This window comes from Streptomonospora halophila (genome assembly GCF_039542725.1).
GTDB classification, from domain to species: domain Bacteria; phylum Actinomycetota; class Actinomycetes; order Streptosporangiales; family Streptosporangiaceae; genus Streptomonospora; species Streptomonospora halophila.
The window spans coordinates 56,940-164,727 of the sequence record NZ_BAABIK010000002.1 but is presented as its reverse complement, the minus strand read 5'-3'; the positions used below and the strand labels follow the sequence as shown (position 1 = coordinate 164,727).

Sequence of the window (107,788 nt, the reverse complement as noted above, 5' to 3'; positions counted from 1 at the left end):
GCTCTACCTCAAGCGGGAGTCGCTGGGCATGCACAGCCCGCGCACGATCCTGCTGCAGACGCTGGGCCACTTCGTGCTCGGCCACGGGCAGCCGCGCGACTTCGCCGACTTCCTGCGCCAGCGGGTGGAGGCGAACTACTTCGCCGCGGCCGTGCTCATCCCCGAGGCCACCGCGGTGCCCTACCTGCAGGGGGCCAAGAAGGCGCGCGACCTGTCGGTGGAGGACCTGCGCGACGTGTACTCGGTCTCCTACGAGATGGCCGCGCACCGGTTCACCAACCTGGCCAACCGCCACCTGGACCTGGTCTGCCACTTCATCCGCAACGACGAGACCGGGATCATCTACAAGGCCTACGAGAACGACGGGCTGATCTTCCCCACCGACGACACCGGCGCCATCGAGGGCCAGCGGATGTGCCGCTACTGGTCGGGCCGCCAGGTCTTCGCCTCGCCGGACCGGTACTCGATCTACTACCAGTACACCGACAAACCCAACGGCACCCACTGGTGCGTGGCCCACGTCGACCCCAGCCGCGAGCGCAACTTCGCGATCACCCTGGGCGTGCCCTACAAGGAGTCGCGCTGGTTCCGCGGGCGCGAGACCACCAACCGCACCAAGTCCAACTGCCCCACCGGCGAGTGCTGCGTGCGGCCGCCCGGCGACCTCGCGGCGCGCTGGGAGGGCCACGTCTGGCCTTCGGCGCGCGCCCACTCCCACGTGCTCTCGGCGCTGCCCTCGGGCACCTTCCCCGGTGTCGACGAGACCGACGTCTACACCTTCCTGGAGCGCCACGCCGAGGAGTAGGCCCGGCCGCGCCGATGTACGCCGCCGGCCCCGGACCGCGCCGCGGTCCGGGGCCGCACTTGCCCGAATGTCACCGGGGCGGGCGATGCTGGTGGTCAGACCGCGGGTGCGCGGGAGGGTGCGGCTCGCGGGAGAGCGGGGCCGCGGGCGGGGGCCGCCGCGACAGCCCCCGGCACGGTCCGAGGCGGTCCCGGGGAGGGGAGCGGCGATGGCCCACAGCGCCGGCGCGGGTGTGCAACCCGCGCTGGAGTTCACCGCGGCTCGGCCGCACCCCGCCCTGGCGCCGCTGCTCCAGGCCTACTGGGGCTACCGCTACGACGCCGGGCGCCCGGTGTGGCGGCGCGAGCCGCCGATGGGCGTGGTCACGGTGGTGCTCAACCTGGGTGCTTCGTTCGACGTCGGCTGGGTCTCGCGCGGGCCCGGCGCCTGCCACCGGGCGCGCGAGGCCACGGGGTTCGTGGCCGGGGTGCACGACACCGCCGCGTTCACCGCCGACGCGGGCGCCCAGAGCGGCATCGAGCTCAACCTGTCCCCGCTGGGCGCCTACGCGCTGCTGGGCGCGCCCGCCCGCGTCTACGCCCGCGAGGTCGTCGACCTGGCCGACGCGCTGGGCCCGGGCGCCGGCGGTCTGGTCGAGCGCATCGCCGAGGCGCCCGCGTGGAGCGAGCGCTTCGCCCTCCTCGACGCCGCGCTGCTGGGGCGCCTGGACACGGCCGCGCTGCCGCACCCCGACATCGCCCGGGCGTGGTCGGTGCTGGCGGCCAGCCGCGGCCGGGCCGGCGTGGGGCAGCTGTGCCGCGACACCGGCCGCAGCCGCCGCCTGCTCGCCGCCGGGTTCGGCGAGCAGGTCGGGCTGCCGCCCAAGACCATGGCACGCATTCTGCGCTTCCGGGCCGCGCTCGCGCGCCTGCGCGTTCCCGGGCCCGTCTCCTTCGCCGAGGTCGCGGCCGACTGCGGCTACTACGACCAGGCCCACTTCAGCCGCGAGTGCGCGGACCTGGCCGGCTGCACGCCGTCGCGGCTGCGCGCCGAGTGGGCGGACGACCCCGCGCAGGGCGCCGCGGCCGCGGGTGCCGCTGTCGAGGGCGCGGGTGCCACCGCCGGATGAGGGCCGCGCCGGCGTCGCTGGCCGGCGGGACGGCGCGAGGGTCGGCGAAGGCGGGTCGGCGGACGATCGGCGGGACGGCGCGGCGGCGCCGGGGGGTGCTTTCGGGCTGCGACCGCCCATGTTACCGTTGGTAACACTCGCCTGGTCGACCCGGCGCCGGGTCCGGCCGGGCGGCGGCCTCCCCACCCCCGCCGCCCCCGCCCGGCCGCCGGGGTCCAGCAGCAGTATCCCGACGAATTAGGACGAGTGCAGATGAGCGAGACCGCCGACAGCCCCGCCACCGGGTTCAGCCTCGAACTCGACGAGGACGTCCGCGACGTCCGCGACTGGGCGCACGGCTTCGCCCGCGACGTCATCCGCCCGGCGGGGGCCGAGTGGGACGAGCGCGAGGAGACCCCCTGGCCGGTCCTGCAGGAGGCGGCCAAGATCGGGCTGTACTCGCTGGACTTCTTCGCCAACCAGTGGCTGGAGCCCAGCGGCGTCGGCATCCCCGTCGCCTTCGAGGAGCTGTACTGGGGCGACCCCGGCATCGCGCTGTCGATCACCGGCACCGCGCTGGCCGCCGTCGCCGTGGCCGGCAACGGCAGCCAGGAGCAGCTCTTCGAGTGGGTGCCGCAGATGTTCGGCACCGCCGACGACATCAAGCTCGGCGCGTTCTGCTCCTCCGAGCCCGACGCCGGCAGCGACGTCAGCGCCATCCGCACCCGCGCGACCTACGAGGAGGCCACCGACGAGTGGGTGCTCCACGGCACCAAGACCTGGGCCACCAACGGGGGCATCGCCGACGTGCACGTCGTGGTCGCCTCCGTCGATCCCGAGCTGGGCTCGCGCGGCCAGGCCAGCTTCGTCGTCCCGCCCGGCACCCCCGGCCTGCACCAGGGCCAGAAGTTCTCCAAGCACGGCATCCGCGCCTCCCACACCGCCGAGGTCGTCCTCGACGGCGTCCGCGTGCCCGGCCGCTGCCTGCTGGGCGGCAAGGAGCGCCTGGACGAGCGCCTGGCCCGCGCCCGCGAGGGCCGCCGCTCCAAGGGGCAGGCCGCGATGAAGACGTTCGAGGCCTCGCGCCCCAGCGTCGGCGCCATGGCCGTGGGCTGCGCCCGCGCCGCCTACGAGTACGCCCGCGACTACGCCGTGCAGCGCGAGCAGTTCGGCAAGCCCCTCGCCGAGAACCAGTCCGTGGCCTTCACCCTCGCCGACATGGCCACCCGCATCGACGCCGCCCGCCTGCTGGTCTGGCGCGCCGCCTGGATGGCCCGCAACGACAAGGACTTCGCCCAGGCCGAGGGCTCCATGAGCAAGCTCTTCGCCAGCGAGACCGCCACCTGGGTCACCCAGAACGCCATCCGCATCCTCGGCGGCAACGGCTACACCCGCGAATACCCGGTCGAGCGCTGGCACCGCGACGCCACCATCTTCACCATCTTCGAGGGCGCCAGCGAGATCCAGCGCCTGATCATCGGCCGAGCCGTCACCGGCCTCCCGGTGCGGTGACGTTTAACCGGGTCACGGTTCCGAAAGCGAATGGTTGTTCGGTTCGTACGCCTGGTGAAAACATCGGACTGCTGCCCCGCGGCCGGCGCTGCGGGGCCGCAATCGTGCGCATCAAAGGCGATCGGGAGGCGTAAGCGGGCCGCGGTCCAGGACGGCGCGGTCCCACGCGCCGCGATCCTGATCTCGCTGGGGCGCCGGACTTTGGAGGACTGTCTCTGGGGAGTCCAGCCACAGTTCCTGGCCGATCGGCGAGACGGTCAGACCGAAGCGGGAGTGGTCCGGGCGGCCGGCCTGTGTCCACCAGGCGTAGGCGGCCGCCCCGATGATCGGTCGGCGCAGGGCGGGTACCGGCACCCGATCACCCCGGCGCAGATGGCGCGCTTCGACACAGGGTTGCCGTTCGCGTCGGACTCCCCGCGCCACGGGCCGGTGAGTCCCCTGCCGTTGCGGGCGAACCCGTCGAGTCCTCGCCTGACGAGCCCGTCGACGACTGTCACGAAGAAGCCGAACGGGGCGTAGTCTCGGCGCATGGGCGGAATCGACTTCAGGTCTCGTGTCGGCGTCTGGTGGAGCAGCGACCGGTGGCCGGTCAACGAGGTGCTCTCCCGCGCCCGAGAGATCGAGCAGCTCGGTTACGCCTCCCTGTTCTACGGCGAAGCCGGAGGCAAGGAGGCGTTCACGCAGGCCGCCGCGCTGCTGGGCGGTACCGATCGTCTCGTGGTCGGCACCGGCATCGCCAACATCCACGCCCGCAGCGCCCCGGCCGGCGAAGCGGGCGCCCGCACGCTCGGGGCCCTGCACCCGGGCCGGTTCGTGCTCGGGCTCGGCGTCAGCCACGCTCCGCTGGTCGAGTACAGCTACGCCGGCTCCTACTCCAAGCCGCTGAGCACCATGCGGGACTACCTGGCGACCATGGACGCGGTCCCGCCGGAGGTCGAACCGGGCGGGCAGCGTCCGGCCCGGCTGCTGGCCGCGCTGGGCCCGAAGATGATCGAGCTGTCGGCCGCCGCCGCCGACGGGGCGCACCCCTACCTGGTGACGCCCGAGCACACCGCGCGCACCCGCGAACTGCTCGGTCCCGACAAGTGGCTGGTCAGCGAGCAGGCCGTCGCGCTCACCACCGACCGGCGGACGGGCCTGGAGCGCGCGCACCAGCACCTGCACATCTACTCGCGGCTGCCGAACTACCGCAACTCCTGGCTGCGCCAAGGCTTCGCGGAGTCCGACCTGGTCGTCGGCGGCTCGGAGAAGCTGGCCGAGGGCATGGTCGCCATGGGCGGCGCCGACGCGGTCGCCGCGCAGGTGAAGCGGCATCTGGACGCGGGGGCCGACCACGTGCTCGTCCAGGTCGTCGGCGGCGACCCCTCCGCCGACCCGCTGCCGGCGCTGCGCGAGCTCGCCCCTGCGCTCGGCCTGAGCTGACCGCACACGACCCGCCGAGCCGCCGGCCCGGTCCGCCGCGCCCCGCGCCCCGCGCCGTGGGCGGGCCGTCCGCAAGCCCGCCCCGCTCCTGCTATCCCGGTGCCCGGCGGGCGCGCCCGCCTCGGCGGCGCGCCCGCCGACGTGCCGTCGCGTTGGTCCCGGTGCTCCGGCGGCCGCCGGGCGGCAGGGGCCGGCGGCCGGGCGCCACAGGCGGTACCTCGCCGGTCGCCGCGGCACGGGTAGCGCAGTCGTTCAGCGGTCCCGGAGCGCCGCGGAGTCCCGCGCCGGCCCCAGCACGCCGAGATCCAGGTGTTCCGCGCGGCGCGCCAGCAGGTACAGACGGAGGCCCTCGCGCGGCCGTTCCCGCACCAGCGTGAAGCCCTGCTGCTGGTAGTACCGCGCCAGTGCGGGGTCGTAGCACCCGCGCCTGACCCAGGAGCGGCCGTGGCGCGCCGCCCGGTCGACCGCCCACAGCGCGATCAGGGTCCCGGGGCGGTGCTCCCGGTACGCGGGGTCGGTCGCGGTGGTGAACAGGTACAGCGAGGGCTCCGCCACCTCGTCGGGGGTCCAGTCCGTCGCGGGCGCCCGGGGCAGGACCGTCGTGCATCCCACAGTGCGCCCGCCGCCGTCGCCGAGCACCCACATGGCGCCGTTGGCGGCCTGGCCGGCGAGGTCGTCGACGCTACCGCGCCATGACGGGATGCCGCGCTCCTCCATCCAGTCGCAGCGCGCGCGGAGCATCGCCGCCACACCGGGGACGTCTGCTGCGGTGGCGGGGCGCATGGTGAACACGGGCCGTCCTCTCCGTGGCCTCGACGACCGAGCACTGCGCGGGGCCCGCATGTCCGGCGCCGGCGACTCGCGCTCCGCCTCCCGCTCCGCCGCGTGCGGCCCTGCGGAGCCGGCGGCCAGCATACGTCCGCCGCCGCACTGCTGCGGCGGACGGCCGGTCCGCGGCGCACCGGTGCGGGGTGCCCGCGCGGAGTCCGCCGTCCGCACGCCGGAGCCCGGCGCGTCCCGACCCCGGTGCACACGTCGAGGGAGCGCAGGTTACGGCCGGTCCTGATCGCGGTTCTCAGCCGGTGCGGCCCGGACCGCCGGTGCATCCGGTGACCGGTGCCCGGCGCCGGCCGCGGCGGCGCGCTCCGGCCGCTCCGCCGTCCCCTCGCGGGTCGGCGCGCGTCGGTCCGGTGGCGGCGGAGCCGCTGGACGGACGAGGGCCGGTCCGGCATCGAGCGCCGTCTGCCGCGGCCTGCGCCCCCGAGCCCTGAGGTCCGTTCGGCGGTCGCCGCGGCAGCACCCGGAGCGTAACCGGCCCGGCAGCGTACGGAGCCCGGCGGCCCGCCGCGGCGCCCCCGTGCCACGCTTCCCCGGTTTGCGGTCATCCGCTTTCGGGACGAATCTCGGCGGAAGCGGCCTCCGGCATTTTCCGCTGGTGGTGGAAAGGGGATACCCGTCGCGTAATGTTCCCCTCACGCTAGGTGATACGACCATGGACGGCGCGACCCCCGAATCGCCCAGTGAGACCATCCGGCCCGACGACCCCCGTTTCCCCGCCCTCAGCCGCGGGTTCAACCAGCGGTGGATCGCCAAGCCCGACTACGTGCGGATGGTCTACTCCGCCGACGACGCCGTCAAGGCGCTCCAGCAGGCGCTGGACGAACGCAAGGACGAGTCCGGCCGCATCACGGTCCGCTCCGGTGGGCACTGCTACGAGGACTTCGTGTGCGGCGACGACGTCCGGGTGATCTTCGACACCAGCCCGATGCACGACGTGTACTGGGACGAGGACGTCGAGGCGTACTGCGTGGAGGCCGGGGCCACCAACTGGCACGCCTACAGCCACCTCTATCCCGCCGCCGGGGTGACCCTGCCCGGCGGCTCCTGCTATTCGGTCGGGATCGGCGGGCACGTGCCCGGCGGCGGCTTCGGCCTGCTGTCGCGGCACCACGGGCTCACCGTCGACTACCTCTACGGCGTCGAGGTCGTCGTGGCTGACAAGGACCGGATGGCCCGGCGGGTGCGCGCCACCGCCGACGACAACGACGAGGACCACCGCAGGCTGCTGTGGGCGCACACCGGGGGCGGCGGCGGGAACTTCGGGGTCCTCACCAAGCTCTGGTTCCGCGACCTGCCCGAACCGCCGGCGTTCGTCCGGCTGTGCGGCCGCGCCTGGAAGTGGGAGGACTTCGACCAGCAGGAGTTCCACAAGCTGCTCACCGCCTACGGCACGTACTTCCGGGACAACCAGGACCCCTCGACCCACAGCGGCCGGCTGTTCGCGCTGCTCAAGCTCAACCACCGCAGCAACGGCGAGATCCTGCTGACCGCCCAGGTCGACTGCGAGAGCCCCGACAACAACGACCCCGGAAAGCTCGCCATGGACGAGTTCCTGGCGGCGGTCGACGGCGCGATCGGACCCGAGTCGAGCGGGCAGGAGAGCGGAACCGGCGACCACCCGGCCGTCAAGGGGGCCAAGATCCCGCGGGTGATGCCCTGGCTCACCGCGACCCAGGCGCTGAACTCCTCGGGCGAGAACAGCCGCGGCAAGTACAAGTCCGCCTGCATCCGCAAGCCGTTCACCGCCGAGCAGATCGACGCCATGTGGGACTACCTGGGCAACGGCCACTACACGAAGTACCGCAACCCCCGGGCGGTGATCCAGATCGACAGCTACGGCGGCCGGATCAACGAGGTCGGGCCCGCCGCCACCGCCGTCGCGCAGCGCGACTCGATCATGAAGATGCAGTACCAGGTGTACTGGACCACCGGAGACCCCGAAGAGCCCACCCATATCCGGTGGATCCGCGACACCTACGCCGCGACCTTCGCCGCGACGAACGGGGTTCCCGAGATCGGCGGCGACGACGCCGTCACCGACGGCTGCTACATCAACTACCCCGACGCCGACCTCGGCGACGACGAGTGGAACGACTCCTGGCAGACGTGGGCGCAGCTGTACTACAAGGACGCCTACCCCGCGCTGCGCAAGGTGAAGGCGCGCTGGGACCCGCACAACGTGTTCCGGCACCGGCAGTCGATCGAGACCTGGGAGGAGGACGCCACCTAGCGCCCCCCGGCGGCCGCCGCCCGGTCGGCGCGCCGGAGCGGGAGCCGCGGCCGGCCGCGCCGACGCGGCCGGCCCCGGAAGGAGGGCGCCCGCGCCGGTCCGCACCGCCGTCACGCACGGCCGCCGCCCGCCCGGGAGCGGTCGCCGTGCGTTCCGGAGGGCGTCGGCCGAGCCGAGCGGAGGCGACCCGAGAAAGGCCCCGGTGACCGAGGAGCCCGTCCGCCGCACCGAGGCGGACCGACCGCCGCCGCTGCGAGAGGCGCTCGCCCTGCCCGGCGTGCGGCACGCCCCTGAACGTCGGACGGGTGCCATGGCAAGGTCGCCGAGCTGATGGACGCCGTGCCCTCGGGCAGTTGCCTGTTCATCACCGACTTCGCCGACACCGGCGAGGAGGTGCAGAAGGCGATCGAGCGCGCCGGGCCGGCGACCCTGGGCAACGGCTGGATCCGCACCCCCGAGGAGATCCGCCGGCACTTCGTCGGCTACCCGCTGGTCGAGTCCGGCTGGACTTCCATTCGCGCTGGTTCCCCGAGGACCCGGACCGCGAGGTCCCCGAGGTCGGGGAGCTGGAGCCGCACCTGCGGATCATGATGGCGGGCCTCGCCCGCAAGGATTGACCGGCCGGCGGCCGCACCGGGCGCGCCGGGCACCTCCCGAAGCGCCGACCGCGCCCGCCCCCCTGCGCGGGGCCGACGCCCGGGCCCCTCCTGCGCGGACGGGCGCCGGGCGCTAACGTCTGACGGGTGGCTTCCCATCCCGCACCGCAGACCGCAGCCGCAGGCCGCCGGCGCAGCCCCGAGCGCCGTCGCGCCATCCTCGACGCCGCCGACCGCGTCATCCAGCGCGACGGCCCCGACGCCTCGATGTCGGCCATCGCCGCCGAGGCGGGCATCAGCAAGCCGATCCTCTACCGCCACTTCGGCGACAAGAGCGGCCTCTTCCGCGCCCTCGCCCGGCGGCACGTCGACCCCCTGATGGAACGCGTCCGCGGTGAGCTGCACGGCGGGTCCTCGCTGCGCGTGCGCGCCCGCGCGACCGTGGGCGCCTACCTGGGGATGATCCGCGGCAACCTCAACCTCTACCGGTTCCTGATGGACCGCGCCACCTCCGAGGACCCGCGTACGCGCGGCGACCTCGGCATGATGGTGCGCCGCCTGGGCGAGGAGCTGGCCGGCGTGCTCCGCGACGACCTGCGCGTGGCCGACCCGGTGCGCGCCCAGATCACCGCCCATGCGGTGGTGGGCATGGTGCAGGCGGCGGGGGAGTGGTGGCTGGAGCACCCGGAGGTCGCGCCGGACACCGTCGTCGACGACCTGACCTCCGCGGTCGTCGGCGCGATCACCGGGTACGGCCCGGCGGCCCGGGAGAGCGGCGTCGGCGGGTGATCCGGACGCCGCGTCCGCCCGATTCCCGGCGGCGCGGAACCCGCCCCGTGTATGCCTTGACATCAATATTGCTGTAGGTGCATATTGAGCCCCATGGAGAGGGTGTTCGAGGTCCTGAGCGAACCCAACCGGCGCCGGATACTCGACGTGCTGCGCCGCGGCGAGCGGCCGGTCGGGGATCTCGTCGACCGGTTGGGGGTCAGTCAGCCCACGGTCTCCAAGCATCTGCGCACGCTGCGCGAGGCGGGCCTGGTCGAGTCGCGCTCCGAGGCGCAGCGCCGCCTCTACCGGCTGCGCACCGAACCGCTGCGCGAGCTGGACGCGTGGCTGGAGCCCTACCGGATGCTGTGGGAGTCGCGGCTCGGCGACCTCGAACGCCATCTCGCGACCATGGACGAGGACCGTGACGACGGGCCCGAGCGGCCGCCCGAAGGCGGTTGAAGCGGGCCGACAGGGGGTGCCGACGTGCACGCAGGCGACGACCCGCGCGACCCGCGGACAGCGGGCGCAACGGGCGCAACGGGCGGAACGGAACGAGGGCCGGGCGCGGATCCGCGCCCGGAGGCCGAGGAGGCGTACGGGCGCCTCGCTCAGGCGGGGGAGCGGTGGACCGTGCGCCTGGTGCGCCGCCTGCCGCACCCGCCGGAGAAGGTGTGGCGGGCCATCACCGAGCCCGAACATCTGGCGGCCTGGTTTCCCAGCCGCGTCGAGGGCCCGCGCGAGGCGGGCGCCGAGCTGCTGTTCCACTTCGAGGGCGTCGACGAGCCGATGCCGGGACGGATGATCGTCTACGACCCGCCCCGGCTGCTGGAGTTCGACTGGGCGGGCGACCTGCTCCGATTCGAGCTGCGCCCCGACGGTGCGGGCACCGAGCTGGTCTTCTCCGACACCTTCGACGAACTGGGCAAGGCCGCCCGCGACACCACGGGCTGGCACGTCTGCCTGGACGCCCTCGCGAGCCACCTGGAGGGCGAGCCCCCGCAGGTCGCCGGCCGCTTCCGCGAGCTGATGGACGCCTACACCGAGCGGTTCGGCCCCGAGGCCGGCACCATCGGCCCGCCCGAGGGCATGCAGCCGGAGTAGGCCGCGCCGGGCCCGGCGACAAGCCGCGGTGCGGGGCGCCGCCACCGCGTGCGGACGCGCCTTGCCGCGCCCGCACGCGGGGCACAGCCGGGGCTAGGCTGTCGGTGTGAGCAACGGCAGAGCGCCCACCAGCCACGACGTCGCTCGGCTGGCCGGGGTTTCGCAGTCGACCGTCTCGCTGGTGTTCCGCGGTGCCTCCAGCGGGCGGGTCGGCGAGCGCACCCGGCGCACCGTGCTCGACGCCGCGCGGGAGCTGGGGTTTCGCCCCAACGCCGACGCCCGGCGGCTGCGGGTCGGCGGCCCGCGCATGGTGCTCATCGCCGTGCCCGACATCGTGAACCCGTTCTTCGCGCGGGTGTTCACCGGCGCGCGCGCCGTCGCCCGCGAGGCCGGGTTCCAGGTGGTGCTGTCCGTGCAGCGCGACCTCGACTCGGTCGCCGCCGACGTGGCCGGACAGCAGATCGACGCGGTGCTCGCCTGCTCGCTGGAGGACGGCGGGCGGCCGCTGGAGGACCCCGTGCCCGCGGTCGTGCTGGACGCCGAGCCGCCCCAGGGCCAGGGATCCGTCCGCTTCGACATCGCGCCGGTGCTGACCGAGCTGGTCGGCCATCTGCACCGGCTCGGCCACCGCCGCATCGCCCACCTGCGCTCGGACGTGCGCACCGCCACCTTCCGCGAGCGGACCGAGGCGGTCGACGCGGCCTGTGAGCGCCACGGCATGACCCGCGTGCACGCCTCCTGCGCGCTGGACACCGGCTCCGCGCGCGAGGCGGCGTCGGCGCTGCTGGCGGAGCACGCGGGCCCCGGCGGGCGTCCCGGGTTCACCGCGGTGGTCTGCGACGACGACGTGCTGTCGGTCGGCGTCTACAAGGCGGCCGCGGACGCGGGCCTCGCGGTGCCCGCCGACCTCTCGGTCACCGGCATGGACGACGTCGACCTCGCGACCGCTGTCACGCCGGAGCTGACCACCCTCCACCTGCCCGGCGAGGAGCTGGGCGCGACGGGGATGCGCCGGCTCATCGCGCGGCTGGAGCGGGGAGCCGAACGGGGCGACGGGCCCCGGGCCCGAGCGGGGCAGGCCGCGGGCGCGCGCAGCGGGTCCGCGGAGACCGGGACCGAGTGCGTGCGGCTGCCCGCACGGCTGCTCGTCCGCGGCTCGACGGCGCCCCCGGCGGCAGGAGGCTGACCCTTCACGCCGCGGCCGCCTCCTCCGGCGCCTCCACCGCCGCACGCCCGCCACCGACGCGCAGCGACAGCAGGGCGGCGGCCGCCGTCACCGCACCGGTCACGGCGAAGACCCCGAGCGCCCCCGCTTCGTCCGCCGCCAGCCCGGCCAGCGCGGTGCCCAGCGCGCTGCCGCACATGAACACCGAGATCAACCAGGAGAACGCCTCGGTCGTGGTGCCCTGCGGCGCCAGGCGGCCCAGCAGCAGGAACGTGCACGCCAGGGCGGGCGCGAGGAAGAGCCCGGCCAGCGCCGCCAGGACCGCCATCAGCGCGGGGCCCGGCATCAGCAGCAGCGGCAGGTAGCACAGCGCGAGCCCGCCCAGCAGGACGCGGAACCGGCGGGCGGGAGGCAGCGGAACGCGGAGCGCCCCATAGGCCAGCCCGCCCACGAGAGCCCCGAACCCGTTGGCGCTGAGCAGCAGCCCGGAGACGTCGCGGCTGCCCGCCTCCTCGGAGTAGGCCACGGCGCCGACCGCCAGCGCCCCCAGCGCGGCGCCGACGAACACGAAGCACACCAGGACGCGGCGTACCTGCGGCTCCATCAGCGGACCCAGCCAGTTGGCCTTGCGCGGCACCGGCCGCCACCGGCGCACCGGGCGCAGCCCGGCGAAGACGCCGGCGCCGGCCACCGTGATCAGCGCGGTGGCCAGGACCGCGTGCATCGGCAGGAACAGCGCGGCCACCGCGCTCACCAGCAGCGGAGCGGCCACGAAGATGACCTCCTGCAGTGCGGCGTCCAGCGAGTAGGCGGTTTCGCGCTCCCGCTCGCCGGTCACCAGCGTGGGCCACACCGACCGCAGGCACGACTCCAGCGGCGGGGTCAGGGCGCCGGCGGCGGCAGTCAGCGGCAGGGTCACCGCCAGCGGCGCGCCGGGGGCCAGCGCGAGTGCGACGAAGGCGGCGCCGGAGACGGCGCCGCTGATCACGAGCACGGCGGACTGGCCGTGGAAGTCGACGATCCTGCCCAGCACGGGCCCGCCGACGGCGGTCCCGACGCCGTAGACGGCGATCAGCGCGCCGACGACGCCGAAGTCCACGCCCTCGTGGCGGAACAGCAGCGTCAGGGCGAGGACCGCCATGCCGTTGGGGAGCCGGCCCGCTATGTTGGTCGCCAGCGCCGCGAAGACGTGCGGCTTGCGGAGCAGGGCCGAATACGACTGCAGCACGGGCGGTCCGTTTCCGGTCGGCGGGCGGGAGGTCGTACTACGTAGTACTGCCAGGATCACACATCGCTCAACCGCGGGCAAGGGCGGTACACGACCGGTCGACGCCGTCCCGGCCCGGGCATCCGCGACTCGGGAGGTGCCGCGGCCGTGCGCCGCGCCGCTGCTCCACCTCGCGGCACTGCGCCGACCGGAGACGAGGAGACCGCTCTCAGCGGGCCCCCGCCGCCCCGGCGGCCAGGAGGCCGGTGCCGGACCGCCTTTCCGTGGACGCCCGAAACCGCCCGGAGAGCGGGCGCGTGCGCGCTTCCGGCGCCGCGCCCGCCCTCCCCGTCCGGCGGCCCTCTCAGCGCGGCCCCGGACCCGCCACTACTTCTCGGAGTGCTCGTCCAACTGCAGGGCGATCCCGAGCGCGAAGAACGTCGGCGCCCATTCCCCGATGAACAGTCCCCACCTGTCGGCGCGGGCCTTGTCCTCGGCCTTCTTCGAAGCGGCCCAAGCCACGACCGTCAGTCCGATGGAGACCAGACCGGCCCCATAGGCGACGTCCGCCGTGATCCCCATTTCCCGGAGCTTTCTGATCATTGCGTCCCCCCGTGCTGCCGTGCCGACCGCATCCCCCGTGCGCGGTCGGCTCACCCGCCGCGACTAACCGCGGCACCGAGGTGCAAACCGCGGCGGCGAGCGGCGGCGGCGAGCGGCGGTGTGCCGCAGAGAGCCCCCCTCCGACCAGGCCGGCAACCGGCCCCCGCCGCCGCGCTTCCGATCAGCGCGCGGCGGAGGCGGTCTCCGTGCCGTCCCCCGTGTGCAGGCGGGCGAGCATCCCGGGCAGGTCGCCCTCGTGGACGACGGTCAGGCGGCGGGTCGCGCGGGTGACGGCGACGTAGAGGTCGCGTCCTCCCGACGCCGATGCGGCCAGGATGCCCGAGGGGTCGACGAGGACCACGGAGTCGAACTCCAGCCCCTTGCTCCCGGTGGGGGTGAGCACCGCGACCGGGTGGTCCAGGGCGTCCGGGCCGGCCTCGGCGGCCGCCTCCGGCAGCAGGGCCGCCACCTCGGCGTGCCTGGCCGCCGGGGTGATGACGGCCAGCCGGCCCTCGCCGATCTGCTCCAGCTCCTCGGCCACCAGGCTGGGCAGCCGCTCGGCGATCCCGTCCGCCCCCTCGGCGCCGGTCGGCTCCGCACCGGCCCCGGACGCCGCTTCGCCCTCCGCGGCGACCCGCACCGCACGCGGCGGGGCGCCGCCGTCGCGCACCGACTCCGGCACCCGCTGGTCGGGGGCGATCTCGGCCAGCACGTCGGCGGCCACCGCCATGATCTCGGCCGGTGTCCGGTAGTTCACCAGCAGGTGCTCCTCGTGCAGCCGGACGCCGACATAGCGGCCCAGCATGTCCTGCCACGAGCGGGCGCCCGCTGCGCTCCCGGTCTGGGCGAGGTCGCCCACCACCGTCAGCGACTTGGCCGGAACCCGGCGCATGACGGTGCGCCAGGCCATCTCCGAGAGCTCCTGCGCCTCGTCCACGATCACGTGGCCGTAGGCCCAGGTGCGGTCGGCCGCCGCGCGCTCGGCCGTGGTCCCCGCAGGTCCCCGCTCCTGGCGATCGGCGAGCCCGGCGGCGTCCAGCATCCCGGCCTCGTAGAGCCCGGTGTACTCCAGCACCCCCTGGGCGTAGCGCTCGAACTCCTCGCGCTTGTGCCGCTCCGCGCGCTCGTGCGCCCGCTCCTCGCTGTCGTCGGTGCCGAGCAGTTCGGCGGCCTCGTCCAGCAGCGGGACGTCGCCCGTCGTCCACGGCGCGTGGGCCGGGCGCAGCAGCGCGCGCCACTCCTCCTCCGCAGGTCCCGGCCCGTCGGGCAGGTGCGCGGCGCCCGCGGCCGCCGAGGCGAGCAGCCCCGGGTCGCTGAGCAGTTCGCCGACGAGGCGCTCGGGGGTGAGCAGCGGCCACAGCCCGTCCAGCGCCGCGCGCACCGCGGCGTCGGCCCACAGCGTCTCGCGTGCATAGGCCGTGTCCTCGTCGGTGCGCAGCCGCGCGTCGGGGTCCTCCAGCTCGGAGCGGCCGGTGTCGCCGGCGGCTTCGAGCAGCTCCTCCGCCTCGCGCAGCGACTCCTCCAGCCACGCGTCCTGCGCGCGGGCCAGCTCCCACAGCATCTCGTTGACGAACAGCTTGCGCGCCCGGTTGTGCGGCAGGCCCAGCCCCCGCGCCCGGTCGCGCAGGCGCTCGCAGGTCTCGCGGGGCACCCGCAGGTCGACGCCGTCGGCCCGTACCGCCAGGCCCTCCTCCGGTACGCGCTGGCGGTCGGCCACGGCGGCCTCCAGGACGGCGGCCATGCGCAGCGACCCCTTGACGGCGGCGGCCGCGTCGTCGTCCTCGGCCGTCGCGGCGACGCCCGGGTGCAGCTGCCCCACGGTCTGCACGACCACGTCGGTCTCGCCGAGGGAGGGCAGCACCCGCCCGATGTAGCGCAGGAACGTCGGGTTGGGGCCGACGACGAGCACGCCGCGCCGCTCCAGGACGGCGCGGTGGGTGTAGAGCAGGTAGGCGGCGCGGTGCAGCGCGGCCACGGTCTTGCCGGTGCCCGGTCCGCCCTGGACGACCAGCGCGCCCGGCAGCGCGGCGCGGATGACGCGGTCCTGCTCGGCCTGGATGGTGGCGACGATGTCGCCCATGCGCCCGGTGCGCCCCCGGCTCAGCGCGGCCAGCAGCGCCGCCTCGCCGACCAGGGAGCGGCGGTCGTCTTCGGAGAGTCCGTCGAGGTCGAACACCTCGTCGTCGAGGCCGACGACCTCGCGGTCGCGCACGTGCAGGTGGCGGCGGCGCACCAGGCCGCCGGGCGACGCGGGGGCGGCGGCGTAGAAGGGGCGCGCGGCCGGCGCGCGCCAGTCGATCAGGATCGGCTCGTGGTCCTCGTCGCGCAGGCCGATGCGGCCGATGTAGCGGGTCTCCGCGGCCTGCGGGGCGCCGCCGGCGAGGTCGATGCGGCCGAAGCACAGGCCGTTCTCCACGGCGCTCAGCCGTGCCAGGCGGGTGGCGTTCTCGTCGGCTCGCGCCTCGCGCTCGGTCCGGGCGGCGTAGCCGCCGCCTCCGCCGCGGGCGAGCGCATCGGAGAGGCCGCGGGAGGTCCGGGCGCGCAGCTCGTCCAGCCGCGCGTAGAGCAGGTCGACGTACTCCTGCTCGGCGCGGAGAGCGTCCGCCCGGCCGTTGTCAAGGCCTCTGTGGTGAACGTGTTGATCCTCTACCATGTCAGTGGTATCCTTGAGCCGAGGCGAGTGCGTTCTATTTCCTTTGTCAGGTATCCGTAGAGCGTACCAGGACGACGATTCATTCCCGCGGCACCGGGTTTCTCTCCTCCCGACCGCGTCGGCGCGTGTGCGGCTCCGCCGTCCGCTCGCGCCCGCCCGCTTCGCGGACCCGCTCCGATGCGCTATGCTCTGCCCCATGCGAATCGCACCCGCCCGCCGACAGTGGTGGCGCCGCTCCTAGGCGGCGCTTGCAGGTACGCGATCTCCCAGCTCAGCCCAGCGGCCGCCCGTACCGGCGGCCGCTTTTCGCGTTTCCCGGCCCCGGTCCGGCGCGGCTCCACGCAACAGCCCAGCGCAAAGGACCGGCCGTGACCACACCTGACGCCACCGCCACCCCCCGGCAAGCCGCGGCCCCGGGGGGCGAACGCAGCTCCTACCGCACCGGCGGCGGGATCGCCGTCGAACGCACCGCCGCCCCCTGCGACCCCGGCCTCCTCGCCGACCTGGTCACCTCGGTCGAGCACCGGCGGGGCGGGGTGCTGTCCTCGGGGATGGAGTACCCCGGCCGGTACAGCCGCTGGCACCTGGGCTATGTCGACCCCTGCCTGGAGATCGCCGCGCGCGGCCGCCGGCTGACCGCCACCGCGCTCAACGACCGCGGCCGGGTACTGCTGCCCCTGATCGCCGAGGCCTTCGCCGAGCACGGCGCCACCTCCCCCACGGCCGAGGAGTCCATCGAGGTCACGGTCCCCGAGCCCGACGGGTTCTTCCCCGAGGAGCAGCGCAGCCGCCGCCCCAGCGTGTTCTCCGTCCTGCGCACGGTGACCGCCCTGTTCTTCGCCGCCGAGGACCCCCACCTCGGGCTGTACGGCGCGTTCGGCTACGACCTGGCCTTCCAGTTCGAGCCGGTCGAACCGGTCCTGGACCGCGACCCCGCCGACCGCGACCTCGTGCTGCACCTGCCCGACGCCGTCATCGTCCACGACCGCAAGCGCGAAACCTGCCTGCGCTACACCTACGAGTTCACCGTGCCCGAGGCCGCGGGCGACCACTCCGCCGGCCCCCGCGCGGCGGCGCGCTCCACCCACGGCCTGGAGCGCGCCACCGAGCCCACGCCCGCCGTGCGGACCGCCGAGGTCCCGCCCCAGCCCGAGCCCGGCAGCTACGCCCGCATCGTCGCCGAGGCCAAGAAGCGCTTCGCCCGCGGCGACCTGTTCGAGGTCGTCCCCGGCCACCGCACCTACGGCTCCTGCGAGTCCCCGGCCCGCTTCTACGAGCACCTGCGCACCCGCAACCCCGCGCCCTACGAGTTCTTCTTCAACCTCGGCGGCGGCGAGTACCTGGTCGGCGCCTCGCCCGAGATGTTCGTGCGGGTCACCGGCACGCCGGGGCAGGGTCAGCGGGTCGAGACCTGCCCTATCTCCGGGACCGTCCGCCGCGGCGACGACGCCCTCGGCGACGCCGAGAACATCCGCTCCCTGCTCACCTCCGCCAAGGAGGAGTCGGAGCTGACGATGTGCACCGACGTCGACCGCAACGACAAGTCGCGGGTGTGCGAGCCCGGCAGCGTGCGCGTCATCGGCCGCCGCCAGATCGAGATGTACAGCAGGCTCATCCACACCGTCGACCACATCGAGGGGCGGCTGCGCCCCGAGTTCGACGCGTTGGACGCCTTCCTCACCCACATGTGGGCCGTCACGGTCACCGGCGCGCCCAAGACCTGGGCGATGCGGTTCATCGAGCAGCACGAGACCACCCCGCGCCGCTGGTACGGCGGAGCCGTCGGCGTCATCGGCTTCGACGGGTCGATGAACACCGGCCTGACGCTGCGCACCGCCCACATCCGCGACGGCGTCGCGACCGTGCGCGTGGGGGCCACGCTGCTCTACGACTCCGACCCCGACGCCGAGGAGCGCGAGACCTTCCTCAAGGCCCGCGCGCTGCTGGAGACCCTGGCGCTGGACGAGGCCGCCGCCGGTGCCGCCGAGCCCGAGGAGCGGCCGGAACCGGCCGCCGCGGCCGAACCCGCCGGCGCGGGGATGCGCGTCCTGCTGGTCGACTACGAGGACTCCTTCGTCAACACCCTCGCCGACTACGTGCGCCGCCATCAGGCCGAGGTCACCACCGTGCGCCACGGCTTCGACCCCGCCCTGCTCGACGAGCTGGCCCCCGACCTGGTCGTGCTCTCGCCGGGACCGGGGCTGCCCGCCGACTTCGGCGCCGCCGGGCTGCTGGACGAGCTGGACGCGCGCGGCCTGCCCGTCTTCGGGGTGTGCCTGGGACTGCAGGCCATGGTCGAGCACGCCGGCGGCGATCTGCTGACCCTGGACGAGCCCGTCCACGGCAAACCGGGGCGCGTGCGCGTCGTCGGCGGCGACCTGCTGGAGGGGCTGGGACTCGACACGGGGTTCGACGCGGCCCGGTACCACTCCACGTACACCACGCCCGAGCGGGTCAAGGGCTTCGCCGTCACCGCCGTCGTCGAGGGCGAGGGCGCCGAGCCCGTGGTCATGGCCGTCGAGGACCCCCGCGCGCGCAAGTGGGCGGTGCAGTTCCACCCGGAGTCCATCCTCTCCGCGGGCGTGGGCGAGGAGATCATCGAGCGGGTCCTGCGCATGGCGCGCTGAGCGGCGGGCCGGGCGCGGGCGGGCGGCGGGGGAGCCGGGGCCGCGCCCGGTCCGCCGGCCACGGCGTCTGTGTCCGCCGCAGGCCGGTTCGTCCGCAACGCGCCAGGCCGTGTGCCCAGCACCCCGCCTTCCCCATAGGCTCGAATGCATGGACGTGAAACTTGGCAGGGTCGTGATCACCGGGGCGGCGGGCAAGATCGGCGCCACCGTGCGCGAGGGACTGCGGGAGGACGCCGACCACCTGGTGCTGGTCGACATCGCCGACATCGAACCCGAGGACGGCGCCGAGACCGCGGTCAAGGCCGACATCGGCGACCGCGCCGCCCTGTGCGAGGCGTTCAGAGGCGCCGACGCGGTCGTCCACCTCGCCGCGATCCCCGGCGAGGCCGCCTTCGACGAGCTGCTCGACGCCAACGTGCGCGGCACCCTCAACGTCCTGGAGGCCGCGCGTCAGGCCGGGGTGTCCCGCGTCGTGCTCTTCTCCAGCAACCGGGTCACCGGCAACTACCCCATCCACCACCACGTCTTCCCCGACGAGCCGCCCCGCCCCGACGGCTTCTACGGGGTCACCAAGGTGGCCGGCGAGGCGCTGGGCCAGATGTACGCCGACACCTTCGGACTGGAGGTCGTCGCGCTGCGCGTCGGCTCCTTCGAGGAGCAGCCGACCGAGACCCGCCACCTCGCCACCTGGCTCAGCCCGCGCGACTGCATCGGGTTCGTGCGCGCCGCGATCACCGCATCCAACGTGAACTTCGTGGCCGCCTACGCGGTCTCCGGCAACGCCCGCAGGTTCTGGGACCTCAGCGTCGGCGAGAGCGAACTGGGCTACCGCCCGGTCGACGACGCCTCGGCCTACGCGGGCGACTTCCCCGACGACGACCCCTTCTGGCACGGCGGACCGCAGGGCGGCGACTTCGCCGGACCCGACGCCGTGCTGCCCTACCTGCAGGAATGAGGCCGCCGCGCGGTCCGTTGCGCGGCAGGCGTTAAGAGATCTCCGGTGGGGTTAGTGACCGGGCCATGAGCACTATCGCACTGATAATCGGAATCGTACTGATCGTCGCGGGCATCTTCGCTCTGCTGCGCCGCCAGATGCTGTGGGGCATCGTCCTCGTCGTCGTCGGCGTGATCGTCGCGCCGGGCGGCTTCCTCATCGGGTGAGGCCCGCCCCCTGGTCGGCCGCTCCGCAGGGATCACCGGCGAAGCCGGCCCGGGCCGACCCCTCGGCCCGGCTCGGGGGCGTGCAGGTCACGGAACCATCGCAACCGGCGGACAACCGGGGCCGTCCAGGCCCCGCCCCACCTCGCACCGGCCATCCCCACTCCGTCCTCGCAGGCCCCGCCGCCGCGGCGGCGCGGCACGGGGCCTGCGACCATCGTCCCCGGGCTTTGCTACGTTCGGACGGACACCGCCGCCCGGACCACCGCCGACGCCGCTCGCCGCGGCCGACGGCGCTCCCTCCGGATGCGGCGGTCGCCGCACGCACGCGCCGGGCCGCCGGGCCCGCCGATGGGGGAGTTAAGCACGGTGAAGAGCGTCGAGCCCGAGGTCCGCCTGATCGCCCGCCCGCAGTTGGACTACGACGAGGTGGCCGGCTATCTGGCCGACGTCGGCGGGCAGAGCTGGCTGGAGCGGCTCGACCGCGGCGAGCTCGACTCCGAGCTGAACGACCCGCAGAACCTCGCGGAGTTCGCCGGGCGCCTGTGCTACCGCTCCTGGGAGCCCGGCCTCAACCCCAACGTGACCCGGGTGCGCACCGACCAGGACCAGTACCTGGGCAACCTCCTCGCCAGCCTGCACGGCTCCGTCCTGGAGCACGTCAGCTTCAGCTTCGTGCTGCACAACGTCAGCAGGGTCATGACCCATGAACTCGTTCGGCACCGACCCGGCACCGCGGTCTCCCAGGAGTCGATGCGGTTCGTGCGGCTGGAGGACCTGCCGTTCTGGTTCCCCGAGTGGGCCAAGGACGACCCCGAGCTGATGAAGCGCGCCACGGAGATGCTCGACCAGATGGAGCGCTTCCAGCGGTGGATGGCCGAGCACTTCGGCCTCGATGAGGAGGGCGTCAAGTTCGCGGAGAAGAAGCACCGCACATCCTTCATGCGCCGCTTCGCTCCCGAGGGCGTGGCCACGGGCCTGGTGTGGACCGCCAACGTCCGCACCCTGCGCCACACCCTGGAGGCCCGCACCGCTCCCGGCGCCGAGGAGGAGATCCGCCTGCTCTTCGGCAAGATCGGCGCACTCATGCGCGAGGAGGCCCCGGCCCTGTTCAGCGACTACGAGGTAGAGGACGGAGCCTGGACCCCCAAGTGGCGCAAGGTGTGAGGGGCTGACCGGCGCCGAGTCCGCCTCGATCGGGGAAGGCCGTCCGCCTCTCGGCTCTATGCGACGTAGCCGACAACGAGGTGGCCATGGGGTCTTCCCTCGTTTTCTCTCGGGAGGACGCCGACGAGACCATAAAGGTCTACAGGGTCGGCTGCCGTCACGTGGAGCGTTCCCAGCGTGCGATGGAACCGTACTCACCGAATTCCGGAACCGGCTCCCAGTTGGCCTCCACCGAGGTCTCCTTGTACTCGGCTATGTCTTTGACGTTCTCGTACTCGTTGAACTTCGTGTGCTTCAGATAGCCGTCTTCGCGGTAATCGAACTCCTCGTATACCTTCGAGTCCTTAACGGTCAGCCGAGGGTTGTCGTCCGGGTATTCCCAAATGAAGACGCGCTTCAAGAAAAGCTGCTTGTCGCTTACTTTGGCGAACTCGTACTGCACATGCGGGCGGCCGTGGTCGTCCAGGAACTGAGTGCTGGCGTAGGCGTTCTTCCAGCAGATCGTGACGAGGATCGGATGGGAGAGACCCGGATGTGTCGAGAGGACTGCCGTGTACTCATCGCCCTCTGCATCCCGGCTGGAGGCCTCGGACTCGGTGAGGGGTGTGCCGATGCGATTGCGCCGGTAGTTCCATGTCCAGCAGTAGGCGACCTTCGGCAGGTCTTCATTCGTTGCCATGGGCTCCGTCGTCCTCCTCGTCTGGCAGTTCGTAGATGTTCCCCTCGTCGTCCCTGATCGTGATGTTCAGATCTTCGGCCTTCTCCAGGATTATTTCGGGGATGCCCGCCTCTTGAACCGGAACTTCGAGAATCATATCACCCTTGAGGGGCTTTCCGATCACATCGGGATCCAGGTCCCTACGGTTGGAGGGGGTGTCTGCGATTACCGTGCCCGGTGCATAGTTGTCCCGGAGGTCGTAAAGGTAACTAAGACCTGTCTTCTCTTGAATCTCATGGAACTGGGTATGCTTTCTCGAGACAATCTCCTTGTTTGGTATGTAGGAGTCGAGTCTCTTGTACTGGTTTCCGGGAGTGTGTTCTCCGACGTGTATCTCGTTCGCCCCGCCTCGCGCGGTGTAGATCGGCTCCCGCCTTGCATTGAAGGCGTTCCCGCGGTCGACATCCGGCAACCACTCGGGCCGCGACGACCGGCGCTGCTCGGAAGCCTCCTCTGAGGGCGCGGAATCGTCGTCTCCCGAGCTCTCCGAATCCGGTCGGCCGGGTCGGTCACCGCCAGTTCCCGAGTCGTCGTCGGTGGGGCCCGACGGTCGGCCGTCTTCCGGCGGGGTGTCCGCCTCGTTCTCCGGTGTGGCCTGATCTCCTCGCTCATCTGACGCGGACGGCCGATCGTCGCCTCCACCGTCTCCGCCCTCCGGATCTCCGCCGCTTGGCGCGGCGGGGCGGCCACCTCCGGGTGGGCCGCCTGGTGGGCCGCCTCCGGGTGGGCCGTCACCGCCGGCGGGGCTGGGGGACGGTCTCGACGGCCGTTCGGAGGGCGACCCGGAGGAGGGCGACTCGGTCGTCGGCGGGGCGGGTTCGGGCTTGGTCGAAGGGGGATCGTTCGGGCCTTCGGCGCTGGCCTGGACGCCGGGGGTGTCGTTCGGGGCGCCGACCAGGGCCGGTTCGCGCTGCTCGACCGTCTCGGCGAGGTCGCCCGCCCGCCGCATGGTCTCCTCCCAACCGAGCTCGGAGGCCATGTCCTCCCAGTCGGTGAGCTGGTCCTGGATCTCCCGGGCGGTGGGGATCCCGTTGCGCGGCCCGGCGCCGTCGAGCTTGAGGTCGAAGTCGGGCCGGCCGCCCGAGGCCGCCGAACCGGACGCCGAGCCGCCGTCCCCGCTGTCGCCGCCGTGGCCCGAGCCGGGGCCCAGGTCGCCCAGCTTGCCCAGGGTGCGCATGACGCGGGTGCCCCGCCAGGCCAGCAGCGGGACGCCGGCCACGGCGCCCACCCCCGAGGCGGTCAGCGCCACGCCGGCGACGATGCTGCCGATGTTCACCACACTCTGGGTGATCACATAGCCGGGGCGGTCTCCCCACTCGTTCCAGGGCACCATGGAGTGGGCGACCTCGGTCCAGGCGGTGCCCGCCGTCGACCAGCTGAAGCCGTCGGGGCCGTAGCCGGCGAGCATGCCGGCGCCCGCGAAAGTGTCGCTCCAGGTCTGGGTGGCGTTTCCCCACATGGTCGCGGGGTCGAGGGTCCAGTCGCCCTGGCCGTCGTGCAGTCCGGCCAGGGCCAGGGTGTCCTTGACCGATCCCCAGGTGAGGTCGACGACGGCGGCGCCGACGTCGGCGTACCACGGCGCATCGTGCTCCTGGGGCACGGCCCACGGCGTGGCCACGTCCTGGTGGGCCTCGGTGTAGCCGTAGGCCTGCTCGCCCTCTCCCGGGTCCGGCTCGGATCCCGGGTCGGTGGCCACGAACGTCGTGCCGCCGAACAGGGCGGTGATCTTGTTGGCGCATTCGCGCTCGGCGGCCATGAAGTCGTTCTGGACCTTGATGAGGTCGTTGTTGAGCTGGTTGAACTCCTCGACCTTGTCCTCGTCGGAGCGCCAGTCGTCGTCGGCGTCGATGTGGTCCTGCATGTCCTGGGCGTCGTGCTTGAGGGCGCGCCAGCGCTCCAGGATGGGCCGCACATCGGCGGCGAAGTCCAGCAGGGCGTCGCCGGCGGTCCTGGCCGCGTCGCCGACCTCGTCGCCCTTGGTGGCCACGGGGTCGATCGCGGAGAAGAGGGTCTCGTCCTCGGGCGCGCTGTAGATGCCCTGCAGGCCGCCCCAGGCGGATTTGATGTCGTTGCCGATGTCGGAGACGTCCTGGCCGTCGCCTTTGACGGCGCGTGCCGCCTCTTCCAGGTCCTCGACCTTGACCGGGGGGATCGTGATCGCACTGGGGTCGATGCCGTCCGCGAGGCCTGGGGGGATCTCCGTATTCACCCGTTTACCCTTTCGCCACGCCTTTCCGGGGCAGTCCGGGTATTACCTTAGAGCGCGCATCGCGGATGAAATCGGAAGTTTGTCCCGTATTGCGGAAACGCAAATCCCGGCCGGTGCCGAGGGCGGGGGAGGGGCCGGAGTCCTCCCAGTGCAGGGCCGGGCGCTGCGCGGGTGCCGCGCAGCAGCTGGCCGAATCCGGACACGACGGGTCGACGCGGTCGCACTCCGGGTGCTCGTTCGAGGCGGGGCCCGCGTCGCACGGCCGGGGAGCCGCGGCCGGTGCCGTCCGCCGCGTTCCACCGGCCGTGCCCGGACCGGGACGACGAACCGTCTTCCGCCTGCCGGCCCGCACCGCGGGTCAGCGGGGGTGTCACCCGTCTGCAGCGGACCCCGGCGCCGCCCCGGCGCCGCTTCCGGTCTTCGCCGTCATCGGCGCGACCGCGCATGCGAGGGCCCGTCGGGGCCGGGCCGCCGCCGGCAGGTCAGGTCTGCCCCGCGCTGCGCGCCTCGGCCCTGGCGATGCCCTGGCGGCAGGCGCGGACGACGTCGCGGTGGTTGCGGTAGCGCGAGAGCAGGTTGTAAGGGGGCAGGTTGTAAGAGGGGAGGGGCGTCTCGGCGGGGGTTCCGGTGCCGCCGGTGACCGCGAGGTGCTCGCCCTCGGTGCGGCCGGTGCGCCACCAGCGCTCCCAGCGCTCGAAGTCGGGGCTGTGGCGGTGGGCGAAGGCGAAGGCCGGCTCCCCCGCGCCCTCCAGCGCCGCACCGTCGCGGCGCCACAGCTCGACCGCGCCGCCGGGCTCCTCGGGCCAGGCGCGCGCGGTGACCGTGTCCACGCGCGGCGCCGCGCCCTCGGCGCCCGGGCGCACCAGCAGCGCGTCCTCGCCGCGCCTGCGAGCGGGGATCTCGTGCTCCTGCTCCAGCGCCGTCAGGGTGATCAGCACCCGCGGCATCCACCACCAGTTCTCGCGCCGCGCCATCAGCCCGTCGGCGCGCAGCCGCGTCGGCGGGTGCTTGACGATCTCCTGCTCCAGCAGGTGGTCGGCGAAGCGCTTGCCGTCGAGGTCGAAGCGGATGTCGACCGGTCCCGCGGCCAGGGTCCCGCCCGAAGCGTCCTCGGACGCCTGCTCGGTGACGGCGAAGGCGGCCCGCCCCGAGGTCATGGTGTCGACCGCGTCCAGGTGGGCCATGGGCAGCGCCACGCACGGGAGGTCGTCCCACACGAGCGGCACCACCGGGATGCCGACGGGGCCGTCGGACCCGGACCAGCACATCTCGGCGGTCGTCGATCGCCGCCAAACCGTGACCATGTTCAGCAAGGCCAGCCCTTTGTACGCGAGGAGACACGTGTTAATTTCTGGAGACTTTATTCGATCTTCGATGGTTTGTGTCCCGGTCCGCGGCGCCTCGGCGATCGGCCGCTCCATCCGATGCCGGGCCGATGCGCGGCTCGGAAGGGGTGCAGGCCGCGTGTGCAGACGTGTGACCTAAGGACAGCCAATGCCAGCAGCCGTAGTCATGGTCGTGGTCCTCGCGATATTCGCACTGGGCTACCGGTACTACTCGGCGTACTTGGCCAAGCGCGTCTACGCGCTCGACCCGGCGTTCGTGACACCGGCCCACACCTACCGCGACGGTATCGACTTCGTCCCCACCAACAAGCACATCGTCTTCAGCCACCACTTCATCTCGGTCGCCGGCGCCGCCCCGATCGTGGGGCCGGCCGTCGCGGTCTTCTGGGGCTGGGGACCGGCCCTGCTCTGGGTGGTGGCGGGCACGGTCTTCGCCGCCGGCGTGCACGACTTCGGCGCGCTGGCGGTCTCGGTGCGCCACAAGGCCAAGAGCATCGGAACACTGGCGGGCGAGGTGATCAGCGCCCGCTCGCGCGTGCTGTTCCTGCTGATCCTGTTCTTCCTGCTTACCATGGTCAACGCGGTCTTCGCGGTGGTCATCGGCATCCTGCTGGACGGCAACCCGGCCGCGGTGCTGCCGGTGCTGGTCACCATCCCGCTGGCCATCGGACTGGGCCAGATCGTCTACCGCCGCCGGACCGCGGCGCTGGTCCCCTCGATCATCTGCCTGGTCGTCGTCTACGCCTTCATCCCGCTGGGCGTGGCGGTGCCGGTCTCGCTGGACCCGCTCGCCGGAGCGCTGGGCATGTCGGCCCAGACCCTGTGGGTGCTGCTGATCTTCGTCTACGCGTTCTTCGCCTCGCGCCTGCCGGTGTGGATGCTCCTGCAGCCGCGCGACTACGTGAACCAGCTGCAGATGGTGCTGGCGCTGGCGGTCATCTTCCTGGGCGTGGTGGTCGGCTGGGACAGGATCGTCGCCCCGGTCGTCAACGACGTGCCCGCCGGCTCTCCGCCCTGGTTCCCGCTGCTGTTCGTGACCATCGCCTGCGGCGCCGTCTCCGGCTTCCACAGCCTGGTCTCCTCGGGCACCACCTCCAAGCAGCTGGACAAGGAGACCGACGCCCGCTATGTGGGCTACCTGGCCTCCTCCGGCGAAGGCGCGCTGGCGCTGTGCTCGATCCTGGCCTGCACGGCCGGCGTGGTCGCCACCGCCGGCGAGTGGGACACCCTCTACGTCGACTTCGCGACCGCCTCCGACGGCGCGGTGGGCAACTTCGTCAACGGTGTGGCCGGGTTCGCCGGCAACCTCGGCGTCCCGCTGTCCGTGGGCGCGGTCTTCGCCGCGATCGTCGTGATCAGCTTCGCCGCGACCTCCATGGACACCGGCGTCCGGCTGCAGCGCTACATCATCCAGGAGATCGCCGAGATCACCGGGTTCCGGCCGCTGGCCCGCAACCTGACGGCGGCCACCTCGGTGGCGGTGCTGATCCCGCTGGCTCTGGCGCTGGTACCGGGCAACTTCGCCTTCGGCACCCTGTGGCAGCTGTTCGGCACCACCAACCAGCTCACCGCCGGACTGGCGCTGTCGGTGATCGCGGTCTGGGTGACCAAGAAGAGCCGCAACCCGATCGCGGTGCTGGTGCCGCTGGTCTTCCTGGTGATCATGACCACCTGGGCGCTGGTCATCAACCTGATCGGTTTCGTCTCCTCGGGCGACCCGATGCAGATGTTCCTGCTGGCGCCGCTGGACGTGGCCATCTTCGTGCTGGCGGTCTGGCTGATCGTCGAGGCGGCGATCGCCCTGCGCCGGGCCTTCGCCCAGCGCGGGACCGGGGCGCCGGAGGCCGCGTCGGCCGACGAGACCGCGGGCACCGACGAGAGCCAGTGACGTGACCGGGAGGTGGGAGCGGCTGCGCAGTGCGTGGCGCCGGATCGAGGCGTTCCACCAGGAGTGGTTCGACGCCCGCTGGCGCTACGCACTGCGCCGCGAGGCCCGCACCCAGCAGGACACGCTGCGGGCCATGCTGCTGCTGCAGACGCTGGGCGTGGAGGACCCCGCCGGCTATGAGACGCTGGACCTGATTCCGTACATGGTCGCCGACCTGCACGAATGGCATCAGCGCATGGGCCGGGAGACCTTCGGCGACGCCGGGGTGTGCTGCTGAGCCCCGTCGGGCGGCGACAGGCAGGGGGGATGCGGCCGTGGCCGCCGACGAGCAAGCGGGGCCGGCCGACCGCGCCGAGGCCGGCGAGGCCCCGGCGGGCGGCGTGGTCGGCGCCGAGCCCATCGCCTTCTTCGGCGGCAAGGGCGGAGTCGGCAAGACGACCATGGCCGCCTCCGCCGCGCTCGCCCTCGCCGACCGGGGCCTGCGCACCCTGCTGATCTCCACCGACCCCGCCCACTCGCTCGGCGACGCGCTGGAGACCCGGCTCGGCGAGAGCCCGCGCCGGGTCGCCGAGAACCTGTGGGCCGCCGAACCCGACGCCGAGGCCGCCGTGCGCCGCCGCGTCAAGCAGGTCACCGACGACGCCTACGCGGCCCTGCCGCGCGAGATCATGCCGGCGGTCCAGCGCCACCTCGACCACGCCGCCGCCGGACCCGGCATGACCGAGTCCGCGCTCAACGACCTGCTCATCGACGCGATGGACCGGGTGCCCGGGGAGTGGGACCGGCTGGTCGTCGACAGCGCCCCGACCGGCCACCTGCTGCGCATGCTGCACATGCCCACGCTGCTCACCCCCTGGCTGGAGGGCCTGGCGCGCCAGCGGGAGCGCGCCGTCGACGCCGACCGCTTCGCCGCGGGCGTGGTCGGGGGCTCCGCCGAGCCCGAGCGCGACCCGCTGCTGGACAAGCTGCACGCGCGCCGCCTGCGCCTGGAGCGCGCGGCCGAACGGCTGCGCGGCGAAGCGGCGGTGCACCTGGTGCTGCTGCCGCGGCGGATGGTGCTGGCCGAGACCGAGCGCGCCGCGGACGAGCTGTCGGCCGCCGGGTTCCGCTTGGGCCCTGTGGTGCTCAACCAGGTGCCCGAAACCCCCGACGCCGCGGTCGTTGAGGCGGTGCGGGCGCGTTTCGGGCGCTACGGAATCCGCCGCTGCCGACTCCGCGACGAGGAGCCCACCGGCGCCGACCGGCTGCGCACGCTCGCCCTGTCGCCGTTGTAACCGCGCCTTTCCGCTGTGACCTCCCCGCTATAACCCGAGCCTGTGCCGGGTAAGCTCGCTATTCGGACACTTGGGAGGTGGGGTGGCGAGCCGAGTGAGCCCGCGCGCAGCGGCGCGCACCGCAGGCGACCGGGTCTGGACCGTGCCGAACCTGCTGAGCATGCTGCGCCTCGTGGGCGTGCCCGTGTTCCTGTGGCTGGTGCTGGTGCCCCAGGCCGACTGGTGGGCACTGGGCGTGCTGGCCTTCGCCGGGATCTCCGACTGGCTCGACGGCAAGATCGCTCGGGCCTGGAACCAGATGAGCCGGCTGGGCGCGGTGCTCGACCCGATGGCCGACCGCCTCTATATCTTCGCCGCGCTGCTGGGGCTGGTGATGCGCGGCATCGTGCCGTGGTGGCTGATGGCGGTGCTGGTGCTGCGCGACGTGCTGATGGTGCTGGCGCTGCCGGTCATGCGCTACTACGGCTACGGCACGCTGCCGGTGAACTTCGCGGGCAAGGCGGCCACCCTCTGCCTGCTCTACTCCTTCCCGTTGCTCTTCGTAGCCGGATACGCCGGAATCGTCGGCGATGTGGCGCGCGTCGCGGGTTGGGCGTTCGCAATCTGGGGAACGGCTATCTACTGGTGGGCCGGGCTGCTGTACGCGGTGCAGGGGCGGCGCCTGATCGCGCACGCCCGGCGGGCCGACCATCCATCGGGCACGGGTGAGAACGCCCTGCCCGGGGTAGCGGCCACTTCCGGCCACGACAGCCGCGGGGCCCCGGAGCCGGCGCCGTCGGACCAGACGGCTCCCGGCGGCGGTTCCCAAAGCCCCGGACCACCACCCAGCGGCACGAACAACAGGAAGGGAGCGACATCCCCACCATGAGAACGCGCCCGAGGGCGTCCGGCCGTCCACATCGCGGGGTCTGGGGGTGGCCCCGATGAAGGCCGTAGTCATGGCCGGAGGAGAGGGCACCCGCCTCCGCCCGATGACCGCCAACCAGCCCAAGCCACTCCTGCCCGTCGTCAACCGGCCGATCATGGAGCACGTCCTGCGGCTGCTCAAGCGGCACGGCTTCGACGACACCGTCGTGACCGTCCAGTTCCTGGCCACGCTGATCCGCAACTACTTCGGCGACGGCGAGGAACTCGGCATGAACCTGCACTACGTTGCCGAGGAGGTGCCGCTCGGCACCGCCGGCAGCGTCAAGAACGCCGAGGAGCACCTGCGCGGCGAGCCGTTCATCGTCATCTCCGGCGACGCGCTGACCGACATCGACCTGAGCGACATGGTGCGGTACCACCGCGAGAACGGAGCGAAGGTCACCATCGGGCTCAAGCGGGTCGAGAACCCGCTCGAGTTCGGCATCATCATCGTCGACGAGCAGGGGCGCGTGCAGCGGTTCCTGGAGAAGCCGACCTGGGGCCAGGTCTTCTCCGACACCGTCAACACCGGCATTTACATCATGGAACCCGAGGTGCTCGACGAGGTCGCCGAGGGCGAGGTCGTCGACTGGTCGGGCGACGTGTTCCCCAAGCTGCTCAAGGACGGCGAGCCGCTCTACGGCTACATCGCCGACGGCTACTGGGAGGACGTCGGCACCCACGAGAGCTACCTGCGCGCCCAGGCCGACGTCCTCTCCGGCAAGGTCGACGTCGAGATCGACGGCTTCGAGGTATCGCCGGGCGTGTGGATGGCCGAGGGCGCCGAGGTCGACTCCGAGGCCGTGCTCAAGGGCCCGCTCTACATCGGCGACTACGCCAAGGTCGAGGCCGGCGCCGAACTGCGCGAGTTCAGCGTGCTCGGCAGCAACGTGGTGGTGCGCTCCGAGGCGTTCCTGCACCGCGCCGTGGTGCACGACAACGTCTACATCGGCGCCAGCACCAACCTGCGCGGATGCGTCATCGGCAAGAACACCGACGTCATGTCCAGCGCCCGGGTGGAGGAGGGGGCGATCGTCGGCGAGGAGTGCGTCGTCGAGTCCGAGGCCTACCTCTCCAACGACGTCAAGGTCTACCCGTTCAAGACGATCGAGGCCGGCGCGGTCGTCAACACCAACGTGATCTGGGAGTCCCGCGGCCAGCGCTCGCTGTTCGGCCAGCGCGGAGTCTCGGGCCTGATCAACGTCGAGATCACCCCCGAGCTCGCCGTGCGCCTGGCGAGCGCGTTCGCCACCACGCTGAAGAAGGGATCGGTGGTCACCACCTCGCGCGACGTCTCCCGGGCGGCGCGCGCGCTCAAGCGCGCGGTCATCAGCGCGCTGACCGCGTCCGCCATCGACGTGCGCGACCTGGAGGTGGTGCCGCTGCCGGTGGCGCGCTTCCACACCTCCCAGAGCGGGGTGGCCGGCGGCATCAGCCTGCGGACCTCGCCCGGCGACCCGCAGTCGGTGGACATCATGTTCTTCGACGAGCGCGGCGCCGACCTCTCGCCGGGGGCGCAGCGCAAGCTGGAGCGGGTGTTCTCGCGCGCCGAGTACCGCCGCGCCTTCCCCGGCGAGATCGCGGAGCTGTCCTTCCCGTCGCGGGGCGTGGAGAACTACGCCCACGACCTGCTGCGCACCGTCGACACCACGGGCATCGGCGAGGCCGGCCTCAAGGTGGTCGTCGACTGCGCCGGGGGCACCGGGTCGCTGATCCTGCCCTCGCTGCTGGGCCGGCTCGGCGCCGACGTGCTCACCGTCAACAACCGGCTGGACGAGGACTCGCCCACCGACACGCTCGCCAAGCAGATGCGCGACCTGCAGTACCTGGGCGAGCTCGTCTCGTCGTCGCGGGCCGACTTCGGCGTGCGGTTCGACCCCGTGGCGGAGCGGCTGTCGGTGGTCGACGAGAACGGCCAGGTCGTCGACAACGAGCGCGCCCTGCTGGTGGTCCTCGACCTGATCGCCGCCGAGCGCGGCGGCGGCCGGGTCGCGCTGCCGGTCACCACCACGCGCGTGGCCGGGCAGGTCGCGGGCTACCACGGCGTCGACGTGCAGTGGACGCCCACCGCCGTCGACGAGCTGGCCAAGGCGGCCCAGGCCGACGACATCGTCTTCGCCGCCGACGGCCGCGGCGGCTACGTGGTGCCGGAGTTCTCCCGCACCAGCGACGGCATCGCCGCGTTCGTGCGGCTGCTGGGCCTGGTGGCGCGCACCCGGCTCTCGTTCAGCGAGATCGACCGGCGCATCCCGCAGGCCCACCTGCTGCGCCGCTCGGTGCCCACACCGTGGGCGGTCAAGGGAAGCGTCATGCGCGCCGTGGTCGAGGCCTCGGAAGGACGCGAGGTCGACACCACCGACGGTGTCCGGGTGGTCCAGTCCGACGGCTCCTGGGTGCTGATCCTGCCCGACACCTCCGAGGCGGTCACCCATCTGTGGGCCGAAGGGCCCGACTCCGACACCGCCCAGCGGCTGCTGGAGGAGTGGGCCCAGGTGGTCGAGCAGGCCGAAGGCTGAGCCCGGCGACCGCCGGAGCCGAGTCGAGGGCCCTCCGGTGCACGGCCGGACCCGGCCGTGCACCGGAGGGCCCCGACGGGTCGGCACCGCCTCCTGTGCGCCGTGGATATGGTTTAGAGTCGAGTGTTCCCCACTGGCGGCCCTCCGGCGCTGCGCCGGGCCCGGTAGCGGGACGCGATCGTGTGCACAGCAGAGCACGGCAGGGGATGACACCATGTAAGAATCCGAGGTGAGCCGGGGGAACACAGCACCGGCCCACCCCGTTTTCCCAGTGGGTGCGCGGTACGCCGCCCACCCAGGCGCAAAGGACCACCAGCCGAATCAAGCACCGCCCCGTGCGGTAGGAGGCCGAGCCGACCTATGTCGAGCGTTTACTGCACGCAGTGCGGTCACGCCGTTGCGGATGATGCCCGTTTCTGCTCCAACTGCGGTTCCCCCATCCGTACGGCGGGGCAAGGTTCCGCCCCCGGATCCGGTGGCAGCCGCGACTCCGTCGGTGAGACCACCTCCACCATCTCCATCGCCGGCATCCAGGCGCTGGAGGCCGAGGCCGAGGGCGAGGACCTTCCCGGCGAGCCCACCAACGTCGACGCCCTGCCCCCCGGCACGGCGCTGCTCGTCGTCAAGCGCGGCCCCAACGCCGGCAGCCGCTTCCTGCTGGACAGCGACGTCACCACCGTGGGGCGCCACCCCAACAGCGACATCTTCCTCGACGACGTCACGGTCTCCCGGCGCCATGTGGAGTTCTTCCGGCGCGGCAACGGTTTCGGCGTCCGCGACGTCGGCAGTCTGAACGGCACCTACGTCAACCGCGAGCGCATCGACGAGGCCGAGCTCGGCGGCGGCGACGAAGTCCAGATCGGCAAGTTCCGCCTGGTCCTGCTGACCAAGCCGCGGCGCTGAGGCTCCTGCGCCTCCGGCCGCGCCGAGCAGGTTTGCGCCTCCCCTCCACCGGAGAGCCTTTTTAGGGAAGACCGCCACCGATGGCGCGATCGGGGACATCGCGGTCATGTCACCTGTAAGCGGCGTCGGGGAAGGTTATCGGAGCCCGGTCCGGGCGCCCCGCGGTCCCGGACCTGTCTCGGACGCCTGTCGGTGTGGCGGTGTACCGTGAAGAAGACGGAGCAGAGCACACCCTGGCGGGTGCCCCCTCCGGCACGACAAGTCGTGGGACGGAGCCGCAGTGAAGCACATGGAGGTTGTCGGCGTCCGGGTCGAGATGCCCTCGAACCAGCCGATCGTCCTGCTCAAGGAGACCGACGGCGAACGCTACCTGCCGATCTGGATCGGCGCGGTCGAGGCCACCGCGATCGCGCTCGCCCAGCAGGGCGTCATGCCCGCGCGCCCGCTCACCCATGACCTCTTCCGCGACGTCCTCGATGCGCTGGACGCCGACCTGACCACGGTCAACGTCACCGCGCTCAGCGACGGCATCTTCTACGCCGAACTGGTCTTCTCCAACGGGGTCGAGGTCAGTGCCCGCCCCTCCGACTCCATCGCGCTGGCGCTGCGCACCGGCGCGCCCATCTACGCCCACGAGGACGTGATCGAGGAGGCCGGGGTGCCCATCCCCGACGAGCAGGAGGACGAGGTCGAGAAGTTCCGCGAGTTCCTCGACCAGATCTCGCCGGAGGACTTCGGCCGCACCACCTGATCCCCGAAGATGCAGGTCAACAAAGCGTGACGTTACTATACCGCGTGGAGCCGGATCGGTCGATGCCCCGTATCTGGAGCGGATCTGGAGCCACTCCCCGAATGTGACGGACGGTGAGCATCGAGGAGGCGGTCCAGAGTCGGCACCGGAGACTCGGTGCCCAGGATCCGGGCTCGGTCCTTCAGTGCCGCCTCCCATGCGGCGCTGAGATCCTTGCACAGCCGCCGCCGCATTCCCGGGGTGACATGGGAGTAGCGGGCCTGAATCGAACTGTTGGCGTGGCCCATGCGCTCGTCTGTGAGTGGATCCTCGGTGCGCAGCTCCTCCAGCAGGGTCCGATGGGAGTGGCGCAGCAGGTGCTGGCGGCGCATGCCCGGCTGGATTGGCACCCAGCAAGCCACCGCCGGATCCGGGGTGGTCTTCTTGGCGTCCCAGCGCGAGGCGCGGCGCCGTGTACGGTCCCATGGCCCGATCTGGCCACCTTCAGGCGGCTCGTCGACGTAGACGAGCCGCTCCTTTCGTTTGTCGCCGGGGTAGTAGCGCCCCAAGGCCGCCGGCGCCCAGTACTGGTACAGGAACGTGGAGTGCGCCCAGTGGTGACGCCCGAGTCCGGAGAACACGTGGATGCCGGGCTCGTGCCGATGCTCCGGGCTCAGGTTGCGCCCGCACGGGCACCATTTCGCGCGCCCATCCACCTTCGGGTGCACCACCCTCTCGGCCTGCTCCTCCAGCAGGTCTGCGAGGAACCCGGGTAGATCGATCGGGCGGATCGACCCGCGCTTGGGCGGCGTGCGCGCCATCCCCTGGGAGCCCTCCTCAGCGAGCTGCCAGTCCACCTGGAGCCGGTCGCGGGACAGCAGGGTTTTCTCGATGCCGATAAGCTCGCCCCAGCGCAGCCCGGTGTAGAACTTCGTGATCAGCATCGTGAACTCGTCGTCGCGGCCGGTCAGCACCGCGGCGCGTTCAGCGATCAACAGCGCGCCCAACGGGCTCGTGGTGACCTTCTTCTCACGGTCGCGGGCCGCCGCCACCCGCCGCGGCGCGGCGCGCCCCCGCGAGCGTTGCTGCGCGGCCGGGTTGCGGTACAGCAGGCCGTGGGCGACCGCGTCGGAGCACATGGTCGAGAAGCGGCCCCGGATCGCCCTGATGCGCGACTCAGAGTACCCCGCCGCCCGCAGCCGGCGGATCCATTCGACGAACTCGACGTCGGCATCGGCGAGGTCGCGCAGCAGCCAGTCGCCCCAGGTGGGGACGATGTGGTTCTCCAGGATGCCCTTGTAGCCGCGCATGGAACCGAGTTCGAGGTCGAGGCCGGCGTACCAGGTGTGGGCGTAGTCCTCGACGGTGAGTGTGTGACTGGATCGGGTGCGGCGCCCGCGGCGGCGGGCCTCCACCTCGCGCTCCTGGGCGTACTCCAGGGCCGCCTTCTCTGATGGGAATCCCGACTCTTTCTCGGGAGTCTTCTTCCCCGGCACCCGCCAGCACGCGCGCCACGACTTCACCAGCTTCTCGGCGTAGGCCACGGCGGCTCCTCGGGTCGGATGGGCTCCATTGTGCACCGCGCCGGCGGGCGCGGGGGAGTGGTCCGCGGCATGAGTGGGCCCCCTGCAATCCCTCCCTGCAGGGGGCCGCGGTGTCGTCAGGCTCCGGGCCAGCGAAGCTGTGGCGGGATGATCCGCCGCTGTACGGGCAGCCACAGCCACGGTTGGAGGGCGCCGAGCGGGTCGCGGCGGACGTGGTCGAGGTTGAGGCTCCAGGCTCCGTAGCCGTTGAGCCATGCCCTCAGGTGCGGGTCGGGCAGTGCGGCGACGACATGGCGGCAGATGTCGGCGGCGTAGAGCCCGGTATGGCCGGTGATGCGGACACCGGATGATCCGATCCAGTCGATGCGGACTGGGTCGCGGTCGGGGTCGGGTAGGTGGTCGGCGTCGACCCAGAGGTTGATGTTCGGGTATTCGGATTCAGGGAAGCGCTCGCGCGCATGCACGCCAGTGTGCAAGTTTCCCCCCTCGGTCGGGTTTCGGCTGAGCCCTCGCCCCCGGGGGGAGTTCGGGGGATTGGGGTACTCAGAGTAACCCTGAGGCAAAGGGGGCATCTAGTGGTGCTTGGGGGATTTTCGCGGGTAATCGGCATACGTGCAGGTCAGTGAACCGTATCTGTGGCATGGGAAAACCGCTGGTGACGGGCATCTCCAGCGGTCCAAGTGTGGTAACTCTATGTGTCTGTCGGGTGGGTGGGTCAGGGGTTTCGCGCGTCCTCCGGATCGCCCAGAATCCGGTCCCCGTAGGCCTTCGCGAGCATCTCCCGGAACAGGGCGGCGACCTCCAGCGGATCACGCTCCGGGTCCATCCCTTTGGACGACTCGATGTAGTCCGCCGGGTCCTCCGGGGAGGTCCACCGGTAGGTGTAGCGGATCGCCGGCCCGCCGGGCAATGAGGGGTCCTGCGGCTCCCACCACAGCTCCTCCGTCGGGCGCAGCGGCCATCCCTTCATATGTCCCGACCCTGTGCGGTCGGGCACGGAGTCCTGCAACTCGGCCATGATCTGGGCTACGTCCGGTCGCCCGACCCGCTCCATCTCCTGGGGTGTGACGTCGACGACAAGTGCCATACGGGCGACCGTCTGAGTGACCTTCGCCCCCGTGGCAGGGCGGGTTCCGTTGACGATGTGGCGCCATCGCGTCCCGCTCAGGCCCGCCAGTTCGGCTGCACGGTTCTGCGAGAGGCCGCGTCGGCGGGATTCGCGGGCCTCCTCGATCAGTAGTCCTTCTGGGGGCTGAGTGGCGGTCATGCGTCTCATTCTGTTCGCGAACGTTCGCGAAGTCTAGCTCAGGCTGGCCTTACCTAGGCGACACAAAGTGCTCATCCGAAGACTGCACGTGCATATGCGTGCGGCTGATTGAGAACGTTCGCAGTTAAGGGGTTGAAGTTCGCGAACGTTCGCAGTAGGTTCTCAGTCATGAGCTCGATGAACCACTCCCCGGAACGCGTCCAGCGAGCACGCGAACGCGCCGGGATGACACAGATGGCTCTCGCTGAGCAGGTCGGATGCGGGAAATCCCTGATCAGCGAGATCGAGAGCGGCACCCGCAACTGCACCCCCGCCCGCCTAGAGAAGATCGCGCAGGTTCTCGGGGTGCGCACCGCAACCCTCGCCAGCGAGCACTACCGGCCCCGACGCAGCGAGGAGCCGGCATGAGCGAGATCCAGACGGCCCCGGGCGCCTCCCCGTTCGACGCGGTCCGCCACGTCGACTCCGAGGGCCGCGAGTACTGGTCCGCCCGCGAGCTGATGGCCCACTTCGGCTACGCCCGATGGTCCGACGTCCGCGACGGCATCGCCCGCGCCAGAGCCGCCATCACCAACTCGCTCGGTGAAACCGCAGCTCAGGATCATATTGAGGCCGACCTCCATATGATCCGCGCCGGCAAGGGCGCCCACCGCCAGGTCGACGACTTCCGGCTCACCCGCTACGGCGCCTACATCTGGGCCATGAACGGCGACCCCCGCAAAGCCGAGATCGCCGCCGCCCAGACCTACTTCGCCGTGAAGACCCGCGAAGCCGAGCTGGAGCCCGCCAAGAACGGCGACGACCTCGACGTCCTGCAGGGCATGATCGACCGGCTCCGCGAGGACCGGCAGCGAATCGTTGCCGTCGAAGGCCGTCAGGACACCACCGAAGCGCGGGTCGCCGCGATTGAGGGTCGCCACGACTGGTTCACCGCCCTCGGCTACGCCAAGCTCCACGGCCACCCCACCGACCGGACGCACCTGTCCAGGGTCGGCGCTAAGGCGACCCGGATCATGCGCGAGGAAGGCCAGGAGCCCTCGAAGCGGCAGGACGCCACCTTCGGGGCGGTCAACCTCTACCCCGCCGACGTACTGGAGCGCGCGTTCGCGGAGGTGGCGCCATGAGCCCCGACCTGCTGACCGATGCCGACGTTGCGCAGCGCCTCGGAGTGGGGGAGCGGTGGGTCGCCGAAGAGGCCAAGGCCGGCCGCATCCCGTACATCAAGCTCGGCCGCACCCGCCGCTACAAGCCGGAGCACGTCGAGCAGATCCTCGCGGACCGCGAGCAGAAGCCGCGCGCAGATGAGTCGCCGCCGCCGAAGAAGCGCCGCAAGCCACCGGTCCCGCCGGACAAGGGCGTGGTCCAGCTGCAGCGCAAGACCCCCCGGAAGCTGCGGTCGTCCTGACCGCATGAAAGCGGCCCCCGCCCGGTGGCACCCGGACGAGAGCCAAGCCCTAACCACGATCACAGAAGGAGTCAGGGCATGTCCATTGTCCACGATCTCGGACCGCTCGGCGCCACCACGGCGACGAAACTCCACACCATCCCCGCGAACACCGACACCTACATCGACGACGAGATCGGCGACGACGGCTACCCGATCATCGTGATCCGCAACGAGCCCGGCGACGTCACCCACGTGGTGCAGCTGGGCGAGGGCGACCCGATGGACCAGCACCAGGTGGCCATGGCCATGTCGGCCGCGTGGGAGCGGGTCGCGGAGCGTTTCGCCGAGCTGGAGACCCGCGCGGGGGGTGGCCGGTGATGGCCGCGCCGACCCGCCCGCACCCGCTGGCGGACCTGCTCGCCGAGGCCGGGGTCGCCCTGACCCCGACGCAGGAGCGTGTGATCGCGCTGCTGGAGGAGACCGGCTTCGATCAGGACGCCGCGTCGCTGCTACGGACCTATGCCGCGCACCTGGTGCCCGCGCCCCGCGCCGGACTGCGGTCCGCGCACTTTGTGGACCGGGTCGCCCACCCCTCCGGAGCCGACCCCGAAGCCGCGGGCGGCCTGCCGACGTACATGACGATCGGCCTCGACACCGAGGGCCCCTGGTGGCACTGCAGTCGCCACTGCAAGGAGCACCGCGGCCTGGTGGACGCGGCGTTCGAGGTCACCTCCGCGAAGGACCACCTGGACACCTACCACCAGGGCTGGAGGTCCGGAGATGACCGCTGAATCCGCCGTACTCCTGGCCGCCGCCGCCGCCGTGACCGTCGCCGTCGTGATCGGGTCCATGGCCCTGGGGTGGGTGCTGCGCGGCCGCGATGACCGCCGCATGCGCGACACCGCCCGGGCGCTGCGGGGCCGTGTGCACGAGCTGGAGGACTGCCTGGCGCTGGAGCAGCGCGTGGTCCTGGCCCTGGGCGAGCACCTGCCCGAGGACACCGTCCGGGCCGCCGTGGACTCGGTCACCGGCGCGTCCGAGGGGAGGCACGGGCGATGAGCGACGAGATCCCCACGCCGATGTGCGACCACTTCGCCGACATGGACTACCACCACATGGCCGCCGACGAGCTGCTCAGGGACTGGATGGCGGGCAACGCCGACCGGTCCGCGGCCACCAAGGAGCTGTACGCCCTGGCCCGCGCGGCGTTCGCTGCCGCCCGGGCGCTGCGCGAGGCCGACGACACCGTGGCCGCTGAGGGCGACCTGTTCCGCGAGCTGGGGTTCCAGCAGTGCTTCGGCGGGTGGGTGCGCGACAAGTTCGACGCCGATCGCCACGACATCCGGGCGATGCCCACCACCGAGGAGGACGACCGATGACCGTCACGCAGACCCCGACCGGGCGCCTCCTCGGCACCTGGCCCGACGGCTCCGCAGATTGGCACGCCGCCCGCGCCGGCCGCCTCGGCGGCTCCGACATGGCCGCCGTCCTCGGCCGATCCCCGTGGACCAGCCCGTACCGGCTGTGGCACCTCAAGGCCGGGCGCGTGCAGGAGGAGCCCACCACGCCGGAGCAGGCCCGCGGCCACTACCTCGAAGACGGCATCCGCCGCTGGTGGGGTGACCAGAACCCCGATTACGAGATCTCCACCGGCGGGACCTACGTCCACACCGAGCGGGACTACCAGCTCGCCAACCCCGACGGCATCGTGCTGGAGGGCGGCGAGCCGGTCGGGATCCTGGAGGTCAAGACCGACGGCCAGGACGACCCCGACACCTGGGGAAAGTCCGGCACCGACGAGATACCGCTCTACTACCGCACGCAGATCATGTGGTATCTCGACGCGCTCGGGCTGGAGGTTGCCCACGTCGCCGTTCTCACGCCGCGCCTGGAGTTCCGCCAGTACACGGTCCGCTACGACGAGACCGACGCCGCGATCCTGCGCCAGCGCGCCGAGTTGTTCCTCGACTCGCTGATGTTCAACGAGCCCCCGAACTTCGACGGGGCGAAGAACACCTACGACACGGTTCGCGAGCTGCACCCGGCCATCGACGGCACCACCGCGCAGCTCACCTTCGCCGAGGCCGCCGCCTACTGCTCGGCGAAGAACGACCTGAAGGCCGCCGAGGAACGCGAGCGCTACGAGCGCTCGGTGCTGGCCGACCGCATGGGGTCGGCCAAGAAGGCGGAGTACTGCGGCATGACGATCGCGAACCGCCAGTCCCGTAGCGGCGGAACCCCGTTCGTCGTCGCCTCCCAGAAGCTCCCGAACCTGCCCGCCCTCGAGACCGCCGAGGAAGCCGCATGAGTGAAATCGCCGTGCCCACCGTGGGCGCACTGACCCTGGACCCCACCCAGACCGAGTGGACCGAGCCGCAGACCGCCGCCCTGGCGCAACTGGGCATCGCCAACGCCCCCCGCGGCGACCAGCTGGTGTTCCTGCACCAGGCGCAGAAGACCGGCCTGGACCCGTTCGCGAAGCAGCTGTACATGATCTCGCGGTGGGACTCCCAGTCGGGCGGCCACAAGTTCACCATCCAGGCCGGTATCGACGGGCTGCGGGTGATCGCTGAGCGCACCGGCCGCTACGAGGGTCGCACCCCGATCCAGTGGTGCGGCGAGGACGGCGTGTGGCGCAACGTCTGGCTCGACGCCAAGCGTCCGCCGGTGGCCGCCCGCTGCGCGGTCTACAAGAAGGGGTTCCGCGAGCCGCTCGAGGGTGTGGCGCACTACTCCGAGTTCGTTCAGACGAAGAAGGGCGGCGACCCCACCCACATGTGGGCGACCAAGGGTGTCCACATGCTCGGCAAGGTCGCCGAGGCGCTCGCGCTACGGGCGGCGTTCCCGCAGGACCTGTCCGGCATCTACACCCCGGAGGAGGTCGGCGAGGAGGAGTCGACCGCGGCGGCCGGAGGCCCGGGTCAGACGATCGCCGAGTCGGTAGCCGCGGAGTATTCGCAGCCCTCGGGTGAGCCGATGGTCAGTTCCGCCCAGCTTTCGGAGATCGCGGGCCGCCTGAAGGACCTCGGGATGGGCAAGGACGCCGCCCTCGAGCTGTACGCAGAGGTCGCCGGCCGTGAGGTTCCGGTGACGCGGCTGCTGACGGAGAAGGAGGCGGACGCGGTCCTCGAGGAGTTGGTGGAGCGCGCGAAGCCCGCCGCCGAGCCGCCGGAGACGAACGAGGACGGCGTCGTGGACGCCCACATCGTCGAGGACGAGCCGGCCAGCGCCGACGAGGCCGACGCCCTGTGGCCGGAGGTTGCGCAGCCGGGGAGCGCCCGGTGATCGCCCGCTGGTTTGGCCGCCGCCCGCGAAGGGCGGCGGCCCCCGCACCCGAGGTGCCGCTGACCGTGGTGGACACCGGTGACTCCGCGGCCGCTCACGCAACCCGCGCGCACCGCGCCGGCCAGGACGCCCGCCTGCTGCACGTGCGGCACCTGTCCGGCACCCACCTGGTGGACCTGGACGAGGTCGACGCGCTCGCGTCCGACGCCGAGCAGTACTGGCGCAGCTTCCGGTCGGCGCTGGCCGCCGAAGTCGCCGCCGCTGAGCGGATCGCCGCCGCACAAACCCCTGACGACCTCGCCGGAGGAACCCAATGAGCCCCCGACCCCTGGCATTCCTGGACACGGAAACAACCGGCCTAGACCCCGACCTGCACGACGTGTGGGAGATCGGCCTGATCCTCCAGCGCCCCTTCATGGACGACGTCGAGGCCGCCTGGATGATCCGCCCCGACCTGACCCACGCCGACCCCAAGGCACTGGAGATCAGCCGGTTCTACCACCGCTTCTACTCCTTCGGTGACGGCCGCGACGACCCGGTCGGCGCGGGCCGCCTCACCCACGGTGACCCGGACGTGGTCCACCAGCCCGTCGATGCCGCCGAGGTCGCGCACGCGCTCGCCGAACTCTTGGCCGGCGCCGTCATCGTCGGCGTCAACCCGGCGTTCGACGTGGCGTTCCTGTCGCGGTGGATGCGGCGCCACGGCCACGTGTGGACGGCTCACTACCGCACGATCGACGTCACCACGCTCGGGCTGGGCCATCTGATCCTCGACTGCCCGGACTATCCGGTGCGGGGGATGGTGCCCAGCTCGGAGACCGTCTCCACGATGCTCGACATCGAGCCGGCCGGGTACGAGCGGCACACCGCACTGGGTGACGCCCGGTGGGCGAAGGCGCAGTACGACCGCCTGCTCGGGAGTACCTCATGAGCCCCCTCCACCAGCCGCGGTTGACCGCCCGCGAGTGGCGGCGCACCCCCGAGGCCGCCCCGATGCCGGGGGAGGAGCGGCTGCGCGCCATCGTCACCCCCGCCGACGCAGCCGAGCGGGAGCAGGCCGAGCCGGCCGAGGTGCGCGGCGCGATCCGCCCCACCACCGACGCGACGACACCGCCCGCCGGGGTGTCGGAGTGGGCGTGCCGCCACTGCGACCGGCCCGAAACCAAACACGGCATCCGGTACGCCGCGCTGGCCGGTTGGCACGGCTACGAGCCGTCCCTCACCGCCTGGGCGCTCACAGCGCCCGCCTGAGACCACCCCTGGATGCGCCGCCCGGGATCTGGCGGGGGCCCGGGCGGCGCACACCCGCCAACCCCGCCGCACACGAAAGGAGGCCCCAGGTGGGCATCACCCGCACCCGGCGAAACCAGCTCATCTGGCAGGTCGCCGCCCTCGCCACCCAGTCCTACAGCGACGTCGCCATCGCCGAACACCTCGGGATCAACCGCGACACCGTCGCCCGCTACCGCCGAGCCACCCAACCCGACCAGGAAGACCGCCCGATCCCGCACGGCACCCCCGGCGGCTACACCCACCACGGCTGCCGGTGCGATCCCTGCACCGCCGCCAACCGCGAGAACTGCCGCCGCACCCGGGCGGCAAGGAAGGAGACACCGTGACCGCGACCAACCCGATCCCGCTCGTCCTCGCCGGATGGGACCTGTCCATTACCGCCAACGGCACCCCCGCCGGCCAAGGCCGCGTGTCGTTCCTCGGCAAGGGCCGCCCGGCCATCCACTCCAACCAGAAGACGCTGAAGCCGTGGCGGGCCGCGATCATGGCCGCCGCCGAGCGGGCGATGCTGCACCACCGCCACGCGACCCTGGCCGGGGTGCCGGTGCAGACCGACATCACCATCACCGTGCCCAAGCCGTCCTCGGCACCGAAGCGCCGCCGGACGTGGCCGGTGACGCGCTTCTCCAGCGATCTCGACCACCACGTTCGCGCGATCCACGACTCCCTGTCCGAGGCGAAGGTGTTCGCTGACGACTCGCAGGTGGTGGAGATGTCGGCCCGCAAGGTCTACCCGGGCGAGCACGAGTTCGCGCTGTCCGAGCCGGGCGCCGTGGTGCACGTGCGGGTGCTGCCTGAGGCGGTGGCACGATGACCGGCTACCGCGCTCACGAGCCCGGCACCGTCGGCCTGGCCGCCCGATCCCGGTGGGGGTGGGCACAGCACGCCGCATGCCAGGGCGAGAGCTTGGAGCTGTTCTTCGGCCGCGACGGCGAGCGCGCCGCCGAGCGAGAGCAGCGGGAGGCCAAGGCCAAGGAGATCTGCCAGGCGTGCCCCGTGCGCACCGAATGCGCCGACTACGCCGTCGCCCGGCCGGAGAAGCACGGCACGTGGGGGGCCACCACCCCCGAGGAGCGGGTCACCATCCGCCGCTCCCGCATGCGCCGCACCCAAGCAGGGAGGGCCGCATGAGCACCATCCCCCACGGCACCTACGCCGGATACAAACACCACGGCTGCCACTGCGACCCCTGCAACCAGGCCCGCCGCGACTACGAGAACGACCGGTCCCGCGCGATCGCCTACGGCACCTGGAGCCCGTGGGGCGACGCCGACGCCGTCCGCGCCCGCATCACCGCCCTGAAGGCCGCAGGATGGTCCATCAAAGCGGTCGCGACCGCCGCCCGCACTACCGAGGACGTCGTCCGCAACCTGGGCCGCGACCCCGGCCGCCGCGTCCGCGCCGAGGTCGCCGCCCGAATCCTCGAGATCGACCAGCTCTGGCCCGCCGGGTACGTGCCCGCGGTCGGGTCGGTGCGCCGCCTCCGCGCGCTGGCCGTGATTGGCCACGGCCTCTGCGAGGTGTCGGCCGAGTCCGGCCTGTCGGTGTCGGGCCTGTCGAAGCTGCGGGCGGGCCAGAGGTGGACGCAGGCCCGCACTCCGGCGGCTGTCGAGGTGGCGTATACGCGGCTGGAGATGCGCCCGGCGTCTTCACCGCGCGCCGGGATTATCCGTGAGCGCGCCCGCGCTGCGGGCTGGGCGCCGCCGCTGGCGTGGGACGACATCGACGACCCGGACGCGGTCCCGGACCTGGGCGAGCGTGTGCCGCGGTTCGTGGCGATCGGTGAGGACGCCGCCGAGCTGGTGGCCCTGGGTTATCCCAAGCACGCGATCGCGGAGCGGTTGGGCGTCACCCGGGGCTATGTCACCTCCGCGCTGACCGCGCACCACCGCCGCATCCACCGGGCCGCCGCATGACGACGCCCCGCCGGGTCTTGGCCGGCGGGGCGCACCCCCACACAACCACAGGAGGACACATGCCCTACCCGACGCTGTTTGCCACCCCCGGCGTCCGCGATTTCGCCGAGGCCGTCGACGCCGAGCGGCAGCGCCAGCTCGCCAAATGGGGCGAGCAGCACCACCCCGACGGGACCGGGTGGCGCTGCTTCGGAGCGACAGCGCAGAACTGGAAGGACGTCTGCGAGCAGGCCGCCAGGGACGGCGCGACGGAGTGGGCGCCGATCCTCCTCGAAGAGGTCTACGAGGCGCTCGTCGAGGACGACGCCGCGAAGCTCCGCGCCGAGCTGGTCCAGGCCGCCGCCGTGATCGCCGCATGGGTCGCCGACCTCGACAGCCGCCAAGCCTGCCCCCGCTACAGCCCGCGCCGACCTGGCGCGGGCCATAACCCCACAGGAGGACACGTGAAGTACCGCAAGAAGCCCGTGACCGTGGACGCCGTCCGCTACACCGGCGACAACCTCGCCGAGGTCGAAGCCTTCCTGGGGCGCGAGGCCAAGGCCGAAGAGGCGACCCTGCCCGGCCCCGGCCGCGGCCTGCACGAGGGCATCCGTATTCGCACCCTCGAAGGCACCATGACCGCCTCGGTCGGCGACTGGGTGGTGAAGGGTACGCGCGGCGAGTTCTACCCGGTCAAGCCGGACCCGTTCGCCGACACCTTCGAGCCCGCGCCCGAGGACGCCTGACCCGACGACCCGCCCGGGGCCGACCGCCCCGGGCGCAGGAGGCTGCTGTGGACCCCTACTACTCCGACGAAACCGTCCAGCTCTACCTGGGCGACGCCCGCGAGGTGCTGCCCGCGCTCGGCATCACCGCGGACTGCGCCGTGGCCGACCCGCCCTACGGCGGCGAGACCAGCCTGGACTGGGACACGTGGCCCGACGGGTGGCTCGACACCGTAGCCGCGCACACCAGCTCGCTGTGGTGCTTCGGGTCCATGCGCATGTTCCTCGCACGCAGTCAGGAGTTCGCGGCGGCCGGGTGGAAGCTCTCCCAAGACGTGATCTGGGAGAAGCACAACGGCAGCGGGTTCGCGTCCGACCGCTTCAAACGCGTCCACGAGCAGGTGACCCACAGGTACCGCGGCGCCTGGTCAGGCATCCACCACGACACCCCGCGGGAACGCGTCGACGAGCCCAGCGACAAGTACCGCCGCAGCGACGTCCGCGCCGGCATCGCGCACACCGGAAAGATCGGCGCGCACAACCATGTCCGCGACGGCACCCGCCTGACCCGATCGGTCATCAAGGGCCGCAACCTGCACGGCCATTCGCTCCACCCGACCCAGAAACCCACCGGCCTCGTATCGCTTCTGGCCTCCTACGCCTGCCCCGAGGGCGGTCTGGTGCTCGACCCGTTCGCCGGCAGCGGGTCCACGCTGGTCGCCGCCCGCGAGACGGGGAGGCGCGCCATCGGGGTGGAGGCCCACGAGCCTTACGCGGAGGCCGCCGCCCGCCGGTTGGCCCAAGACGTGCTGCCACTGGAGGCCACCTGATGGCGGGCACACGAAACGCCCGGCGCGCGCGCCGGGGGAGAAGCGGGGCGGGCTCAGCTCTCGGGGCGCCGTGGCAGCTCTGCGCCGGGCTCGCCGACGTACCAGCGCACGAACGAGCGCAGCACCTTGGACATGTCGGCTTCGGGGTCGGGGCTGCGTTCGACGGCGGCGGCGAAGCGTTCCCACAGGTCGTCACTGGTGCGGAGCTTCCGCTCTCCGGCGGAGCGGCGTCGGCGCGTGGTCACGGGGCCTTTCCGCGAATCCGGCGCCTTCGGCTTGGGGGTGATGAGTTGGTAGCGCGAGGAGCCGTCTTCGGCGGGAAGTGCGCGATTCCGTGCCGGGCGTTCGGCTCGGACCGCCCTCGCCTCAGCGGTAGCGGCTTCAAGCCGAGTCTCGAACCACACCACCTCCGTCCGGTGTACTTCTCGCCGCCACCAGTTCTTCTCCAGGGCGTGTTCGTTCCAGCGGTGCCGTGGGTTGGTGCTGATGCCGACGTACAGGAGTGCTCCGTCGGCGGCGAAGGCTCGGTAGAGCGCGGTCCGCTTGCTCATGCCTGCCCCTCGTCGACCTTGCGCGCCGTGTCTTCGAGGCGCCGCACCTGCTCGCGGGTGATGTCGAGTTCCTTGGCGATGGCGGACTGCTTGACGCCGCGCTCGCGGACGCGGGCGATAGCGCGGCCGAGGTCGAGGCGGGCGTCGCGCTCGGCCTGCTTGGCCTTCTCGATGCGGGCGTTGGCCTCGCGGATCTCTGTGAGGTCGCTGTCGGTCATGGCGACAGTTTCGCATAGCAACATGTGGCCAATTCTAAGGTGGCAACACTCAATATGGCAACATGACTTGTGGCCACATTGGATGTGGCATAGAGTGGGGCCATCAGCCACCGCACCACAGGAGGCCCCGATGACCGGAGTCCCGACCCGCCTCGACCACCACAACGGCCAGCCCATCCGCATCGGCGACCGCGTCACCGTCACCGACCACCTCGGCACCGTCACGGGCTACGTCGGCCGCGTCACGGCCAGCGCCACCGAACCCCGCAGCTACGGACTGTTCCTCGCCGACAGCCCCCGCAGCAACAACGGATGGCTGATCGACATCCCCGCCATCGGCCCCCGCCCCCTGATCGAAGAGGACCCCCGCCGATGACCCGCCGCCACATCGTCGAACGCACCCGCTCCGGCAAGTACCGGGTCCGCGACACCGAGAAGAACACCGTCACCAACACCCTGCCCAAGCGCGACGCCGAGCAGCTCGCCGCCTCCAACAACCGCCGCGACCGCATCGGCCGCGTCGTCGACCTCACCGAGATCCATTCCGCCCGCCGCACCAAGCGCGGCTGGCAAATCCTCATCAAAGGCAAGGTCGCGGCGGGTTGGGAGTTCCGGTCCCTGGAGGCCTGCCGGATGTTCGCGACGGAGGGCATCACCCCCGCTCTCGCCAAACACAAGGTCTAGCCCGCCCGGTGCCTACGCCGCCCCTTCGGGGGCGGCCAGGGGACCAGGACGGTCCACCCGACAGAACGGAGAACACCGTGACCATCACCGACATCGCCACCCAGGGCCGCACCGACTACACCAACCTCCTCCAGCGCAAGGAAACCGCCGCCAACGCGGACTCCGCCGGGGCCCTGCTGGAGGAGGCCGGGGTGCAGCACGTCATCAACCAGCACCTCGACACCCTCGGCGAGGACCCCGCCCCCGAGCAGCTGATCGCCAAGGCGCAGGAGTTCGAGGCCGACGCACAGGAGAACCGCTCCGAGCACCCCCACGACGCCGTCTACCTGGCCGCAGCGGCGCGCCTGGACGCCTACGCCTACCGGCTGCGCGCCGCGGCTGAGCGCCTGCCGGCCTGACCCGCATACGCACAGGGGCCGCCCCCAGCGGTAGGAGGGGCGGCCCCGCCCCAGCAAACCACAGGAGGGTCCGATGACCGACAACCCTGAGCCCGACCTCGCCGCAATCGAGGCCCACTTCGCCGCCCTCGGGTTCCCGGTGGTGGACATCGACGAGTGGGCTCCGGTCCACGCCCCCGGCTGGCTCGCCGAACTGGAGGCCGAGGCCGGGGTGCCGCACATCAGCAACCGGGCGGAGAACCTACCCGACCACCCGCCCGTCGCCTGACCCGGTTGTTGCCGCTGCCGCCCGCGGGGCGGTGGCGGGAGCACCCGACACACCTGGAGGAGCACATGGACGTAGACGAGGTCCGCCGCCGCGTCGCCGGAGTCGCTGAACACGCCAAGCGTGTCGGCGACAACGAGGCCGCCCACTGCGACGAGGACGCGCTGTACATCGAGGTGCTGCGGGCGGTTGCCCAGGGCGCCCCGAACGCGGCCGAGCTGGCCGCTGAGGCGCTGCACGCTCGCGACCTGGATTTCACCCGCTGGTACGCCTGACCACCTTTTGAGGAGCCCGTATGACCGACACCGACCGTCCGATCCCCGTGTCTGTGGCCGACGCCATCGACGTCGCCCGCGAGGCCGCCCGCGCCGTGGTCGACCACGAACCGCAGGAGGGCTGGAACGCCCTCGGCGACCCCGACCTCGGGCAGGGCGGCAGCCGTGAGTGGTCCGTGCCCGACGCCTGCACCCAGGCGGTGGTGGGCGTGCTGCTGCCGCACCTGACCGGGCAGGGCGCCGCCCGCCCCGACCTCGACGCCATCGCCGCCCGCAAACAGGCCGCCTCCAAGGAGGTCGCCCGCCTGTGCAACGGCGGCCGCTGGGAGATGCGCGTCCCCGCCCGCCCCGACGCCGACAGCGACATGGTGATCAGCCGCTCCCTGTCCGACATCGACGTGCTCACGGCGGAGGTGCGGCGACTGACCGCCGAGCTGACCGACGCCGAGTACGGCGCCCAGCGGGCTCTGACGCAAATCCTGGAGCTGCGCGAACTGCGCAAGCAGGCGAGCGACCACATCACCGAGCTGAACCGCGAGCTGGAGACCGCCCGCCGCGAGGAGCGCGAACGGTGCGCCGCCGCCGTCGAAGCGCGCGCGCACCGCGAAAGCCCGTGGTGGCTGCGCGAGCTGGTTGCCGAAGGCGCCAACCGCATCCGCGCCCTGCCCGACGCCACCCCCACCACCGAGGAGACCCAGTGACCCCCGCCGAGGTCATCACCCGCGCCCGCGCCGCATACCAGCGCGTCCACGGCCACACCCACCAGTGGGACGCCATCACCGCCGCCGCCAACAGCCACACCGACCCCGCAGCGGCGGCCGACGCCCTCGCCCAGGCCACCCCGACCCGCGCCGACATCGTCACTGGCGGGCCGTGGGGCACCGCCCTGCACGCGCTGGACGAAGCCGCCGGCCTTGACTGGCCCGCGCACAGGGCCGCGTGCACACGCCGATACCAGGACCGACGCACCGAGGAGAGCTGATGGCCACCGACCTGCCCGACTACATCGAGATCGCCTACTCCCACATCACCCGCTCATGGGGCGTCACCTGCACCGCCTGCCCCCACAAGATGCGCAACGCCGGGGCCACCGAGGACGCCGCCGCCCACGTGGCCCGCATGCACCTCGACCACGACCACAGCGGATGGAACACGACCGCCTGACAGCCCGCCCGGATCGAGCCGGCGCCCCGCTGCAAGGCGGGGCGGGCACGCAGAACCACCGACCGCGAAGGAGTAGTCCATGGCCCGCTACCACGTCGCCTACGAAACCGAACTCGTCGCCCACATCACCGTCGAAGCCGAAAACCGCGACGAAGCCACCAGCAAGGCCGCCGACCTGCTCGTGATGACCCAGAACCGCATCAGCCCGCACCTCGACGCCGTGTCCAACGCCGACCCGAACGTCGAGTTCGGCGAGGAGTGGCGACTGTCCCGCGTCGACTGGCTCAACCGGCACGGCCGCACTATCCCCGCCTGACCCACACCCGCGCCGGGCGGGCCCGCCACCGCCCGGCCACCACACACCCAGGAGGACACCATGCCGCGCATCACCGACTACGCACCCTGGCCCGACCAGAACACCCCCGATATCGCCCACCAACTCGCCAAAGCCTTCACCGCACAGACCCTCTGGTCCACCGGCGCCCAGCAAGCCCACATCGGCGCCGTCGACGGCCAGTTCATGACGCACACCCGCATCGCCTGCTCCTCCTACGTCGCCGCCCGCCTGCTGCGCGCCCTGACCCAGCACGCCCCCGAGGTCGCCGACGAGGTCGCCCGCGAGATCGCCGCCGGGCTCGCCGACGGACAGACCGTCCAGCTCGACCCCGCCCAGTGGGCGCACGAGTACGGACTCGACTCCGAACAGGTCGCCGCCGCGGGCGAGACCGCGAACCGGATCCGCACCCAGGAGGCCGACGCATGAGCACCCACCCCGACCACGACGACTACGACGAGCCCGTCTTCCCCGAGGACGGCGCCGTAGACGAACTCCGCGCCGACGCCGACGCACACGACCGGTTCCGCGCCGAACGCCGCCGCGGCTTCACCGAGGACGACGACGGATGAGCACCGTCGCCGCGGACCTCCGTAACGCCGCCGGGCTCATCAGCATCCGCACCGGCAGCCTCGGCCTCGCCACACTCACGCCCGTCGCAGACGGACACCGCGCCGGCTTCGGCGTCGCCTACCCGCCCGGCGGCGACCACCAGACCCACATCACCCACCACGGAACCCCCGTAGCCCAGGCCGTCGGCGAAGACGCCGCCGACTACCTCGCCCTATGGGGGCCCGCCGTCACCCACCACCTCGTCGACTGGCTCCTGTACTGCGCCGACGACGCCGCAGCCATGGACGACCCCCACGACTGGGGCGCCTGCGAACACCCGCTGGAGGTGCAGCGCGCCCACGGACTCGCCAGCGCGCTCCTACAGACCGAACACGCCAACGCCTGAGACCGCGGCCCCAACCGCAACGAAAGGAGACCACGTGACTGAGATCGCCGTCAGCCCCGCCCGCGCCCGCGAGCTGACCGACCGCATCAAGATCGCCGTGGACGCCACCTGGGCGCTCATCACCGAGGCCTACACCACCCGCGCGTGGGCCGCCCTCGGCTACGACTCCTGGGACGCCTACTGCGCCGAGGAGTTCGGCGCCGCCCGGCTGAAGCTGCCCCGCGAAGAGCGGCAAGAAGTCGTCGGGTCACTACGCGACGCCGGCCTCAGCATCCGGGCGATTGCCTCGGCCACCGGCAGCAGTAAGACGACCGTCACGGGCGATCTGTCCCAGATTGGTACACCTGACACAACCACCGGCACAGATGGCCGCTCCTACAGCGCTCGAGGCTACGAGCCGACCGACAACTCTGCCCGCTTCGACATGGGCGAGTTCTGGGAGCCCTCGGCAGACGCCCCCGCACCCCTGCCCGATCGCCAGGACGCTGCCGACAGCGCCGCAGCCGCCATCGAGAAGCAGGTCACCAAGCCGCGGGCGCCGCGCACCGACGTCGTCGGCACCGTCTCCGCGCTACTCACAAAAACCGAAGACGCCGCTTCCCTCGCCGGCCGGATCACCTCCGACCACATGGCTCAGAGAAGCGAAGAGGCGGCGGTGTGGAGCCGCCGCCTCGAAACCGCGCTGGAACCCCTCCAGCGCCTGCTCAACACCTTCAAGGAGAACCAGTGACCATCCTTCCGTTCCAGGGTAACGCCGCCGAACCCGCCCACGACATCGTCGACGTCACCCCCGAGACCGCCATCCGCTGGCTCGCCAACAACGAACGCAACCGCAACCTCAACGGCGCCAAGGCCGCCCAGTACGCCCGCGACATGCGCAACGGCAACTGGCAGTTCAACGGCGACCCCATCCGGTTCGACGCCAAAGGACGCCTGCTCGACGGCCAGCACCGGCTCACCGCCATCAAGATGTCGGGCACCACCCAGCGGATGCTCATCATCACCAACCTGCCCGAAGCCACGCAGGACACCATGGACATCGGTCGGCCCAGGCGCATGTCCGACCAGCTCCAGATCTCCGAGGAAGTCCACTCCACCCTGCTCGCGGCGATCCTGCGGATCGTCACCGCCTACGACCTCGGGGCGCGCAGCTTCTCCACCGCCTCGCCCACCCAGGCGGAGATGCGGGACTTCCTGCGCGCCCACCCGCAGGTGCGCCGCGCCGCGGAACTGGCGTCCAAAGGCCAGAAGTACGTGCCCGCCATGCCCAGCGCGTTCGGCGCCACCTACTTCCTGGCCGCCCGGCGCGACGTGGAGTGGGCCGAACTGTTCTTCGGCCACCAGCTCCTGGAGGGCACCGGGCTCCACTCGGGCGACCCCGCGCACACGCTGCTGCGGCGGCTGAGCTTCGCCCGCGCCAACGGCCAGCGCATGGGCCTGGACGACCAGGTGCGCTACATCCTCCTGGCCTGGAACGCGTTCCGCGATGGGCGCCACCTCACCAAGCTGCAGGCGCCCAAGGGCGGTTGGACCACCGACAACTTCCCCGAGCCCAAGTAGGCCGGGCCCAACCTGGCCGCGGCCCTGCCCCGCCGCGGCCCCCTTCCCCTCACATTCCATCCCGACCGATTACGAGTAAGAACGCGGGGGCGCGACATGGCCCGAATCAGGACAATCAAGCCGGAGTTCTGGAGCTCGCCCGGCATCGAAACGATCAGCCCCTGGGCCCGGCTGCTCTTCATCGCCATGTGGAACTGGGCCGACGACGCCGGCCGCGGAACCTGCCAGCTCCGCGAGCTCCAGTCGTTCGCGTTCCCGCTGGACGAAGAGGCGCCCGTGGCCACGATGGGCGGGTTCCGGCAGGCGCTGGCCGAGGTCCGCGACCAGTTCGGCGTGGTCTTCTACAAGGTCGGCGGCCGCCCCTACTACGCGATCCCGTCGTGGAAGAGGCACCAGCGCAACGAGCGCACCGCCCAGTCGCGGTTTCCCGCCCCCGAGGAGGGGGAGCCGTGGGACTTCATGCCGCCTGACCGGGGGAGTGGCGGAACTTCCGACATGTTCCGACAGAGTGCGGCGGAAGTTCAGAGCGGTGCGGCGGAAGGTCGCGGAAGCCCTCCGCAGACCCCCGCACACGCCCCTTCGGCCAACGGGGAGGCCCACCCCCCTTCTGAGGGGGCAAACGCCCCCGACCCCGGACCCCAAACCGCCCTTGAGCTGGGAAGTGGCGGAACTTCCGACAATCTCCGCCACGGTGCGGCGGAAGCTCCGCAAACCTCCGGCCCTGGAACAGGGGAACAGGGGAACAGGGGAACAGGGGAACAGTCGTGTTCCGGATCCGGCACCGACCCGGCTTCCGCCGCCGACGGCGAGGACCTGTCCCCGAAGAATCGGGGACGCGACGACGCCCAGCGCCTGTGCGAGCACCTCCAGGAACGCATCGTCGCCAACGGCTCCAAGAAGCCGACCATCACCAACGACTGGCTCAACGCCGCCCGGCTCCTCCTCGACGCCGACGGCCGCACCGAGGAGCAGGTTCACGCCGCCATCGACTGGTGCCAGAACGACGACTTCTGGATGGCCAACATCCAGTCGATGCCCAAGCTCCGCAAGCAGTACGACACCTTGCGGCTCCAAGCCCAGCGCAAACCCTCCAACGTCGTGCCCTTCGCCTCCCGCCAGCAGCAGTCCGACGACCTGTTCGACCGAGCCATGGCCCGCGCCCGCGAGCGCGAAGCCCAGATGGGGATTGGAGACGCCCAGTGACCCCTTCCGAGACGACCACGCTGGCCCGCCTGGCGCGGGCGTGCTGCCCCCAGCAGCACTTCGACGAGTACACCCCCGACGCCTGGCACGACCTGCTCGGCGACCTCGCCTTCGACGACTGCCGGGAGGCGCTGGTCGCCGCGGCGAAGGCCAAGCCGTTCGTGTCGCCGGCCGAGATCCGGTCCGAGGTCAAGCGGATCCGCAAGGACCGACTGGCCAACGCCGACCTTGCGCTGCCGCCCGCCGACCCGGACGCGCGCGACTACAGCGCCCAGCTCAAGCAGATGCTGTCCACCCTGGCCGACGGCAAGCGGGTGGGCCCCGCGATCGTTGCGGCGCCCCGCGCGCCGTCGGCGCCCACCGACGAGTACGTGGCCGCCCGAGCTCAGGCCGCCCCGCCGCGCGCGGCCGAGGCTCCGGAGCCGCGGTTCGGTGAGGAGCAGTTGGACCCGCCCGGCGCGCCGCCGTGGTGCGGCCGGTGCCACCAGCAGTCCCGCACGCTCGCGGTGCTGACCGAGTCCGGTGACGGGTTCGACCGGGTGGCGTGCCCGACGTGCTCACCGAAAGGAGGCCGGTCATGAGTCCGATGACCGCTGAGCTGGTGGCGTTGCTGGAGGCGGAGCGGTTGCGGCCGACGCCCCCGCCGCCGCGGGAGTACCCGGACGGGCCGTCGGCGCACTGGCGGGAACTGCTGCCGCCGCCCTGCCCGGATCAGGGGGTGGGGGATGCAGGACGCTGAGGCGCCGTACCGGGCGCTGGTGGTGCAGGTGCTGCGCAACGCACCCGACGGCGCGGACCCCGAGGTGACGGCCGCGGACATCCTGCACGTACTGCGGGGCCACGGGTTCCGCCCGTCGCAGGCCCGTGTGGACGTCGAGGAGTGGCGGTCGGGGAGCGCGGCGCCGGCCACACCGGAGCAGGCGCGGGCTTACGCCGAGCGGATCCGCCGGTCGCTGGCGGATGGCGACGGGACCGCCCGGTGACCCGCCTGCCGTTGCCCGCCTTGCTGGTGCTCCCGCCCCCGCCGGCCGCGCTGGAGTCCAAGCGCCGCAGCCTGTCGTGCCGCGAGTGTTCCCGCCCGGTGGGTGCGGGCCGTGTCCGCCATCCCGCCTGCCTGACCGCCGCTGTCCGCCGCAAGGAAGGAGCCGCACGATGAGAACCACCCCCGACCGCGAGCGCGCGGGCCGCGCCATCGAACGCCGCATCGACGAGATGGGCTGGGAGTACAAAGAGATCGCCGACGCCGCGCGGATCTCCGTGGAGACCCTGTCGAGGATCCGCCGCGGCTACGCCGTCGCCCACCGCACCTACCGAAAGCTCGAACCCGCTCTCGGGTGGGGCGCCTACGCCATCGACGACCTGCTCGCCGCCCCGGACGCGGGCGTGCCGGAGGTCATGCCCGGCAAGCGGCGCCCGCTCCCGCCGACCACTGCCCGGAAGTCCGCCCCGGAGGGGCAGCCCGCAGCCGACGTGGTCGCGGACCTGTTCAAGCAGATGGGCATCGACGGCCAGTCGCCGCGGGAGTGCGTGGCGCACCTGTGCGAGGAGGTCGGGGAGCTGGCGAAGGCCACCCGCACCGGCGACCGCACCAACCTCGCCGAGGAGGTGGGTGACGTCGGGATTCTGCTGCACCGCATCGCCGCCCTGTACGGGGTCGACGTCGATCAGGCGATCAGGGAGAAGGCCGCCAGCAGGTTGGAGCGGCACCGGGGAGGCGAGTCGTGATGCCGATCCGCCCGGAGAACCGGACCCGGTACCCGAAGGACTGGCCCGCCATCTCCGCGGCCATCCGCTTCGACCGCGCCGAAAGCCGCTGCGAGTGCGCGGGGGAGTGCGGGCGCGGAACCCATGAGGGCCGCTGCCCCAACCGCCACGGCGAGTCGGCCTACGGCACCGGCTCCCGTGTGGTGCTGACCGTCGCCCACCTGGACCACACGCCCGAGAACTGCGACCCCGCCAACCTGGCCGCCATGTGCAACGGCTGCCACCTGCACTACGACCGGGGCCACCACGCCGAGACCGCGCGGGCCACCCGCGAGGCCGCCAGACGTGCGGCGGGGATCGTGCCGATCTTCGACCTGCCCGACGCATGAGGGGCGCACCGGACCGCTGGACCCGGCCCGGTGCGCCGACACCACCCAAACACGAAAGGCAACCTGATGCCCAGCTACAGCATCCACGTCACCGCCCAGACGGTCGACGACCACGACCCCGACGCCCTCCTCGAAGTCGTCGAACGGCTCGCCGCCGCACTACGGCCCGCCCTGCCCTACGGGACCGCGATCGAGGGCGTCCACGTCAACCGCGACAAGCCCGCCACCGACGACACCGACCGGTCGCTGTTCGTGGAGGCGGGCGACACCCTCCAGATCGCCGACAACGCCGCACACCGGACCGTGCGCGTGATCGCCGTCGATGAGGCTACCGACGAGCAGCCCGCGCGGCTCACGGTGCGCGAGTACGGCACCACCATGCAGGACGCCCTCAAGGCCCGGATGAACGCCGGGGGTGTCCGGTGACCACCGACCTCCTACGCCGCGCCGCCCAGCAGGCACGCGGCGACTCCGACCCCAGGTGGCACGCGGTCGCGGACTGGCTGGACAAGGAAGCTGCCATGCACATCGGCGTCGCCGTCGCCGCCGAGCGGATCGATGTCGCCTCGCAGGGCCGGGTGCGCCTTGTCGTCCGCGACGACGAGACGTTCCCCGGCAGCACGCTCCCGCAGGCGCTCGCCGTGGCCCGCTTGCTGGTGGGCGAGGAAGGACCGATCGATGAGTGACCTGCGCGACCGCATCGCCGAAGCGCTCGCTTCCGCCGCCATGCACCCGGACCCCAACGCGGACTGGACCGACGCGGTGATGGGCGTCGTCGGCCCCGAGATCGCCTCCCTGTGGGACCAGATCGACCGCGACCAACACACCGCCATGGACGCACACGCCGCCCTCGACCGGGTCCGCGAGCTGCACTGGCCTCGGGAAGCGCAGGCCCGCCCTGCCCTGACAACCACCGTCGGGGAAGTGCTCGCTGAGGGGTCCCCTCCCGGCGTGACGTGCGCGCGCTGCTGCGTGCCGCACCCCTGCCCGACCATCCGCACGATCGACGGGAGCACCCAGTGAGTGACACCCCCACCCTGACCGAAGCCGTCCGCGACGGCCTCCTCGACCACGAGTGGACGCCCGGCTTCAACTTCTCGCCCTACACCGCGCACCGCAACCACGACTTCGAGGGGTCCTGTGCGCTATGCCAGGGCGACGCCGAGCGGATCGCCGCACTCGCGCTGGAGATCGCCGGGGAGCAGCCGCCCACCCAGTGGGCCTACGACCGCGCATGCGGAGCACTGGAGAAGCAGCGGCAGCGCGCCGACGCCGCCGAAGCCGCGCTCGCCCGCGCCCGCTCCGCCCTGGCCGCCGAGATCGACGACATGGACCCCGACCACACCATGCGCACCGGGCTCACCGAACACACCGGAGACCAAGGCCACCCCGGCAACGCGTGGTGGCGGGCGTACTGCGAGGTCGGCGGGATGCTGCGCGCGCTCGCCTGCATCGACGAAGCAAGGGGCACCAATGAGTGACCGCATGCGCCAGGGCCGCAAGGTCGGGCGAACCCTGTACCTGACCGGCGAAGCCCCATCCGACAGCGACGCGTTCGTCGGCATGGTCGACACCCCCGAGTTGGCCGCGGAGATCGTGGCCGCGGTCAACGCCGCCCGCGACGCTGCCGATGGTCGCCCCGACGCCGAGCTGGAGCGGCTCCGCAGACTCGAACGGTCGATACAGGGCGCCGTGTGGGTCGCCCCGGGCCGCATGAGCGGACAGGCATGCGTCGGCGGGCACCGGGTCACCGCCCGACAGGTCGCCGGGCTGGTGCCCGACGTCGGCGAAGAAGGGGTCGCCCACTACTACCCCGGGGTGACGCCCTACGGGGCGGCGGCAGCGGTCTACTTCTGTGACCGCTACGTCGACCGGTACGACCGCGAGCGCGGCGAGGTCGACCCCCGCACCGAGGTTGAGGCGCACTGGGGCGGCGACCCCGAGCAGATCGTGTCCGCGTGGGAGCAGGATCGGGCGGAGCTCAAGGCGGAACTGGATCGGCTCGACACCGCTCTCGCCGAAGCCCGAACCGAGCACCGAGACGCCCTCGACAGCCTGCAGCGGACCCAGGCGGTCGCCGAGCACTGGCGGGCGGCCGCCGTCACCTGGCCCGAACCCATGAACACGGCGGCGCACCCGCTCAACCTCGTGCTCGACGCGGCCCGCGGCGAGACCGACCCGCAGATGCTCGGGATGTCGGCCGACGACCTCGCCGACGGGGTGCTGGCCGTCCGCCGGGCCGCGCGGGAGGAGGGCCAGTGAGGATCATCGTCACCGGCGGGCGCGACTACGGCGACGCCGACACCGTCGAGCGCGCCCTCCGCGGGCACCTCCCCGGGCCGCACACCATCGTGCACGGCGGCGCGCCAGGGGCAGACCGGCTCGCGCACTCCGTCGCCCGCGGCCTCGACTGGGAGCTCGAGCCCCACCCTGCGGACTGGGAGCGTCACGGCCGCGCGGCCGGCCCCATCCGCAACGTGGAGATGGCGCGCGCCGGCGCGGACCTGTGTATCGCGTTCCCGGGCGGGCGCGGGACCGCGGACATGGTGGCGCGTGCTGAGGCCGCCGGGACCCCCGTGCGCCGCGTTGCGGGGGAGGTGACGTGACCCCCAGCTTCTGGCCCGGACGGATCCGCTCGGGCGCGGGCACACCCGACCCCCGCTGAACCGCGGGCCGCCCCATGACCCAGGGCGGCCCCTGGACGGCGCCACAACGGCCACAGGAGCCACAACAGGCGCCAGGCGGCACACGGGTAACCCCCGCACCAGAAAAGCCCGCAGAATCCAAACCAGAACCTCAGGAGGGGAACATGCCCGAACCGGCCACACCCGCCTCGCCGTGGGCCTCCGCCGCACCCATCAGCGGCCACCTCGACCGGCGGCTACCCGCCGGCCTGTGGGAGTGCTGGACCTGCCGCGCCACCACGCCGAGCCCCATTGAGCACGCCAGGTGGCACGCCCACGAGCGCCACACCCTGCCCCGCACCCTCCCGCTCGGGTGGCGGCGCACCTACCAGACCGACCCCATCACCGGGCGCCGCACCGACGCCCTCACCAAGGAGACGACGTGACCACCTGCGTGTTCTGCGACATCGTCACCGGCAACGCCCCGGCAACCATCACCCGCGAATGGGGCGACGCCATCGCGTTCACCCCGCTCAACCCCGTCAACCCGGGCCACACGCTCGTGATCCCCCGCGTCCACGTGGACTCGGCCGTCACCGACCCCGACGTCACCGCGGCCACCATGCGCCGCGCCGCCCAGCTCGCGAAGGAGTCCGAGCACTCCAACATCCTCACGTCCATCGGGCGGCCCGCGACGCAGAGCATCTTCCACCTGCACATCCACGTCGTCCCGCGGCGTGCAGGCGACTGGCTGATGCTGCCGTGGGGAACCGCCGGAGACCCCCACAAGCCGCACTGGTGCAAGGTCGCCCAGAGCCTGCAAGACCAGCTCGACAAGGCGGCGACCGCATGAGCAGGGGCCGCCCGGCTTCCACCCCGGACGGCCCCCATGTCTGGCCCACGCTCGCACAACTGGCCCCCGAGCGGGGGCACCGTCAGCGTAAACCGCGGCACCGACAACACCGGGGGACCACATGAGCGTCACCGCACCCGAACCCACGGGGCAGACCACACCCGCGCAGCGCCTCGACACCGCCGAGCAGCAGGCCCAACAGCAGATCGACACGATCCTCGCCGCCGCAATGGCGGCCGGCATCACCGGCGCCGCCCTGCTGGCCGCGCTGCCCGCGCTCACCGCCGCCATCCTCAACCCTGCCCAGGCCGCGCTCGGTGTGGGTGCGGCGATCGCCCTGTCCGGCGGCACGCGGCGGGGGAGCGGACGGCTCGAAGAGGTGCCGCTGCCCACCCCGATCGACACCGACGTGGAGCAGTTGCTCCTCGACGCTGCCGCCAGGCTCGACGCCGCCGACGCCAAGCAGAAAGAGCTGGAGCGGATCAAGCGCAGGCTGCATCGGCTCGCCGTCACCAAGATCCACCAAGCCGCATCCGCGGGGACGCTCATGTACGCCCGCTTCCTCGGGCTCGGGCTCCGCTGGGTCACCCGCATGGACGGCCGCGCGTGCCCCACCTGCCGCGCCATGCACGGCCGCCGCGTCCCGCCCGGCGAACGCTTCGCCAACCCCCACGGCCCCGGAATCCCCAGGCGGATCTGGCCCGGATTCCACGGGCTCCCACCCATCCACCCGAACTGCCGCTGCCGTCCGGTCCCTGCCCGCACATGAAAGTGGGGCCCGCGCCCCTCAGCACAGGCCCCGCCCGAATAACCCCCCTGCGACCAGCCGAAAGGCGGAAGCAGTAGGCGCTCACCAGTATAAACGGGATAACCGGATTTTGGGGGCGCTTTGACCACTGCAAACGGGGCGAACTGCCAGCTCTGCGCACGGCCATCAGGAGACAACGCCTACACCTGCACCCGATGCGCCGAAACCCTCTCCGCAGCACTCCACGAGATCACCGGAGACGGCCGAACCCACGGGCTTGCCGAAGACCTCGACATCGCGCTCGCCAAGCAGGGCACCAAGCCGGAACGCGACGGCGCCCGCACCAAAGCGTCCGAGGCGCCGCTGCCCATCGACGTCCGCGCATCCGAAGCCGCCGGCGTGCTGCGGAACACCCTGGCGACGTGGGTCCGCGTCGTCCACGAAGACCAGCCGAAGCCGCTGCCCGCCGACACGCTCCCGGCCATGGCCAGCTGGCTCCTGCCCCTGTGCGGGTGGCTGCGCGGCCGCGACTACGGGCCCGAGTGCATCGACGAGATCACCGCCGCCGTCACCCAGGCCCGCCGCGCTGTTGACCTGCGCGTCCGCCGCATCCCCATCCCCACCCCCTGCCCCACAGTGGAGCTCGACGGCGACACGCCATACCCGTGCGGCGGCGCCCTGTACGCCCTGATCGCCCCCGGCCTGCCCATCGACGGGCAGATCCGGTGCGAGAACGACCGCGGCCACGACACCACCGTCGAGCAATGGGAGTGGCGGAGGAAGCAGGGGCGCCGCGTGTTGCGCCACTTGACAAACCGCGCTAACTTGGCGTCATAGTCAGCGCAGCTGTCTACAAGGCTTCGCGGGGCCCGGCCGATGTGTCGGGCCTTTCGCATGTCCGTGCCCGGCAGGCCCGACCTCACGTCGAGGGACGCCCCACCCTGCCGGGCGCCTACGCCGGCACCTCGACCTCCACACGATCCACCGCGTCCTCACGCGAGAACGTCTCCTCGACCTCGACCTCGCGGGCATCCTCCAGGATCCGGTGCTCCAACGCCGTCACCGTGATCTCGTAGAAGTCGACCAGAGGCGCGTCCACCACGAACATCAGCGTGCACTCATACGGGTCCTGCGACACCACCGACCCCAGCTCCGCCTGCTCGCCGCCGACCTCCGCCGTGCCCGACAGCGTCGACTTCCCCTCGCCTTCCGCGACGATGTCGCCGCCGCCGTCGCGCAGCACGTAGGACGGTGTGAGCCAGGCGCAGTAGTCGCCGTCCCCCTCGCCGCGGTTGCCGATCGTGTGAGAGCCGGTGGACAGCACTACCCGGATGGTGACGTCCTTCGGGGACTTGGCCGCTTCGGGCTCGGCCTCAGCGCCGCCGCACGCGGCCAATGGCAGCAGCAGCATGACTCCGACGCACGCGGCCCGCAGATGACGCATGGGATCTCCTCGCAACGGGGGATGCGCCCGAGCGGGAGGCGCGACAACACCAGCATTCTGACAGCAGACGGGCGGGGGTGAGCCGGTTGTGGCACGCGGCCAGCGCATCACCGACGACACCCGCACTGCCATCATCAACGACATCCGCAACGGCGGCACCTGCCGCGGAATCGCACGCGACCACGGCGTCAGCCCCGCGTCAGTCGCCAACATCGCCAAAGAAGCCGACCTGACCGACGCATTTGAACGTACAGCCACCGAACGCGCCACGCGCGCGAAGCAGGCCGACAACCGCGCCCGCCGCGCGCAACTCGCCTCCGACCTCCTCAACGACGCGGCACGGCTGCGCGAACAACTCTGGGAAGCCACCACCATCGGGGCGTTCGGCGGCCGCGAAGGCGACTGGCACGAAGCCCAAGTGCCCGAGCCGCCCTTCACCGACAAGCGGGCGATCCTCGCCGGGGTGCAGACCGCGGTGCGTTCCCACGTGGAGCTGGAGAAGGTCGACACCGGGTCCGGCGCCGAAGCTGCGGCGTCGATGCTCAGCAAGCTCGCCGTCGGCCTGAAGCAGGCGTGGGAGGACGGCGATGCTGGACTCGCTGCCGATGAGCCGCAAGCAGGTCCGGAGCATCGCGACGAGTGACGCCTCCGTCAACATCTGGGACGGGGCGATCCGCTCCGGCAAGACCATCGCGTCGCTGTTGCGGTGGTTGATCTACTGCGCGGACGCTCCCCGCGGCGGTGAACTCGTGATCATCGGGCGCACCCGGGAGGCCATTGGCCGCAACATCATGGGGCCTTTGCAGGACCCCGCGATTTTCGGGCCGATCGCGAAACAGGTGTCCTACACCACGGGCGCGCCGACGGCGACGATCCTCGGGCGGAAAGTCCACGTGATCGGCGCCTCGGACGCGAAGGCGGAAAAGGTCATCCGCGGTATGACCGTGGCCGGCGCCTACGTCGATGAGCTGACCGTGGTGCCGGAGGACTTCTTCGTGCAACTGCTCGGGCGTATGAGCGTGCCCGGGGCGAAGCTGTTCGCGACGACGAACCCGGACTCGCCGGCGCACTGGTTGAAGGTGAAGTTCCTCGACAAGCTGGGGCAGTTGCCGCACTGGCGGTACTGGCACTTCACGATGGACGACAACCCGGCCCTGACGGAGGACTACAAGGCGCGCAAGCGCGTGGAGTTCACCGGGCTGTGGTTCCGCCGGTTCATCCTCGGGGCGTGGGTGGCGGCTGAGGGTGCGGTGTTCCCGATGTGGGACCCCGACCTGCACGTGGTGTCGGAGCTGCCGCGGATGCGTCGCCTGCTCGGCGCCGGTATCGACTACGGCACCACGAACGCCACCGCGTGCCTGCTGCTGGGGCTTTCCGATGAGCGAGACGCGCGCGGTCGGGACGCGTCTCGGCTGTACGTGGTCGATGAGTGGCGGCACGACCCGCGGGCCGGGGCGATGTCGATGACCGACGGGCAGCTGTCGGAACACCTGCGCACGTGGCTGTCGGAGCCCCATGTGGCTGCGCAGCCGGAGTTGCGGCCGGAATACACCGTCGTCGACCCGTCCGCGGCGAGCCTGCGGGTGCAGATGTTCCGGGACGGGTGGACAACCACCCCCGCGGACAACGACGTGAACCGCGGCCTCGGCCTGGTCGCCACGCTGCTGGCCGAGCGTCGGCTGCTGGTGTCGGACCGGTGCACGGGCCTGATCTCGGAGATCCCCGGCTACTCCTGGGACGACAAGGCCACCGAGAAGGGCGAAGACAAGCCGCTGAAGGTGGCCGACCACTCGATTGACGGCACCCGCTACATCGTGACGACCGGCGAACCGCTGTGGCGGCCGCACCTCGTAGACCCCATGGATCTCGCAGCCTGAGGAGGCGGATGTGGCTGAGCTGGAGCAGGGCGCACCGCCGACCAAGGGCGAGTCGATGGCCAGCGCCGCCCGGTTGCTGCGGTGGGCCGAAGGGGAAACGGACCTGGCCCGCATGGAGCGTTTCACCGACCTCGCGCAGTGCTGGATCAACCTCGCGAGCCTCGACGACGAACAGGGGGCGTGAATGCCGCTCCCCGACGGTGACGTGCCCTGGCCGCCCAAAGACACCGAGCGCCCCATGGCGCACTACGACGCGTGGGCCGCCTGGTACTCCGGCGACCCCGACCAACTCGCCAGCGTCTACGGCGGCCACAACCACGGGCCCTACGGGCAACAGCCCCGACCCCGCCCCTCCACCTACCGCGGCGGCGTCGTCGGAACCATCGCGAAATGGTTCTGGGGTGCCCCGCCCAACGCGGCCCAGCAACCAACACGGCTGCACGTGCCCATCGCCGGCGACATCGCCGCCGTCAACGCCGACCTCCTCTACGGCGAACCCCCCACCCTGGCAGTGGAGGACAAGGCCACCCAGGACCGGCTCGACGAGCTGATGACCGCCGGCGGGCTGCACGCCGCGCTGCTGGAGGGCGCGGAGATCGCCTCAGCCTACGGCGGGGTGTTCCTGCGGGTGGGGTGGAACAGGCAGGTTGCCGACCATCCGCTGGTGGATGCGATCGCGCCGGACTGCGCCGCCCCGGAGTGGACGGGCCAGCACCTGCGCGCGGTCACGTTCTGGCGGATCCTCAGCGAGCCCGACGAGACGATGGTGGTGCGCCATCTGGAGCGCCACGAACCCGAGGTGGTGTACCACGGGCTGTACCACGGGTCGCGGGACAACCTCGGCACCAAGCAGCCACTGAAAAGCAACCCCGAGACCGAGCACCTCGCCGAGAGGATCACCACCGGCGCGAAGCGGCTCGCGGTGGAGTACCTGCCGAACATGCGCCCCAACCGGGTGATCCGCGGGACACCGCTGGGCCGGTCGGATTACTCGGGTGTGGAGCACCTGATGGACGCGCTCGATGAGGCGTGGTCGTCATGGATGCGCGACATCCGGCTCGGCAAGGGCCGGCTGGTGGTGCCCGACAGCTTCCTGCAGAACCGCGGGCGCGGACAGGCCGCCGGATTCGACGTCGAGCAGGAGCTGTACGCCCCCGTCAACGAGTTGCAGGGCGCCAAGGACTCGCTGGCGAACATGATGCAGCCGGTCCAGTTCGAGATCCGGGTGGATGAGCACTCCCGCACGTGCGCGGAGCTGACCGAGCAGATCGTGCGCGGGTCGGGGTTCTCGGCGCAGACCTTCGGTGAGTCGAAGGATCTGGCGGTGACCGCGACGGAGGTGCAGCACCGGGAACGCCGCACCTACTCCACGCGGGGCCGGAAGATTCAGTACCAGGATCCGCGGGTGTCCTCGCTCGCTCAGACGGTGCTGGAGATCGACAAGGCACAGTTCGCGTCGAGGGTGGCGCCGCAGCGGCCGACGCTGGATTGGCCGGACGGTGTGCAGGAGTCGCCGGAGCGGATCGCGACCACCGCGGAGTTGCTGCAGCGGGCCCGTGCGGCGTCCACGCAGACGCTGGTGCAGATGGTCAACCCCGACTGGGACGACACCGAGGTGCAGGCCGAGGTCAAGCGGATCGAGTCCGCTGAACAGGAGGCGCTGTCGCGCGCATCGTCGGCGCTCGTGAGCGGCCAGGGCAACGAGGAGGAGACCGATGGCGGGTCCGAGCAAGGACGAGCGGGAGAAGGCGGCCAGCAAGGGCAAGGCGATGCCCGACAAGGAGGGCAGCGGCGGCCGGTTCCCAGTGCGAAACCGCGGTGACCTCCAGAAGGCCATCAAGGCGGTCGGCCGCGCTAAGGGCGGCGAAGAGGGCCGCCGCAAGGTGCGCCGGTTCATCATCAAGCGGGCCCGCGAGCTGGGCCTCTCGAACATGATCCCAGACTCGTGGAGCTCAGACGGGTCCGCGAGCGAGTAGCTCATCCACCAGCAGCAGGGCCGTCCGGGTGGCGGCCCTTTCGCATGCCCAGGGAGACACATCATGCAGGACCCGACGGCGCCGGGCGCGCTCATCGGACACCGCAGCAACGGCCGCCCCATCTACCTGATCGCGGGCGGCTCCGAAGACGCCGCCGGCCAGGGCCAGCAGGACGTGGGCCAGGCCGACACGGGAAACGAAGACGCGCAGGCCGAAAGCCTGCTCGCCGACGCGGTCAACAGCCCAGACGACGGCTCCAACGACGGTGAGGGTCAGGCGCCCAAGACCTACGACGAGGCCTACGTCCAGAAGCTCCGCAACGAAGCCGCCTCCCGTCGGGTGCGGGAGAAGGAGCAGGAAACCGCAGCCGAGCAGGCCAGGCGGGAGAAGCAGGAACTCATCGACGCCTTCGCTAAGGCCGCTGGCCTGAAGGAAGACGACGGCCCTCCCGATCCGGAGCAGCTCACGAAGCAGCTCACCGAGGCGCAGCAGACAGCTCAAGAGCGCGACGCGGAACTGCGGACCCTGCGCATTGAGCGGGCCGCCGAGAAGGCCGCCCGCACCCACAGCGCCGATGTCGACGCGCTCCTCGACTCCCGCAGCTTCGCTCAGAAGCTCGCTGGCCTCGACCCCTCGGCGGACGACTTCGCGGCCTCGCTGGACGACCTCGTGAAGACCACCGTCGAATCCAACCCCAAGTACAAGGCCAGCCAGGCGCCGGCCGCTTCCAGCGCGGACTTCTCCAGCGGGACTGGTGAGAAGCGCAAACGCCCATCAGGACTGTTCGACGCCGTCAGCCGAACCTACGGCTGAGCGGCACCACCGCTAGGAGACTCCCATGCCGCAGACGCTGGCTCAGGCCCAGCTCAACACCCAGGATGACGTGAACTACGCCGTCATCGACAACCTCCGCCGCTACAGCTGGCTGCTGGACCAGGTCGTGTTCGACGACACCGTCACCCCCGGCACCGGCGGCGGCTCCCTGGTTTACGCCTACACCCGGCTGCTGGCGCCCCGCGGTGCCGCGTTCCGCGCATGGAACAGCGACTACACCGCCGACGAGGCGACCCGTGAGCGCGGCTCGGTGGAGCTCCACCCCCTCGGCGGATCCTTCGAGGTGGACCGTGTCCTCGCGGAGCTGGGGCAGGCTTCCACCAACGAGGTCACGTTCCAGATGCAGCAGCTGCTCACCTCGGTGCGCGCGAAGTTCCAGCAGGAGCTGGTGCTGGGCGACACCGCGGTGGACGCCAACGGGTTCGACGGCCTCGACAAGCTGCTGACCGGTCAGGCCACCGAGTACAAGCCGATCACCGAGGATCCCGACGGTGAGGGTTTCCTCGATTGGACGGCCGGAACGATCAACTCGCAGGCGCTGGCGATGGCAGCGCTGGACGTGCTCGACGACTTCCTGTCGCGGATCGTCCCGTCGACCACCGGTGGTGGCGACCTGGGCGCCCCTGGTGCGCTGCCTCCGGGCCAGAAGGCGATCCTCGGTAACACCACGTCCATCACCCGGGTTCGGGCGCTGGCCCGGTGGGCGGGCATGTACACCGCCGCGAAGGACGAGCTGGGCCGGCAGGTGGAGATGTACGGGCCGTGGACGCTGGTGAACATCGGCGACAACATGACCGGTGCGGCGCCGATCATCCCGATCGAGTCGCGTGACGCTGACGAGGACGGCGGGACCACCCCGGCGGTGGGTGGCCTGACTGACCTGTACGCGGTGTCCTTCGGCCTGGACTCGTTCCACGGCGCGAGCGTGGCGGGTCGCAGCCTGGTCAACACCTACATGCCGCCGTTCGACCTGCCCGGTGTCGTGAAGAAGGGCGAGATCGAGATGGGCCCGGTCGCCGCGGTGCTCCGCAACGTCAAGTCGTGTGGGGTGCTGCGCAACATCAAGGTCTCCGGGGCCTGATCATGGCGCGGTTCAAGATCACCGCGCCGGACGGGCGGTTCGAGGGGATCGTGGGTGGCGCCCGCTTTATCGAGGGCGCCACCACCGTGCCCGAGGGTCACCCGGCGCTGGGGTACTGCCAGCGGCGCGGCTACACCGTTGAGCCTGCCGGCGGGCAGGCGTCCGCCTCGTCCGCGCCTGTGCGGCCGGCGGATGCGGATCGCAAGGCTGCCTGGGTGGCCTACGTCGCCGCGACGTCGGACCTGTCGGAGGCTGAGGCCAACGACATGACCAAGTCCGAACTCATCGAACTCGCCGACAGCGAGCAGTAGCGGGGGGCCGTGGTGGTGCAGCCGGTGTATGCGACCGCGCAGGAGTGGGTGGACTACTCGGAGCTGTCGGCCGAGCCCGCCCGCGCCTCCTTCTGGCTGCGCCGGGCCTCCCGTGATGTGGATGTGGCGCTGATCGGCGTCGTGTACGAGGTCGACAGCGTCACGCAGCAGCCCGCCGACGCGGACGTGGCGGAGGCTCTACAGCAGGCCACCATCGAGCAGGCCGACATGCTGGTCGCCGTGAACGACCCCACCGGGGCCAAGTCCAGGTGGGACAGCGTGTCGGTGGGTCAGGTCACCTACAAGCGGCGCGGCGGGTCGGCGGGCGACGACGTCAAGTTGTCGTCCGCGGCCGCCGACATCCTCCGCCTGCAAGGACTCACACCGCAGGTGTGGACCGCGGGGTGGTGCTGATGGCGCTCCCGTTCGCCACCGACGACCTGGTGTTCCTGCGCGCACCCAAGGTCAAGGACGCCTACGGGTCCACCAGCCGCAAGACGAAGGACTGGGCCAACGCCATGCGGGCGACCCCGGTGCGCGGGGTCGCCCAGCCCGACGCCGCCACCCTCGGCGCGTCCCTGGCCACCAAGGAGGACCACTCCGGCGGCCGGGAACAGATCGAGACCACGCAGCGGGTGTGGGTCGACGACACCATCGTCCTCGAATGGATCGACCCGCCAGCCGGAGCCGACACCGACCCGTGGATCAAGGAGACCGACGGCGTCGAGGTCGACGGCCGCGTGTACGCCCTCAACGGGGAGGCGCTGGCGATGCCGGACCCGATCGGCGGGCTCGGGCACCTGGTCATGAAGGCCATCCGCGTCAAGGGGTGAACCATGGGCCGGGTCGTCATCAACCAGGCGTTCGTGAACAGCCTCGGGTCGTACAAGCCGGTCGATCGGGACCTGGAGCGCCGCGCGCACCGGGTGGCGTCGATGGCGCGCGGCCGAGGCCCCATCAAAACCGGCGCCTACGTCTCCAGCATCGGCGTGGAGCGGCTGAGGCGCCACGGGTACCGGGTCACCGCCAGCGACCGCAAATCCTGGTGGATCGAGCGCGGCACGAAGCCGCACGTCATCCGCCCGAAGGTCAAACAGGCCCTGTGGTGGCCGGGCGCACCCCACCCCATGGCCAAGGTCAACCACCCGGGCACCCGGCCCACACACAACATGGCGGAAGCCCTCGAACTCGCGTCGAGGGGCGTTTCGCACGTCAGATAGGAGACGGCGCATGCCGTATGTGAAGGTCACCTACCCGCACGCCGGCCGGAGGCCGGGCGATGTGGTGAGCGTGTCGTCGGAGGAGGCTGCCCGCCGCAAGCGCGACGGCACCGCCCGCGCCGCAGAGGCCCCCAAGCCCGAACCCAAGGCGCCGGTCAAGGCCAAGCCTGCGGAGACACCGAAGCCGGCCGAGCCCGGCGGCGGATCGACCGCCGCGGCAACCGCGCGCGGCCGCACCAGGAAGGCCGACGACACCAGCGAGGACAAGGGCGCCGGCAGTGAAAGCTGACCGCACGACGCCCTCCACGCCGGAGGTGATCCGGGTGGAGCGCACCGGCGACACCCTGCGCGTCCTCATCGACGGCGTGGAGCTGCCGTGCGAGGTCGACCCATCCGGGGTGCAGTCCATGGTCGTGGCCGGCGCCCAGCCCGGCATCACGGTGCACCTGCCCGCCCGCCGGGTGGAGGTGGTCGACGCCATGGAGGGCCGGGTGTCGGATGCGCGTCGCAGCGAGGCCCGCGACTACCTGAACAAGCTCGCACCCTGACGGGGAGGTGGCCGTGCCTGCCCCGTTCGTGCTGTTCGGCGACCCTCTCCTGGTGGCCACCACCTACCTGCGCGACGTGCTCGGCGCCGCGGCCACCGAGGTGGCGCACGAACCGCCAGGGCCTGAGGAGTACGCAGCCGCCCTGCCGCTCGTGCTGATCACACAGTTGCCGTCGCCGCCGATGCTCAACCGCTACGCCCTCGACGTGGCCCGCCTCGACGTCGAGGTGCACCACGACGGCGAACTCGCTGACGCCATGGGGTTGGCGCGGTTGGCCAACGCCCACATGCGGGCGCTGGGCGGGCGCACCGTCGAGCTGGTGACCGTGTCCACGGTCCGCAACACCACCACGCCGGAGCCGCGCGAGGACCCCAACGACAGCGTGCGCGTCGCCGGTTTCACCTGCGAGCTGGTGCTGCGCCCCATTCCGCAATCCTGACTCAGGCCTGCACACCTGACCGGTAAGCAAACCCCTGACCCCGCCGCTGTGCGGGGTCAACTTGTGCCCGCACACCGGGCTTGGAGGAGTGACATGGCCGACAACCCGGATGCGCTGAGGTCAGCAGTAGACGGCGGCAAGTGCTACATCGCCCCCACCGGGTCTGTGACGCCCACGGGGATGGCGGCGTTCTCGTCCGCCGAGGGGTGGCGCGACCTCGGGCTCATCTCCACCGAGGGCGTGAACGAGGCCTACGAGGAGGAGCGCATCGAGCGGCGCCCGTGGGGCTACAAGTCCGCGGTGCGCACCGACGTCTCCAGTGCGACGAAGACGTTCTCGTTCACGGCGTGGGAGACCAACGCCTACACGAGGGCGCTCTACGACAACGTTCCCTTCGCCGACGTCAAGGAGCTGACGGGCGGCGTCATCCACTTCCCCGTGAAGCGCCCCGAGGGCCAGCGCGCCTACATGCTCGCGATCGATTCCTTCGACGGCACGAACCACCTGAGGACCATCGTCCCCAAGGCGGAGATCACCACCCGCGGCGAGCAGATGAACAACGCCGAAGAGGTCATCGGCTACAACTTCACGTGGACCGCCTACGAGCTGAGTGACAAGACGCTGTTCGACCGGTATGTCCTCGCGAACGGGGTGTGGCTGCCCATCGAGACCCTCACCGTCTCCGGCACCGCCGAGCTGTCGCTGGCCGGCACCAACACCTCCCAGCTCACCGCGGACGTCACCTACTACAACGAGGACCCGGGCGCCGACGTGGCCTCCGACGCCGATTGGGAGTCCTCCGACCCGGCAATCGCCACAGTGGACGACGCCGGCCTGGTCACCGGTGTGGCCGAGGGTACCGCCACGGTCACCGGCACCTACCGGGGCCTGTCGGACTCCATCGAGATCACCGTCGCGGCCTAACCCCCATGATCGGGCGGCCGGGGCGCACCACGTGCAGGCCCGCCCCGGCCGCTCTCACCCCACGGTCTGCACGAGGCCTGCACAGGAGGACCCAGTGACACAGAGCAAGAAGCCCGCACCGGTGAAGGTCGACAACCTGCCGGACCGGCAGGACGCCCAGATCACCGAGGCGATGCGCGAAGATGTCCCCTTCGTCATGGGCGACGGCACCGAGTACGTGTTCAAGCCGGTCATCGACTGGTCGTGGTGGACCCACCGCTCATTCATCGTCGGTGACCAGCCCAACTGGCTGCGGGGCGCCCTCAAGGTGAACGAGGAGAACCTCGACAAGACCATCAAGGCGGTCCTCAACGACCACCCCGGCTACGAACTCGGGCGCATCCACCAGTACTTCGAGGACATGGCCGGGGCCGCCGTGGGGGAAGGCGACAGCTCCTCCGACTCCTAGAGGAGCACCCCGACGCGGTCGAGCTGGACCTCCTCGACCGCGGCCTCGACCTGATCGACTTCTACCGCGGGTCGCCGGCGCTGTCGTGGCGGCGCATGTGCCTGCTGGTGCTGCGGGACATGGACCGGATGCCGCGCACCAAGGCGGCGCTGGCCGGGTTGGACTCCGCGCGCCCGTTCCCGGAGATCAACCAGCAGGTCGCGCTGCTGGACACCCGCATCCAGGCGCTGTACGGGCTGCTGTGGGTCGGCCTGCACCTGAAGGGCAAACCGCCGGGGATCAAGCCGTACCCGATTCCTGAGGCCAAGCAGGTGCGCGAGAAGCCGCAGATGGACCAGCGGCACCTCGACTACTTGAACCGCTTCTCACCAGCACACGCCGCTTAGGGGGTGGACGATGCCCTCTGCCGGCCGCGTGTATGTCGACATCCTGCCGGACTCCAAGCGGTTCGGGCCTGAGCTCCGGTCGAAACTGAAGGCCACAACCAAGGACCTGAAGGTCGACGTCCCTGTCGAGGCCGATACGAGGGCGGCGCTCGCGCGGTTGGTGGGGCTGGAGAAGGCGGCCAACCGGCTCGACGGGCGAACCGTTACGGTCAACGTCCGCACCAAGCAGACCGGTGGCCCCCTCGCTCCGCCGAGTACGGGCGGCCGCGGCGGCAGTGCGCGCGGCGGTGGCGGGCAGTCGTTCACTGGCCTGTCGCCCGCCGCCGGAGCGGGTGCGGCGATCGGCGGCCCCGCCCTGGTGCCCGCGGTGGGCGCTCTCACCGGCGCGCTGGGCGGGCTTGTGTCCGGGTTCAGCGCGGCCACTGCCGGCGCGGGCGCGTTCGCCGCAGCCACCGTGCCCGCAGTGCTCGACGTCGCCGACGTCATCCAGAAGGAAGCGGCCGCCGCCGAGGGCGGCAAGGAGGCCACCAAGGCCTACGAGGAGGCCCTGGCCGGGCTGACCCCGCAGGCCCGCAACACCGTGGACGCGTGGGGGTCGCTGACCGACGCCTACGAGCAGTGGCAGCGCGGCCTGCAGTCCGACACGCTGCCGGTGGTCAACCGCAGCCTCGGGCTTCTGGAGTCGCAGCTGCCGACTCTGACGCCGATCGTGCGGTCGGCCGCCGACGGGTTCGATGAGCTATTGGAGTCGGCCGAGGCGGGGCTGGGTTCGCCGGAGTGGCAGCGGTTCACTGACTTCGCTGCCCGCCAGGCGGGCCCGACCATCGACAGCCTCGGCAAGAGCGCGGGCAACCTCGCGTTGACGGCGACCGGTCTGGTCGTGTCGCTGGAGCCGCTGTGGAACCGGGTTGGCCCCGGCTTCCAGAATCTGACGGCGGACATGGCGGCGTGGGCCAACGAAAGCAGCAACTTCACGGGGTTCATCGATTGGACCATCCAGAACGGGCCGGTGTTCGCGGACACCTTCGGCTCCATCGCGGGTGCGGCTATCGATGTGGGTGTCGCCGTCGCCCCCCTCGGCACGGTCTACGCCAAGGGGCTGGGCCAGTTCGCGGAGGCCGTCTCGTGGGTGGCTGACACCGCGCCGTGGCTGATCCAGGCCGCCGTCGCGTTCGGCACCGCCCGGGCCGCGTTCTCCCTGTTCGGGCGTGTGAACCAAGGGCTGATCCAACCTCTGCGGGAACTGCCCGGCCGCATCCGCGACATGGGCGACTCGTTCTCCTCCGTCACCGCACCTGCTGGCACCGCCACCAAGGCCACTCGCGGGTTCCGCGGCGCGCTCGGCGGAGTGGTCGGCGCCCTCGGAGGCCCGTGGGGCCTGGCGATCACCGCGGGCGTGACGGCTCTCGGGTTCTTCGCCAACGCCAAGGCCGACGCCGCGGCCAAGACCTCGGCGCTCACCTCCGCGATCGAGGCGGACTCCGGCGCCATCGGGGAGAACACCCGCCAGACCGTCGCGATGGCCCTAGAGGATGAAGGTCTGCTGGAGGTGTCCGAGCGCCTCGGCATCGGCATCGGCGAGGTCACCAGTGCCGCCGTGGGCCAAGGCGACGCGATGCAGCGCCTCAACGACAAGATCCTCGACCAGATCAACGCGAACGAGCGGGCCTACGCCCAGGGCGAGCTGACCTATGGCCAGTACTCCACGGCCCGCGACGACCTGGTGACGCTCCAAGAGGCCATCAACGGGCAGAACACGGCCGTCAACGAGGCCACCGCCGCCTACCAGCGTGAGCAGGAAGTCCAGGCCGCTGCCACCGAGCAGCAGGGCATGTACAACACCTCGGTGGGCGCTGGCGCCACGAAGGTCCGCGACCTGCGGACCGCTCTGGACGAGCTGACCTCGGCGAACATCTCGGCGATGCAGTCGGAGATCTCCTTCGAGGAGGCCTTGGACCAGGCGACGGCGGGCATCCAGCAGAACGGGGCGACCCTCAACACCAACACCGAGGCGGGGCGCGCGAACCGCCGCAACCTGATCCAGTTGCGGGATTCGACGCTGGACCACCTCGAATCCATGAGGGCCAACGGCGAGTCCTCCGACGCGATGCGCGACGCCCACGAGCGGGCCCGCAAGAAGTTGATCCAGCTCGCCCGGCAGTCGGGGTTCACCAAACAGGAAGCCAAGGATCTCGCGAACGAGATGCTGGGGTTCCCCAAGGACATCAAGACCCGCATCGGTGTGTCGGCGTCGGGCTCCTGGAGCCTGCAGGACATGAACTCGCCCAACGACCCGTTCAGCCGGTACGGGCGGCAGGGGTTCGGGTACGGGCGCGCGGCCGGCGGCCCCATCTACGGGCCCGGCACCAAGACGTCCGACAGCATCCCGATCTGGGCGTCGCAGGGCGAGTACATGCAGCGCGCCTCCGCCGTGGACTACTACGGCACCGGGGTCATGGACGCCCTCAACGAGCAGCGCATCCCCCGTGAGGCGCTGATGCCGGGGTTCGCCACCGGCGGGTGGATCACCCGGGGTGGCGGTGATACCCCGTGGGATCGCGTGGATGACCACCGCAAGGACACCCGGGAGTCCTACGGGCGGATGCTGCGGCGGCTGATCGACTCCGTGGGTGATGAGGCCGCCGATCAGTTCAAGCAGTACGCCGGCGGGCCGATGGGGGTCGTCCGGCTGGCCAACGAATCGATCGGGAAATACCCGGAGTCCGGCGGCAACAACGTCAACGCGATCACCAGCTGGTATGGGATGAACGGGGCGCCGTGGTGCGCCATGTTCATATCGTGGCTTTTTGCGAAGGCCGGTGCCAGCAAGGCGCTCGGTGGCGCGGCCCGAACTGCATGGACGGGCGATTACTACACGTCCGGAATGAGTCGGGCATCTTACCCTCAACCGGGAGACGTTGCCGTATATGGGACACGGCATGTCAACCTAGTGACCTCGCCCGGTGGCGGCCGCCGCGTCGGTGGCAACCAGAGCGACAACGTCACCGCTGGCCGCAATTACTACGGCGGCACGGTCTTCCGCCCCATGTGGAACCGGGTGGGGTACCGCGACGGCGGCCTGATCGACATCCTCCGCCAGGACGAGCAGGAGGACGGTAGGCACCCACTCCTGGACTACCCGCAGCTGGCAGGGCTCGCCGGCGGCGGCACCGCCCGCGGCTGGACGGTGGTGGGGGAGCAGGGCCCGGAGCTGGCGCGTTTCGACACCTCCGCGCAGGTCTATTCCACGCAGGAGTCCGCGCGGATGCTGGCCGAGGCCGCCCGCGCCGGGTCGTCCGGGGTGCAGGGCGGGGACGGCGCGTCCTCGCCGCTGATCGGCACCTACGAGCAGCACCTTCACAACGGGGAGGCCACGTTCCGCAACGCGTTCTCCGAGGTCAACCACGGTTTGCGGGTGGCCAGGAAGGGCGGGGTGCATTCCGGTGGCTGAACTCGCCGTGAACCAGTTCGAGCTGGACGGGTCGCTGCTGTTCGGCGACCTCACCACCCTGCAGGTCGACAACTTCGAGATCGGCGACGCCGACCAGCGCGACGGCGACACGGTCAACCCGGGCGAGGGCGGAATCCAGTTCGGCCGCGACTTCCGCGACAGCAGGACGCTGACGTGGGAGATCTTCACGGACACCGCTGACGCGGCCGCGTCTCGCGCCGCGCTCGCCGAATTGCGGGCAGCTTGGGACGCCCCCCTGGTGCGGCTCACCTCCCGCGCCGTGGTGCCGCTGCGCATGCGCCAAGCCGGGACATCCACGGTGGTGGTGTACGGGCGGCCGCGGCGCCTGACGGACGCGGGCATGCGCCTGCGCCCGGACGGTGTCACCGACCACGTCGCCACGTTCGTCACCTCAGACCGGCTGTACTACTCCGACACCGAGTACGCGCTGCACCTGAACCTCATCACCGAGGGCGGGTCCGGCATCACCTGGCCCGTCACCTGGCCCATCACCTGGGGTGCGGGAGCGGCCCGCCAGGACGTCGCCCGCAACCTGGGCGAGGCCGCCACCTGGCCGGTGCTGCGCATCGACGGCCCCGTGTCCCAGCCCGCCCTGGCCTACGTCGGCACCGACGCGGCGGTGCGCCTCGACACGACGCTGGCCGCCGGCGAATACGTGGAGATCGACACCCGCCCGTGGGCGCGCACGTGCCTGCGCGGCGACGGCGCCTCTCTGGACGGGAAGCTGCGTGGCTCCCGCATGGCCGAGCTCGCTCTCCCGGTCGGCCAGACCACGATCCGGTTCACCGGCACCGACCTGACCGGGCAGGCCAGCGCCACCGTGCGCTACCGCCACGCCCACACCACACCATGAGCAGGGAGAGCACATGACGCTGCAGGTCGACTCGTGGGCGGTGGCCGGCGCGACGTCCAGCGAGCAGATCGCCCGCCTGAACCAGCAGGCCGCCACCCGCTCGGGCAACGGCGTCCTCGGGTCCGGCGACCTGCGGGTGTCGGAGCTGACAGTGCCGGGCGGGGCCGTTGACGTGGCCGCCGGCGGGTTCGTCGCGCTCGGGCAGGAGGAGACCTTCCAGGGGTCCTACTTCGGCTACAACGTCGGCTCAGCCGAGGTCGCGATCAACCCGACCGCGGGCGCGGTCCGCTCCGACCTGGTGATCCTCCGCGTGGAGGACCCCAACATCGACGGGACGCCGTGGGGCCACAACCCGGCCACGGACAACGTCTACTACTTCCGGGTGATCGAAGGCGTCTCCGGCACGGAGACGGAACTGCCCGCGAACACCACCGGCGTGGTGCTGGCGCGCATCGACATGCCCGCGAACACGGCGGCCGTGGAGCAGGCCTACATCACGGATCTGCGGGAGATGATGGACGCCCGCCGGCAGCGCACCCTGCGTGTGCAGCGCGGCGGCACCAAGTCCAACGGTGTCGACTGGGACGAGGCCGGCAACATCGTCGACCCCGACTTCGAGCGGTGGCCGCAGCACGACTGGACGGTGACGATCCCGTCGTGGGCGACGCAGGTGCAGGTGCTCGCGGACTGGGACAACGCGTTCCTGAAGCCGACGGGGTCGACGGCGGGCACGGAGGACGCGCGCGGACAGCTGTGGATCGGCCTGCTGGGCACCGAGGAGGTCACCACCACGCCCTCGGCCTACAACTTCAACCAGACCAGCACCACGAACGGGTACCGCTGCAGTGCGTCGAACAAGGACCAGATCGACATCCCCGCGGCGTTGCGCGGCCAGACGGTGGATGTGCGCATGTACGTCATGGGCACCGCCGGGCAGAACGGGCGGCTGGTCGCCGACGAGTGGGCGAACTTCAGTGTTGACCTGGAGTTCCTTGAGGTTCCGGCGCCCGAGGCGTCGCTGTGACCTTCGTCGGCGCCGCCTCTGCGGGTGACTTCGTCGACCAGGTGACGGTGGCGGTCCCGGCGGGTGTGGCCGACGGCGACCGCCTGCTGCTGCTGGTCACGAGCAACGACGCCCAGGGCATCACCCCGCCGCCGGGCTGGGATCTGGTGTTGGAGTCGGTGTTCGAGGGCAACAACGTCGGCAACTGGGTCTACGAGCGCGAAGCGTCCTCGGAGCCCGCGGACTACACGATCGGGTTCGGGGCGGCGCACTGGCAGTTCGCGGTGCTCGCGGCGTGGCGCGGCCACGCCCCGGTGTCTGTCGTGGAGCACGTCAACGACCCCGACACCACCACCATCGACCTGCCCAGCGTGGACGCCCCGGCGGGCGCGGTGCTGGTGGCGTTCGGGTTCAACTGGAACGACACCCCCAAAGCGTGGTCGCCGACCGGGCTCAGCGAGGTCGCGAACCTCTCCCGCGCGATCATCGCCGCCTACGAGCAGCCGCCCGCCGGGCCCACCGAGCCATACACGCTCACCGCCGACACCACCGGGGTCATGGCCGCCACAGCGATCCTGCTGCCTGCCCTGCCGACGGTGCACCCGGTGGCGACCCCCGAGCGGGGCGAGGCGGACCCGGCGCCGCTGTGGCGCTACTACGCCCAGCGGGTGCTGACCGGGGAGTGGCTGCACCGTGAGCTGCCGCTGTCGGGGGTGCAGATCACCCCGTCGCTGTCGGGCCCGTATGAGATCCGCGCGGAGATCGACCCCGTCTACAAGGAGCTGCTCGCCGAGGATGGCCTGCCGATCCTTGAGGAGCACTCCACGCTGATCTTCGCGGAGGCGGCGGGGGAGCTGCGGGGCGGCGGGATTCTCACCCGGGCGGATCCGCTCGGCGACAAGTTGGACCTGGAGATCGACGGGTTCACCAGCTACGCCACGGACCAGCCGCTCACGAGCACGCTCACGTGGGGTGGGTCGGACGACGGCACCACCGGGCACGGGGTCGACCCGCTGACCGTGGTCCGCGCGCTGTGGGACCACCTGCAAGCACAGCCGGACGGTGACCTCGGCGTCACCTACACCCCCACCAGCACGGACTACAGCCTGGGGGAGTGGCACAACGCCCGCGCGCTCGACGAAGACGGAAGCCTGGGCGACGACCCCAAGCAGGTCGAAGACCCGCCGATCCCGATCGACAAGGTGTGGACGAAGAAGGATAAGAAACCCGTCGCCGCCAAAGGCAAGACGGTGTGGTGGCGGTACCGGCTGGCGTGGTGGGACAGCGTCGACATCGGCCGCCACGTCGAGGAGCTTGCGAAGCAGGCCCCGTTCGACTACCGCGAGTCCTATCGGTGGGCCGACGACTCCAAGGAGTCGGTGGTCATGGAACTCCAGTTCGGCTACCCGAGGCTGGGGCGCCGCAGCGGCCGCCGGTTCGTGCAGGACGAGAACGTGTCCGAGCTGGTGGCGGTCAGCCGCGACACCAGCGAGTGGGCGAACGAGGTCATCGCCCTCGGCAGCGGCGAGGGCTCGAAGCAGGTCCGCGCGACCGCGCGGATCCGCGACGGGCGGCTGCGCACCGCGCGCACCATCGACCGCCCCGAGATCTCCAACAAGGCCAGCCTGAAGGCGCAGGCCACGGACGAGCTGCTGCGGTATTACCACCTCGACGACATCACGAAGTTCACGATCCACGGCGACCACCCCAACGCGCCGATCGGGACGTTCGAGCCGGGCGATGACGTGCAGGTGGAGTGCTACGCGTGGGGCCGCTGGGTGCGACTGTGGGTGCGGATCCTCTCCTACACCTATGACCCCGACGACCCCTCGGGTCAGATCACCGTCACCTGCTCCCGCAGCGACCGGTTCCGGTACGGAGGTGCCATCTGATGGACCCGCAGACGCAGGCGGTCCTGCAGGAGTACCAGCGCATCTTCCTGCGAATGGAGCGGCGCCTGGACGCGGTGGAGCGCGGCAACCGCCGCCCCCAGCTGGCGCACTCCAGCCTGGAGGACGGCCAGTCGCTGGAGGTCCGCGACGAGTCCGGCACGGTGCGCCAGCGCATCGGATGGCTCCCCGACGGCACGGTAGGCCTGTCGGCCGAGAGCGGAGACCCGCCGCCGGCGCCGACCGCCCCGGCCGTCACCCCCTCGCTGGGCGGGCTGCGCGTCACCTGGGACGGCCAGCTCGCCAACGACCTCGCGCTGCCCGGCGACTTCGCGCACGTGGCGGTGCACGTCTCCACCACCAGCGGGTTCGAGCCCTCCGCGGCGACGTTCGTCGGCACCATCACCCAGTCCGGTGACGGCGGAGCGTACCCGGTGGTCCCGCTGCCCTACGTCGAGCACTACGTGCGGCTGGTGGGCGTCAATACCAGCGGTATCGCCGGTGCGGCGTCGACGGAGACGGCGGGCACTCCGCTGCAGGCCGCCGAGACCGACATCGGCCCGAACAGCATCACCACGGGCATGCTGCAGGCGGGTGTGGTGACCGCGGACAAGTTCGCGGCGCTCATCGTCTACGCCTCCCGGATGGTGTCCGGGGACCCCAATGGGGCCAGGGTGGAGACCAACCCCGACGGTTTCCGCGCCTACGGTCCGCTCGGTGAGCTGACGGTGGCCATCGACGCCGCCACCGGCAGTGCGGCGTTCACCGGCACCATCACCGGCTCGGTCATCTCTGGGTCCACGATCGAGATCGGTGAGGACGTCGCCGGCTCGAATTACGGTGTGATCGAGGAGACCGGAACAGGGGTGGTGCGCACCCGCATGTCGTCGATGTCGGGGGCCCGCGCCCAACTCGCGGCGCTGGACGGGCAGGCTGAGTTTTCGGTGTGGGGCGACGACGCGGACCCCAACACCACCGTCGGCGGGGTGCTCGCCGACCCCAACGAGGCCACGTTCGTCCTGTACTCCGACTCGGCGCTGCAGACGGCCGCCCCGTACTCGGCGATGTCGGCGACGGCCGGGGAGGCGTTCTCCCGGCATCAGGCGCCGAACGGGTCGCAGGTGCAGATCAGCGCCTCCGATGCCCACACGGAGGTGTCGGTGACCCCGCAGGACTCCGTGGCGGAGCCCGCGATCGCCGTGCCGGGGGCCCTGTATTCGTTCCGCAGCTCCACCGGGGAGGTTCCCCGGGTGACGGTGCAGTCGCCGCGCGTGGACACCGGGCCGGGCGCGGGTCTGCGGTCACTGTTCTTCTTGGACGGGACGACGTCGGCGCGGGAGTATGCGCGCGCGGAGCTGTATGCCCGCCGGATCGTACTGTCCTCCGACTACGACGGGATCGCGGAGGCCACGTCGACTGAACCCGGCGTGCTGTTCCTGGATCCCACGCACACGATCGCGTCGGAGCGCCACGCCCCGAAAACGACGGCGATGCAGGCGCAGCCGAGTGCGACCGGGACCGGCGACTGGGTGGATTTCACCAGCGACCAGTTCCCGGCGCTGCCGTTCACCGCCCCCTGGTCGGGCCGCGTCAAAGTGGTGATCAACATGTGCGGCTACAACTACGGCAGCACGAACGCCACCTTGGCGACCGGGTTCAGACTCAGCGGTGCGGGCACGCTCGCCGCGGACCTCAAACGCTCCGCGATGGTGCGCTGCCCCCAGTCCGACGTCGCCTCCCGCGGCGCAGCGGGCCGCACCGCCTCCGCCACCATCTACCTGCAGCTCGCCGGGAACGCCGACTACACGCTCACCCCCACCTGGCGCACCTCCACCACCTACGACTGGAACCGCACCGACGCCTCCGGCGGCGACATCAGCCAGGCCTATGACCTGCTGTACCCCAATGACATCACCGTCGAGCCCATGATGTGAGGTGGCCATGGCTACGAGTGACCGCCGGCGCCTGCCCAGCCCGATAGGGGATGCGCAGCCCGGCGCGGGGACACGCCCGCGGCCGACCCCGCCGCCGCGGATGCCCGAGGCGGGCAGCGGCGACACCGCGCCCGGGGCGGCGCTGGACTATGCCGCACTGGATGCGGCGCGCCGCCAGCGGTATGGGCGCGAGGAGCTGCCGCTGCGCGACGACAGCGCCGAGTACATGGCGCGCTCGGGCGGCGTGAAGACAGAGGGGGCGACCGGGACGTGACGCAGGTCGTGGCCGCCGAAGGTGGCCGGTGGCTGCGCGGCGCCACCTACCTGATGGTGATCTGCGGCGGGGCGTGGTCGCTGTGGTGGCCGGGCCACCCGCTGCTGTCCGGCGGAGGGCAGATTGTCGCGTTCGGCTACGCCGCGGCGATGGTCGCCGGCGGCCTCTCCTGCCTGTACGGCACGCTGCGCGGCCGGTGGTCCGGCGAGCTCCTGGGGTTGCCGATGGTGACTGTATCCACGGCTGCGGTGGCCATAGCGCTGTGGTGGCACATTCCCGCCTCCCTCGGGCTGTCCGTGCTGGGCACCGTAGCGACCGTGTGCACGCTGCTGCTGGCTGATCGGTGGAGGGGAGTCTGGAAAATCGCCCACCTGGCTAGAGAGGCGGCCAATCGTGCACCTAGGTCTGCCTGAACTGCTCGCGCTGGTGGGCACCGCCGGTATCGGCGGCACGCTCCTGGCTATCGCCAAGGCGTGGGCGGCGCACCGTGACGGGGCGCGCGCGCGTGAGCGCGACGTCATCAAGGACTCCGAGGACTGGCGGCGCCACGCCGACGATGCCCGCCGGGACGCGGAGGCGCGTGCGGCGTGGTGGCGCGACCGGGCGGCGGAGCTGTGGCTGCAGTGCGTGCAGCACGGGGGCCAGCCGGGGCCGCTGGGGCGACCACCGCGCTCCGAGTCCGATTTCTCCACATAGGCCCCGCAAGGGGCCTTTTTCATGAGCGCTGGAGGGCGCATGAGCGAACACGTCCAGCCTGTCGAGGAGCCCGTCTTCTCGCCCGACTACGAGCAGGACCAGGCGCGCCTGCACCAGGCCGCCCGGGAGCGCGAGCAGGACCTCTCCGCCAAGACCGTGGAAGAGGCCGCTGAGGAGCGCCGCGAACCCGACCTCGACGAGGACGGCCAGCCCGTGCCCGACGCCGATGAGCTGCAGGACCCCGACGACCCGGTCGATGAGGACGAAGGCCTGTGGGACGCGATCGAGGGAGAGGAGGGCGACGATGGCGATCGGTAAAGCGGCCCTCTTCGAGTGGCTGCGCGACCAGCGCGGCTACCGCGAAGGCCCTCGCTCCAACCAGCAGAAGTACAGCCCATCGGTGCCGGGCCTGGAGTGGTCGAACTACCAGCCGTGGTGCGCGACCTTCACTTGCGCCGGGTTCCTGGCCGCCGGCGGCCGCCCGAACGTGGACTTCCCGCTGACCGCGTCGTGCCTGCAGCAGGTGGCGTGGGGGCGGGCGCGCGGACGCCTGTACTCGCGGGCGAAGTCCGGTGACCTGATGATGATCGGACCCGGCGGCGGCACCCACGTGGAGATCGTCGTCAGGGTGTCCGGCGCCTACGTCACCACCATCGGCGGCAACACCTCCGGGTCGTGGGGCGGCGACTACGCCAACGGCGACGGGGTCTACCAGAAGACCAGGTCTATGGCGAGCGCCTACGCCTACGTGCGGCCGCGCTACGGCACCTCAACTCGCACCATCGAAGGAGAAGACGACGTGCCCGATTTCAGCTGGTACAGCGCCGGGGAAGGGCAGGTCCTTCAGCCCGGCCAGTGGACCACCCTCGAACTGTCCAACAAGCAGGGCGCCGGCAAGGGCAAGTACTGGTCCGTCGTCTTCGGCGAGTCGGTCTACAACCTCGCCGCGATGGCGGTCCTCGACGGCACCGACCTGCCCGAGGGCGCCGAGGTCCAGATGCGCGCCTCCCACTACGAAAAGCGCGGGGGCGTGGACCTGCCCGACGGGATCCTCAAGCGGGGCGCGTCGGGCGCCAAGGTGCGCCGCGTCCAGGAATGGCTGGACGAGCACGGCTACGACCTGGGCCGCTGGGGCACCGACGGCAAGTACGGCGGCACGACCGAGGACGCCGTCGAAGCGTTCCAGCGGGACGCCGGGCTCTTCGAGGACGGCGAGTACGGGCCCAACACCGAAGAGGCGATGGAGGAGAAGTCCGGCACCGGCAGCTGGGAGATCAACCTCGACCACGCCATCGGCACCCCCTCCATCCACGCCGGCGGGAACTGCCACGTCGCCTACCACCTGCCGGAGAAGGTGTTGAAGGGTCACCGGGTGCGCGTGCGCGTCGTCCAGTACGGCGACAAGCCGGTCAAGGTCAAGTCCGCCCACGTCTACCTCCACGAGTGGAAGTAGCCCAGTCCCACATTGAAGGTTCACCCCGCCTGTGTGCGGGGTTTTCGCATGTCAGGAGACAGGATGCCTGAGAAGTTCAAGATCTTCGGCCGGGAGCCGGCGCTGATCCTCGGATTCATCTCGGCGGCGCTGGGCCTGGGTACCGCGCTGGGTGTGCCGGGGTTGTCGGGGGAGCAGGCGGCGCTGGTCGTCGCTGCGATCACCGCGGTGTTCGGTGTGGCCACGGCGGTGCAGACGCGCCCGATCGGCCCGGCGGCGTTCACGACCCTGGTGACGGCGGTCGCGGCGCTGGCTGCCGGTTACGGGTTCGACGTGGGGCCAGGGGTGGTGGGTGCGGTGGACGCGATGGTGCTGACCGGGCTGTCGCTGCTGATGCGCGGTCAGGTGAAGCCGAAGCCGTCGCTGGTCGTCGCAGCCTGACCTATGGTGCGGCCGCGCGCGGCGGTGTTAGCGTCGTCGCACGGCCCGAGGGAGAACGCGCCCCGTCCCCGTGTGGGGGCGGGGCTTTTTCGCGCGCCTGGGTCAGCGTTTCTTTCGCCAGGAGCGGGGCTGCTCGGGGGAGTGGTGGGTGATCTCGCCCGCTCGATGACGGGCACCTGCACGTACACCTGCCCGTCCACGCGCGTGACCTGTGAGACGGGCACGTCGGCGACCTGCCACCGGTAGTCGGTGCTGGTCTCGTAGATCTCGCACCAGGTGACGCGTGCGCGCATCCCGCCGGGGGTGCGCACCCAGGCGAGGAGGTACACCTGGCCGCCGGCGCCGCGGTAGGTGACGCGGGGCGGCAGGTGGGTGATGGGCGAGCTCATTCGGTGTCCAGGCCGGTGGGGACGTCGGCGGGGGTCCGGTCGGGTCTGGGGCGCCGGTACCTCACGGCGTGGCGCCAGGCGTGCCCGGTGGTGGCGGTGTCGGGCTCCACTTCCACGACGATGGTCGGCTCGACCCGGGTGTAGGCGATGCGCTCCCGGCTACCCCACCTGGGCGCGAGCGTCGCCGGCCACGGATGTCCCGCGGACGCCTTGTGCAGCCCGTGCTCGGCGAGTTCTTCCTGCTGCCGCCTGCTCAGGTCGGTGGTGCGTCCGGCGATGCGCAGCCTGCCGCCGGTGTCGTAGCGTCCGAGGATCAGCGATCGGGGGCTGTGGGTTTTCCCGATGATGCCGCCGACGATGGCGTCGGTGGTCACGCGGCGCTTGTACTTGAGCCATCCGCGGTGGCCGGGCCGGTAGCGGCTGCGCCCGTCCTTGGCGACGAGGCCCTCCACGCCGACGTCGGCGAGCCCGGACCACCACTCCATGGCCTCGTCCACATCGCTGGTCTGCCAGGACAGCATGAGCGTGGGGTCGTCGATGCCGTTGAGGAGGTCGGTGAGGGTGGCGCGGCGCTGGTCGAGGGGCCGCCGGGTGATGTCGCGGCCGTTGTGCCGGAGCAGGTCGAACACGATGAGGTGGCAGGGTTCGGTGCGGGCGAGCGCGGGGGCGGTGCGCGCGCTGGCGCGGTTGCGGCGCAGCAGCGCGTCGAAGTCCAGCTTCCCGCCGCCCCACCGGACGATTTCGCCGTCGAGGGTGGCGCCGCCGGGGACCGCGGCGAGGGCTTGGGTGATCTCGGGGAATTTGCGGTCGAGCCGGGCGCCGCTGCGGGAGGAGAGCACCACCCGCCCGTCGATCTGGGCGATCGCCCTGAACCCGTCCCATTTGGGTTCGTACCGCCAGTGCGGGCCTTCGGGGAGCGTGTCGGTGGCGCGGGCGAGCATGCAGTCCACACTGCGGTGGTGCCCGCGCCGGGGTGGGGGCGGTCGGGGTTTTGCCTGATCAGGACCAGGATTTTCGGTAGTTCTCCAGCAGCGCGGCCCGCTCCTCCCGGGTGGTCGGCTCATCGCCGGTGGTTCCGAGTGCGGCGCGCACGGCCTCCCATTCCTGGTCGGTGACTTCTCGCCCGTCGTCGGGGGGTAGCTCCATGACCGCCCTGTACCCGTGTCCGGGCGCGGCCACCCTGCGCGCGCGGACCTGGCGGCCGGGCACCATAGACCCATGGCTGAGGTGGTGCGGGTGGTGCTGTACGGCGGGCCGCTGGACGGGCAGGTGCAGGAGCACGCGCTGTCGGACCTGGGCCCGGATGTCGAGGGGTGGGGGACGCACATGGTGGTCGACGGGCCCCGGTGCTGCCCGGCCGACCCCGGGGCGCGGGCGGTGTACGAGCCCGAGCCCGGCGGAGACCCGCACGTGTGGACCTGGCGCGGCTGGTGCCCATGAGAGCGCCCCCTGCCCGAGGGGACGGGGCAGGGGGCCGCGGGGGGACGCTCAGGCCGGTAGGCCCGTCACCCGAAGGTTTCGCCGCACGCCGTGCACACCACCCCCGACGGGTCGTCGGGGTGCTCCTGCGGGGTGTGGCTGCCTCCGGTGACCGGGCAGGGCCCGCCAGCCATAGGGTCCTCCTCACGTCAGGGGCCCCTGCCCGGCATGCGCGCCCGCGCCTCGACCGGGCAGGGGGGATTGTGGGTGCCCGCCCGGTAGCCCCCGAGGGGGCACAGCATCGGACACCGGGCGGGCGGTTGCCGCACACGCCATATCGGTGCGACACCAGGTCCGCGCGCCGGCCTCCCCCGGGATAAGGACCCGAACCGGCGCGCGGAAGCTCAGCGGCGGGAGTCCTCGAACGCCTTCATGGCCTCGGCCTGATCGACCAGCCACCGGCGGATCCGGTCCGCGGTGGAGGGGCCGCGCCGGTGCTGCTCCACCCCGTAGGCTTCCGATCCGGCGGGCGGGGGGACGTGGCGGGCGAGCGTGTAGTACTCCGCCCCGGACAGCACCCGGCACTCGATCCGCCACACGTCGCCGAAGTCCTGCACGAGTCCGCCGGGGGGGACGACGCTGCCGTGCCCGTCGGGGATGCGCTCGTACATGTCCCCGGACCGCACGGCCTCCTGGATGGTGAGGCGGGTGTGCATCGCCTCAGGGGTCGCGGTGGTGACGGTGGTCCGCAGGATCCACGCCTCACGCTTGGCGTCGTAGGGTTCGGTGCGGTGGGTCGCGACGATGCGGCCGGTGCCGGTGTCCCGGCAGATGTCCCACTCCTGGCCGAATTCGGCGCGGAGCTGCGCGAGCGCGTTCGCGTCGAGCTCCACTGGCGTGTTCTCGGAGGCGGGGGTCGCGGTGTCCATACCGGCACGCTAGAGCCGCCGTGCCCGCAGGGAGGGTAGGGTTCCTACCCCCTCAGGTGAGCATCCCGATGCGGTGCGCGAGATCGGAGGCGCGCCGCCGCCGGGCGGGCTCGCGCGCGTCCAGCTCCTCCAGCACGATCCGCCTCGCGTAGCCGTTGTAGCGGATGGTCTCCGGCGCCGCCTCATGCGCCCCTTCCAGGGTGGCCATGGCCGCCTGGTGCTGGGCGTCGAGGTGGTAGGCGCGGGCCTGCTCCACCTCGTGGCGGGCCCGCCGCGGCCGGGAGGGGATCGCCGACGCGGGGGCGCGCTCGGACTGGCGCACGGACTCGCCGCCGGCGCGCAGCTCCACGGCGATGGTGGTGGCGTGCGCCCCCATGATCGCCCGGGAGAACGACGTGACGGGGTGGTAGTAGTCCCCCGGGAGTCCGGAGGCGATCGCCGCGGCCTGGTCGTAGTTCCGCCACGCATCCCCCATCCGCCCCGCGCGCGCGGCCGTGTACCCGGACTCGAACACCAGCGACCCGTGCATGGCCAGCGCGTCGGCCCCGTCGTCGGCCGCGCGCGGCTCCAGCAGCGCCACCGTGTCCGTGGTGACCAGGTCGGCGGCGTCCCAGTCCCCGGCGTCCCTATGGGCCTGGGCCATCAGCCAGGACGCCACCCCGATCGCGTGCAGGTCCCCGGAGTCCTGGGCGGCCACCATGCCCCTTTCGGCGACCCGCCACAGCAGATCCTGGGCGGGCTGGTAGGCGATGAAGAACTGCGCGAGAGCGTAGGTTTCGGCGAGGACGGCTTGGGCGCGGCGGCGGGTTGTGCGGTCCTCGGCCTGGTGCGCGGCCAACTGGGCGTCGGTGATGAGGTCGGGCAGGAGCCGGCCGAGGACGTCGCGGTGGTAGGGGCTGCTGTGGCGGGCCGCCCATGCCTGGGAGAGGCGGGCGCGCAGGTGCTCCACGGGGGGAGCGTCGCGGTCACCGAGCAGGGCGGGCAGCTTGTTGACGGCGGCGCGCACGGCGGGGAGGCGTTCGTGGCCGGGGCCAGTGAAGATGTCGACGGACAGGGACTGGTCTCCGGTCAGTTCGTTCAGGTTCCGCACCCGCAGCGCCTCAGCCAACTTGAGGAGGATGGGGAGCTTGGGGGTGTCGATGCGGCCCTTCTCGACCGCCTTCACCCACTCACCGGACTTGCCGACGAGTCCGCCCAGGACAGTGCGGGTGAGCCCGCGGCGTTCCCGGATGATCTGGAGCCGCTTACCGAAAGGGACGTTCTGGGGCTCGGACGGGGGGGTATCGTGGTCCATGGCTCCGCCTCCTGGTTGGTCGCACTCCCAGGCTAAGGCGGGGCCGTTTTTTGTGTCAGGGCTGCTGCTGATCTGAGACCTGCCCGTCGGGGCCGTCGTCGCCCTTCCAATCCCACTCGATGGTCCTGTCGGCTGCTTCCGGGACCTCCCGGCGCCTCCGGAAAGCGGCGATCAGCGGACCCATGAGGTCGGCGAGGAGCCCAGGCGGGCGGTCTTCTGCGGTTGGGACTGTGTGCCTCATGTCCTGCTCACGGTCTTCCATGCCCAGAGAGACGCCACCCGCGTCCGCGATGGTTGCCTGTGACGTGCGGGGCGCCGGTTATGCACGTGCAGCGGTACACTGTGGGGACAACCGAAAACAGGCGAGCCCGACCGGTGCTACCAACACCGAGCCGGGCTCTGACCACACACCTGATCACGGCTAAGATCATCAGGAGGTGGCTAAGCGTGAAGCTTAGTCCCATGGTACCCCGTGGCTCGAACCCGGGGCCTATTCCGCGAGTTCCGCAGCACCTCCCCCAGGGAGGCGCGCGATGATCCGCCCCGACGACGAGACGAAGCCGTTCGTCGGGCGCTGGAACTCCCTCATTCGCATCCTGCTTGTCGAGTCCTCCGTGAAGCACGTCGCGCGCGCCGCGATGGACTACGCGAACCTCTACGACGGCACCAGCTGCCACCCCAGCAACGAACGCCTCGCCCGCGAAACCGGGTACAACGAGCGGACCGTCCGCAAGGCATGGGCCGCCATGCGCGGAATGGGCTTGGCCGAGCGCGTCTCGCACGGCGTGGCGCACCGGCGCCTCTCCGATGAGTACCAACTGGTGATCCCCGAGAGCTGGCAGTCCCTGCCCGTCCTTGGGCCGAGCGGCGCCAAGTTCACCTGCGTCCACTGCGAGAAGGCGTTCAACCCAACCGGGAACTGCAAGGTCCACCCCGACGGGCGGGTGACGTTCGACCTGATCCCCATGGTGTTCTGCCCTGAACCTCGCCAGAGGAAGGGCCGCGAGGAGCCGTGGTGCGCAACCGAGTGGGACGGGCAGCGGCGGGCGTCGGGAGAAACGCCGTGGAGTCAGCTCGGGCAGGAGCGGTGGAAGGTCTTTCATCTGGCGCGGGGCGAGGAGTGGTGATGGCGGAAGTCAGTTCCGGTACCGGAAGTCAGATCCGCGGATACCGGAAGTGAGTTCCGGGTGTGGTGGAAGTGAGATCCGCAGGTACCGGAAGTCACTTCCACCCAACTACTCAAGTACCTACTCATGGAACGACTCATCTGACCATCGTCGCGCTGACGCGCGACGGCGCGAGAAGGCATCATCGACACAGGAGGCACCATGGAACCCCGCCCCGAAGAACACGTCCCCCGGTGGCGCCCCGTCGGCAGCCGCATCGAATGGCACCCCCGACCCCCCGAAGGCACCATCATCGTCCTGCACCGCTCACCCTGGCGGGTCGTGGAGTGCCGCGAGATCAACCCCGCGAACTGGACCGACGCCGAGAGCGCCGCCTATGCGACATGGCGTAAGGGCGTCCCCCCGGAAGAGTGGCCCCAACGCCCCTTCGTCATGGTCCTAGACCCACTCCCAACCGGGAAACGCCAGCACGGGCGCGTCCCCGGCGGCCACACGGTCACCCGCCGCTGGGACGTACTCGACGAGCACTACCCCGTCTGCAATCTCTGCCAGGAGTTGGCGCCCTGCCGCCACATGACCACCGAGCAGGAGGTGTCGGCCGGGCATGCCCGGCTGCACCGAATGATGTCGATGACGGCTGACTCGTGCTGGGGGTGTGGTGAGCCCATCACCAGGCGGCAGAAGAGTGTGAGGTTCGACGGCGAGAACCTGGTCTTGCCGGGCGGTCCGACCCCGGTGCGGTTTCACACTCGTAGCCGTTGCCAGGGGGAGGCTGCCGCTTACGAGCGGGCGTGGCTGGCGGCTGATCCGGGGCGGGTGTCGCCGATGCGGGTGACCGAGACTCTTGAGTGGGGCTGACCCCGGGCACGCGGAAGGCCCGGCACCGATGCGGTGCCGGGCCTCTGGACTTCTCAGACGTCCGCGCGGCGCCACACCCGCCGATCAGACATCCCCACCAGCACCGCCGGTGCGAACAAGAGCGCACACACGAAAGCGCCGCCCACCTGACCCGCCGCCGTCCCGCCGCGCGCTTCCACGCCGACGAACCCCGCCAGCCCGGCGCACACCAGCAGGCCGATGCACACCGCCCACTCCGCCGCGCGCGGCCGCGCACCGCCCCACGCCCACAGCCACCAGGGAGGAACCGCTATGCCCACGACGATCCCCGGGGTAGCGAGCGGACCGAACGCGGGGATGATGATCACAGCGAGCAGGCTTGACCCGAGGATCGTGAGGGCCGCGCCACCCCAGAGGCCGATGATGCGGCTGACGCCGCGGTTGGTTTCGTCGCTCATGGGTGGAGCATGGCAGCGCGCTCCGGTGCGTCGCGGGGGATGGCCGGGACCGGACACGCAGAAGGCCCAGCACCGTGTGTTGGTGCCGGGCCTACGCTCACAGCTCGGGGGGCCTCAACCACCTCAATGGGTGGAAGGACCCGTTCGCACGGTTCCGACCGATCCCCGCAGCCAAGACCAGTCTACCGGGGCTCTCCTCCAAGCCGCTCCAAGCATCGCCACGGGCTTGGAGCAAACCGGGCGGGCACACGAAAGAGGCCCCGCGCAACGCGGGGCCTTGAGAATGTGCCTACCCCGCCCAGAGAGGGGCGGATCAGCGCATGCGCACAGTCTACCGGGTCGCGGTCACGGCGCCCACCCGTCTCCGTAGTAGCGGTCCAGGTCGGCGTCGAGCGCGGCCAGATCCGGGTGGCGCGCGACCACCTCCCGCGCGTTCTCGCTCCGGTCGATATCGTCGGCGAACTCCTCGCCCGCCGCGTCGAGCGCGTCCTGAAGCACCCGCTTCGCGGCCTCCCACGTCGACCGGAACCGCTCCACCAGCAGCGGGGCGACCAGATCCCAGTACTCGGACGCGGCCCCGTAGTCGCACACATCGTCCACCATGAGGGCGGCTTCGTCTTCGGTGAGTTCGCTCTGCGCGGCGAGGTCGGTTGCCACCTGCGCGCGGGCCTTGCGGTCAAGGAGTCTCACGGCGCCCACCCTTGCTGCCAGCCGGCGCGGTGGCGGTACCCGGACGCCAGGGCGCGCACGGCGGTCTCCAGCGCGGACGTGCGGGCCCGCCCGGTCTCGGAGTCGTGGTCCCACGCCCTGCCGGTGGACGCGTACTCGGCGGCGGCCTGTTCGTAGTCGGCGACGATCCTGCGCTCGGCGTCGATGCGGGCGAGGGTGTCGGCCGGGTCATGGCGGGCCGCGCCTTCGGGCACCGGCACCTCTAGATCCTCGATGAGGTGGGCATTCGCCGGGCCGTCCGGGATGTCGTCAGCCACCAGGGCGGCGGCACGGTCCTTCGCGGCTTCGGTGCCCGCGCGGAACCCGTCGGCCCACGGCCCGTCGGCGGCTCCCCGCGCTGCCTTCTCGTCGGCGTCCCACTGGGCGCGCAGCCACGCGACCATCGCGTCCACGTCGTCACTCACCAGGCGCCTCCCTTGCCGTCAGCGTCGCGATGTGCTCGGAATGTGTCGTCCGCGCGGGGCGGCAGGTGAGCCCGTTGTCGTTGCGCCACCCGTCCGCCCAGTCCAACCGGACACGCTCACCGCAGCCAGGGCAGGTCAGTGTGTCGCCCACCTGCGGGTCGATGACCACCTCAGACACGGGGCGCCTCCATCGTGAGTGCGGTCTGCCCCGTGTACGCCACGAACGGCGGCGGCCACACGGGCTCGTAGGTGATCTCAGGCGGATCCTCGGGTGGCCTCGGGGCGGGAACACCGAAGCCCTTCGGCCACAGCGCGAAGTCGAACCCGAAGAACAACTCCCACGGGTCGCGGACGTCGTCCATGGTGAACCCGAACGCCTCGGGGTTCTGCGGCGGCGGGGGAACGAGCGTGAAGTCGCGGTGCGTGGTCCGCATCGCCCGCTGCATGAACTCGTACACCGAGTGGCCCGCAGCGTCGAGAGAGCCCTCGAAGCGGGCCAGGTCCTCGATCAGCGTGTACCCGATGTCGGTCCACGGGTCGTATGCGGGCGCGGGCTCGTCGGGCGCCCACCGCATGGCGTCCGGGCCGATGCTGTAGTCGGCCAGGGCGGCGTCGATCGCGGCCACCACATCCCCGCTCACCGGGGCGTCCACTCAGCGTCGTAGTCCGGGTGCCCCCGCCACTGCCACGCGAGGAGGCGCAGCGCGACACGGGCATTCCGATGCACCACCTCGTCGCCGTGAAGGAACGGGCGGATCGTCTCCTGCAGGAGGGCGGACAGCGCCTGCTCCCGGTCGGGCTCCTCCCTGATGCGCGCGTTGATGAACGCCTCGATGTCGTCCATCTCCTGCGTCGTCATCGCTTGCGGCTGTCGCCTGCTGCCTGGCATACCTCTCACCTCTCACCCAATGATGGCCCACGCGGTCAGCGCGGGCACCCCTACCGCGCACGCCCACCGGACGGCGCGCTCCTGCCAGACGTTGCCCGCCCGGAACGGCAGCGGGCTCCTGTGCATCCACCACCGCTTGCCGCGCACCCGCATCGGCCACGCGAGCGGCACCCCCTGGCTGGTGAGCCAGTCCCCGAGGACGTGCACCCACGCCCCCACCGCGACGACGGCGCCGAGGAGGACCGGGTGCGGCGGGGCCACACCCGCCACCACACCGGTGATCAGCAGCGCGCCCAGGCTGACGGTAAGCCAACTGGAGAGCGCCGCCCGGTCCCGCCCCGTGAGGCACTGGCCCAACCCGCGCAGGCCCAGCGACACGAGCAGCCACAGCACCACCGCCGCACCCCACGAGTGCAGCGCGCCGAGCCCGGCCAGCACCCCCATGGCCGCGCAGGCGGGCGCCGTGTGCGTCAGATGCCGGTGCGCACCCGCACCGTCCCGGTAACCCCCGTCATCGCGAGGCGTCCGCGTGACCCGCCACGCCGCGCTCGAGAGCGCCCGGACACCGCGGGACACCGCCCGCGACGCGGGACCCTGGCTCCTAGTGGCCGTCGCCTCGGGGTGATCGAGGTCCGGCAGCAGGCCCGCGCCCGCACCCACCAGGCCGCACCACACCAGCTCCACCAGGCCGCCGCCGGCGGCCGCGCCCAGGGCGACACCGGCCAGCGCGCCCGTGAGCGCGTGCGTTCCGCCCATCATCGGAGCCACCGCCGACCCATCACATTGCGCAGACGCGCAAAGCGATTCAGGCCACCAGCGCCAACAACCGCCCCACCGCGTCCGTGTCCGGCTCCGCGAGCAGCGCCTCCTGAGACAACACCACCGTGTCGCCGTCCTGAGGCTGCGCCACCAGCCACCGGCCGCCCCGATCCACCAACGCGCTGCCCGCCGGCGCGTACAGCAGCGCTAGCACCACAGGGGCGTCGGGGCGGGGCATGACTCTCCACAACTCTCAACAGGGGGGCCTCCAGTATCCCAGGGGCGCCGGGGTGGCGCCCGCTTACAATCGACCCAGCAGCCACAGACACCAGGGGAGGCGTCGTGCAGCGCTGGGACTACCGCGTCGAGGAGACCGACCGCGGCCTCCACAACGGCCAGTTGCGCAACCTCGGCGCCGACGGGTGGGAGCTGGTGTCCGAGGTCGTGCTCGTCGACGGCCGCGGCGACCGGACGGTCCGCTCCGTCCTCAAGCGCCCCCGCGACTGACAGTGACTAGACGCCGGTAGACGGTCCCGGGCGTCTATCCGCCACCCCCGCCGCGCCTACGCTTCTCACCTGCGAAAACAACATGCGCGCCTGCCCTTGACGGATCGGGCGTCTAGGCCTGTCTGAACCGTCAAGATCACAGTTCACACAGGGTTCGCGGGGCGTCTACGGGGGCGTCTGCACCGGCAGCGACCAGACACCCCCAAGACGCTCACTCCTCGTAGCGGCTGGCCGCCTGCTCCAACGCATCCCGCCGGTACCCGCGCACCTGATTCCCGTCCGCGTTGACGAACCGGCCGCCCAGCACGCCCGCGGCCCGCAGCTCCTCCTGCATGTCCACCAGGTCCATGCCGCAGCCGGCCGCGATCTCCGCGCCGGTCACGCCCCGGGCGCCTTCGGACAGGGTCAGCGCCGCGCGCAGCACCGGCGGAACCCCGCCCGCCCCGCGGGGCGCCTCTCCATCCGCCTCAGGGGGCGCCTCGGGGGCGCCTCCCCGCGGCAGGTGCCGCCACGGCTCCGCGTCGGGCAACCCCAGTACCGTCGAGTCATCCGAGAGGTCCCACACCTGGATCGGCGCCTGACCCGGCCCGCGCCCCGGAACGCTGGCCAGCGCGAACCCGCCCAGCTCCAACTCGTGGCTGCTCCAGTCCGACCCGAGCACCAAGTTGTTCTCCTTGCGGCCCGCAGTGCGCAGCGCGATGCGGTCCTGCATGACGCCGGCTAGCTGCGACGGGATGCCCTCCCCGATCGCGGGCTTCTGTGTCGCCCACTTCAGGTCGATCCCGCGGGAGCGGCCCATCGACGCGAGCGGCCGCAGCCTCTTGATCAGGTCCAGGTCGTCATCGGGGTCGTCCATCGCGACGATCTCGGCGCCCTCGTCGACCACCACCACGATCCGCGGACGCTCCGCGGTGGGCGTCCAGGTGGCGACCCCCTGCTCCTGCATGATCTGCGACCGCGCATCGGACTCCGCGCCCAGCTCACACAGCACCGACAGGATCTCCCGGGGCGTATTGGCGATGCGGACCTTGCCCTTCCACAGCGCCGACTCCTCACCCTTCCCGTCGAGGTAGACAACCGCGGTCGGCTCCCGGGCGCACAAAGCCTCAGCCATGAGCACCCGCAGCAGTACCGACTTGCCCGCCCCCGAGGTGCCCGCGATCAGCATGCGACCCTTCGGCAACGCGACCGGGCGGCCGGTGTCGATGTCCAGGCCGATCCCCTGGCGGTCCGGCCGCCAGGTCATGTCCCGCTCCGGCGTGCGGGTGCGGATGCGCAGCACCGCCTGGTCACCGACGTCGCCGGGCGACAGGTCGGTGCGCACGCCCTTGGGGACGGCCAGCGCGGCGCGGATCGCGCCGAGCTTCTTGTCGAGCGCCTCGGGGGTGAGGCGCCCCGTGGTGGTCAGCACCACCCGGATTCCTAGGGCGTCGATCGTGGGGGAGGCGGGGGTGACGCCGGCGAGCCCGCGCCCCGAGGCGGCCTTGGACCAGTCGGTGAGGCGGGACAGGATCGTGTTCTCCGCCTCCGAGGCGCCCACCACCGCGGCGGCCGCCGCACCCTGAGGCGCACCGGGGGAGGCGAACGAGGCGCCCCCCTGAGGCGGGGCGAGCACCCGAGTCTTCTCCTGCACTTCCGTCACCTCGGTGGCGCCTTCGGCGACCGCGATCGCGTGGCCCTGCACCGCCAGCCACGCCCACGCCACCGGGTAGGCCAGCAGCGGCCACCACATGCCCCCGGCGAACAGCGCCACGACCGGGCCGACCGCCACACACACCGGCAGCGCGGACTGGCGGGCGAGGCGCCCCCCGCGCGCCCGCAGGGTGAGTGCGTCGATCTTCATCGCCGACACCCGGCGCCGCTCCAGCATCGCCAGCTCCTCGGACAGGAGCTTCACCTGCGCCTCATCGCGGCGGATCTTGGCCCGGTCGAGCTTCTTCGCGACCGCGGCGCGGCGCCGGTAGATCTCCGCGTTTGCCTCCTCGGCGATCTCCTCGTACAGGTCCGGGTCTTGGATGTAGGCCTCGGCGGTCTGCCACCTGCGCGACCAGGCCAGCAGCGCGTAGGTGTGCCAGGACTCCAGGCGGGCGCGCAGCCGCGCGTTGATGTCGTCGAGCAGCGGCCGCTTCGGGGTGGCCGCCTCGCCCGCCTCGGGGGCGGGCACGACCGTGCCCTGCACCGCCTCACCCTCCGCCCCGCGGGGCGCCTCCTGCGCCTCCCCCCGCGCCTCGGTGTCGTCGGGGCGGGGCGCCTCACCCGCCTCCGCGGGCTCGCCCTCCTCCCACACGAGGCCCGTCGGGATCTCGTCCGCCTCTGCCAGCGGCCGCTGATCGTGTGCCATCATCACTTCCACGTCCTTCCATAGATAGGGCGGGGACGCCGGGCACAGCCCGCCCGGCGTCCCACATCACGAACCGACCGCGCCGCCGACGATCCCCGCGACCAGCTCCGCGCCGAAGGTGTGGATGCCGTCGATCATCGAGGGCAGAGCCCCCGAGGAGGCGCCGTGCGCCGCGATCGGGGTGACGATCAGCGCGACGATCGCGATGGTGTTGTAGGTGTGGTCCTTGTAGAGGTCCATGCAGGTGATGGCGAAACCGCCGATGCACAGCACCCCCCAGATCACGGTGGTCGGCAGCGGCTCACCGAACGCGCTCGCGACGAAGCCCGCGAGGCCTCCGACGAGGTTGTCGTTGCACCAGCCCAAGATCGTCTGGGAGGCCTGGGACCGGTACAGCAGCATCGACGCCCCGAGGCCCACGACTAGGGCGCTCATGCCTGCGGTGCGGCCCTTGAGCTTCTTGTTCAGCCAGAAAGCCGTGTAGAAGAGGACCAGGGACAGGAAGAAGTACATCGGCTAGGACTCCTTGCGCAGGTAGTGGCGGGCGATGACGGCACCGACGACCCCCACCGCGATCACGGCGACGGGAATGAGGATCAGGTCGGGGGCGCCGACGAACGCCAGGGCGGCCACCGTGATGGCGGCGAAAACCACGGGGTACATGAGGCGGGTCGGTATCGGTCGTCCGGACATCTACTGCTCCTTCGGTTGGTGGTGCGGTGGCGAGGGCGCCGGCTGCGCTCACCCGCGGGTGCTCGCTGGCCTGGCCCGTCCTCGGGGTGGTGTGCTCGCCCACCCGCTGGTGCGGGGAGGCGGGCACGCCCCCCGAGGGGAGGCGCACCCCCGAGGCGCCGGGGCGCCCCAGGGGCGGTTACTGCTTCGTGCGGGACAGCACGGACACGTCCACCCCGTGCTTGGCCAGAGCGTCACGGCGCCGCCGCACCGTGGCGGGGTCGCAGTCCAGGGCTTTGGCCGCACCCCGCACCGAGGCCGCCTCGCCCGCCTGGGCGATGTAGTCCACGAGCGCCTGCAGGCGTGGCTCCAACCCGTCTGCGGCGCGCGCCCGCGGGGCCGGCGCGGGGGAGGCGCCCCGAGGCGACGGCTGGTCAGAGCCCATCGCCTGCCCGAACCCCATCACCTGCGCGGCCGGGGAGGCGGACAGCGACGACAGGTCATCCGGCGCCGCCTCACCCTGACCCAGCGCGAGCCCGCGGCCCGCCTGAATCTCCCGGGTGAGCTTCACCCGCTGCTTGATCACCTCGGCGTCCTCGCGGTCCATCTCCATCTGCTGCGCCGCGGCCCGCCGGATCCGCTCCAGCTCCGCCTCGTGCGCCGCCTGGGCCTGCGCGGCCTCCAACTCCTGCTCGGCCGCCGACAGCTCCCGGGCGTAGGCCGCATCCCGCCGGCGCCGCGCCACCTCAGCCTGCTGCTCGTGGGTGAGCCCGGTGTCCAGCTCCGCGGCGCGGCGGGCGGCCTCAGCGTCGCCTGCGGCGCGCTGGGCCTCCTGCTCGCGCTGGTGCCGCTGTGCGGCGGCGCGCTGCTGCTCCGCCTCCTCGCGGACCGCGGCGTGCTGCGCAAGCCGGGCGTGCAGCGCCAGCGACCACAACGCCTTCGCCGCCAGCGGGATGAGGCCGAGCGCCATCAGGGGCCAGTCGATCAGCCACGAGTGCCAGCCCACCAATCCGGCGGCCACCGCGGCGATCGCCCACCCCGCAGACTGCGCGGGGCGGGCGACGGCCGGGGCGACCCACGCGATCGCCACCGACGACACCAGCGCGATGTCGAGCACACCGCCGGCGGCCAGGCCCACACCCCACGGGGCAGACTCGGGCAGGCTGTCCATCAGCGACCACACGGTCAGCACCAGGGACGCCACCGACGGCACTGCGGCTGCGGTGATTAGGACGCGCACGGGGTACCCGGACGCGCCTGCGTCGGCGCCGGGCATCACCAGGCGGCGGAAAAACCCCTGCTTGCCGGGGGTGTCGGAGGTCTGTAGCGTCTTCATCAGGTCTCCTTTCGAGGCCGGCGGCCCGCCTGGTCCTGGCAGAGTGGGCGGGCCGCGTATGTCAGGTGGCGGCGCGCACCTGCTCTTGCAGGTGGCCGCGGGCGGCCCGGTAGGCCACCGTCTCGGCGAAACCCGACCGGGTGTAGGCGGCGTCCAGTGCGGCGATACGCCGACGCAGCCGGTCGACCTCGCCGGCGGGCGTGCCCGCGCGGTTGCAGTCGGGGGTTTCGCACGCGAACGCGGCGTCGAACAGTGTGGCCATGCGGTCCTCCTCGGTGTGCGGATGGTGTCCCGGGTGCCGCCCCCGGGGACGGATGGACGGATGCGGGGGCGGCCCCGGCACACCACCTACGAGGCGGTGCGCCAGTCCACGAGCACCGTCGCCACCGAGCACGCGACAGCCAGGGCGGCGCCGGTCCAGTGCACGACGGGCGAATCCGAGACCAGGAACACCGCGAGGGCGGCGATCGCCAGCATCCACAGGGCGGTGTCACGCACCATGGCGAGATCCACGCCGCCGCGGTCCCACTGGGCGCGCGCCTGGGCGGCCTCACGGCGGGCGCGGTCGGTGAACTCCTCACGCGGCCCGCGCCGGTGTGCGGCCGCGACCGTTGCGGCGCCCACGAACAGCACGCCGCTGGCGGCTAGTGCCCACTGGGCGGGGGTGAGGTAGGGGAGGGCGGAGACGATCGTCTCGACGCCCGGGGTTGCGGTGCGAACTACACCGGCAGATAGAGTTTCCACGGGTCCTCCCTGGTCAGCTCAGGTGATGGGCCAAGCCCTCAGCGTGGTGTTTCCGGCACCCGCTGGGGGCGTTTTCTTATGTGCGGCTCTTGAGATCCGCGATGCGCGTGTGGATGTCAGCGGCAGCGAGCATGTTCGTCGCCGCCGGCGACTCCCACCCGTACCGGGGGTCCTGGTACACCATCAGCCACACGTCATCGAGCAGGCGGCCGGCCTCGGCGATGTGATCGGCCGGGGTCGCATCCTGTGACGCGTGCGCCTCGATGGGCTGGACCATGCGGGGTTCCCCTGTATCTGGAGCGGATCTGGAGCGAGCTTGTGAAATTGAGGTCGAAATTTTGTAGGTTTGCGCAGCTACGAGTAGCTGCCTGCACCCTCTGACCTGCAGCCCCGCTGGTGGTGCTGGTCGGCGCCTCACTTACAGAGATTCCGCGAGTTCCTCGACCAGATCTCGCCGGAGGACTTCGGCCGCACCACCTGATCCCCCTCGCCCGGCCTCCCCGGGCGGTCCCCGCCGCAACACTCCGCCAAGGCGCGGTCAACATCGGTCCATGATCGGACCTGCGCCGGGCTGCGCGGCGCCCGTCCCGGGCAGTCTCGGTGCGTGGAACCCATGCTCGCCCGCACCGCGAACGTCCTGCCCGAGGGCCCGCACTGGCGCTATGAGCCCAAGTGGGACGGCTACCGCGCCATCGTCCGGCGCGACGGCGACGTGTCCATCACCTCGCGCTCCGGCAGGCGGCTGGAGGCCGTTTTCCCCGACGTCGCCGCGGCGGTCGAGGCCTCGCTGCCCCCGGGCACCGCGGTCGACGGCGAGATCGTGCGCTGGTCGACCGAGGGCCGCCTCGACTTCTCCGGCCTGCAGCGCCGCGGCCACTCCGGTCCCCAGGAGGCGCAGCGGCTGGCGCGCACCGAGCCCTGCCACTTCATCGTCTTCGACCTTCTGCGCGAGGACGGGGCCGAGCTGGCGGGGCGCCCGCTGGACGACCGGCGCGCCCGCCTGGAGGAGCTGATGCGCGGGGTCGGCGAGCCGGCGCTCATGCTCGGCTGGCAGACCGGCGCCGTCGACGTCGCCCGGCAGTGGTTCGACCAGATGTGGCGGGTGGGCGTGGAGGGCCTGGTCGCCAAGGACGGGCGCGGCCGGTACCGGCCGGGGCGCCGCGACTGGCTGAAGTACAAGCGGCGTGTCACTACCGAGGCGATCGTCGGCGGTGTGATCGGCGGCGCCGGCGACCCGCGGGAGCTGATCGTGGGCCGCCGCGACTCCCAGACCGGCGCCCTGCGCGTGGTCGGGCGGACCAAAGAGCTGGCCCCCGCGCAGCGCCGGGAGATGGCGAAGCTGCTGCGTCCCTCCGGCGGCGACCACCCCTGGCCGCCCAAGCTGCCCTCCCGGTGGGGCTCGGCCCACGACTACGCGCGGGTGGTGCCCGAGGTCGTGGTGGAGATCTGCCCGGACGCGGCGCAGTCCTCCGGGCGCTGGCGCCACGCGGTGGGCTATGTCCGCCCCCGCACCGACCTGGAGCCGGCCGACGTGCCCACCGACCTGTCCATCGAGGGCTGAGATGGGCACCGCCGCAGGCCCGGCCGGATCCGGTCGAGGAACGCGCGGAGTTCCTCGACCACCCCGGGCGCCGCAACCGCCCGCGGGGTCAGGAGGCCGAGCGCGCCGATCCGCCCGAGCGGGCGCGCTCGACGGCCTCCTCCAGCTCGGCGCGGTCCATCTTCGACCGGCCGGGGACGTCCAGCTCGGAGGCCAGCCGCGACAGCTCGCGCTTGGACAGCTCGGAGAGCGGCGCCTCGCGCGGCTCGGGCGCCGCGCCGCCGCCTCCGCGGGGACGGGCCCCGCCCCTTCCGCCGGTCCCGGCGCGGTCCTTCGCGGTGCCGCCCTTCCCGGCGCCGCCGTCAGCGGAGCCGCGCCGGGCTCCGCCCCGCCCGCCCTTGCCGGACCGGGAGGCCGCGGACTCCTCCTCGCCGCCGCGCAGGCTGGCGCGCAGCGCCTCGGTCAGCTCCACGACGTTGGTCTCGGGCGGCGGCCCCTCCTCGGCGTAGCGCACCCGCTCGCCCGCGCTCTTGGCACGGATCAGCTCGTCGATGCGCTCCTGGTAGTCGTCGGTGTACGCCTCGGGCCGCCACTCCTCGGCCATGGCGCCGATCAGCTGCTCGGCCAAGTCCAGGTCGCGCTCGCCCAGGTCGGTTTCGGGGATGGCGGGCAGCGTCTCCTCCGGGTCGCGGACCTCGTCGGCCCACCACAGCGTGCTCAGCGTGAGGACGCCCTGCTGGGGCCCCACCACCGCCAGGTGCTGGCGCTCGCGCATCACCAGCGTGGTCAGCCCGAGCCGGCCCGAGTGCTCCAGGGCCCGGCACAGCAGCCGGTAGGGCTTGGCCGACCCCTTGGACTCGGGGGCGACGTAGTAGGCGGAGTCGTACCACAGCGCCTCGACGTCGTCGGCCGGCACGAACGCGGTGATCTCCAGAGAGCTGGACCGGCCGGGCGCGATCTCCTCCATCTCCCGGGGCTCGACGATGACGTACTCGTCGGCGCCCGAGGAGGCGTCGGCCTTGGTGCCGCGCACGATCTCGGCGGAGTCCACCTCCTTGCCGGTGCGCTCGTTGACCCTCCGGTACCGGATGCGGTCGGAGGTGTCGCGCTGGAACTGGTGGAACCGGGTGCCGTGGCGCTCGCGCGCGCTGAACAGCCGCACCGGCAGGCTCACCAGACCGAAGGACAGTGTTCCCTTCCACACCGGAGAGGCCATCGGGCGCCTCCTTCCGCTCGGGCTTACCTCTCATACTGCCCGTTACCAGGTAAAACGCCGCAGGCCGCGGGTAAAGACGCACGCGAACACGCCGGCGCGGGCGGGAAAGGGCACGGTTGGACACGGAAGCGCTGACATGGCGGGTGGGCGCCCACCGGGTCCGCATCAGCCGACCCGGCAAGGAGCTGTTCGAGCCGGGCGGGGTCACCAAGCGCGAGCTGGCCGAGTACTACCGCGCGGTCGCCGGGCCGATGCTGCGCCACCTGCGGGGGCGCCCACTGGCCGTGCAGCGCTACCCGCACGGCATCGCCGACCCCGAGGGCGGCTTCTACGTCAAGAACCGCCCCTCCTACGCGCCCCCGTGGGCCGGTTCGGTGCACGTGGCCAAGGACGACGGCCGCGCCGGGAACGAGATGCTGGTCTGCGACGACGCCGCCACCCTGGTATGGCTGGCCGACCAGGCCGCCATCACCCTGCACCCGTGGCTGACCAGGGTCGGCGACCTGCGCCGCCCCGACCGGCTCGTCATCGACCTCGACCCGCCCGGCGACGACTTCGCGCAGGTGCGCCGCGCGGCCTACGACGTCCGCGAGGTGCTGGAAAGCCTGGGCCTGGCCGCGTTCGTGATGACCACCGGCTCGCGCGGCATGCACGTGGTCGCGCCCATCCGCCCCGAGATCGACGCCGGCCAGGCCCGCGACTTCGCCCACGTCATCGCCGAACTGGTCGCGCGCCGCCGCCCCGACGAGCTGACCACGCGGTTCCGCAAGCGCAGCCGCGGCGACCGGCTGTTCCTGGACTACCTGCGCAACGGCTACGCCCAGCTGGCGGTGGCGCCGTACTCGGTGCGCGCGCTGCCCGGAGCGCCGGTGGCGGCCCCGCTGTCCTGGGACGAGCTGGAGCGCGTGGACACGGCCCGGCACTGGACGGTGCGCACCCTCCCCGAGCGCTCGGGGGCCGAGCCCTGGCGCGACATGGCCCGCCACGCCCGCTCGCCCCGCCGGGCCATCGAGCGGCTGTAGGACAGCGGGGCGGCGTCAGCCGCCGAGGACGTGCTCGCGCAGGAACGCGTTGGCGAACTTGCCGCGCGGGTCGAACCGGCGGGCCAGCGCCGCGAAGTCGCGCATCCTGCTGTAGCGCCCGTGCAGCGACCCGGCCGGCGCGGTGAACAGCTTGCCCCAGTGCGGCACGGCGCCGAAGGGGTCCAGCCGCTCCTCGATGAGCTCCAGCACCGGCAGCACCGCGGCGGTGTCGGGGACCAGGGTGAAGTGGAAGCCGACGGTGTCCTGGCGGTGGCTCGGGCTCAGCCACAGCCCGTCGGCGGCGATCGTGCGGATCTCGTGGACCTGCAGGACGGGGGCGATGCGCTCGCGCAGCGGCTCCAGCGCCCGCAGCGCCGCGACGGCCGCGCCGCGCGGCAGCAGGTACTCCGCCTGGAGCTCCTCGCCTGCGCTGCTGGGCGGCGATCCGGGGCGGAAGTGCGGCAGCCGCTCCGACCAGGGGCCCGCCACGCCCAGCTGCCGGGTGGAGTGCTCGGCCGACATCTCCGGCACGGGGTGGCGGGGTCCGTCCGCCGGCCGCGCTCCGAAGAAGCCGTCGGCGCCGCCGGCGGGCGGGCCGCCACCCACCCGGTGCTTGAGCCACACCTGGTCGACCACCGGGTCGCGCCAGCGGGTGAACAGGCTGACGCTGTAGGCGGCGCCGGTGATCGCGTCGAAGTCCTCGTCCAGCGCCTCCAGCGGCAGGCCTTCGTAGACGCTCTGGGCGACGTCGAAGTCCGGTTCGGTGCGCAGCGTCATCGCGGTCACGATCCCGAGCGCGCCGAGCGCCACGACCGCGCCGTCGAACTCGGCGCCGTTCTCGGCCCGGCTCAGGCTCACCAGGTCGCCCTCGGCGGTCACCAGCTCCAGCGCCTCCACCGCGGTGGCAAGGTTGCCGTTGGCGTCGCCGGAGCCGTGGGTGGCGGTGGCGACCGACCCGGCCACCGAGATGTGGGGGAGTGATCCCAGGTTGTGCAGGGCGCGGCCGCGCTCCTGGAGCCACTGCGCCAGCTCGGCGTAGCGCACGCGCGCGCCCACCTGGACGGTTCCGGCCGCGGTGTCCAGCTCCATCGTGCGCGGCAGGCGGGCGAGCGAGACGAGGTCGCCGGGGGTGTCGGCGACGGCGTTGAAGGAGTGCCCGCTGCCCAGGGCCCGTGCCCGCTCGGCGCGGGCGACGGCGGCCTGCACCTCGGCGACGGTGGAGGGGTGGTGGAGGCGCTCGGCGGCGAAGCCGATGTTGCCCGCCCAGTTCGTGGTAGGCCGGTTCACCTGCTGCCCCTTCCGGGGAGACGGATGGAACGCGGCGGCCGGCGGCCGCCCGTTGTGGCAGCCACCAGAGATACCAGACGCGGTGTCCCCCCTCGCGCGGGCACCCGGGCCGGCGAGGGCCCCGGTGCGAGGGCCGCTCGGGCAGCGGGCCGCAGCGGCCCGCGCGCGTCGGGGCGCCGCACGCGGGTGGGGGAACCGTGCGAACCGGGCGGCCCGGTCGCGGTGGCGGCGGCCGCGGCGGCCGGATCCGCCTGGACGCGACGGTCTCGGCGACGGCGTGTCGCGGGTATGTGGACGCGCCCCGCGGGCGCCGGCGCGGCACCCGGGTCGCCGCCCGGTCCGGTGCTCCGGTTCCGGTGCAGGTCAGGAAGGCGGGAAAGCGGCCCGCGAGCCGCTCTTCGGTTATGCTTGCAAATGGACGGCGGCGGTGCTCGGCGGCGGCGAAACAGGTTCCGCGACGCGCCGATGGGTGTCGTTGACGCTGTCCGTGCGACCGGCTTACCTTCAATGTCGAAGGAACCCGCGGCGCACCCTTCATGCCCCCTGTCAAACCGCCGTGGGCCGAGGAGCCGGAGGTTCGGCGTGGCGGTTACTAGCGGTGAGCAGCAAACCTCCGCTCTCAGGCATACAGCGATACGGCGAGCTGGGGAGCAGGGCCTGCTGTGCGAAGAGGACGTGGTGGCGCTGCCTATGGACGTCGGTTATCGCGGCCCCACGGCATGTGCGGCCGCCGGAATCACCTATCGGCAACTCGACTACTGGGCCCGCACCGGCCTGGTCGGCCCCACCGTGCAGCAGGAGGGCGGTAGGCCCCCGCTGTACGACTCCCGCGACGTCCTGCTGCTCAAGGTCGTCAAGCGGCTGCTCGACACCGGCATCTCCCTGCAGCAGATCCGCCCGGCGGTGGACCACCTGCGCTACCGCGGTACCGCCGACCTCGCCCAGGTCACCTTGATGAGCGACGGCGTCAGCGTCTACGAGTGCACGTCGCCCGACGAGGTCGTCGACCTGATGCAGGGCGGGCAGGGCGTGTTCGGGATCGCCCTGGGGCGCGTGTGGCGCGAGCTCGAGGGCGCTCTCGACGAGGTTCCCGGCGAGGAGCTTGGCGGGTCGCTGAGCCCGCAGGCGCGGCCCGCCGACGAGTTGGCGCGGCGCCGCCGCGAGCGCAAGACCGGCTGACCTCCGGCCTCCCGCGGACTCCGCCGGCCGCGCCGGCCTCCCCGTCCGCGCTCGCCGGCGCCGGCCGCCCGGTCCGCGGGCGGCGGCGCGGGTGTGATGCGCGCCTACCCGCGTGCACTCCACGAATGCGCCCGGATCCAGTAACGTCGGCTGTGCGGCGGGCCTGACACGCGCGCGACCGCGAAGGCGGGCAGTACGCCCCCGCCGCCCTGTGGTCCATCAGGGCCGTACATAATGGACGACCCACAACCGAACAACGCAGTCGACACCACGATCCGGCCGTCGATACCACGCGGGAGAGACCCCACAGCGGGGCGCCGACGGGGCAAAACTCCCCAGTAACCTCTCAGGCACCAAGGACCGCGTGGAGGAGGCCACTCTGGAGCGGTAGGCGAGACGTGCCTGCGCCTCGGCCCTGGCGGGCCGTGAGCGACAGAGGGGGAGACCAGACAGGAGCAGCCGCGAAAGCGGCACAGCGACCAGGAGGTCTCCATGACGGAGCAGCCAACCCGTGAACGAGGGCCGGACGCCGGCGCCGCGGCGGCCCGCGACTTCGCCGACCGGCACATCGGCCCCGACTCCGCCGAGCTCGCGCAGATGCTCAAGGCGGTCGGCTACGGCAGCACCGACGACCTGATGACCGCGGCGCTGCCCGAGCGCATCCTCGCCCGCCCCGGGCAGCCGGCGCCGCTGGAGCTGCCCGCCGCGGCCGGCGAGTCCGAGGCGCTGGCGGAGCTGCGCGCACTGGCCGACCGCAACCGGGTGCTGACCTCGATGATCGGTCAGGGCTACTACGACACCACCACCCCGCCCGTCATCCTGCGCAACATCATGGAGAACCCGGCCTGGTACACGGCCTACACCCCCTACCAGCCGGAGATCTCCCAGGGGCGCCTGGAGGCGCTGCTGAACTTCCAGACGATGGTCTCGGACCTGACCGGGCTGGCGGTCTCGGGCGCCTCGCTGCTGGACGAGGCCACGGCCGCGGCCGAGTCGATGACCCTCGCCCGCCGCGCCACCCGCGGCAGCAGCGACGTCTTCGTCGTCGACTCCGACGTGTTCCCGCAGACCCTGTCGGTGCTGCGCACCCGCGCCGAGCCGCTGGGCATCGACGTGGTGGTGGCCGACCTGTCGCAGGGGCTGCCCGACACCGACGCCTTCGGCGTGCTGGTGCAGTACCCGGCCGGCAGCGGAGCGGTGCGCGACCCGCGCCCGGTCATCGCCGAGGCGCACGAGCGCGGCGCGCTGGCGGTGGTGGCCGCCGACATCCTCGCGCTGACGATGCTGCGCAGCCCGGGTGAGATGGGCGCCGACATCGCGGTGGGCTCCACCCAGCGCTTCGGGGTCCCGATGGGCTTCGGCGGCCCGCACGCCGGCTACATGTCGCTGCGCGAGGGGCTCCAGCGCCAGCTGCCCGGGCGCCTGGTGGGCGTCTCGGTCGACAACGCGGGCAAGCCCGCCTACCGGCTGGCGCTGCAGACCCGCGAGCAGCACATCCGCCGCGAGAAGGCCACCAGCAACATCTGCACCGCCCAGGTCCTGCTGGCGGTGATGGCCGGCATGTACGCGGTCTACCACGGGCCCCACGGGCTGCGGGCGATCGCCGAGCGGGTGCACGGCCACGCCGCCGACCTCGCCGAGCGGCTGCGCGCGGCCGGGTTCCAGGTCGTCGGCGAGCGGTTCTTCGACACGCTGCGGGTGCGCGTGCCCGGGGCGGCGGGATCGGTCGTCGAGGCGGCCGCCGAGCGCGGCGTCAACCTGCTGGCCGCCGGCTCCGACACCGTGGGCGTCAGCTGCGACGAGAACACCACCACCGCCGACATCGAGGCCGTGGTGGCGGCGTTCACCGGTTTCGGCAAGAGCGTCCCCGGCCGGACCGCCGGCGCCGACCGGCGCGCGGCCCTGCCGGAGGAGCTGCGCCGAGGGGTGGACTACCTCACCCACCCGGTCTTCTCCGCCCACCGCAGCGAGACCTCGCTGCTGCGCTACATGCGCCGCCTCGCCGACAAGGACCTGGCGCTGGACCGCAGCATGATCCCGCTGGGCTCGTGCACGATGAAGCTCAACGCCACGGCCGAGATGGAGTCGGTGACCTGGCCGGAGTTCGCGTCGCTGCACCCCTTCGCGCCGCTGGAGCAGGCCGCCGGGACCGTGCGCATCGTGCGCGACCTGGAGCGGTGGCTCGCCGAGATCACCGGCTACGACGCGGTGTCGCTGCAGCCCAACGCCGGTTCCCAGGGCGAGCTGGCCGGGCTGCTGGCCATCCGCGGCTACCACCGCGGGCGCGGCGAGCGGGGGCGCGACGTGTGCCTGATCCCCAGCTCGGCGCACGGCACCAACGCCGCCAGCGCGACCATGGCCGGCATGCGGGTCAAGGTCGTGGCCTGCGACGACGGCGGCAACATCGACATGGACGACCTGCGCGCCAAGACCGCCGAGCACGCCGGCGACCTGGCCGCCATCATGGTCACCTACCCCTCCACGCACGGCGTCTACGAGGACACCATCACCGAGGTGTGCGACCTGGTGCACGAGGCGGGCGGCCAGGTCTACGTCGACGGTGCCAACCTGAACGCGCTGCTGGGCTGGGCCAAGCCCGGGCGGTTCGGCGCCGACGTCAGCCACCTGAACCTGCACAAGACCTTCTGCATCCCGCACGGCGGCGGCGGTCCGGGTGTCGGCCCGGTGGCGGCGCGCTCCCACCTGGCCGCCTACCTGCCCAACCACCCCAGCCAGCCCGAGGCCGGGCCCTACACCGGGGTGGGCCCGGTGTCGTCGGCGCCGTTCGGGTCGGCCGGGATCCTGCAGATCTCCTGGGCCTACATCAGGATGATGGGCGAGGAGGGGCTGCGCGCGGCCACCGAGGCCGCGGTGCTCGGCGCCAACTACGTCGCCAAGCGGCTGGAGCCCTACTACCCGGTGCTCTACACCGGCCGGGGCGGCCTGGTCGCCCACGAGTGCATCATCGACATCCGCGGCCTGCAGAAGCGGACCGGCATCAGCAACGAGGACGTCGCCAAGCGGTTGATCGACTACGGGTTCCACGCGCCCACGATGTCCTTCCCCGTGGCGGGGACGCTGATGGTCGAGCCGACCGAGAGTGAGGACCTGGAGGAGCTGGACCGCTTCGTCGACGCCATGATCGCCATCCGCGGCGAGATCGACCGGGTCGCCGAGGGCGCCTACCCGGCCGACGACAACCCGCTGCGCAACGCGCCGCACACGGCCGAGGCGCTCACCGCCGACGAGTGGCGCCACCCCTACTCGCGGCACGAGGGCGCCTTCCCGGTGCAGCGGCTGCGGTTCGACAAGTACTGGTCCCCGGTCGGGCGGATCGACCAGGCCTACGGGGACCGCAACCTCGTCTGCGCCTGCCCGCCGCCGGAGGCGTTCGAGGTCTAGCCGCCGGCCCCGCCCCCCGGGGGCGGGGGAGCGGTCCGAGGACGAGCGGCGGCCGCCGGACCCGCGGAGTACGAGCGCGGGGACGGCGGCCGCTCGCCGTGTGCGCCGGACTCGTCGGGGAATAGATAAATCTACGATGTAAAGGTGGCGGTTGCGGTCGCCGCCTACCGCCGCGGTATCGGTGCCGGGAATCGTCGCGGTACCGGTACCGGGGGGCGCCCCGCCGATTCCGGGCGGT

At 71.9% G+C, this 107,788-nt stretch carries 138 protein-coding genes and 1 riboswitch (1 of these 139 running past the window's edge); of the genes, 103 read left to right on the top strand and 35 right to left on the bottom strand.

Annotation, left to right across the window (positions count from 1 at the left end):
* From ABEA15_RS02940 to ABEA15_RS02925, 4 genes are all read left to right on the top strand, one after another.
* Positions 1–805: the 3' portion of a helix-turn-helix domain-containing protein gene (locus ABEA15_RS02940; RefSeq protein ID WP_344145180.1), read on the top strand. 632 nt of this gene lie to the left of the window's left edge; only the last 805 of its 1,437 coding nucleotides appear in the window; its start codon lies beyond the left edge, outside the window; the stop codon is at positions 803–805.
* 208 nt (positions 806–1,013) lie between these two features.
* Positions 1,014–1,913, top strand: a complete 900-nt coding sequence (locus tag ABEA15_RS02935) for a helix-turn-helix domain-containing protein (RefSeq protein WP_345555369.1) — start codon at positions 1,014–1,016, stop codon at positions 1,911–1,913.
* Positions 1,914–2,165: 252 nt separating this feature from the next.
* Positions 2,166–3,404: an acyl-CoA dehydrogenase family protein gene (locus ABEA15_RS02930; protein WP_344145054.1), complete on the top strand. Its 1,239-nt coding sequence runs from the start codon at positions 2,166–2,168 to the stop codon at positions 3,402–3,404.
* 528 nt (positions 3,405–3,932) lie between these two features.
* Complete coding sequence (locus ABEA15_RS02925; RefSeq protein WP_345555368.1) at positions 3,933–4,826, top strand: LLM class F420-dependent oxidoreductase; 894 nt, start codon at positions 3,933–3,935, stop codon at positions 4,824–4,826.
* A gap of 252 nt (positions 4,827–5,078) precedes the next feature.
* On the opposite strand, the gene ABEA15_RS02920 is transcribed toward ABEA15_RS02925, so the two are convergent.
* Positions 5,079–5,618, bottom strand: coding sequence for a GNAT family N-acetyltransferase (locus ABEA15_RS02920; RefSeq protein ID WP_345555367.1), 540 nt, complete (start codon positions 5,616–5,618; stop codon positions 5,079–5,081).
* Between the two features lie 700 nt (positions 5,619–6,318).
* Between ABEA15_RS02920 and ABEA15_RS02915 the strand changes: the two genes are divergently transcribed.
* From ABEA15_RS02915 to ABEA15_RS02890, 6 genes are all read left to right on the top strand, one after another.
* A complete protein-coding gene (locus ABEA15_RS02915; RefSeq protein ID WP_345555366.1) occupies positions 6,319–7,896 on the top strand; it encodes an FAD-binding oxidoreductase in 1,578 nt (525 codons plus the stop codon).
* Between the two features lie 330 nt (positions 7,897–8,226).
* On the top strand, positions 8,227–8,487 hold the full coding sequence (locus ABEA15_RS02910; protein ID WP_345555365.1) for a class I SAM-dependent methyltransferase: 261 nt from the start codon (positions 8,227–8,229) through the stop codon (positions 8,485–8,487).
* Between the two features lie 152 nt (positions 8,488–8,639).
* Positions 8,640–9,281: a TetR/AcrR family transcriptional regulator gene (locus tag ABEA15_RS02905; RefSeq protein ID WP_345555364.1), complete on the top strand. Its 642-nt coding sequence runs from the start codon at positions 8,640–8,642 to the stop codon at positions 9,279–9,281.
* A 93-nt stretch (positions 9,282–9,374) separates the two neighbouring features.
* On the top strand, positions 9,375–9,722 hold the full coding sequence (locus ABEA15_RS02900) for an ArsR/SmtB family transcription factor (protein WP_345555363.1): 348 nt from the start codon (positions 9,375–9,377) through the stop codon (positions 9,720–9,722).
* A 171-nt stretch (positions 9,723–9,893) separates the two neighbouring features.
* Positions 9,894–10,364, top strand: a complete 471-nt coding sequence (locus ABEA15_RS02895) for an SRPBCC family protein (protein ID WP_344145040.1) — start codon at positions 9,894–9,896, stop codon at positions 10,362–10,364.
* A 106-nt stretch (positions 10,365–10,470) separates the two neighbouring features.
* Positions 10,471–11,550: a LacI family DNA-binding transcriptional regulator gene (locus ABEA15_RS02890; RefSeq protein WP_345555362.1), complete on the top strand. Its 1,080-nt coding sequence runs from the start codon at positions 10,471–10,473 to the stop codon at positions 11,548–11,550.
* Between the two features lie 4 nt (positions 11,551–11,554).
* Here the strand turns inward: ABEA15_RS02890 and ABEA15_RS02885 are convergent, their stop codons facing one another.
* The 3 genes from ABEA15_RS02885 to ABEA15_RS02875 all read right to left on the bottom strand — a co-directional run bounded on the left by ABEA15_RS02885 (position 11,555) and on the right by ABEA15_RS02875 (position 15,992).
* Positions 11,555–12,757, bottom strand: coding sequence for an MFS transporter (locus ABEA15_RS02885; RefSeq protein WP_345555361.1), 1,203 nt, complete (start codon positions 12,755–12,757; stop codon positions 11,555–11,557).
* Positions 12,758–13,123: 366 nt separating this feature from the next.
* On the bottom strand, positions 13,124–13,339 hold the full coding sequence (locus ABEA15_RS02880; protein ID WP_344145034.1) for a hypothetical protein: 216 nt from the start codon (positions 13,337–13,339) through the stop codon (positions 13,124–13,126).
* Positions 13,340–13,520: 181 nt separating this feature from the next.
* The gene (locus ABEA15_RS02875) at positions 13,521–15,992 is read right to left on the bottom strand and encodes a HelD family protein (protein ID WP_345555360.1); all 2,472 of its coding nucleotides are present in this window, start codon (positions 15,990–15,992) and stop codon (positions 13,521–13,523) included.
* A gap of 368 nt (positions 15,993–16,360) precedes the next feature.
* Here ABEA15_RS02875 and ABEA15_RS02870 point away from each other — a divergent pair, with 368 nt between their 5' ends.
* From ABEA15_RS02870 to thyX, 4 genes are all read left to right on the top strand, one after another.
* Entirely contained in the window at positions 16,361–18,619 is a 2,259-nt protein-coding gene (locus ABEA15_RS02870; RefSeq protein WP_345555359.1) for an anthranilate synthase component I, read from the top strand.
* A gap of 148 nt (positions 18,620–18,767) precedes the next feature.
* Complete coding sequence (locus ABEA15_RS02865; protein ID WP_345555358.1) at positions 18,768–19,574, top strand: NAD-dependent epimerase/dehydratase family protein; 807 nt, start codon at positions 18,768–18,770, stop codon at positions 19,572–19,574.
* Positions 19,575–19,639: 65 nt separating this feature from the next.
* Complete coding sequence (locus ABEA15_RS02860) at positions 19,640–19,780, top strand: GPGG-motif small membrane protein (protein WP_344145026.1); 141 nt, start codon at positions 19,640–19,642, stop codon at positions 19,778–19,780.
* A 366-nt stretch (positions 19,781–20,146) separates the two neighbouring features.
* Positions 20,147–20,944 carry an FAD-dependent thymidylate synthase gene (gene thyX / locus ABEA15_RS02855; RefSeq protein WP_345555356.1) on the top strand — a complete coding sequence of 266 codons (798 nt, stop codon included), beginning with the start codon at positions 20,147–20,149 and terminating at the stop codon, positions 20,942–20,944.
* A 157-nt stretch (positions 20,945–21,101) separates the two neighbouring features.
* Here the strand turns inward: thyX and ABEA15_RS02850 are convergent, their stop codons facing one another.
* The 3 genes from ABEA15_RS02850 to ABEA15_RS02840 form a co-directional block, all read right to left on the bottom strand.
* Positions 21,102–21,623 carry a hypothetical protein gene (locus ABEA15_RS02850; RefSeq protein WP_345555355.1) on the bottom strand — a complete coding sequence of 174 codons (522 nt, stop codon included), beginning with the start codon at positions 21,621–21,623 and terminating at the stop codon, positions 21,102–21,104.
* Positions 21,610–23,871 carry a hypothetical protein gene (locus ABEA15_RS02845; protein ID WP_345555354.1) on the bottom strand — a complete coding sequence of 754 codons (2,262 nt, stop codon included), beginning with the start codon at positions 23,869–23,871 and terminating at the stop codon, positions 21,610–21,612. Before ABEA15_RS02845 ends, ABEA15_RS02850 begins: the two co-directional genes overlap by 14 nt.
* Positions 23,872–24,353: 482 nt before the next feature.
* Complete coding sequence (locus tag ABEA15_RS02840; protein WP_345555457.1) at positions 24,354–25,175, bottom strand: hypothetical protein; 822 nt, start codon at positions 25,173–25,175, stop codon at positions 24,354–24,356.
* Positions 25,176–25,365: 190 nt separating this feature from the next.
* Between ABEA15_RS02840 and ABEA15_RS02835 the strand changes: the two genes are divergently transcribed.
* From ABEA15_RS02835 to ABEA15_RS02805, 7 genes are all read left to right on the top strand, one after another.
* On the top strand, positions 25,366–27,105 hold the full coding sequence (locus ABEA15_RS02835) for a carbon starvation CstA family protein (protein ID WP_345555353.1): 1,740 nt from the start codon (positions 25,366–25,368) through the stop codon (positions 27,103–27,105).
* A 1-nt stretch (position 27,106) separates the two neighbouring features.
* Entirely contained in the window at positions 27,107–27,382 is a 276-nt protein-coding gene (locus tag ABEA15_RS02830) for a cory-CC-star protein (RefSeq protein ID WP_344145016.1), read from the top strand.
* Positions 27,383–27,485: 103 nt separating this feature from the next.
* Positions 27,486–28,379: an ArsA family ATPase gene (locus ABEA15_RS02825; RefSeq protein WP_345555456.1), complete on the top strand. Its 894-nt coding sequence runs from the start codon at positions 27,486–27,488 to the stop codon at positions 28,377–28,379.
* Positions 28,380–28,539: 160 nt separating this feature from the next.
* On the top strand, positions 28,540–29,247 hold the full coding sequence (locus tag ABEA15_RS02820) for a CDP-alcohol phosphatidyltransferase family protein (protein ID WP_386699676.1): 708 nt from the start codon (positions 28,540–28,542) through the stop codon (positions 29,245–29,247).
* Between the two features lie 55 nt (positions 29,248–29,302).
* Positions 29,303–31,801, top strand: a complete 2,499-nt coding sequence (locus ABEA15_RS02815; protein ID WP_345555352.1) for a sugar phosphate nucleotidyltransferase — start codon at positions 29,303–29,305, stop codon at positions 31,799–31,801.
* 360 nt (positions 31,802–32,161) lie between these two features.
* Positions 32,162–32,704: a double zinc ribbon and FHA domain-containing protein gene (locus ABEA15_RS02810; RefSeq protein WP_344145010.1), complete on the top strand. Its 543-nt coding sequence runs from the start codon at positions 32,162–32,164 to the stop codon at positions 32,702–32,704.
* 280 nt (positions 32,705–32,984) lie between these two features.
* Complete coding sequence (locus ABEA15_RS02805) at positions 32,985–33,455, top strand: bifunctional nuclease family protein (protein WP_311545219.1); 471 nt, start codon at positions 32,985–32,987, stop codon at positions 33,453–33,455.
* A gap of 35 nt (positions 33,456–33,490) precedes the next feature.
* Here the strand turns inward: ABEA15_RS02805 and ABEA15_RS02800 are convergent, their stop codons facing one another.
* The 3 genes from ABEA15_RS02800 to ABEA15_RS02790 all read right to left on the bottom strand — a co-directional run bounded on the left by ABEA15_RS02800 (position 33,491) and on the right by ABEA15_RS02790 (position 36,245).
* Positions 33,491–34,978 carry a hypothetical protein gene (locus tag ABEA15_RS02800; protein WP_345555351.1) on the bottom strand — a complete coding sequence of 496 codons (1,488 nt, stop codon included), beginning with the start codon at positions 34,976–34,978 and terminating at the stop codon, positions 33,491–33,493.
* A gap of 116 nt (positions 34,979–35,094) precedes the next feature.
* Entirely contained in the window at positions 35,095–35,454 is a 360-nt protein-coding gene (locus tag ABEA15_RS02795) for a hypothetical protein (RefSeq protein ID WP_345555350.1), read from the bottom strand.
* A gap of 239 nt (positions 35,455–35,693) precedes the next feature.
* Positions 35,694–36,245, bottom strand: coding sequence for a helix-turn-helix domain-containing protein (locus ABEA15_RS02790; RefSeq protein ID WP_345555349.1), 552 nt, complete (start codon positions 36,243–36,245; stop codon positions 35,694–35,696).
* Between the two features lie 168 nt (positions 36,246–36,413).
* Between ABEA15_RS02790 and ABEA15_RS02785 the strand changes: the two genes are divergently transcribed.
* The 18 genes from ABEA15_RS02785 (at position 36,414) to ABEA15_RS02700 (ending at position 45,660) form a co-directional block, all read left to right on the top strand.
* A complete protein-coding gene (locus ABEA15_RS02785; RefSeq protein WP_345555348.1) occupies positions 36,414–36,653 on the top strand; it encodes a helix-turn-helix domain-containing protein in 240 nt (79 codons plus the stop codon).
* Positions 36,650–37,369, top strand: coding sequence for a hypothetical protein (locus ABEA15_RS02780; RefSeq protein WP_345555347.1), 720 nt, complete (start codon positions 36,650–36,652; stop codon positions 37,367–37,369). Before ABEA15_RS02785 ends, ABEA15_RS02780 begins: the two co-directional genes overlap by 4 nt.
* Positions 37,366–37,650 carry a helix-turn-helix domain-containing protein gene (locus ABEA15_RS02775; protein ID WP_345555346.1) on the top strand — a complete coding sequence of 95 codons (285 nt, stop codon included), beginning with the start codon at positions 37,366–37,368 and terminating at the stop codon, positions 37,648–37,650. Before ABEA15_RS02780 ends, ABEA15_RS02775 begins: the two co-directional genes overlap by 4 nt.
* Before the next feature lie 78 nt (positions 37,651–37,728).
* Positions 37,729–38,010 (top strand): hypothetical protein, encoded by a 282-nt coding sequence (locus ABEA15_RS02770; protein ID WP_345555345.1) that lies wholly within the window; start codon positions 37,729–37,731, stop codon positions 38,008–38,010.
* On the top strand, positions 38,010–38,423 hold the full coding sequence (locus ABEA15_RS02765; protein WP_345555344.1) for a hypothetical protein: 414 nt from the start codon (positions 38,010–38,012) through the stop codon (positions 38,421–38,423). Before ABEA15_RS02770 ends, ABEA15_RS02765 begins: the two co-directional genes overlap by 1 nt.
* Positions 38,413–38,691: a hypothetical protein gene (locus ABEA15_RS02760; RefSeq protein WP_345555343.1), complete on the top strand. Its 279-nt coding sequence runs from the start codon at positions 38,413–38,415 to the stop codon at positions 38,689–38,691. The genes ABEA15_RS02765 and ABEA15_RS02760 overlap by 11 nt, the downstream gene beginning before the upstream one ends.
* Entirely contained in the window at positions 38,688–39,011 is a 324-nt protein-coding gene (locus tag ABEA15_RS02755; RefSeq protein ID WP_345555342.1) for a hypothetical protein, read from the top strand. Before ABEA15_RS02760 ends, ABEA15_RS02755 begins: the two co-directional genes overlap by 4 nt.
* On the top strand, positions 39,008–39,940 hold the full coding sequence (locus ABEA15_RS02750; RefSeq protein ID WP_345555341.1) for a YqaJ viral recombinase family nuclease: 933 nt from the start codon (positions 39,008–39,010) through the stop codon (positions 39,938–39,940). Before ABEA15_RS02755 ends, ABEA15_RS02750 begins: the two co-directional genes overlap by 4 nt.
* Complete coding sequence (gene bet / locus ABEA15_RS02745) at positions 39,937–40,917, top strand: phage recombination protein Bet (protein WP_345555340.1); 981 nt, start codon at positions 39,937–39,939, stop codon at positions 40,915–40,917. Before ABEA15_RS02750 ends, bet begins: the two co-directional genes overlap by 4 nt.
* A gap of 65 nt (positions 40,918–40,982) precedes the next feature.
* Complete coding sequence (locus tag ABEA15_RS02740) at positions 40,983–41,234, top strand: hypothetical protein (RefSeq protein ID WP_345555339.1); 252 nt, start codon at positions 40,983–40,985, stop codon at positions 41,232–41,234.
* Positions 41,231–41,848, top strand: a complete 618-nt coding sequence (locus tag ABEA15_RS02735; protein WP_345555338.1) for a 3'-5' exonuclease — start codon at positions 41,231–41,233, stop codon at positions 41,846–41,848. The genes ABEA15_RS02740 and ABEA15_RS02735 overlap by 4 nt, the downstream gene beginning before the upstream one ends.
* Entirely contained in the window at positions 41,845–42,168 is a 324-nt protein-coding gene (locus ABEA15_RS02730; RefSeq protein WP_345555337.1) for a hypothetical protein, read from the top strand. The genes ABEA15_RS02735 and ABEA15_RS02730 overlap by 4 nt, the downstream gene beginning before the upstream one ends.
* An 89-nt stretch (positions 42,169–42,257) precedes the next feature.
* Positions 42,258–42,536 carry a hypothetical protein gene (locus ABEA15_RS02725; RefSeq protein ID WP_345555336.1) on the top strand — a complete coding sequence of 93 codons (279 nt, stop codon included), beginning with the start codon at positions 42,258–42,260 and terminating at the stop codon, positions 42,534–42,536.
* Positions 42,533–43,024: a RusA family crossover junction endodeoxyribonuclease gene (locus tag ABEA15_RS02720; protein WP_345555335.1), complete on the top strand. Its 492-nt coding sequence runs from the start codon at positions 42,533–42,535 to the stop codon at positions 43,022–43,024. Before ABEA15_RS02725 ends, ABEA15_RS02720 begins: the two co-directional genes overlap by 4 nt.
* Positions 43,021–43,341, top strand: coding sequence for a WhiB family transcriptional regulator (locus tag ABEA15_RS02715; RefSeq protein WP_345555334.1), 321 nt, complete (start codon positions 43,021–43,023; stop codon positions 43,339–43,341). Before ABEA15_RS02720 ends, ABEA15_RS02715 begins: the two co-directional genes overlap by 4 nt.
* A complete protein-coding gene (locus ABEA15_RS02710; protein WP_345555333.1) occupies positions 43,338–44,126 on the top strand; it encodes a hypothetical protein in 789 nt (262 codons plus the stop codon). The genes ABEA15_RS02715 and ABEA15_RS02710 overlap by 4 nt, the downstream gene beginning before the upstream one ends.
* Positions 44,127–44,185: 59 nt before the next feature.
* Positions 44,186–44,851 carry a hypothetical protein gene (locus ABEA15_RS02705; RefSeq protein ID WP_345555332.1) on the top strand — a complete coding sequence of 222 codons (666 nt, stop codon included), beginning with the start codon at positions 44,186–44,188 and terminating at the stop codon, positions 44,849–44,851.
* Positions 44,852–44,898: 47 nt separating this feature from the next.
* Entirely contained in the window at positions 44,899–45,660 is a 762-nt protein-coding gene (locus ABEA15_RS02700; protein WP_345555331.1) for a DNA-methyltransferase, read from the top strand.
* A 53-nt stretch (positions 45,661–45,713) separates the two neighbouring features.
* Here the strand turns inward: ABEA15_RS02700 and ABEA15_RS02695 are convergent, their stop codons facing one another.
* Positions 45,714–46,211: a GIY-YIG nuclease family protein gene (locus tag ABEA15_RS02695; RefSeq protein WP_345555330.1), complete on the bottom strand. Its 498-nt coding sequence runs from the start codon at positions 46,209–46,211 to the stop codon at positions 45,714–45,716.
* On the bottom strand, positions 46,208–46,429 hold the full coding sequence (locus ABEA15_RS02690; protein ID WP_345555329.1) for a hypothetical protein: 222 nt from the start codon (positions 46,427–46,429) through the stop codon (positions 46,208–46,210). Before ABEA15_RS02690 ends, ABEA15_RS02695 begins: the two co-directional genes overlap by 4 nt.
* Positions 46,430–46,559: 130 nt before the next feature.
* Between ABEA15_RS02690 and ABEA15_RS02685 the strand changes: the two genes are divergently transcribed.
* From ABEA15_RS02685 to ABEA15_RS02540, 30 genes are all read left to right on the top strand, one after another.
* On the top strand, positions 46,560–46,805 hold the full coding sequence (locus ABEA15_RS02685; protein WP_345555328.1) for a hypothetical protein: 246 nt from the start codon (positions 46,560–46,562) through the stop codon (positions 46,803–46,805).
* The gene (locus tag ABEA15_RS02680) at positions 46,802–47,113 is read left to right on the top strand and encodes a hypothetical protein (protein WP_345555327.1); all 312 of its coding nucleotides are present in this window, start codon (positions 46,802–46,804) and stop codon (positions 47,111–47,113) included. The genes ABEA15_RS02685 and ABEA15_RS02680 overlap by 4 nt, the downstream gene beginning before the upstream one ends.
* Before the next feature lie 77 nt (positions 47,114–47,190).
* Entirely contained in the window at positions 47,191–47,511 is a 321-nt protein-coding gene (locus ABEA15_RS02675) for a hypothetical protein (RefSeq protein ID WP_345555326.1), read from the top strand.
* Positions 47,512–47,584: 73 nt separating this feature from the next.
* A complete protein-coding gene (locus ABEA15_RS02670; RefSeq protein WP_345555325.1) occupies positions 47,585–47,779 on the top strand; it encodes a hypothetical protein in 195 nt (64 codons plus the stop codon).
* A gap of 65 nt (positions 47,780–47,844) precedes the next feature.
* The gene (locus ABEA15_RS02665) at positions 47,845–48,051 is read left to right on the top strand and encodes a hypothetical protein (protein ID WP_345555324.1); all 207 of its coding nucleotides are present in this window, start codon (positions 47,845–47,847) and stop codon (positions 48,049–48,051) included.
* 20 nt (positions 48,052–48,071) lie between these two features.
* Positions 48,072–48,752 (top strand): hypothetical protein, encoded by a 681-nt coding sequence (locus tag ABEA15_RS02660; protein ID WP_345555323.1) that lies wholly within the window; start codon positions 48,072–48,074, stop codon positions 48,750–48,752.
* Complete coding sequence (locus ABEA15_RS02655) at positions 48,749–49,033, top strand: hypothetical protein (RefSeq protein ID WP_345555322.1); 285 nt, start codon at positions 48,749–48,751, stop codon at positions 49,031–49,033. The genes ABEA15_RS02660 and ABEA15_RS02655 overlap by 4 nt, the downstream gene beginning before the upstream one ends.
* Positions 49,033–49,215, top strand: a complete 183-nt coding sequence (locus ABEA15_RS02650; protein ID WP_345555321.1) for a hypothetical protein — start codon at positions 49,033–49,035, stop codon at positions 49,213–49,215. Before ABEA15_RS02655 ends, ABEA15_RS02650 begins: the two co-directional genes overlap by 1 nt.
* 79 nt (positions 49,216–49,294) lie before the next feature.
* On the top strand, positions 49,295–49,531 hold the full coding sequence (locus ABEA15_RS02645; protein WP_345555320.1) for a hypothetical protein: 237 nt from the start codon (positions 49,295–49,297) through the stop codon (positions 49,529–49,531).
* 60 nt (positions 49,532–49,591) lie between these two features.
* Complete coding sequence (locus ABEA15_RS02640) at positions 49,592–49,978, top strand: hypothetical protein (RefSeq protein ID WP_345555319.1); 387 nt, start codon at positions 49,592–49,594, stop codon at positions 49,976–49,978.
* A complete protein-coding gene (locus ABEA15_RS02635) occupies positions 49,975–50,121 on the top strand; it encodes a hypothetical protein (protein WP_345555318.1) in 147 nt (48 codons plus the stop codon). The genes ABEA15_RS02640 and ABEA15_RS02635 overlap by 4 nt, the downstream gene beginning before the upstream one ends.
* Positions 50,118–50,507, top strand: coding sequence for a hypothetical protein (locus ABEA15_RS02630; protein ID WP_345555317.1), 390 nt, complete (start codon positions 50,118–50,120; stop codon positions 50,505–50,507). Before ABEA15_RS02635 ends, ABEA15_RS02630 begins: the two co-directional genes overlap by 4 nt.
* A gap of 34 nt (positions 50,508–50,541) precedes the next feature.
* Positions 50,542–51,237 carry a hypothetical protein gene (locus ABEA15_RS02625; RefSeq protein WP_345555316.1) on the top strand — a complete coding sequence of 232 codons (696 nt, stop codon included), beginning with the start codon at positions 50,542–50,544 and terminating at the stop codon, positions 51,235–51,237.
* Positions 51,234–52,067 carry a hypothetical protein gene (locus tag ABEA15_RS02620; protein ID WP_345555315.1) on the top strand — a complete coding sequence of 278 codons (834 nt, stop codon included), beginning with the start codon at positions 51,234–51,236 and terminating at the stop codon, positions 52,065–52,067. The genes ABEA15_RS02625 and ABEA15_RS02620 overlap by 4 nt, the downstream gene beginning before the upstream one ends.
* Before the next feature lie 96 nt (positions 52,068–52,163).
* Positions 52,164–53,270 (top strand): hypothetical protein, encoded by a 1,107-nt coding sequence (locus ABEA15_RS02615; protein ID WP_345555314.1) that lies wholly within the window; start codon positions 52,164–52,166, stop codon positions 53,268–53,270.
* Positions 53,267–53,851 carry a hypothetical protein gene (locus tag ABEA15_RS02610; protein WP_345555313.1) on the top strand — a complete coding sequence of 195 codons (585 nt, stop codon included), beginning with the start codon at positions 53,267–53,269 and terminating at the stop codon, positions 53,849–53,851. Before ABEA15_RS02615 ends, ABEA15_RS02610 begins: the two co-directional genes overlap by 4 nt.
* Complete coding sequence (locus ABEA15_RS02605) at positions 53,848–54,009, top strand: hypothetical protein (protein WP_345555312.1); 162 nt, start codon at positions 53,848–53,850, stop codon at positions 54,007–54,009. The genes ABEA15_RS02610 and ABEA15_RS02605 overlap by 4 nt, the downstream gene beginning before the upstream one ends.
* Positions 53,996–54,253 (top strand): hypothetical protein, encoded by a 258-nt coding sequence (locus ABEA15_RS02600; protein WP_345555311.1) that lies wholly within the window; start codon positions 53,996–53,998, stop codon positions 54,251–54,253. The genes ABEA15_RS02605 and ABEA15_RS02600 overlap by 14 nt, the downstream gene beginning before the upstream one ends.
* Positions 54,254–54,422: 169 nt before the next feature.
* Complete coding sequence (locus ABEA15_RS02595) at positions 54,423–54,995, top strand: MazG nucleotide pyrophosphohydrolase domain-containing protein (RefSeq protein ID WP_345555310.1); 573 nt, start codon at positions 54,423–54,425, stop codon at positions 54,993–54,995.
* A complete protein-coding gene (locus ABEA15_RS02590) occupies positions 54,995–55,363 on the top strand; it encodes a hypothetical protein (protein ID WP_345555309.1) in 369 nt (122 codons plus the stop codon). Before ABEA15_RS02595 ends, ABEA15_RS02590 begins: the two co-directional genes overlap by 1 nt.
* Before the next feature lie 66 nt (positions 55,364–55,429).
* Positions 55,430–55,789, top strand: a complete 360-nt coding sequence (locus ABEA15_RS02585) for a hypothetical protein (protein ID WP_345555308.1) — start codon at positions 55,430–55,432, stop codon at positions 55,787–55,789.
* Positions 55,786–56,049: a hypothetical protein gene (locus tag ABEA15_RS02580; protein WP_345555307.1), complete on the top strand. Its 264-nt coding sequence runs from the start codon at positions 55,786–55,788 to the stop codon at positions 56,047–56,049. The genes ABEA15_RS02585 and ABEA15_RS02580 overlap by 4 nt, the downstream gene beginning before the upstream one ends.
* Positions 56,042–56,386: a hypothetical protein gene (locus tag ABEA15_RS02575; RefSeq protein WP_345555306.1), complete on the top strand. Its 345-nt coding sequence runs from the start codon at positions 56,042–56,044 to the stop codon at positions 56,384–56,386. Before ABEA15_RS02580 ends, ABEA15_RS02575 begins: the two co-directional genes overlap by 8 nt.
* Positions 56,383–56,844 (top strand): hypothetical protein, encoded by a 462-nt coding sequence (locus tag ABEA15_RS02570; RefSeq protein WP_345555305.1) that lies wholly within the window; start codon positions 56,383–56,385, stop codon positions 56,842–56,844. The genes ABEA15_RS02575 and ABEA15_RS02570 overlap by 4 nt, the downstream gene beginning before the upstream one ends.
* Positions 56,837–57,625: a DUF433 domain-containing protein gene (locus ABEA15_RS02565; protein WP_345555304.1), complete on the top strand. Its 789-nt coding sequence runs from the start codon at positions 56,837–56,839 to the stop codon at positions 57,623–57,625. The genes ABEA15_RS02570 and ABEA15_RS02565 overlap by 8 nt, the downstream gene beginning before the upstream one ends.
* Positions 57,622–57,969 (top strand): DUF2493 domain-containing protein, encoded by a 348-nt coding sequence (locus tag ABEA15_RS02560; protein WP_345555303.1) that lies wholly within the window; start codon positions 57,622–57,624, stop codon positions 57,967–57,969. The genes ABEA15_RS02565 and ABEA15_RS02560 overlap by 4 nt, the downstream gene beginning before the upstream one ends.
* Before the next feature lie 203 nt (positions 57,970–58,172).
* Complete coding sequence (locus tag ABEA15_RS02555) at positions 58,173–58,433, top strand: hypothetical protein (RefSeq protein WP_345555302.1); 261 nt, start codon at positions 58,173–58,175, stop codon at positions 58,431–58,433.
* Positions 58,430–58,840, top strand: coding sequence for an HIT family protein (locus tag ABEA15_RS02550; RefSeq protein WP_345555301.1), 411 nt, complete (start codon positions 58,430–58,432; stop codon positions 58,838–58,840). The genes ABEA15_RS02555 and ABEA15_RS02550 overlap by 4 nt, the downstream gene beginning before the upstream one ends.
* 121 nt (positions 58,841–58,961) lie before the next feature.
* Entirely contained in the window at positions 58,962–59,609 is a 648-nt protein-coding gene (locus ABEA15_RS02545; protein ID WP_345555300.1) for a phage minor head protein, read from the top strand.
* A gap of 120 nt (positions 59,610–59,729) precedes the next feature.
* Entirely contained in the window at positions 59,730–60,425 is a 696-nt protein-coding gene (locus tag ABEA15_RS02540; RefSeq protein ID WP_345555299.1) for a hypothetical protein, read from the top strand.
* A 115-nt stretch (positions 60,426–60,540) separates the two neighbouring features.
* Here ABEA15_RS02540 and ABEA15_RS02535 read toward each other — a convergent pair whose 3' ends face one another.
* Positions 60,541–61,032 carry a hypothetical protein gene (locus ABEA15_RS02535; RefSeq protein ID WP_345555298.1) on the bottom strand — a complete coding sequence of 164 codons (492 nt, stop codon included), beginning with the start codon at positions 61,030–61,032 and terminating at the stop codon, positions 60,541–60,543.
* An 88-nt stretch (positions 61,033–61,120) separates the two neighbouring features.
* Between ABEA15_RS02535 and ABEA15_RS02530 the strand changes: the two genes are divergently transcribed.
* The 27 genes from ABEA15_RS02530 (at position 61,121) to ABEA15_RS02400 (ending at position 83,070) form a co-directional block, all read left to right on the top strand.
* Positions 61,121–61,675, top strand: coding sequence for a hypothetical protein (locus tag ABEA15_RS02530; RefSeq protein WP_345555297.1), 555 nt, complete (start codon positions 61,121–61,123; stop codon positions 61,673–61,675).
* Positions 61,620–62,909, top strand: a complete 1,290-nt coding sequence (locus ABEA15_RS02525) for a PBSX family phage terminase large subunit (RefSeq protein WP_345555296.1) — start codon at positions 61,620–61,622, stop codon at positions 62,907–62,909. Before ABEA15_RS02530 ends, ABEA15_RS02525 begins: the two co-directional genes overlap by 56 nt.
* A 10-nt stretch (positions 62,910–62,919) precedes the next feature.
* Complete coding sequence (locus tag ABEA15_RS02520; protein WP_345555295.1) at positions 62,920–63,093, top strand: hypothetical protein; 174 nt, start codon at positions 62,920–62,922, stop codon at positions 63,091–63,093.
* A complete protein-coding gene (locus tag ABEA15_RS02515) occupies positions 63,094–64,731 on the top strand; it encodes a phage portal protein (RefSeq protein WP_345555294.1) in 1,638 nt (545 codons plus the stop codon).
* A gap of 217 nt (positions 64,732–64,948) precedes the next feature.
* Positions 64,949–65,698 carry a hypothetical protein gene (locus ABEA15_RS02510; protein WP_345555292.1) on the top strand — a complete coding sequence of 250 codons (750 nt, stop codon included), beginning with the start codon at positions 64,949–64,951 and terminating at the stop codon, positions 65,696–65,698.
* A 25-nt stretch (positions 65,699–65,723) separates the two neighbouring features.
* Positions 65,724–66,800: a major capsid protein gene (locus tag ABEA15_RS02505; protein WP_345555291.1), complete on the top strand. Its 1,077-nt coding sequence runs from the start codon at positions 65,724–65,726 to the stop codon at positions 66,798–66,800.
* Between the two features lie 2 nt (positions 66,801–66,802).
* On the top strand, positions 66,803–67,111 hold the full coding sequence (locus ABEA15_RS02500; RefSeq protein ID WP_345555290.1) for a hypothetical protein: 309 nt from the start codon (positions 66,803–66,805) through the stop codon (positions 67,109–67,111).
* A gap of 9 nt (positions 67,112–67,120) precedes the next feature.
* A complete protein-coding gene (locus ABEA15_RS02495; protein WP_345555289.1) occupies positions 67,121–67,525 on the top strand; it encodes a hypothetical protein in 405 nt (134 codons plus the stop codon).
* Complete coding sequence (locus ABEA15_RS02490; protein ID WP_345555288.1) at positions 67,504–67,944, top strand: hypothetical protein; 441 nt, start codon at positions 67,504–67,506, stop codon at positions 67,942–67,944. Before ABEA15_RS02495 ends, ABEA15_RS02490 begins: the two co-directional genes overlap by 22 nt.
* 3 nt (positions 67,945–67,947) lie before the next feature.
* Positions 67,948–68,331: a hypothetical protein gene (locus ABEA15_RS02485; protein ID WP_345555287.1), complete on the top strand. Its 384-nt coding sequence runs from the start codon at positions 67,948–67,950 to the stop codon at positions 68,329–68,331.
* A 10-nt stretch (positions 68,332–68,341) separates the two neighbouring features.
* Positions 68,342–68,620 (top strand): hypothetical protein, encoded by a 279-nt coding sequence (locus tag ABEA15_RS02480; protein WP_345555286.1) that lies wholly within the window; start codon positions 68,342–68,344, stop codon positions 68,618–68,620.
* On the top strand, positions 68,610–68,879 hold the full coding sequence (locus ABEA15_RS02475; protein ID WP_345555285.1) for a hypothetical protein: 270 nt from the start codon (positions 68,610–68,612) through the stop codon (positions 68,877–68,879). Before ABEA15_RS02480 ends, ABEA15_RS02475 begins: the two co-directional genes overlap by 11 nt.
* A 13-nt stretch (positions 68,880–68,892) precedes the next feature.
* Entirely contained in the window at positions 68,893–69,318 is a 426-nt protein-coding gene (locus ABEA15_RS02470) for a hypothetical protein (protein WP_345555284.1), read from the top strand.
* Between the two features lie 93 nt (positions 69,319–69,411).
* On the top strand, positions 69,412–70,242 hold the full coding sequence (locus tag ABEA15_RS02465; RefSeq protein ID WP_345555283.1) for an Ig-like domain-containing protein: 831 nt from the start codon (positions 69,412–69,414) through the stop codon (positions 70,240–70,242).
* 94 nt (positions 70,243–70,336) lie between these two features.
* Complete coding sequence (locus ABEA15_RS02460) at positions 70,337–70,690, top strand: hypothetical protein (RefSeq protein WP_345555282.1); 354 nt, start codon at positions 70,337–70,339, stop codon at positions 70,688–70,690.
* A 95-nt stretch (positions 70,691–70,785) separates the two neighbouring features.
* The gene (locus tag ABEA15_RS02455; protein ID WP_345555281.1) at positions 70,786–71,076 is read left to right on the top strand and encodes a hypothetical protein; all 291 of its coding nucleotides are present in this window, start codon (positions 70,786–70,788) and stop codon (positions 71,074–71,076) included.
* A gap of 10 nt (positions 71,077–71,086) precedes the next feature.
* Positions 71,087–74,527 carry a hypothetical protein gene (locus ABEA15_RS02450; protein ID WP_345555280.1) on the top strand — a complete coding sequence of 1,147 codons (3,441 nt, stop codon included), beginning with the start codon at positions 71,087–71,089 and terminating at the stop codon, positions 74,525–74,527.
* Positions 74,520–75,401: a phage tail family protein gene (locus tag ABEA15_RS02445; protein ID WP_345555279.1), complete on the top strand. Its 882-nt coding sequence runs from the start codon at positions 74,520–74,522 to the stop codon at positions 75,399–75,401. The genes ABEA15_RS02450 and ABEA15_RS02445 overlap by 8 nt, the downstream gene beginning before the upstream one ends.
* A gap of 13 nt (positions 75,402–75,414) precedes the next feature.
* Positions 75,415–76,425: a hypothetical protein gene (locus ABEA15_RS02440; RefSeq protein WP_345555278.1), complete on the top strand. Its 1,011-nt coding sequence runs from the start codon at positions 75,415–75,417 to the stop codon at positions 76,423–76,425.
* The gene (locus ABEA15_RS02435; protein ID WP_345555277.1) at positions 76,422–78,296 is read left to right on the top strand and encodes a phage tail family protein; all 1,875 of its coding nucleotides are present in this window, start codon (positions 76,422–76,424) and stop codon (positions 78,294–78,296) included. The genes ABEA15_RS02440 and ABEA15_RS02435 overlap by 4 nt, the downstream gene beginning before the upstream one ends.
* Complete coding sequence (locus ABEA15_RS02430; protein WP_345555276.1) at positions 78,296–80,227, top strand: hypothetical protein; 1,932 nt, start codon at positions 78,296–78,298, stop codon at positions 80,225–80,227. The genes ABEA15_RS02435 and ABEA15_RS02430 overlap by 1 nt, the downstream gene beginning before the upstream one ends.
* A 7-nt stretch (positions 80,228–80,234) precedes the next feature.
* Positions 80,235–80,501 carry a hypothetical protein gene (locus tag ABEA15_RS02425; protein WP_345555275.1) on the top strand — a complete coding sequence of 89 codons (267 nt, stop codon included), beginning with the start codon at positions 80,235–80,237 and terminating at the stop codon, positions 80,499–80,501.
* Complete coding sequence (locus ABEA15_RS02420; protein WP_345555274.1) at positions 80,498–80,914, top strand: hypothetical protein; 417 nt, start codon at positions 80,498–80,500, stop codon at positions 80,912–80,914. The genes ABEA15_RS02425 and ABEA15_RS02420 overlap by 4 nt, the downstream gene beginning before the upstream one ends.
* Positions 80,895–81,197: a hypothetical protein gene (locus tag ABEA15_RS02415; RefSeq protein WP_345555273.1), complete on the top strand. Its 303-nt coding sequence runs from the start codon at positions 80,895–80,897 to the stop codon at positions 81,195–81,197. The genes ABEA15_RS02420 and ABEA15_RS02415 overlap by 20 nt, the downstream gene beginning before the upstream one ends.
* A 39-nt stretch (positions 81,198–81,236) precedes the next feature.
* Positions 81,237–81,515, top strand: a complete 279-nt coding sequence (locus ABEA15_RS02410; RefSeq protein ID WP_345555272.1) for a hypothetical protein — start codon at positions 81,237–81,239, stop codon at positions 81,513–81,515.
* Complete coding sequence (locus tag ABEA15_RS02405; RefSeq protein WP_345555271.1) at positions 81,502–82,650, top strand: peptidoglycan-binding domain-containing protein; 1,149 nt, start codon at positions 81,502–81,504, stop codon at positions 82,648–82,650. The genes ABEA15_RS02410 and ABEA15_RS02405 overlap by 14 nt, the downstream gene beginning before the upstream one ends.
* A gap of 63 nt (positions 82,651–82,713) precedes the next feature.
* A complete protein-coding gene (locus tag ABEA15_RS02400) occupies positions 82,714–83,070 on the top strand; it encodes a hypothetical protein (RefSeq protein WP_345555270.1) in 357 nt (118 codons plus the stop codon).
* Here the strand turns inward: ABEA15_RS02400 and ABEA15_RS02395 are convergent.
* From ABEA15_RS02395 to ABEA15_RS02385, 3 genes are read right to left on the bottom strand one after another with little or no spacing between them, the layout of a single operon-like run.
* On the bottom strand, positions 83,031–83,459 hold the full coding sequence (locus ABEA15_RS02395; protein ID WP_345555269.1) for a hypothetical protein: 429 nt from the start codon (positions 83,457–83,459) through the stop codon (positions 83,031–83,033). The two genes, ABEA15_RS02400 and ABEA15_RS02395, sit on opposite strands and share 40 nt — an antisense overlap.
* Positions 83,456–84,400, bottom strand: a complete 945-nt coding sequence (locus ABEA15_RS02390; protein ID WP_345555268.1) for an ATP-dependent DNA ligase — start codon at positions 84,398–84,400, stop codon at positions 83,456–83,458. Before ABEA15_RS02390 ends, ABEA15_RS02395 begins: the two co-directional genes overlap by 4 nt.
* A gap of 58 nt (positions 84,401–84,458) precedes the next feature.
* The gene (locus tag ABEA15_RS02385; RefSeq protein WP_345555267.1) at positions 84,459–84,605 is read right to left on the bottom strand and encodes a hypothetical protein; all 147 of its coding nucleotides are present in this window, start codon (positions 84,603–84,605) and stop codon (positions 84,459–84,461) included.
* A gap of 72 nt (positions 84,606–84,677) precedes the next feature.
* Here ABEA15_RS02385 and ABEA15_RS02380 point away from each other — a divergent pair, with 72 nt between their 5' ends.
* Positions 84,678–84,899 carry a hypothetical protein gene (locus tag ABEA15_RS02380; protein WP_345555266.1) on the top strand — a complete coding sequence of 74 codons (222 nt, stop codon included), beginning with the start codon at positions 84,678–84,680 and terminating at the stop codon, positions 84,897–84,899.
* A gap of 383 nt (positions 84,900–85,282) precedes the next feature.
* Here the strand turns inward: ABEA15_RS02380 and ABEA15_RS02375 are convergent, their stop codons facing one another.
* Together ABEA15_RS02375 and ABEA15_RS02370 are read right to left on the bottom strand one after the other, a co-directional pair.
* Positions 85,283–85,807, bottom strand: a complete 525-nt coding sequence (locus tag ABEA15_RS02375; protein WP_345555264.1) for a hypothetical protein — start codon at positions 85,805–85,807, stop codon at positions 85,283–85,285.
* A 52-nt stretch (positions 85,808–85,859) separates the two neighbouring features.
* The gene (locus ABEA15_RS02370; RefSeq protein ID WP_345555263.1) at positions 85,860–87,101 is read right to left on the bottom strand and encodes a helix-turn-helix domain-containing protein; all 1,242 of its coding nucleotides are present in this window, start codon (positions 87,099–87,101) and stop codon (positions 85,860–85,862) included.
* Positions 87,102–87,634: 533 nt separating this feature from the next.
* Between ABEA15_RS02370 and ABEA15_RS02365 the strand changes: the two genes are divergently transcribed.
* Positions 87,635–88,228: a helix-turn-helix domain-containing protein gene (locus tag ABEA15_RS02365; protein WP_345555262.1), complete on the top strand. Its 594-nt coding sequence runs from the start codon at positions 87,635–87,637 to the stop codon at positions 88,226–88,228.
* 911 nt (positions 88,229–89,139) lie between these two features.
* On the opposite strand, the gene ABEA15_RS02360 is transcribed toward ABEA15_RS02365, so the two are convergent.
* From ABEA15_RS02360 to ABEA15_RS02325, 8 genes are all read right to left on the bottom strand, one after another.
* Positions 89,140–89,523, bottom strand: a complete 384-nt coding sequence (locus ABEA15_RS02360) for a hypothetical protein (RefSeq protein ID WP_345555261.1) — start codon at positions 89,521–89,523, stop codon at positions 89,140–89,142.
* A gap of 345 nt (positions 89,524–89,868) precedes the next feature.
* Complete coding sequence (locus tag ABEA15_RS02355) at positions 89,869–90,213, bottom strand: hypothetical protein (RefSeq protein WP_345555260.1); 345 nt, start codon at positions 90,211–90,213, stop codon at positions 89,869–89,871.
* Positions 90,210–90,656, bottom strand: coding sequence for a DUF6221 family protein (locus tag ABEA15_RS02350; RefSeq protein ID WP_345555259.1), 447 nt, complete (start codon positions 90,654–90,656; stop codon positions 90,210–90,212). Before ABEA15_RS02350 ends, ABEA15_RS02355 begins: the two co-directional genes overlap by 4 nt.
* Positions 90,649–90,834, bottom strand: coding sequence for a hypothetical protein (locus ABEA15_RS02345; protein WP_345555258.1), 186 nt, complete (start codon positions 90,832–90,834; stop codon positions 90,649–90,651). The genes ABEA15_RS02350 and ABEA15_RS02345 overlap by 8 nt, the downstream gene beginning before the upstream one ends.
* Entirely contained in the window at positions 90,827–91,297 is a 471-nt protein-coding gene (locus tag ABEA15_RS02340; protein WP_345555257.1) for a hypothetical protein, read from the bottom strand. The genes ABEA15_RS02345 and ABEA15_RS02340 overlap by 8 nt, the downstream gene beginning before the upstream one ends.
* Positions 91,294–91,500, bottom strand: coding sequence for a hypothetical protein (locus ABEA15_RS02335; RefSeq protein WP_345555256.1), 207 nt, complete (start codon positions 91,498–91,500; stop codon positions 91,294–91,296). Before ABEA15_RS02335 ends, ABEA15_RS02340 begins: the two co-directional genes overlap by 4 nt.
* A 57-nt stretch (positions 91,501–91,557) precedes the next feature.
* Positions 91,558–92,304, bottom strand: a complete 747-nt coding sequence (locus ABEA15_RS02330; protein ID WP_345555255.1) for a metal-dependent hydrolase — start codon at positions 92,302–92,304, stop codon at positions 91,558–91,560.
* Between the two features lie 46 nt (positions 92,305–92,350).
* Positions 92,351–92,542, bottom strand: coding sequence for a hypothetical protein (locus ABEA15_RS02325; protein WP_345555254.1), 192 nt, complete (start codon positions 92,540–92,542; stop codon positions 92,351–92,353).
* 104 nt (positions 92,543–92,646) lie between these two features.
* Between ABEA15_RS02325 and ABEA15_RS02320 the strand changes: the two genes are divergently transcribed.
* A complete protein-coding gene (locus ABEA15_RS02320; RefSeq protein WP_345555253.1) occupies positions 92,647–92,811 on the top strand; it encodes a DUF4177 domain-containing protein in 165 nt (54 codons plus the stop codon).
* A gap of 211 nt (positions 92,812–93,022) precedes the next feature.
* Here ABEA15_RS02320 and ABEA15_RS02315 read toward each other — a convergent pair whose 3' ends face one another.
* From ABEA15_RS02315 to ABEA15_RS02285, 7 genes are all read right to left on the bottom strand, one after another.
* Positions 93,023–95,155, bottom strand: coding sequence for an FtsK/SpoIIIE domain-containing protein (locus ABEA15_RS02315; RefSeq protein WP_345555252.1), 2,133 nt, complete (start codon positions 95,153–95,155; stop codon positions 93,023–93,025).
* Positions 95,156–95,218: 63 nt separating this feature from the next.
* Complete coding sequence (locus ABEA15_RS02310; protein ID WP_345555251.1) at positions 95,219–95,665, bottom strand: hypothetical protein; 447 nt, start codon at positions 95,663–95,665, stop codon at positions 95,219–95,221.
* 3 nt (positions 95,666–95,668) lie between these two features.
* Complete coding sequence (locus ABEA15_RS02305; RefSeq protein ID WP_345555250.1) at positions 95,669–95,845, bottom strand: hypothetical protein; 177 nt, start codon at positions 95,843–95,845, stop codon at positions 95,669–95,671.
* A 178-nt stretch (positions 95,846–96,023) separates the two neighbouring features.
* Positions 96,024–97,160 (bottom strand): hypothetical protein, encoded by a 1,137-nt coding sequence (locus tag ABEA15_RS02300; protein WP_345555249.1) that lies wholly within the window; start codon positions 97,158–97,160, stop codon positions 96,024–96,026.
* Between the two features lie 61 nt (positions 97,161–97,221).
* Complete coding sequence (locus tag ABEA15_RS02295) at positions 97,222–97,422, bottom strand: hypothetical protein (protein ID WP_345555248.1); 201 nt, start codon at positions 97,420–97,422, stop codon at positions 97,222–97,224.
* A gap of 86 nt (positions 97,423–97,508) precedes the next feature.
* Positions 97,509–97,904 (bottom strand): hypothetical protein, encoded by a 396-nt coding sequence (locus tag ABEA15_RS02290; RefSeq protein ID WP_345555247.1) that lies wholly within the window; start codon positions 97,902–97,904, stop codon positions 97,509–97,511.
* Between the two features lie 76 nt (positions 97,905–97,980).
* Positions 97,981–98,181: a hypothetical protein gene (locus ABEA15_RS02285; RefSeq protein ID WP_345555246.1), complete on the bottom strand. Its 201-nt coding sequence runs from the start codon at positions 98,179–98,181 to the stop codon at positions 97,981–97,983.
* Positions 98,182–98,517: 336 nt separating this feature from the next.
* Here ABEA15_RS02285 and ABEA15_RS02280 point away from each other — a divergent pair, with 336 nt between their 5' ends.
* A complete protein-coding gene (locus tag ABEA15_RS02280) occupies positions 98,518–99,465 on the top strand; it encodes an ATP-dependent DNA ligase (protein ID WP_344145174.1) in 948 nt (315 codons plus the stop codon).
* 88 nt (positions 99,466–99,553) lie between these two features.
* Here ABEA15_RS02280 and ku read toward each other — a convergent pair whose 3' ends face one another.
* Positions 99,554–100,660, bottom strand: coding sequence for a non-homologous end joining protein Ku (ku, locus tag ABEA15_RS02275; RefSeq protein ID WP_345555245.1), 1,107 nt, complete (start codon positions 100,658–100,660; stop codon positions 99,554–99,556).
* A 116-nt stretch (positions 100,661–100,776) separates the two neighbouring features.
* On the opposite strand from ku, the gene ligD reads away from it, so the two are divergent.
* Positions 100,777–101,682, top strand: a complete 906-nt coding sequence (gene ligD, locus ABEA15_RS02270) for a non-homologous end-joining DNA ligase (protein ID WP_344145004.1) — start codon at positions 100,777–100,779, stop codon at positions 101,680–101,682.
* A 15-nt stretch (positions 101,683–101,697) separates the two neighbouring features.
* On the opposite strand, the gene ABEA15_RS02265 is transcribed toward ligD, so the two are convergent.
* The gene (locus ABEA15_RS02265) at positions 101,698–102,969 is read right to left on the bottom strand and encodes an FAD-binding protein (RefSeq protein WP_345555244.1); all 1,272 of its coding nucleotides are present in this window, start codon (positions 102,967–102,969) and stop codon (positions 101,698–101,700) included.
* Between the two features lie 582 nt (positions 102,970–103,551).
* Here ABEA15_RS02265 and ABEA15_RS02260 point away from each other — a divergent pair.
* Both ABEA15_RS02260 and gcvP read left to right on the top strand, forming a co-directional pair.
* A complete protein-coding gene (locus ABEA15_RS02260; protein WP_386699672.1) occupies positions 103,552–104,148 on the top strand; it encodes a MerR family transcriptional regulator in 597 nt (198 codons plus the stop codon).
* 283 nt (positions 104,149–104,431) lie between these two features.
* Positions 104,432–104,521: riboswitch (glycine riboswitch) on the top strand.
* Between the two features lie 119 nt (positions 104,522–104,640).
* Positions 104,641–107,550 carry an aminomethyl-transferring glycine dehydrogenase gene (gene gcvP, locus ABEA15_RS02255; RefSeq protein ID WP_344144998.1) on the top strand — a complete coding sequence of 970 codons (2,910 nt, stop codon included), beginning with the start codon at positions 104,641–104,643 and terminating at the stop codon, positions 107,548–107,550.
* Positions 107,551–107,788: the final 238 nt, after the last annotated feature.

Excerpts from the sequence above, each read along its gene's own strand:
- ABEA15_RS02935 (WP_345555369.1), top strand. The coding sequence starts at position 1,014 with ATGGCCCACAGCGCCGGCGCGGGTGTGCAACCCGCGCTGGAGTTCACC.
- ABEA15_RS02930 (WP_344145054.1), top strand. The coding sequence starts at position 2,166 with ATGAGCGAGACCGCCGACAGCCCCGCCACCGGGTTCAGCCTCGAACTC.
- ABEA15_RS02925 (WP_345555368.1), top strand. The coding sequence starts at position 3,933 with ATGGGCGGAATCGACTTCAGGTCTCGTGTCGGCGTCTGGTGGAGCAGC.
- ABEA15_RS02915 (WP_345555366.1), top strand. The coding sequence starts at position 6,319 with ATGGACGGCGCGACCCCCGAATCGCCCAGTGAGACCATCCGGCCCGAC.
- ABEA15_RS02910 (WP_345555365.1), top strand. The coding sequence starts at position 8,227 with ATGGACGCCGTGCCCTCGGGCAGTTGCCTGTTCATCACCGACTTCGCC.
- ABEA15_RS02900 (WP_345555363.1), top strand. The coding sequence starts at position 9,375 with ATGGAGAGGGTGTTCGAGGTCCTGAGCGAACCCAACCGGCGCCGGATA.
- ABEA15_RS02880 (WP_344145034.1), bottom strand. The coding sequence starts at position 13,339 with ATGATCAGAAAGCTCCGGGAAATGGGGATCACGGCGGACGTCGCCTAT.
- ABEA15_RS02875 (WP_345555360.1), bottom strand. The coding sequence starts at position 15,992 with ATGGTAGAGGATCAACACGTTCACCACAGAGGCCTTGACAACGGCCGG.
- ABEA15_RS02865 (WP_345555358.1), top strand. The coding sequence starts at position 18,768 with ATGGACGTGAAACTTGGCAGGGTCGTGATCACCGGGGCGGCGGGCAAG.
- ABEA15_RS02860 (WP_344145026.1), top strand. The coding sequence starts at position 19,640 with ATGAGCACTATCGCACTGATAATCGGAATCGTACTGATCGTCGCGGGC.
- ABEA15_RS02850 (WP_345555355.1), bottom strand. The coding sequence starts at position 21,623 with ATGGCAACGAATGAAGACCTGCCGAAGGTCGCCTACTGCTGGACATGG.
- ABEA15_RS02840 (WP_345555457.1), bottom strand. The coding sequence starts at position 25,175 with ATGGTCACGGTTTGGCGGCGATCGACGACCGCCGAGATGTGCTGGTCC.
- ABEA15_RS02835 (WP_345555353.1), top strand. The coding sequence starts at position 25,366 with ATGCCAGCAGCCGTAGTCATGGTCGTGGTCCTCGCGATATTCGCACTG.
- ABEA15_RS02820 (WP_386699676.1), top strand. The coding sequence starts at position 28,540 with ATGCTGCGCCTCGTGGGCGTGCCCGTGTTCCTGTGGCTGGTGCTGGTG.
- ABEA15_RS02815 (WP_345555352.1), top strand. The coding sequence starts at position 29,303 with ATGAAGGCCGTAGTCATGGCCGGAGGAGAGGGCACCCGCCTCCGCCCG.
- ABEA15_RS02810 (WP_344145010.1), top strand. The coding sequence starts at position 32,162 with ATGTCGAGCGTTTACTGCACGCAGTGCGGTCACGCCGTTGCGGATGAT.
- ABEA15_RS02790 (WP_345555349.1), bottom strand. The coding sequence starts at position 36,245 with ATGACCGCCACTCAGCCCCCAGAAGGACTACTGATCGAGGAGGCCCGC.
- ABEA15_RS02785 (WP_345555348.1), top strand. The coding sequence starts at position 36,414 with ATGAGCTCGATGAACCACTCCCCGGAACGCGTCCAGCGAGCACGCGAA.
- ABEA15_RS02780 (WP_345555347.1), top strand. The coding sequence starts at position 36,650 with ATGAGCGAGATCCAGACGGCCCCGGGCGCCTCCCCGTTCGACGCGGTC.
- ABEA15_RS02775 (WP_345555346.1), top strand. The coding sequence starts at position 37,366 with ATGAGCCCCGACCTGCTGACCGATGCCGACGTTGCGCAGCGCCTCGGA.
- ABEA15_RS02770 (WP_345555345.1), top strand. The coding sequence starts at position 37,729 with ATGTCCATTGTCCACGATCTCGGACCGCTCGGCGCCACCACGGCGACG.
- ABEA15_RS02765 (WP_345555344.1), top strand. The coding sequence starts at position 38,010 with ATGGCCGCGCCGACCCGCCCGCACCCGCTGGCGGACCTGCTCGCCGAG.
- ABEA15_RS02760 (WP_345555343.1), top strand. The coding sequence starts at position 38,413 with ATGACCGCTGAATCCGCCGTACTCCTGGCCGCCGCCGCCGCCGTGACC.
- ABEA15_RS02755 (WP_345555342.1), top strand. The coding sequence starts at position 38,688 with ATGAGCGACGAGATCCCCACGCCGATGTGCGACCACTTCGCCGACATG.
- ABEA15_RS02750 (WP_345555341.1), top strand. The coding sequence starts at position 39,008 with ATGACCGTCACGCAGACCCCGACCGGGCGCCTCCTCGGCACCTGGCCC.
- bet (WP_345555340.1), top strand. The coding sequence starts at position 39,937 with ATGAGTGAAATCGCCGTGCCCACCGTGGGCGCACTGACCCTGGACCCC.
- ABEA15_RS02735 (WP_345555338.1), top strand. The coding sequence starts at position 41,231 with ATGAGCCCCCGACCCCTGGCATTCCTGGACACGGAAACAACCGGCCTA.
- ABEA15_RS02730 (WP_345555337.1), top strand. The coding sequence starts at position 41,845 with ATGAGCCCCCTCCACCAGCCGCGGTTGACCGCCCGCGAGTGGCGGCGC.
- ABEA15_RS02715 (WP_345555334.1), top strand. The coding sequence starts at position 43,021 with ATGACCGGCTACCGCGCTCACGAGCCCGGCACCGTCGGCCTGGCCGCC.
- ABEA15_RS02710 (WP_345555333.1), top strand. The coding sequence starts at position 43,338 with ATGAGCACCATCCCCCACGGCACCTACGCCGGATACAAACACCACGGC.
- ABEA15_RS02705 (WP_345555332.1), top strand. The coding sequence starts at position 44,186 with ATGCCCTACCCGACGCTGTTTGCCACCCCCGGCGTCCGCGATTTCGCC.
- ABEA15_RS02695 (WP_345555330.1), bottom strand. The coding sequence starts at position 46,211 with ATGAGCAAGCGGACCGCGCTCTACCGAGCCTTCGCCGCCGACGGAGCA.
- ABEA15_RS02690 (WP_345555329.1), bottom strand. The coding sequence starts at position 46,429 with ATGACCGACAGCGACCTCACAGAGATCCGCGAGGCCAACGCCCGCATC.
- ABEA15_RS02685 (WP_345555328.1), top strand. The coding sequence starts at position 46,560 with ATGACCGGAGTCCCGACCCGCCTCGACCACCACAACGGCCAGCCCATC.
- ABEA15_RS02680 (WP_345555327.1), top strand. The coding sequence starts at position 46,802 with ATGACCCGCCGCCACATCGTCGAACGCACCCGCTCCGGCAAGTACCGG.
- ABEA15_RS02670 (WP_345555325.1), top strand. The coding sequence starts at position 47,585 with ATGACCGACAACCCTGAGCCCGACCTCGCCGCAATCGAGGCCCACTTC.
- ABEA15_RS02665 (WP_345555324.1), top strand. The coding sequence starts at position 47,845 with ATGGACGTAGACGAGGTCCGCCGCCGCGTCGCCGGAGTCGCTGAACAC.
- ABEA15_RS02660 (WP_345555323.1), top strand. The coding sequence starts at position 48,072 with ATGACCGACACCGACCGTCCGATCCCCGTGTCTGTGGCCGACGCCATC.
- ABEA15_RS02650 (WP_345555321.1), top strand. The coding sequence starts at position 49,033 with ATGGCCACCGACCTGCCCGACTACATCGAGATCGCCTACTCCCACATC.
- ABEA15_RS02645 (WP_345555320.1), top strand. The coding sequence starts at position 49,295 with ATGGCCCGCTACCACGTCGCCTACGAAACCGAACTCGTCGCCCACATC.
- ABEA15_RS02640 (WP_345555319.1), top strand. The coding sequence starts at position 49,592 with ATGCCGCGCATCACCGACTACGCACCCTGGCCCGACCAGAACACCCCC.
- ABEA15_RS02635 (WP_345555318.1), top strand. The coding sequence starts at position 49,975 with ATGAGCACCCACCCCGACCACGACGACTACGACGAGCCCGTCTTCCCC.
- ABEA15_RS02630 (WP_345555317.1), top strand. The coding sequence starts at position 50,118 with ATGAGCACCGTCGCCGCGGACCTCCGTAACGCCGCCGGGCTCATCAGC.
- ABEA15_RS02615 (WP_345555314.1), top strand. The coding sequence starts at position 52,164 with ATGGCCCGAATCAGGACAATCAAGCCGGAGTTCTGGAGCTCGCCCGGC.
- ABEA15_RS02605 (WP_345555312.1), top strand. The coding sequence starts at position 53,848 with ATGAGTCCGATGACCGCTGAGCTGGTGGCGTTGCTGGAGGCGGAGCGG.
- ABEA15_RS02600 (WP_345555311.1), top strand. The coding sequence starts at position 53,996 with ATGCAGGACGCTGAGGCGCCGTACCGGGCGCTGGTGGTGCAGGTGCTG.
- ABEA15_RS02595 (WP_345555310.1), top strand. The coding sequence starts at position 54,423 with ATGAGAACCACCCCCGACCGCGAGCGCGCGGGCCGCGCCATCGAACGC.
- ABEA15_RS02590 (WP_345555309.1), top strand. The coding sequence starts at position 54,995 with ATGCCGATCCGCCCGGAGAACCGGACCCGGTACCCGAAGGACTGGCCC.
- ABEA15_RS02585 (WP_345555308.1), top strand. The coding sequence starts at position 55,430 with ATGCCCAGCTACAGCATCCACGTCACCGCCCAGACGGTCGACGACCAC.
- ABEA15_RS02575 (WP_345555306.1), top strand. The coding sequence starts at position 56,042 with ATGAGTGACCTGCGCGACCGCATCGCCGAAGCGCTCGCTTCCGCCGCC.
- ABEA15_RS02565 (WP_345555304.1), top strand. The coding sequence starts at position 56,837 with ATGAGTGACCGCATGCGCCAGGGCCGCAAGGTCGGGCGAACCCTGTAC.
- ABEA15_RS02555 (WP_345555302.1), top strand. The coding sequence starts at position 58,173 with ATGCCCGAACCGGCCACACCCGCCTCGCCGTGGGCCTCCGCCGCACCC.
- ABEA15_RS02545 (WP_345555300.1), top strand. The coding sequence starts at position 58,962 with ATGAGCGTCACCGCACCCGAACCCACGGGGCAGACCACACCCGCGCAG.
- ABEA15_RS02535 (WP_345555298.1), bottom strand. The coding sequence starts at position 61,032 with ATGCGTCATCTGCGGGCCGCGTGCGTCGGAGTCATGCTGCTGCTGCCA.
- ABEA15_RS02525 (WP_345555296.1), top strand. The coding sequence starts at position 61,620 with ATGCTGGACTCGCTGCCGATGAGCCGCAAGCAGGTCCGGAGCATCGCG.
- ABEA15_RS02515 (WP_345555294.1), top strand. The coding sequence starts at position 63,094 with ATGCCGCTCCCCGACGGTGACGTGCCCTGGCCGCCCAAAGACACCGAG.
- ABEA15_RS02510 (WP_345555292.1), top strand. The coding sequence starts at position 64,949 with ATGCAGGACCCGACGGCGCCGGGCGCGCTCATCGGACACCGCAGCAAC.
- ABEA15_RS02505 (WP_345555291.1), top strand. The coding sequence starts at position 65,724 with ATGCCGCAGACGCTGGCTCAGGCCCAGCTCAACACCCAGGATGACGTG.
- ABEA15_RS02500 (WP_345555290.1), top strand. The coding sequence starts at position 66,803 with ATGGCGCGGTTCAAGATCACCGCGCCGGACGGGCGGTTCGAGGGGATC.
- ABEA15_RS02485 (WP_345555287.1), top strand. The coding sequence starts at position 67,948 with ATGGGCCGGGTCGTCATCAACCAGGCGTTCGTGAACAGCCTCGGGTCG.
- ABEA15_RS02480 (WP_345555286.1), top strand. The coding sequence starts at position 68,342 with ATGCCGTATGTGAAGGTCACCTACCCGCACGCCGGCCGGAGGCCGGGC.
- ABEA15_RS02465 (WP_345555283.1), top strand. The coding sequence starts at position 69,412 with ATGGCCGACAACCCGGATGCGCTGAGGTCAGCAGTAGACGGCGGCAAG.
- ABEA15_RS02455 (WP_345555281.1), top strand. The coding sequence starts at position 70,786 with ATGTGCCTGCTGGTGCTGCGGGACATGGACCGGATGCCGCGCACCAAG.
- ABEA15_RS02450 (WP_345555280.1), top strand. The coding sequence starts at position 71,087 with ATGCCCTCTGCCGGCCGCGTGTATGTCGACATCCTGCCGGACTCCAAG.
- ABEA15_RS02440 (WP_345555278.1), top strand. The coding sequence starts at position 75,415 with ATGACGCTGCAGGTCGACTCGTGGGCGGTGGCCGGCGCGACGTCCAGC.
- ABEA15_RS02430 (WP_345555276.1), top strand. The coding sequence starts at position 78,296 with ATGGACCCGCAGACGCAGGCGGTCCTGCAGGAGTACCAGCGCATCTTC.
- ABEA15_RS02425 (WP_345555275.1), top strand. The coding sequence starts at position 80,235 with ATGGCTACGAGTGACCGCCGGCGCCTGCCCAGCCCGATAGGGGATGCG.
- ABEA15_RS02410 (WP_345555272.1), top strand. The coding sequence starts at position 81,237 with ATGAGCGAACACGTCCAGCCTGTCGAGGAGCCCGTCTTCTCGCCCGAC.
- ABEA15_RS02405 (WP_345555271.1), top strand. The coding sequence starts at position 81,502 with ATGGCGATCGGTAAAGCGGCCCTCTTCGAGTGGCTGCGCGACCAGCGC.
- ABEA15_RS02400 (WP_345555270.1), top strand. The coding sequence starts at position 82,714 with ATGCCTGAGAAGTTCAAGATCTTCGGCCGGGAGCCGGCGCTGATCCTC.
- ABEA15_RS02395 (WP_345555269.1), bottom strand. The coding sequence starts at position 83,459 with ATGAGCTCGCCCATCACCCACCTGCCGCCCCGCGTCACCTACCGCGGC.
- ABEA15_RS02390 (WP_345555268.1), bottom strand. The coding sequence starts at position 84,400 with ATGCTCGCCCGCGCCACCGACACGCTCCCCGAAGGCCCGCACTGGCGG.
- ABEA15_RS02385 (WP_345555267.1), bottom strand. The coding sequence starts at position 84,605 with ATGGAGCTACCCCCCGACGACGGGCGAGAAGTCACCGACCAGGAATGG.
- ABEA15_RS02380 (WP_345555266.1), top strand. The coding sequence starts at position 84,678 with ATGGCTGAGGTGGTGCGGGTGGTGCTGTACGGCGGGCCGCTGGACGGG.
- ABEA15_RS02375 (WP_345555264.1), bottom strand. The coding sequence starts at position 85,807 with ATGGACACCGCGACCCCCGCCTCCGAGAACACGCCAGTGGAGCTCGAC.
- ABEA15_RS02370 (WP_345555263.1), bottom strand. The coding sequence starts at position 87,101 with ATGGACCACGATACCCCCCCGTCCGAGCCCCAGAACGTCCCTTTCGGT.
- ABEA15_RS02365 (WP_345555262.1), top strand. The coding sequence starts at position 87,635 with ATGATCCGCCCCGACGACGAGACGAAGCCGTTCGTCGGGCGCTGGAAC.
- ABEA15_RS02360 (WP_345555261.1), bottom strand. The coding sequence starts at position 89,523 with ATGAGCGACGAAACCAACCGCGGCGTCAGCCGCATCATCGGCCTCTGG.
- ABEA15_RS02335 (WP_345555256.1), bottom strand. The coding sequence starts at position 91,500 with ATGGACGACATCGAGGCGTTCATCAACGCGCGCATCAGGGAGGAGCCC.
- ABEA15_RS02330 (WP_345555255.1), bottom strand. The coding sequence starts at position 92,304 with ATGATGGGCGGAACGCACGCGCTCACGGGCGCGCTGGCCGGTGTCGCC.
- ABEA15_RS02325 (WP_345555254.1), bottom strand. The coding sequence starts at position 92,542 with ATGCCCCGCCCCGACGCCCCTGTGGTGCTAGCGCTGCTGTACGCGCCG.
- ABEA15_RS02315 (WP_345555252.1), bottom strand. The coding sequence starts at position 95,155 with ATGATGGCACACGATCAGCGGCCGCTGGCAGAGGCGGACGAGATCCCG.
- ABEA15_RS02310 (WP_345555251.1), bottom strand. The coding sequence starts at position 95,665 with ATGTACTTCTTCCTGTCCCTGGTCCTCTTCTACACGGCTTTCTGGCTG.
- ABEA15_RS02305 (WP_345555250.1), bottom strand. The coding sequence starts at position 95,845 with ATGTCCGGACGACCGATACCGACCCGCCTCATGTACCCCGTGGTTTTC.
- ABEA15_RS02300 (WP_345555249.1), bottom strand. The coding sequence starts at position 97,160 with ATGAAGACGCTACAGACCTCCGACACCCCCGGCAAGCAGGGGTTTTTC.
- ABEA15_RS02295 (WP_345555248.1), bottom strand. The coding sequence starts at position 97,422 with ATGGCCACACTGTTCGACGCCGCGTTCGCGTGCGAAACCCCCGACTGC.
- ABEA15_RS02285 (WP_345555246.1), bottom strand. The coding sequence starts at position 98,181 with ATGGTCCAGCCCATCGAGGCGCACGCGTCACAGGATGCGACCCCGGCC.
- ABEA15_RS02280 (WP_344145174.1), top strand. The coding sequence starts at position 98,518 with ATGCTCGCCCGCACCGCGAACGTCCTGCCCGAGGGCCCGCACTGGCGC.
- ku (WP_345555245.1), bottom strand. The coding sequence starts at position 100,660 with ATGGCCTCTCCGGTGTGGAAGGGAACACTGTCCTTCGGTCTGGTGAGC.
- gcvP (WP_344144998.1), top strand. The coding sequence starts at position 104,641 with ATGACGGAGCAGCCAACCCGTGAACGAGGGCCGGACGCCGGCGCCGCG.